General features: G+C 64.0%; 98 protein-coding genes, 1 tRNA gene and 2 riboswitches (1 of these 101 only partly in view). Of the genes, 43 read left to right on the forward strand and 56 right to left on the reverse strand.

Features of this window, described 5'->3' with window-relative positions; genetic code table 11:
* Positions 1–69 precede the first annotated feature (69 nt).
* Together C793_RS0110455 and C793_RS0110460 are read left to right on the forward strand one after the other, a co-directional pair.
* Entirely contained in the window at positions 70–1,194 is a 1,125-nt protein-coding gene (locus tag C793_RS0110455; RefSeq protein ID WP_017429388.1) for an ISAs1 family transposase, read from the forward strand.
* A gap of 409 nt (positions 1,195–1,603) precedes the next feature.
* On the forward strand, positions 1,604–1,918 hold the full coding sequence (locus C793_RS0110460; RefSeq protein WP_017430892.1) for a high-potential iron-sulfur protein: 315 nt from the start codon (positions 1,604–1,606) through the stop codon (positions 1,916–1,918).
* A 142-nt stretch (positions 1,919–2,060) separates the two neighbouring features.
* On the opposite strand, the gene C793_RS0110465 is transcribed toward C793_RS0110460, so the two are convergent.
* On the reverse strand, positions 2,061–4,079 hold the full coding sequence (locus C793_RS0110465) for an NADPH-dependent 2,4-dienoyl-CoA reductase (protein ID WP_017430893.1): 2,019 nt from the start codon (positions 4,077–4,079) through the stop codon (positions 2,061–2,063).
* A 98-nt stretch (positions 4,080–4,177) separates the two neighbouring features.
* Positions 4,178–4,474 (reverse strand): MGMT family protein, encoded by a 297-nt coding sequence (locus tag C793_RS0110470; RefSeq protein ID WP_017430894.1) that lies wholly within the window; start codon positions 4,472–4,474, stop codon positions 4,178–4,180.
* Between the two features lie 203 nt (positions 4,475–4,677).
* Here C793_RS0110470 and C793_RS13880 point away from each other — a divergent pair, with 203 nt between their 5' ends.
* The 5 genes from C793_RS13880 to C793_RS0110495 all read left to right on the forward strand — a co-directional run bounded on the left by C793_RS13880 (position 4,678) and on the right by C793_RS0110495 (position 9,287).
* A complete protein-coding gene (locus tag C793_RS13880; protein WP_017430895.1) occupies positions 4,678–5,703 on the forward strand; it encodes a succinylglutamate desuccinylase in 1,026 nt (341 codons plus the stop codon).
* A 222-nt stretch (positions 5,704–5,925) separates the two neighbouring features.
* Complete coding sequence (locus tag C793_RS0110480; RefSeq protein WP_017430896.1) at positions 5,926–6,696, forward strand: ABC transporter ATP-binding protein; 771 nt, start codon at positions 5,926–5,928, stop codon at positions 6,694–6,696.
* Positions 6,697–6,746: 50 nt separating this feature from the next.
* Positions 6,747–7,451 carry an ABC transporter permease gene (locus C793_RS0110485; RefSeq protein WP_017430897.1) on the forward strand — a complete coding sequence of 235 codons (705 nt, stop codon included), beginning with the start codon at positions 6,747–6,749 and terminating at the stop codon, positions 7,449–7,451.
* Positions 7,451–8,179: an ABC transporter permease gene (locus C793_RS0110490; RefSeq protein ID WP_017430898.1), complete on the forward strand. Its 729-nt coding sequence runs from the start codon at positions 7,451–7,453 to the stop codon at positions 8,177–8,179. The genes C793_RS0110485 and C793_RS0110490 overlap by 1 nt, the downstream gene beginning before the upstream one ends.
* A 343-nt stretch (positions 8,180–8,522) precedes the next feature.
* Complete coding sequence (locus C793_RS0110495) at positions 8,523–9,287, forward strand: transporter substrate-binding domain-containing protein (protein ID WP_026106237.1); 765 nt, start codon at positions 8,523–8,525, stop codon at positions 9,285–9,287.
* Positions 9,288–9,456: 169 nt separating this feature from the next.
* On the opposite strand, the gene C793_RS0110500 is transcribed toward C793_RS0110495, so the two are convergent.
* The 6 genes from C793_RS0110500 to purE form a co-directional block, all read right to left on the reverse strand.
* Complete coding sequence (locus tag C793_RS0110500) at positions 9,457–10,572, reverse strand: 5-(carboxyamino)imidazole ribonucleotide synthase (protein ID WP_017430900.1); 1,116 nt, start codon at positions 10,570–10,572, stop codon at positions 9,457–9,459.
* Positions 10,573–10,805: 233 nt separating this feature from the next.
* A complete protein-coding gene (locus C793_RS0110505) occupies positions 10,806–12,812 on the reverse strand; it encodes a TRAP transporter permease (RefSeq protein ID WP_017430901.1) in 2,007 nt (668 codons plus the stop codon).
* A gap of 110 nt (positions 12,813–12,922) precedes the next feature.
* Positions 12,923–13,537 (reverse strand): DUF1850 domain-containing protein, encoded by a 615-nt coding sequence (locus C793_RS0110510; protein WP_245550222.1) that lies wholly within the window; start codon positions 13,535–13,537, stop codon positions 12,923–12,925.
* 15 nt (positions 13,538–13,552) lie between these two features.
* Entirely contained in the window at positions 13,553–14,515 is a 963-nt protein-coding gene (locus C793_RS0110515; protein ID WP_017430903.1) for a TAXI family TRAP transporter solute-binding subunit, read from the reverse strand.
* Positions 14,516–14,973: 458 nt separating this feature from the next.
* The gene (lhgD, locus tag C793_RS0110520) at positions 14,974–16,173 is read right to left on the reverse strand and encodes an L-2-hydroxyglutarate dehydrogenase (protein ID WP_017430904.1); all 1,200 of its coding nucleotides are present in this window, start codon (positions 16,171–16,173) and stop codon (positions 14,974–14,976) included.
* A gap of 10 nt (positions 16,174–16,183) precedes the next feature.
* Positions 16,184–16,648, reverse strand: coding sequence for a 5-(carboxyamino)imidazole ribonucleotide mutase (purE, locus tag C793_RS0110525; protein ID WP_040475458.1), 465 nt, complete (start codon positions 16,646–16,648; stop codon positions 16,184–16,186).
* A 282-nt stretch (positions 16,649–16,930) separates the two neighbouring features.
* On the opposite strand from purE, the gene C793_RS0110530 reads away from it, so the two are divergent.
* The 4 genes from C793_RS0110530 (at position 16,931) to C793_RS0110545 (ending at position 22,744) form a co-directional block, all read left to right on the forward strand.
* Positions 16,931–17,212, forward strand: a complete 282-nt coding sequence (locus tag C793_RS0110530) for a helix-turn-helix domain-containing protein (RefSeq protein WP_017430906.1) — start codon at positions 16,931–16,933, stop codon at positions 17,210–17,212.
* Between the two features lie 451 nt (positions 17,213–17,663).
* Positions 17,664–18,440 (forward strand): sulfate reduction electron transfer complex DsrMKJOP subunit DsrO, encoded by a 777-nt coding sequence (gene dsrO / locus C793_RS0110535; RefSeq protein WP_017430907.1) that lies wholly within the window; start codon positions 17,664–17,666, stop codon positions 18,438–18,440.
* Positions 18,424–19,629: an NrfD/PsrC family molybdoenzyme membrane anchor subunit gene (gene nrfD, locus C793_RS0110540; protein WP_017430908.1), complete on the forward strand. Its 1,206-nt coding sequence runs from the start codon at positions 18,424–18,426 to the stop codon at positions 19,627–19,629. The genes dsrO and nrfD overlap by 17 nt, the downstream gene beginning before the upstream one ends.
* A complete protein-coding gene (locus C793_RS0110545) occupies positions 19,622–22,744 on the forward strand; it encodes a molybdopterin dinucleotide binding domain-containing protein (RefSeq protein WP_017430909.1) in 3,123 nt (1,040 codons plus the stop codon). The genes nrfD and C793_RS0110545 overlap by 8 nt, the downstream gene beginning before the upstream one ends.
* Positions 22,745–22,779: 35 nt before the next feature.
* Here the strand turns inward: C793_RS0110545 and ilvD are convergent, their stop codons facing one another.
* Positions 22,780–24,462 (reverse strand): dihydroxy-acid dehydratase, encoded by a 1,683-nt coding sequence (gene ilvD, locus C793_RS0110550; RefSeq protein WP_017430910.1) that lies wholly within the window; start codon positions 24,460–24,462, stop codon positions 22,780–22,782.
* A 240-nt stretch (positions 24,463–24,702) separates the two neighbouring features.
* On the opposite strand from ilvD, the gene recC reads away from it, so the two are divergent.
* The 5 genes from recC to C793_RS0110575 all read left to right on the forward strand — a co-directional run bounded on the left by recC (position 24,703) and on the right by C793_RS0110575 (position 36,138).
* Positions 24,703–28,341 (forward strand): exodeoxyribonuclease V subunit gamma, encoded by a 3,639-nt coding sequence (recC, locus tag C793_RS13885; protein WP_017430911.1) that lies wholly within the window; start codon positions 24,703–24,705, stop codon positions 28,339–28,341.
* Positions 28,338–32,066 carry an exodeoxyribonuclease V subunit beta gene (gene recB / locus C793_RS0110560; protein ID WP_026106240.1) on the forward strand — a complete coding sequence of 1,243 codons (3,729 nt, stop codon included), beginning with the start codon at positions 28,338–28,340 and terminating at the stop codon, positions 32,064–32,066. Before recC ends, recB begins: the two co-directional genes overlap by 4 nt.
* Complete coding sequence (gene recD, locus C793_RS0110565; RefSeq protein ID WP_017430913.1) at positions 32,063–34,198, forward strand: exodeoxyribonuclease V subunit alpha; 2,136 nt, start codon at positions 32,063–32,065, stop codon at positions 34,196–34,198. Before recB ends, recD begins: the two co-directional genes overlap by 4 nt.
* 249 nt (positions 34,199–34,447) lie before the next feature.
* Complete coding sequence (locus C793_RS0110570; protein WP_017430914.1) at positions 34,448–35,125, forward strand: FadR/GntR family transcriptional regulator; 678 nt, start codon at positions 34,448–34,450, stop codon at positions 35,123–35,125.
* A 53-nt stretch (positions 35,126–35,178) separates the two neighbouring features.
* Positions 35,179–36,138 (forward strand): bile acid:sodium symporter family protein, encoded by a 960-nt coding sequence (locus C793_RS0110575; RefSeq protein ID WP_017430915.1) that lies wholly within the window; start codon positions 35,179–35,181, stop codon positions 36,136–36,138.
* Here C793_RS0110575 and C793_RS0110580 read toward each other — a convergent pair.
* On the reverse strand, positions 36,117–37,106 hold the full coding sequence (locus tag C793_RS0110580) for an IS481 family transposase (protein ID WP_017429113.1): 990 nt from the start codon (positions 37,104–37,106) through the stop codon (positions 36,117–36,119). The genes C793_RS0110575 and C793_RS0110580 overlap by 22 nt on opposite strands.
* Positions 37,107–37,473: 367 nt before the next feature.
* Here C793_RS0110580 and C793_RS0110585 point away from each other — a divergent pair, with 367 nt between their 5' ends.
* Positions 37,474–38,376 carry a glycerophosphodiester phosphodiesterase family protein gene (locus C793_RS0110585; RefSeq protein WP_017430916.1) on the forward strand — a complete coding sequence of 301 codons (903 nt, stop codon included), beginning with the start codon at positions 37,474–37,476 and terminating at the stop codon, positions 38,374–38,376.
* A gap of 25 nt (positions 38,377–38,401) precedes the next feature.
* On the opposite strand, the gene C793_RS0110590 is transcribed toward C793_RS0110585, so the two are convergent.
* Positions 38,402–39,460, reverse strand: a complete 1,059-nt coding sequence (locus C793_RS0110590) for an NAD(P)-dependent alcohol dehydrogenase (protein WP_017430917.1) — start codon at positions 39,458–39,460, stop codon at positions 38,402–38,404.
* 168 nt (positions 39,461–39,628) lie between these two features.
* Between C793_RS0110590 and C793_RS0110595 the strand changes: the two genes are divergently transcribed.
* Positions 39,629–40,402: a DUF1499 domain-containing protein gene (locus C793_RS0110595; RefSeq protein ID WP_017430918.1), complete on the forward strand. Its 774-nt coding sequence runs from the start codon at positions 39,629–39,631 to the stop codon at positions 40,400–40,402.
* Here C793_RS0110595 and C793_RS0110600 read toward each other — a convergent pair whose 3' ends face one another.
* Positions 40,403–41,032: an SDR family oxidoreductase gene (locus C793_RS0110600; RefSeq protein WP_017430919.1), complete on the reverse strand. Its 630-nt coding sequence runs from the start codon at positions 41,030–41,032 to the stop codon at positions 40,403–40,405.
* 270 nt (positions 41,033–41,302) lie between these two features.
* Here C793_RS0110600 and arfB point away from each other — a divergent pair, with 270 nt between their 5' ends.
* The 3 genes from arfB to C793_RS0110615 all read left to right on the forward strand — a co-directional run bounded on the left by arfB (position 41,303) and on the right by C793_RS0110615 (position 43,184).
* The gene (gene arfB / locus C793_RS0110605) at positions 41,303–41,722 is read left to right on the forward strand and encodes an alternative ribosome rescue aminoacyl-tRNA hydrolase ArfB (RefSeq protein ID WP_026106242.1); all 420 of its coding nucleotides are present in this window, start codon (positions 41,303–41,305) and stop codon (positions 41,720–41,722) included.
* 43 nt (positions 41,723–41,765) lie between these two features.
* The gene (locus tag C793_RS0110610; RefSeq protein WP_017430921.1) at positions 41,766–42,269 is read left to right on the forward strand and encodes a methylated-DNA--[protein]-cysteine S-methyltransferase; all 504 of its coding nucleotides are present in this window, start codon (positions 41,766–41,768) and stop codon (positions 42,267–42,269) included.
* A 240-nt stretch (positions 42,270–42,509) separates the two neighbouring features.
* On the forward strand, positions 42,510–43,184 hold the full coding sequence (locus tag C793_RS0110615; RefSeq protein WP_017430922.1) for a hypothetical protein: 675 nt from the start codon (positions 42,510–42,512) through the stop codon (positions 43,182–43,184).
* Positions 43,185–43,214: 30 nt separating this feature from the next.
* Here the strand turns inward: C793_RS0110615 and C793_RS0110620 are convergent, their stop codons facing one another.
* The 10 genes from C793_RS0110620 to fabV all read right to left on the reverse strand — a co-directional run bounded on the left by C793_RS0110620 (position 43,215) and on the right by fabV (position 55,225).
* Positions 43,215–43,922 (reverse strand): DUF3581 family protein, encoded by a 708-nt coding sequence (locus C793_RS0110620; protein WP_017430923.1) that lies wholly within the window; start codon positions 43,920–43,922, stop codon positions 43,215–43,217.
* 252 nt (positions 43,923–44,174) lie between these two features.
* Complete coding sequence (locus C793_RS13890; protein WP_017430924.1) at positions 44,175–44,882, reverse strand: trimeric intracellular cation channel family protein; 708 nt, start codon at positions 44,880–44,882, stop codon at positions 44,175–44,177.
* 27 nt (positions 44,883–44,909) lie between these two features.
* Entirely contained in the window at positions 44,910–46,253 is a 1,344-nt protein-coding gene (gene astB, locus C793_RS0110630; RefSeq protein WP_017430925.1) for an N-succinylarginine dihydrolase, read from the reverse strand.
* Positions 46,250–47,722 carry a succinylglutamate-semialdehyde dehydrogenase gene (astD, locus tag C793_RS0110635; protein ID WP_017430926.1) on the reverse strand — a complete coding sequence of 491 codons (1,473 nt, stop codon included), beginning with the start codon at positions 47,720–47,722 and terminating at the stop codon, positions 46,250–46,252. The genes astB and astD overlap by 4 nt, the downstream gene beginning before the upstream one ends.
* Positions 47,723–47,776: 54 nt before the next feature.
* On the reverse strand, positions 47,777–48,805 hold the full coding sequence (gene astA / locus C793_RS0110640; protein WP_017430927.1) for an arginine N-succinyltransferase: 1,029 nt from the start codon (positions 48,803–48,805) through the stop codon (positions 47,777–47,779).
* A complete protein-coding gene (locus C793_RS0110645; RefSeq protein WP_017430928.1) occupies positions 48,805–49,881 on the reverse strand; it encodes an arginine N-succinyltransferase in 1,077 nt (358 codons plus the stop codon). The genes astA and C793_RS0110645 overlap by 1 nt, the downstream gene beginning before the upstream one ends.
* 17 nt (positions 49,882–49,898) lie before the next feature.
* On the reverse strand, positions 49,899–51,113 hold the full coding sequence (locus tag C793_RS0110650; protein ID WP_017430929.1) for an aspartate aminotransferase family protein: 1,215 nt from the start codon (positions 51,111–51,113) through the stop codon (positions 49,899–49,901).
* A gap of 163 nt (positions 51,114–51,276) precedes the next feature.
* Positions 51,277–52,290 carry a GlxA family transcriptional regulator gene (locus C793_RS0110655; protein ID WP_017430930.1) on the reverse strand — a complete coding sequence of 338 codons (1,014 nt, stop codon included), beginning with the start codon at positions 52,288–52,290 and terminating at the stop codon, positions 51,277–51,279.
* A gap of 72 nt (positions 52,291–52,362) precedes the next feature.
* Positions 52,363–53,733, reverse strand: a complete 1,371-nt coding sequence (gene iscB, locus C793_RS0110660; RefSeq protein ID WP_017430931.1) for an RNA-guided endonuclease IscB — start codon at positions 53,731–53,733, stop codon at positions 52,363–52,365.
* A 292-nt stretch (positions 53,734–54,025) separates the two neighbouring features.
* Positions 54,026–55,225: an enoyl-ACP reductase FabV gene (gene fabV, locus C793_RS0110665; RefSeq protein ID WP_017430932.1), complete on the reverse strand. Its 1,200-nt coding sequence runs from the start codon at positions 55,223–55,225 to the stop codon at positions 54,026–54,028.
* A 235-nt stretch (positions 55,226–55,460) separates the two neighbouring features.
* Between fabV and C793_RS0110670 the strand changes: the two genes are divergently transcribed.
* A complete protein-coding gene (locus C793_RS0110670; protein ID WP_017430933.1) occupies positions 55,461–55,847 on the forward strand; it encodes a DUF7079 family protein in 387 nt (128 codons plus the stop codon).
* Positions 55,848–55,874: 27 nt separating this feature from the next.
* Here C793_RS0110670 and C793_RS0110675 read toward each other — a convergent pair whose 3' ends face one another.
* Both C793_RS0110675 and C793_RS0110680 read right to left on the reverse strand, forming a co-directional pair.
* Positions 55,875–56,507 (reverse strand): LysE family translocator, encoded by a 633-nt coding sequence (locus C793_RS0110675; RefSeq protein WP_017430934.1) that lies wholly within the window; start codon positions 56,505–56,507, stop codon positions 55,875–55,877.
* A gap of 243 nt (positions 56,508–56,750) precedes the next feature.
* Positions 56,751–58,214, reverse strand: coding sequence for a catalase (locus C793_RS0110680; RefSeq protein ID WP_017430935.1), 1,464 nt, complete (start codon positions 58,212–58,214; stop codon positions 56,751–56,753).
* A 212-nt stretch (positions 58,215–58,426) separates the two neighbouring features.
* Positions 58,427–58,537: riboswitch (TPP riboswitch) on the forward strand.
* A gap of 74 nt (positions 58,538–58,611) precedes the next feature.
* Between C793_RS0110680 and C793_RS0110685 the strand changes: the two genes are divergently transcribed.
* Complete coding sequence (locus C793_RS0110685; RefSeq protein ID WP_017430936.1) at positions 58,612–60,063, forward strand: sodium:solute symporter family transporter; 1,452 nt, start codon at positions 58,612–58,614, stop codon at positions 60,061–60,063.
* Between the two features lie 48 nt (positions 60,064–60,111).
* Here C793_RS0110685 and C793_RS0110690 read toward each other — a convergent pair whose 3' ends face one another.
* Together C793_RS0110690 and C793_RS0110695 are read right to left on the reverse strand one after the other, a co-directional pair.
* Positions 60,112–61,407, reverse strand: a complete 1,296-nt coding sequence (locus C793_RS0110690) for an LLM class flavin-dependent oxidoreductase (protein WP_026106245.1) — start codon at positions 61,405–61,407, stop codon at positions 60,112–60,114.
* Positions 61,407–62,204 carry a 3-oxoacyl-ACP reductase gene (locus C793_RS0110695; RefSeq protein WP_017430938.1) on the reverse strand — a complete coding sequence of 266 codons (798 nt, stop codon included), beginning with the start codon at positions 62,202–62,204 and terminating at the stop codon, positions 61,407–61,409. The genes C793_RS0110690 and C793_RS0110695 overlap by 1 nt, the downstream gene beginning before the upstream one ends.
* A gap of 59 nt (positions 62,205–62,263) precedes the next feature.
* Positions 62,264–62,362: riboswitch (TPP riboswitch) on the reverse strand.
* A gap of 137 nt (positions 62,363–62,499) precedes the next feature.
* Between C793_RS0110695 and C793_RS0110700 the strand changes: the two genes are divergently transcribed.
* The gene (locus C793_RS0110700) at positions 62,500–63,231 is read left to right on the forward strand and encodes a YebC/PmpR family DNA-binding transcriptional regulator (protein WP_026106247.1); all 732 of its coding nucleotides are present in this window, start codon (positions 62,500–62,502) and stop codon (positions 63,229–63,231) included.
* Positions 63,232–63,240: 9 nt separating this feature from the next.
* Here the strand turns inward: C793_RS0110700 and C793_RS0110705 are convergent, their stop codons facing one another.
* The 7 genes from C793_RS0110705 to C793_RS0110735 all read right to left on the reverse strand — a co-directional run bounded on the left by C793_RS0110705 (position 63,241) and on the right by C793_RS0110735 (position 69,935).
* A complete protein-coding gene (locus C793_RS0110705) occupies positions 63,241–65,124 on the reverse strand; it encodes an ABC transporter ATP-binding protein (RefSeq protein WP_017430940.1) in 1,884 nt (627 codons plus the stop codon).
* A gap of 33 nt (positions 65,125–65,157) precedes the next feature.
* Entirely contained in the window at positions 65,158–65,676 is a 519-nt protein-coding gene (locus C793_RS0110710) for a YgjV family protein (protein ID WP_017430941.1), read from the reverse strand.
* A gap of 127 nt (positions 65,677–65,803) precedes the next feature.
* Positions 65,804–66,670: a PA4780 family RIO1-like protein kinase gene (locus tag C793_RS0110715; protein ID WP_017430942.1), complete on the reverse strand. Its 867-nt coding sequence runs from the start codon at positions 66,668–66,670 to the stop codon at positions 65,804–65,806.
* A 45-nt stretch (positions 66,671–66,715) separates the two neighbouring features.
* On the reverse strand, positions 66,716–68,128 hold the full coding sequence (gene dbpA / locus C793_RS0110720; protein WP_026106248.1) for an ATP-dependent RNA helicase DbpA: 1,413 nt from the start codon (positions 68,126–68,128) through the stop codon (positions 66,716–66,718).
* Between the two features lie 244 nt (positions 68,129–68,372).
* Positions 68,373–68,840: a Cys-tRNA(Pro) deacylase gene (gene ybaK, locus C793_RS0110725; protein ID WP_017430944.1), complete on the reverse strand. Its 468-nt coding sequence runs from the start codon at positions 68,838–68,840 to the stop codon at positions 68,373–68,375.
* A 51-nt stretch (positions 68,841–68,891) separates the two neighbouring features.
* Positions 68,892–69,557, reverse strand: coding sequence for an alpha/beta hydrolase (locus tag C793_RS0110730; protein ID WP_017430945.1), 666 nt, complete (start codon positions 69,555–69,557; stop codon positions 68,892–68,894).
* Between the two features lie 171 nt (positions 69,558–69,728).
* Entirely contained in the window at positions 69,729–69,935 is a 207-nt protein-coding gene (locus C793_RS0110735; RefSeq protein WP_017430946.1) for a cold-shock protein, read from the reverse strand.
* A gap of 403 nt (positions 69,936–70,338) precedes the next feature.
* On the opposite strand from C793_RS0110735, the gene C793_RS0110740 reads away from it, so the two are divergent.
* Together C793_RS0110740 and msrA are read left to right on the forward strand one after the other, a co-directional pair.
* Complete coding sequence (locus tag C793_RS0110740; protein ID WP_017430947.1) at positions 70,339–72,042, forward strand: methyl-accepting chemotaxis protein; 1,704 nt, start codon at positions 70,339–70,341, stop codon at positions 72,040–72,042.
* Between the two features lie 138 nt (positions 72,043–72,180).
* Positions 72,181–72,837 (forward strand): peptide-methionine (S)-S-oxide reductase MsrA, encoded by a 657-nt coding sequence (gene msrA, locus C793_RS0110745; protein ID WP_017430948.1) that lies wholly within the window; start codon positions 72,181–72,183, stop codon positions 72,835–72,837.
* On the opposite strand, the gene C793_RS0110750 is transcribed toward msrA, so the two are convergent.
* Positions 72,834–73,346: a phosphatidylglycerophosphatase A family protein gene (locus tag C793_RS0110750; protein WP_017430949.1), complete on the reverse strand. Its 513-nt coding sequence runs from the start codon at positions 73,344–73,346 to the stop codon at positions 72,834–72,836. The genes msrA and C793_RS0110750 overlap by 4 nt on opposite strands.
* Before the next feature lie 66 nt (positions 73,347–73,412).
* Between C793_RS0110750 and C793_RS0110755 the strand changes: the two genes are divergently transcribed.
* Entirely contained in the window at positions 73,413–74,024 is a 612-nt protein-coding gene (locus tag C793_RS0110755) for a CDP-alcohol phosphatidyltransferase family protein (protein WP_017430950.1), read from the forward strand.
* On the opposite strand, the gene C793_RS0110760 is transcribed toward C793_RS0110755, so the two are convergent.
* On the reverse strand, positions 74,019–74,936 hold the full coding sequence (locus tag C793_RS0110760; RefSeq protein ID WP_017430951.1) for a LysR substrate-binding domain-containing protein: 918 nt from the start codon (positions 74,934–74,936) through the stop codon (positions 74,019–74,021). The two genes, C793_RS0110755 and C793_RS0110760, sit on opposite strands and share 6 nt — an antisense overlap.
* A gap of 213 nt (positions 74,937–75,149) precedes the next feature.
* On the opposite strand from C793_RS0110760, the gene C793_RS0110765 reads away from it, so the two are divergent.
* Complete coding sequence (locus C793_RS0110765; protein WP_017430952.1) at positions 75,150–76,154, forward strand: YeiH family protein; 1,005 nt, start codon at positions 75,150–75,152, stop codon at positions 76,152–76,154.
* A gap of 145 nt (positions 76,155–76,299) precedes the next feature.
* Entirely contained in the window at positions 76,300–77,883 is a 1,584-nt protein-coding gene (locus C793_RS0110770; protein WP_017430953.1) for an FMN-binding glutamate synthase family protein, read from the forward strand.
* 61 nt (positions 77,884–77,944) lie between these two features.
* Here the strand turns inward: C793_RS0110770 and C793_RS0110775 are convergent, their stop codons facing one another.
* The 4 genes from C793_RS0110775 to C793_RS0110790 form a co-directional block, all read right to left on the reverse strand.
* Complete coding sequence (locus tag C793_RS0110775) at positions 77,945–78,952, reverse strand: ArsA family ATPase (RefSeq protein WP_017430954.1); 1,008 nt, start codon at positions 78,950–78,952, stop codon at positions 77,945–77,947.
* A 28-nt stretch (positions 78,953–78,980) separates the two neighbouring features.
* Positions 78,981–79,274 carry a cory-CC-star protein gene (locus tag C793_RS0110780; RefSeq protein WP_017430955.1) on the reverse strand — a complete coding sequence of 98 codons (294 nt, stop codon included), beginning with the start codon at positions 79,272–79,274 and terminating at the stop codon, positions 78,981–78,983.
* Between the two features lie 249 nt (positions 79,275–79,523).
* The gene (locus C793_RS0110785) at positions 79,524–81,197 is read right to left on the reverse strand and encodes a carbon starvation CstA family protein (protein WP_017430956.1); all 1,674 of its coding nucleotides are present in this window, start codon (positions 81,195–81,197) and stop codon (positions 79,524–79,526) included.
* Positions 81,198–81,311: 114 nt separating this feature from the next.
* Positions 81,312–81,881, reverse strand: coding sequence for a YfaZ family outer membrane protein (locus tag C793_RS0110790; protein WP_017430957.1), 570 nt, complete (start codon positions 81,879–81,881; stop codon positions 81,312–81,314).
* A 275-nt stretch (positions 81,882–82,156) separates the two neighbouring features.
* Between C793_RS0110790 and C793_RS0110795 the strand changes: the two genes are divergently transcribed.
* Entirely contained in the window at positions 82,157–83,206 is a 1,050-nt protein-coding gene (locus tag C793_RS0110795) for a cytochrome-c peroxidase (protein ID WP_017430958.1), read from the forward strand.
* Between the two features lie 182 nt (positions 83,207–83,388).
* The gene (locus tag C793_RS0110800; protein ID WP_017430959.1) at positions 83,389–84,084 is read left to right on the forward strand and encodes an MgtC/SapB family protein; all 696 of its coding nucleotides are present in this window, start codon (positions 83,389–83,391) and stop codon (positions 84,082–84,084) included.
* A gap of 20 nt (positions 84,085–84,104) precedes the next feature.
* Here the strand turns inward: C793_RS0110800 and C793_RS0110805 are convergent, their stop codons facing one another.
* Positions 84,105–84,719 (reverse strand): glycine zipper 2TM domain-containing protein, encoded by a 615-nt coding sequence (locus C793_RS0110805; protein ID WP_017430960.1) that lies wholly within the window; start codon positions 84,717–84,719, stop codon positions 84,105–84,107.
* 246 nt (positions 84,720–84,965) lie between these two features.
* On the opposite strand from C793_RS0110805, the gene C793_RS0110810 reads away from it, so the two are divergent.
* The 7 genes from C793_RS0110810 to C793_RS0110840 all read left to right on the forward strand — a co-directional run bounded on the left by C793_RS0110810 (position 84,966) and on the right by C793_RS0110840 (position 91,944).
* A tRNA-Ile gene (locus tag C793_RS0110810) sits at positions 84,966–85,042 on the forward strand.
* Positions 85,043–85,518: 476 nt separating this feature from the next.
* Positions 85,519–86,721 (forward strand): quaternary amine ABC transporter ATP-binding protein, encoded by a 1,203-nt coding sequence (locus C793_RS0110815; RefSeq protein ID WP_017430961.1) that lies wholly within the window; start codon positions 85,519–85,521, stop codon positions 86,719–86,721.
* Positions 86,721–87,551, forward strand: coding sequence for an ABC transporter permease (locus C793_RS0110820; protein ID WP_017430962.1), 831 nt, complete (start codon positions 86,721–86,723; stop codon positions 87,549–87,551). The genes C793_RS0110815 and C793_RS0110820 overlap by 1 nt, the downstream gene beginning before the upstream one ends.
* A gap of 281 nt (positions 87,552–87,832) precedes the next feature.
* A complete protein-coding gene (locus tag C793_RS0110825) occupies positions 87,833–88,702 on the forward strand; it encodes a glycine betaine ABC transporter substrate-binding protein (RefSeq protein WP_017430963.1) in 870 nt (289 codons plus the stop codon).
* Positions 88,703–88,864: 162 nt separating this feature from the next.
* Complete coding sequence (locus tag C793_RS0110830; protein WP_017430964.1) at positions 88,865–89,734, forward strand: glycine betaine ABC transporter substrate-binding protein; 870 nt, start codon at positions 88,865–88,867, stop codon at positions 89,732–89,734.
* Between the two features lie 111 nt (positions 89,735–89,845).
* Positions 89,846–90,274, forward strand: coding sequence for a universal stress protein (locus C793_RS0110835; protein WP_017430965.1), 429 nt, complete (start codon positions 89,846–89,848; stop codon positions 90,272–90,274).
* A 35-nt stretch (positions 90,275–90,309) separates the two neighbouring features.
* Entirely contained in the window at positions 90,310–91,944 is a 1,635-nt protein-coding gene (locus tag C793_RS0110840; protein WP_017430966.1) for a BCCT family transporter, read from the forward strand.
* A gap of 90 nt (positions 91,945–92,034) precedes the next feature.
* On the opposite strand, the gene C793_RS0110845 is transcribed toward C793_RS0110840, so the two are convergent.
* From C793_RS0110845 to C793_RS0110855, 3 genes are all read right to left on the reverse strand, one after another.
* The gene (locus C793_RS0110845; RefSeq protein WP_017430967.1) at positions 92,035–92,760 is read right to left on the reverse strand and encodes a 3'-5' exonuclease; all 726 of its coding nucleotides are present in this window, start codon (positions 92,758–92,760) and stop codon (positions 92,035–92,037) included.
* Positions 92,760–94,691, reverse strand: a complete 1,932-nt coding sequence (locus C793_RS0110850) for a putative nucleotidyltransferase substrate binding domain-containing protein (protein WP_017430968.1) — start codon at positions 94,689–94,691, stop codon at positions 92,760–92,762. Before C793_RS0110850 ends, C793_RS0110845 begins: the two co-directional genes overlap by 1 nt.
* Before the next feature lie 221 nt (positions 94,692–94,912).
* Positions 94,913–95,314 carry a DUF4168 domain-containing protein gene (locus C793_RS0110855; protein ID WP_017430969.1) on the reverse strand — a complete coding sequence of 134 codons (402 nt, stop codon included), beginning with the start codon at positions 95,312–95,314 and terminating at the stop codon, positions 94,913–94,915.
* A gap of 211 nt (positions 95,315–95,525) precedes the next feature.
* On the opposite strand from C793_RS0110855, the gene C793_RS0110860 reads away from it, so the two are divergent.
* On the forward strand, positions 95,526–96,290 hold the full coding sequence (locus C793_RS0110860; RefSeq protein ID WP_017430970.1) for an EAL domain-containing protein: 765 nt from the start codon (positions 95,526–95,528) through the stop codon (positions 96,288–96,290).
* 39 nt (positions 96,291–96,329) lie between these two features.
* On the opposite strand, the gene mtgA is transcribed toward C793_RS0110860, so the two are convergent.
* From mtgA to C793_RS0110880, 4 genes are all read right to left on the reverse strand, one after another.
* Entirely contained in the window at positions 96,330–97,031 is a 702-nt protein-coding gene (mtgA, locus tag C793_RS0110865) for a monofunctional biosynthetic peptidoglycan transglycosylase (protein ID WP_017430971.1), read from the reverse strand.
* Between the two features lie 121 nt (positions 97,032–97,152).
* Positions 97,153–98,004, reverse strand: a complete 852-nt coding sequence (gene fghA, locus C793_RS0110870; protein ID WP_017430972.1) for an S-formylglutathione hydrolase — start codon at positions 98,002–98,004, stop codon at positions 97,153–97,155.
* 124 nt (positions 98,005–98,128) lie between these two features.
* Positions 98,129–99,238, reverse strand: a complete 1,110-nt coding sequence (locus C793_RS0110875) for an S-(hydroxymethyl)glutathione dehydrogenase/class III alcohol dehydrogenase (RefSeq protein ID WP_017430973.1) — start codon at positions 99,236–99,238, stop codon at positions 98,129–98,131.
* 127 nt (positions 99,239–99,365) lie between these two features.
* Positions 99,366–100,730 (reverse strand): L-serine ammonia-lyase, encoded by a 1,365-nt coding sequence (locus C793_RS0110880; protein ID WP_017430974.1) that lies wholly within the window; start codon positions 100,728–100,730, stop codon positions 99,366–99,368.
* Between the two features lie 142 nt (positions 100,731–100,872).
* On the opposite strand from C793_RS0110880, the gene C793_RS0110885 reads away from it, so the two are divergent.
* Entirely contained in the window at positions 100,873–101,529 is a 657-nt protein-coding gene (locus tag C793_RS0110885) for a hypothetical protein (protein WP_017430975.1), read from the forward strand.
* A 117-nt stretch (positions 101,530–101,646) separates the two neighbouring features.
* Here C793_RS0110885 and rpoD read toward each other — a convergent pair whose 3' ends face one another.
* The 3 genes from rpoD to rpsU all read right to left on the reverse strand — a co-directional run bounded on the left by rpoD (position 101,647) and on the right by rpsU (position 106,040).
* Positions 101,647–103,470, reverse strand: coding sequence for an RNA polymerase sigma factor RpoD (gene rpoD, locus C793_RS0110890; RefSeq protein WP_026106251.1), 1,824 nt, complete (start codon positions 103,468–103,470; stop codon positions 101,647–101,649).
* A 265-nt stretch (positions 103,471–103,735) separates the two neighbouring features.
* Positions 103,736–105,565, reverse strand: a complete 1,830-nt coding sequence (gene dnaG / locus C793_RS0110895) for a DNA primase (RefSeq protein ID WP_017430977.1) — start codon at positions 105,563–105,565, stop codon at positions 103,736–103,738.
* A 259-nt stretch (positions 105,566–105,824) separates the two neighbouring features.
* Positions 105,825–106,040, reverse strand: coding sequence for a 30S ribosomal protein S21 (gene rpsU, locus C793_RS0110900; protein WP_017430978.1), 216 nt, complete (start codon positions 106,038–106,040; stop codon positions 105,825–105,827).
* Between the two features lie 233 nt (positions 106,041–106,273).
* Here rpsU and tsaD point away from each other — a divergent pair, with 233 nt between their 5' ends.
* From tsaD to C793_RS13895, 3 genes are read left to right on the forward strand one after another with little or no spacing between them, the layout of a single operon-like run.
* Positions 106,274–107,344, forward strand: coding sequence for a tRNA (adenosine(37)-N6)-threonylcarbamoyltransferase complex transferase subunit TsaD (gene tsaD, locus C793_RS0110905; protein WP_017430979.1), 1,071 nt, complete (start codon positions 106,274–106,276; stop codon positions 107,342–107,344).
* Positions 107,341–107,733, forward strand: coding sequence for a dihydroneopterin aldolase (gene folB / locus C793_RS0110910; protein ID WP_017430980.1), 393 nt, complete (start codon positions 107,341–107,343; stop codon positions 107,731–107,733). Before tsaD ends, folB begins: the two co-directional genes overlap by 4 nt.
* A complete protein-coding gene (locus tag C793_RS13895) occupies positions 107,730–108,299 on the forward strand; it encodes a 2-amino-4-hydroxy-6-hydroxymethyldihydropteridine diphosphokinase (protein WP_017430981.1) in 570 nt (189 codons plus the stop codon). The genes folB and C793_RS13895 overlap by 4 nt, the downstream gene beginning before the upstream one ends.
* Here the strand turns inward: C793_RS13895 and C793_RS0110920 are convergent.
* The 6 genes in view from C793_RS0110920 to C793_RS0110945 are tightly spaced (at most 45 nt apart) and all read right to left on the reverse strand, a layout consistent with a single transcriptional unit that may run on beyond the window.
* Positions 108,215–109,351, reverse strand: a complete 1,137-nt coding sequence (locus tag C793_RS0110920) for a tRNA nucleotidyltransferase/poly(A) polymerase-related protein (protein ID WP_017430982.1) — start codon at positions 109,349–109,351, stop codon at positions 108,215–108,217. The genes C793_RS13895 and C793_RS0110920 overlap by 85 nt on opposite strands.
* Positions 109,348–110,166 (reverse strand): symmetrical bis(5'-nucleosyl)-tetraphosphatase, encoded by an 819-nt coding sequence (locus tag C793_RS0110925; protein ID WP_017430983.1) that lies wholly within the window; start codon positions 110,164–110,166, stop codon positions 109,348–109,350. The genes C793_RS0110920 and C793_RS0110925 overlap by 4 nt, the downstream gene beginning before the upstream one ends.
* Before the next feature lie 4 nt (positions 110,167–110,170).
* Positions 110,171–110,998: a 16S rRNA (adenine(1518)-N(6)/adenine(1519)-N(6))-dimethyltransferase RsmA gene (gene rsmA / locus C793_RS0110930; RefSeq protein WP_026106252.1), complete on the reverse strand. Its 828-nt coding sequence runs from the start codon at positions 110,996–110,998 to the stop codon at positions 110,171–110,173.
* Positions 110,999–111,043: 45 nt separating this feature from the next.
* Positions 111,044–112,099 (reverse strand): 4-hydroxythreonine-4-phosphate dehydrogenase PdxA, encoded by a 1,056-nt coding sequence (pdxA, locus tag C793_RS0110935; RefSeq protein ID WP_017430985.1) that lies wholly within the window; start codon positions 112,097–112,099, stop codon positions 111,044–111,046.
* A gap of 10 nt (positions 112,100–112,109) precedes the next feature.
* Positions 112,110–113,216 carry a peptidylprolyl isomerase gene (locus tag C793_RS0110940; RefSeq protein WP_245550223.1) on the reverse strand — a complete coding sequence of 369 codons (1,107 nt, stop codon included), beginning with the start codon at positions 113,214–113,216 and terminating at the stop codon, positions 112,110–112,112.
* A gap of 34 nt (positions 113,217–113,250) precedes the next feature.
* A protein-coding gene (locus C793_RS0110945) for an LPS-assembly protein LptD (protein WP_017430987.1) crosses the window boundary here: on the reverse strand, positions 113,251–114,594 show its 3' portion. The gene runs 1,101 nt beyond the window's last position; only the last 1,344 of its 2,445 coding nucleotides appear in the window; the start codon falls outside the window, past its right edge; it ends in the stop codon at positions 113,251–113,253.

The following is a 114,594-nucleotide window of genomic DNA, read 5'->3' on the forward strand; positions in this document are numbered from 1 at the left end:
CGAGATTCGTTCGCAATTGAATCATGCAGAGTGATTCGATATAGCTGTGGCATTTGACCAGAGGACCTGATGCATCAGACGGCCACACCGATTCTGGATATCTTCGCCTGCGTTACCGACCCACGTCACTCCAGCCAGGTGCAGCACCCCTTGCCTGACTTGCTCACCGTCGCCGTCTGCGGCGTACTTGTTGGCGCCGATACGTTTGAAGAAATTGAATTGTGGGCCCGGGAAAAGCTCTCCTGGCTTCGTCAATACCTCAACCTGCCCAATGGGATCCCATCGCATGACACTTTTGCCCGGCTCTTCGGTTTGATGGATCCACGCGAGTTCGAAGTGACCTTCCGGCGCTGGATAGACGGCGTTCTGCCCAACCTCTCGCCTCAGGTTGTGGCCCTGGACGGCAAGACCAGCCGGCGGTCGGCCAGGGCCTGCGAAGCGCCTCTGCACCTCGTCAGTGCCTTTGCCGCTGATGCTGGCGTCATTCTCGGCCAGCAGGCGACTGCCACCAGGTCTAACGAGAAGACCGCCATCCCGGACCTGCTGGCGACTCTGGCGTTGGAAGGGTGCATTGTCACCATCGACGCCATGGGCACTCAGCCTTCGATCGCGCAGGCGATCCGCGAGAGGCGGGCCGACTATGTACTGGCTATCAAGGAGAACCAACCGCAACTCAAGGAGGCAATCGACGACTTCTTCGAACAATTCGGGATGGCACCGGCATCGCAGACCCCGCATCAATTCAAGGAGGAGGTAAACAAGGCACATGGCCGCCTGGAAACACGGCGTTGCTACGTGTTCGATGCGCTGGACTGCCTGCCAAAGCCTGATCGCTGGCCGGACATGCGCTGCTTCGCCGTTATTGAGTCAACACGCGAGTACCGGGGTAGAATGGAACGTGACTACCGTTATTACATCAGTAGCCTGGAACCGAATGCCGAGCAAATGGCCAGGGCAGTTCGACAGCACTGGCGCATCGAGAACCAGGTACACTGGTGCCTCGACGTCACCTTTGCTGATGATCAGATGCGGGCACGAACGGCGCATGCGGGACATAATCTGGCCATTCTCAAGCGATTGACGCTCAATGTCATTCGTCTGGATCCGATAAAACGCAGGGGAAGCTTCAAGACCAAGCGTATCCTTGCGGCTACCTCTGACGACTATCGCGCCCATCTACTTGGCCTGGAATGAGACGTCTTCTTTACGTGCGATTGCCCTGCCCCGGCACCGCGTTGCGGTGCGCGCTTTTATCACCGCCCGCATTGGGCGATACTTTACGCGCAGATGGGTAACAAGGCAGCGGCAGACGACGCATCGACAGCGGCCCACCGCCGGCTGCGGATGACGATGGCCAAGCCACATGACAGTGCATAAGCATATCAGCGTATCCGTGCGCTGCGTAGCGCCATGCCGCCGGCCGTGTGGCAGTTTGCCGCATAATGACGTTAAACCCGTCGCATATTACGACGCGTTCGGCTAGCATGGGTTCAAGACTGCCCGTAAGAGGCGGCTACCAGGGCATCGATAAAACCGCCCTGATGCACCGGGTGGAAACCCCACCTGACTACCGTGATCCAACGCGATAGCAACAGGAGATACCATGGCCAATCAGAGTCGACGCGATTTCATGCGCACCGGCGTGCTGGGGCTTGCCGCCCTGCCGCTGGGCGCGGGCATTCTCTCGCAGACGGCCTTTGCCGAAACCCTGCCCCGGCTGGACCCGACAGCCAGCAACGCCAAGGCGCTCAACTACGTGGAAGTGGCCAGTGAGGCCAGCGACCATCCCGCGTACGAAGACGGTCAGCACTGCGCCAACTGCATGTTCTACACGGAAGAAAACAAGGGCTGCCAGCTCTTCCCGCAGCACAGTGTCGAGCCCAAGGGCTGGTGCCAGTCCTGGACCACCGCCGGGTAATACAACGCAAGACCCACGCCTGAGTTTTGATGCATCAGGCCTGCAAGTCCGCCGGCGACTGCCGGCGGACTTTTTTGGTTGTATATGGCCGGGTCACTGCCGGCCACTACAGCCTCACTCCGGCGTCGCACAGAACAGGCTATCAGAGAGCCGCCGCCACGCGAGTGCCCTGATCAATGGCGCGCTTGGCGTCCAGCTCCGCGGCTTCCTCAGCGCCGCCAATGACATGCACCCCCTGGGCTTCCAGCGGCGAGACCAGTTCGCGTACCGATTCCTGGCCGGCGCACACCACGATGGTATCGACATCCAGACACTGGGCTTCACCGTCGCGGCTGATATGCAGCCCCGAGTCATCGATGCGTTCGTACTCGCAGCCCGGCAGCATGCTTACCCCGTGCTTTTTCAGCGTTGCGCGGTGTACCCAGCCGGTAGTGATGCCCAGCCCTTTTCCGGGTTTGCTGGTCTTGCGCTGGAGCATGACAACCTCCCGGGAAACCTGTGGCGTTTCGGGAGCGGCCAAGCCACCCCGGGCTTCAACGCCCATGTCCACGCCCCATTCACGGCACCAGGCCTCAATATCCAGCGCGGTAGCCGCCTGGTTGACCAGCAACTCTGCCACGTCGAATCCGATACCCCCGGCACCGATAATCGCCACGCGCCGGCCCACTCGCTCGGGCTGTTCGATGGCCTCGGCATAGCTCAAGACCCGGCCTTCCTCGATACCCTCGGTGATACCCGGCAGCTCGATTGCCCGCGGGCGTACGCCGGTGGCGAGTATGACCTCGTCAAAGTCGTTCAGCACCTCGGGCCGAGCGGCGGTGTTCAGACGAATATCCACCCCATACTTGTCGAGCATGACGCGGTAATAGCGCAGCGTTTCGCTGAATTCTTCCTTGCCGGGAATCCGGCGCGCATGGTTGAACTGACCGCCCAGCTTCGACTGCTGCTCAAACAGCACCACGCGATGCCCGCGGCGGGCGGCGGTAACGGCAGCGGCCAGACCCGCGGGGCCGCCGCCGACCACGGCAACCTGCCGGGCAGACGCTGCTGCTTCCACGACCAGCTCGGTTTCATGGCAGGCACGCGGGTTGACCAGGCAGGACGTCAACTTGCCGGCAAAGGTGTGGTCGAGACAGGCCTGGTTACAGGCGATACAGGTATTGATCTCGTCGGCCTTGCCTTCCTGCGCCTTGGCGACCCAGTCGGCATCGGCGAGAAACGGGCGCGCCATGGACACCATGTCGGCATGCCCGTCCACCAGCACCCCCTCGGCCACGTCAGGCATGTTGATGCGGTTGGTCGCAATCAGGGGCACCCCCAGCTCGGCCTTCATGCGCTGGGTAACGGCGGTAAAAGCCGCGCGGGGCACGCTGGTGACAATCGTCGGGACACGCGCTTCGTGCCAGCCAATGCCGGTGTTGATGGCGTCGACCCCCGCCGCTTCCAGCGCATGACCCAGTGCCACGACCTCTTCCCAGGTGCTGCCATCTTCGACCAGGTCGATCATCGACAGACGGAAGATCAGTACAAAGGCATCGCCGGTGGCCTCGCGGATGCGGCGTACGATGTCCAGCGCAAACCGGGTGCGGTTGGCAAAGCTCCCGCCCCAGTCATCATCGCGCTGGTTGGTGCGCTGACAGATAAACTGGTTGATCAGGTAGCCCTCAGACCCCATGATCTCGACGCCGTCGTACCCGGCCTGCTGCGCCAGGCGAGCAGAGCGCACGTAGTCGTCGACCTGCTGTTCGATCTCGCTGCTTTCGAGAGCACGCGGAGGAAACGGATTGATGGGCGCCTGAATCGCCGACGGGGCCACGGGCTCCGGCGAGTAGGCATAGCGCCCGGCATGCAGAATCTGCATACACACATGCCCGCCTTCGGCGTGAATGGCATCCACGACCTGACGGTGCTCCGGCAGCTGCGCCTCCTGAGTAAGCGCATGCGCTCCCTTGAACACGGCACCTTCGGGATTGGGCGCAATACCGCCGGTCACGATCAGCGACACGCCGGCGCGCGCCCGCTCGGCGTAAAAAGCCGCCAGGCGTTCGAAGCCACCGGGCACTTCTTCCAGGTTGGTGTGCATGGATCCCATCAGAACCCGGTTGGCCAGAGTCAGCGAACCAAGCTTAATGGACTCGAAAAGCTGGGGATAAGCGGTCATACGGTCTCCTGGAAACAGGGGGTTTGTCCTGCCCCGCGGGCAATTTCAAACAAGCGTATGACATTCCGCGCGACGCGTATAGCCCTGGCCGCTACGTATCAGGGCCAGAGCCGCGACTCAGGGACCTTTCCGGCCGCAGTAAAGCTGATACCTTCGGCTAAAAGCCGTTCCCGCTGGCGCTCGGCGCCGCCGTGGTCGGCCAGCCGGCGCGAAGCGGCTATGACCCGGTGCCAGGGCAGGGTGCTGTCCTCGGGTAGATGACGCATGGCGCTACCCACCATGCGCGGCGTGGGCGCGTCGGCCAGCCGGGCTACCCGGCCGTAGGTGGTCACCCGCCCCGGCGGAATCTGCGCCACGACGGTATAAATTCTTTCCCGCTGCGCGGAAGCGGCCATGTTATCTCCCGTTGTAGGCTTTACCGGTACGCGGACGGTTTTCATTTGCGCACCGGGTTTTTCATCGCGACGACGCTCAAGCTTGCGTCATCATTGGCGGCGCGCAAAGGTGAGTCCTGTTCCGTTGGCAACCCTGCCCGGAACCACTGCTGCCAAACAGGCGACAACAATCAACGGCAACAGATGTAGCAGAGGAGCAAGCAATGCTGAGCGAATGGCTGGACTGGACGCTGGATGGAGTATGGCCGGATACGGCATCGGGAACCTTGCCATCCGCACGCTATACGCTGCATGCCCCCGGCGTACTCGAGCTGGAGCCTGCCAACTGCGCGCCTCATGCGCATGCCTGCATTATGTCAGCCGCGATTCACGGCAATGAAACCGCGCCGGTAGAGCTGATCGGCCAACTGCTCAGCGCTATCGAAAGCGACGCGTTATGCCTCGGCGCGCCGCTGTTGATCATTCTGGGCAACATACCCGCTTTGCGCGCCGGTACACGCTTTGTGGATACCAACCTGAATCGACTTTTCCGGCACGATCTGGACGCTGAAGGCATGGAACCCGACCGCGCCCGCGAGCTCATGGCGCAGGTGGATGCGTTTTACGCGCGCCACGCTCATCTCACGCCGCTGCACTACGACCTTCACACCGCCATACGCGAAAGCCTGTACCCCCGTTTTGCCGTCGCGACCCGTGGCGATGCGCCCACGGACCCTGCCCAGTGGCGCTATCTGGCCGCAGCCGGCCTTCAGGCCGCGCTGTATCAGCAAGGGCACAGCTGGACGTTTTCGCATTACAGCAAGCATTATCACAAGGCTCAGGCCTTCACCCTCGAGCTGGGCCGAGTCGCCCCGTTCGGGCATAATGATACGGCACCGCTGGCCCCCATGCTGACCCTGTTGCAGGCGCTGTGCCGGGGCGAACTGCCGGATGAAGCCCCCACCGACGGGATGGCGTTCTTTCACGTCGAGCAGGAACTGATACGCCATAGTGCCGGTTTTTCACTCTGTTTCCCCGAGGATACGCCCAATTTCACGGCCTTCGAGCCGGGCACCTGTCTGGCCCGGGATGACCAGGCCGGCGACACGAGAGTAGAGGACTCACCGCTGCACGTTGTGTTTCCCAACGCGCAGGTTGAAATCGGCGCCCGGGCCGCCCTGCTGGTCACCCCGGCGCCCTGCCCGTCGCCATCCCGACAGGCATCGACTCACGACAGTCATCAACCCTAAGCACCACCGGCAGCACCCGGTAACAAAAACGTCCCGATAACATCGAGCGCACTGCGCCCCGGATCACGCTGCCCTGTTAGAATTATTGCTTTTTTGGCGCCGTCCCTGACTATCGACGCCTGTTGTCCGGTAACGGCCATCGTTGATTCGGATCATGCCGGCGCCAGCGCTCTCACTGACCGCCAGCGTTGCTACGGTAACCCCTGTTTTGGAGCCTATTTTATGGCCGACACGCCCCTTCCCCTTGAAGTGAACAACATTACCAAACGCTTTGGCGACACGGAGGTGCTGAAAGGTCTGTCGCTGAAAGCCCACAAGGGGGATGTCATCACCCTGATTGGCGCCTCGGGGTCGGGCAAAAGCACCTTCCTGCGCTGCATGAATCTGCTGGAACAGCCCGACGACGGCGAGCTGATCGTGCACGGCGAACCGGTGCGCTTCAAATCGACCGCCCGAGGGCGCGAGCCCGCCGACTGGAAGCAGGTCGTGCGCATGCGCGCCAAACTGTCGATGGTGTTTCAGGGGTTCAACCTCTGGGCGCACATGACGGTGCTGGAAAATATCATCGAGGCGCCGATCCATGTGCTGGGCAAGTCGCGCAAGGAAGCCACGGAACACGCCGGAGCGCTGCTCGAACGAGTGGGGCTGAGCCACCGGGCCGATGCCTACCCCGCGCAGATTTCCGGCGGACAGCAGCAGCGCGGCGCGATTGCCCGGGCGCTGGCCATGGACCCCGAAGTCATGCTGTTTGACGAGCCCACCTCGGCACTGGACCCCGAGCTTGTCGGCGATGTGCTCAAGGTCATGCACGGCCTGGCGGACGAAGGCCGCACCATGGTGGTGGTCACCCACGAAATGGGCTTTGCCCGGGACGTTTCCAGCCAGGTGATGTATCTCCACGAAGGCCAGGTCGAAGAAGCCGGCGACCCTGCCGAGGTGCTGAAAAATCCGCAGTCAGCGCGCCTCAAGCAGTTTTTGGCGCCCAAATACTGATACCCGACGCCCGACGCATACTGATTCCGAGGATTCCGGAGACTACATCCATGCTGGATTTACAGGGCTACGGCCCAAGGCTGCTGGAAGGCGCCGGCGTGACCCTGGCGCTGGCCGTGCTGTCGCTGATACTCGCGCTGGTGCTGGGTCTGGTTACCGCCAGTGCCAAGATGTCGCATAGTACGGTTGCCCACCGTCTGGCCACGCTGTATACCACGCTGATTCGCGGCGTGCCCGACCTGGTGCTGATGATGCTGCTGTTTTTCGGCGGGCAGATCGGCGTCAATGCGCTCACCGACTCGCTCTACGACGCTACCGGCATCGACATCTTCATCAATATCAACGAATTTGTTGCCGGCGTGGTCACCATCGGGCTGATTTTCGGCGCCTACATGGGAGAAACCTTTCGCGGCGCCTTCATGGCCGTGGACAACGGCCAGATCGAGGCCGGCAAGGCCTACGGCATGACCCCGCGGCTGGTATTCTGGCGAATCCGTTTTCCCCAGATGATGCGTCACGCCCTGCCCGGGCTGTCCAACAACTGGATGGTACTGCTCAAGACCACCGCGCTGGTCTCGGTTATCGGCCTGGCCGATATGGTGCGTATCGCCGCCGAAGCCTCCAAGGCCACCCGCGAGCCGTTTACCTTCATGCTGGTCGTGGCGGCGCTGTATCTGATGATTGCCAGCGTCTCGGAATGGATTTTTGCCCGCCTGCAAAAACGCTACAGCATCGGCTACGGGGAGGATGACTAATGCAAGCGCTTCTCGACTGGCTGGACGGCCTCCTTGCCGACAACAGCATCTTCACCCTGCAAACGCTGTCCTACTACGGAGACGGCCTGGTCACCACCGTTCAGCTGGTATTCCTGTCGCTGATCATCGGTCTGGTCATGGCCGTGCCGCTGGCCATTGGCCGCAGCTCGCGCCGCGGTGTGATCAAGTGGCCGATCTTTCTGTATACCTATGTGTTTCGCGGTACGCCGCTGCTGGTACAGCTCTATCTGATCTATTACGGCGTGGTGTTTGTCGAAGGCATTCAGGAATCCTGGCTGTGGCCCATCGTCAAGGAACCCTTCGTCCCGGCGCTGGTGGCCTTCACGCTGAACACGGCCGCCTATACCACGGAAATTTTCCGGGGGGCGATCAAGGCCACCCCCAAAGGCGAAATCGAAGCGGCGCGCGCCTACGGCATGTCGCCCATGCTGGCGCTAAGACGCATTGTGATTCCCAGCGCCTTTCGGCGCGCCCTGCCGGCCTACGGCAACGAGGTCATTTTCATGCTGCATGCCAGCGCCATCGCCAGCGTTGTCACCCTGATGGACCTCACCGGCGCGGCGCGCTTTATCTATGCACGCTTTTACGCGCCCTTCGATGCGTTTCTGTTCGTGGCCGCCATTTACCTCTGCCTGACCTTTACCGTGCTGTACTTTTTCCGCTTTCTGGAAAAACGGCTGATGGCACACCTGAAGCCCCTGAACTGATCGTCAACAACGTGCCCGCATGGCCATCGAGGTTGGCCATGCCCGAAGAGCCGGGAACAGGTCGAAGAGGGGTTCTACGCCAGGGATGGCGTAGGTAGCGTCCAGGGATGGATGGATAGCGCCCCTCGCCGACCGGTTGACGGCTCGCTCGATGGGTCAAGGCTGACGGCAATAGCTCTGAACGTGCCCGGCCAATACTGGTCAGGCGCCCTGGCGGCCGGTAGGATCAATGAATCGGCCTCGGCGCCGAACAAGGTTGTCTCCGGTGTCCTGCCGGAGTCACGAAAACGGGGAGCAGCGCTCAGTGCCTGACCTCCCTCATGGCAATACCATGGAGACGATAATGACAAAACGACTCACCCTTTCGATGCTTACCCTGGCCGTTGCAACCGCCACCGCTGCTCAGGCGCAGGCCGACGATACGATCCGTATCGGTGTGGACGTCCCCTACGAGCCGATGGAATTCCGTACCGCCGAAGGCGAGCTCACCGGTTTCGATATTGAGCTGGGTAACGCCATGTGCGCCGAGATGAACCGGGAATGCGAATGGGTCGTACAAGGCTGGGACGGCATCATTCCGGGACTCATGGCGCGCAAGTACGATGCCATCATGTCGTCGATGACCATCAACGACAAACGCCGCAAAAAAGTGCTGTTCTCCGATCCGTATTTCACCCCGCCTTCGGCCTGGTTCATCCCGTCGTCCAGCGATCTTGACGAGCCTTCGAAGGAATCCCTGGACGGCCTGAGCGTCGGCGTCCAGCGCGGCACCCTCCAGGATAACTACGCCACCGACATGTACGGCGATATCGCCGATATCAACCGCTACTCCACCGCCGACGACATGGTGCTGGATATGGAGTCGGAGCGCCTGGATATCGTCTTTCTGGACTACCCCGTGGGCCAGTCAACGCTGCTGGAAAGCGACAACCGCGACTACGAAGTGGTCGGCGACATGATCACCGAGCCGAAAAAATACTTCGGCGACGGCTTCGGCATGGCCTTCCGCCAGCGCAACGAGGATCTCGCCGCTGCCTTCAACCAGGCACTGGACACGCTGCAGGAAAACGGCACCTACGACGACATCAAGGCACGCTATTTCGAGTAACCGGCAACGCCGGGTCACCCTCATGCCGTTGACCCGGCGCTGAGGGGCTTTTGCCCCAACCACAGGCAAAGGCCAATGAAACGCCCGGTAGCAGGCTGGCTACCGGGCGTTTTTTGATCCGGCTCTCCTTCTGTTCCAGCTCTGCAACTTTCTGCTCCAGCTCGGCAAATTACGGCAAAAAGCTGAACATCGGCTCGGGGGCATCGGGCAGCAGCGCGGCACAGGCCTCGAGTTTGCGCGCCAGCTCGGCATGATCGCGTGCCACCACGTTGACGTGCCCCAGCTTGCGCCCGGCGCGTTCCGACTTGCCGTAGCGGTGCAGATGCACGTCAGCCTGGCCCAGCAACCGGCTGCTGTCCGGCTCCCGGGCGATCACGTTGGCCATGCAGGTGGTCGCCACCGCGGCGGTTTCGCCCAGCGGCAGCCCCTGAACGGCGCGCAGATGGTTTTCAAACTGGCTGGTTACCGCGCCGTCCATGGTCCAGTGCCCGGAGTTGTGCACCCGGGGCGCCATCTCGTTGGCCAGCAGCTTACCGTCACGGGTCTGAAACAGCTCCAGCGCCAGGACGCCAACGTAGTCCAGCTCATCGAGCAACGCGCGGATATAATCGTCTGCGGTTTGCTGTACGGTCGCGTCAAGATCGGGCAGCGGCGCTACCGAATAGCGCAGAATGCCGTCGACGTGCTGGTTTTCCGCCATGGGATAAAACTGCACCGCGCCGTCGCGGCCGCGTACGGCGATGATGGAAACCTCGCGGACAAAATCCACGAACGCCTCCACAACCAGCTGCTCGTGGCCGATATCCGCCCAGGCGTCGCCGGCGGCGTCAGGCGTCCGGAGTACCGCCTGCCCCTTGCCGTCGTAGCCCTCGGTCGCGGACTTCGCCACCACCGGGCAGCCCAGCGTCTGCGCGGCGTCCGCCAGCTCGGCGGCGCTGGTCACCACCCGGTAGTCGGGCGTGGGGATACCCAGCCGGTCGAACAGCGCTTTTTCCTTCACCCGGTTCTGACACACGGCAATGGCACGGCTGCTCGGATACACCGGGCGATGCGCCTCGATCTCGCGGATCAGCGACACGGGAAGATGCTCGAACTCATGCGTTACCACGTCCACGCGTTCGAGAAACTCGTTCAGCCGGCGGTTGTGCGGATCGCTGATAATCTCACCGAGATCCGCACTGTGGCTGCCGGTGGTGTCCAGGAAGGTAAAGCGGCTGCCCAGCGGATAGCCCGCAAGCGCCAGCATCTGCCCGAGTTGGCCGGCGCCAAGTATGCCCACATTCATGTCAAACCTCCCATGTCGAATCTCCGGAAAATACGTCAGAAAACGCGCCGCCAGGGCGCCTGGGGAAAAGCATGCCGGACACACACGCCAGCTAGGCGTGCAATGCCGATAACAACAGCGTGCAGCTGACGGGCAGGATCTGCTCAACCCCGGCACTGCCGGGGATTATGGCACGTTGACCAGGCGCGGGAAAACGCGTCCGGGCAGCATACACCGGCGCCTGTAGAGCTGGCTCAGGTAGCAGGCAACGACTCGCGCCGACTGGCCAGCCAGTTGCCGACCATCAGCACCACGATTAGCGCCGTGCCGGCCACCTCGGCCGTCAGATCGGGATAAAACACGCCGACAATGCCGGGCAGCAGCATCAGGCGCGTTATCGCCGATAAGCGGGTGAACAGATAGCCCTCCAGCGAGGCGGCAAACGCACCCAGCGCCAGAAGCCCGCCCACTGCGCTCCAGACCACCAGCGCCACCGGGCCGCCCACGATAATCTCGGGGTTGTACACCATGAACAGCGGCACCAGGTACAGCCCCTTGGCAAACTTCCACGCCTGGAAACTCGTGGGCATGGGTTTGGAGCCGGCAATCGCCGACCCGGCGAAGCCGGCCAGCGCTATTGGCGGCGTCACGTTGGAGTCCTGCGAATACCAGAACACCACCAGATGCGCGATCAACAGAGGCACGCCAAACTCGTTGGACAGCGCCGGCCCTACCAGCACAATCAGCACGATGTAGCTGGCGGTGACCGGTAGCCCCATGCCCAGCACCAGGCTCGCCAACACCACCAGCACCAGCGCCAGCAGCAGATGGCCACCGGACAGGGTAATCATCATCGACGAAAACTTGAGCCCCAGCCCCGTCAGACCTACCACGCCGACGATAATCCCCGCCACCGCACAGGCCATGGACACCGAGACGGCATTGCGCGCGCCGAGCTCCAGCCCCTGGAGCAGACGAATCAGCCCGCCGCGAATCGCCCGATACAGACGCGGCGCGGTCACCGGCTCGCCGCGCCGGGGGCCAACAAACCAGAACCACACCGCAAAGCGCAACACCGCCACGGAGATGATGGTCACAATCGCGTAGTAGCCCACGCGCATGGGTGACATATTCATGACCAGCAACCATACCAGCACCGCCAGCGGCAGCAGGAAATGCCAGCCGGTCGCCATCACATCGCGCACCTTGGGCAGCTTGTCGCTGGCCATGCCCTGCATGCCCTGCTTCAGCGCAATAATATGGACAAAAAGATAGACGGTGCCGAAATACATCACCGCCGGCAGAATGCTGACCTTGACCACATCGAGATAAGGCATCCGGGTATATTCGGCGATCAGAAAGGCCCCGGCCCCCATCAGCGGCGGCATGATCTGACCGCCGGTGGACGCAGCCGCTTCAATGCCCCCCGCCTGCTCGGGTTTGTAACCCAGGCGTTTCATCAGCGGGATAGTAAAGGCGCCGGTAGTCACGACGTTGGCCAGGGCGCTGCCGGAAATCGACCCCATACCCGCCGACGCGATGACCGCCGCCTTGGCCGGCCCGCCGCGCTGGCGACCGGTCGCCGCATAGGCCAGGTCGATGAAAAACTGGCCGGCGCCGGTGATTTCCAGAAAAGCGCCAAACAGCACAAAGATGAAAATATAGGTGGCGGCCACTCCCATGGGCAGACCGAAGATGCCCTCCTGCCCCAGATACAGCTGGCCCACCAGCCGGTCGATGTTGTAGCCGCGATGCTCAAGCACCCCGGGCAGGAACTGTCCCAGCCACGGCAGATCGCCGCGCGGCCCCGCCAGAGCATAGAGAATGGCGATAATACCGATGGCGGTCATGCCCAGTCCCACGGCACGCCGACTGGCTTCCAGCACGGTGATAGTGGCAATGCAGCCAATCACGATGTCGGTCTGCGTCCAGAAGCCGGCGCGCTGAAAAATGGCGTCCAGGTTGAAAACCAGGTAGCCGCCGGTTATCACCGCACCGGCAAAAAACGCCAGATCCAGCGCCCCGCCGAACAGCCCGCGTTTGCGCCCGGGGCCGAATACGGGAAGCATCAGAAAAGCCAGCATCATGATAAACGCCAGATGGATGCTGCGCTGATAGAAAAGCCCCAGCGGCTCGATACCGGCGGCGTACAGCTGAAACAGCGACAGCGCGATGGCGACCAGGCTGATCAGCCAGAGCATCGGGCGGGAATGATCGGCCTGGCTACCGGGAATGACGGGAGATTCAGCCGTTTCGCTCATGGGGATATTCTCGTTGTTGGGGCATGGTCATGGCGCCGGGGGCTGCTGCCGGTCCATGAGGTGTGCCAATCCGACTGCCGTGTGCGGCAGCCGGGGAGCGTGGAGAGACGTCAGGGATCAGCGGGGTCGCGCTCAATCAGCTGAACCGTCACGGCACGGTCGGCAGCGGTATCGCTGAGCGAGATCGGGGTCATGTCGGCATCGCCGGAACGAGGAAGCTGCACCGGCAGGCCACGCTGTCGAGCGCGCTGCACCAGGGTTTCCAGCTCGGGCGTGCCGCGGCTTATCAGCCGATGATTTACTGCCGGGCCGCCCACTCTGAGCCGGTAACGATTACCCGGCACCGGCTCGTCGATGTCCTCGATCCAGTAGCCGCCGTGCCCGTCGGAGCGCTGCCGACCCCGGCCGGGGATATGATCGAGCCCCGCGGCAAAGTCCGGCAGGTGGCTGCGTTCGAGCACCATTCGGCCGTTGCGGTTGCGATAGCAGTCGTTCACGGTGAAACCTTCCACCGAATGATTCCACGCCATGCACCAGCCCGCACTCGGCGGCATCGGCACGCTCACCAGCGGTTCGCCGTCGGCTTGCACCACCTGAAGCCACCAGCGCAGGGGCACGTCATCGGCCTGGGCCGCGCCGGCCCCGGGTATGGCAACGATCAGAAACAGCAGCGAGGCGAGCCGCAAAGCTCGCCTCAACATGATGGCCGTATGGATGACTGTCATGCCGCGCTACCCGCGTTAGCGGCGCTGCTTTTCGGCCACGTCGGCGTCGACTTCTTCATAGTAGCGAAGCGCCCCCGCCTGGAAGGGAATCGGCGTGGAGTCGACGCTGAACTCGACGGTGGTGTCGTTGGCCGCCGGATGAATGTCGATCAGCTCGTCGGTATGTTCAAACAGCAGCCGGGTGATTTTGTAGGCCACCTCGTCATCCATCTCGCTGCTGGCCACCAGCACGTTGGGCACGCCGATGGTCTGCACCGCCTCGTCCATGCCTTCGTACATCCCGGCACGCAGCTCGTAGGGCGCAAATACCGGCTCTTCTTCCAGAGCGTTGCTGACTTCCTCGTCGCTCAGACCGACCAGACGCACGTCGCGGGTGGTCGCCAGGTTGAGGATGGAGCTGGTGGGAGGGCCCACACTCCAGAAGCCGGCGTCGATATCGTCATCGCGAATCGCATCCGCCGTTTCGTTGAAGTTCAGCCGCCGTGGCTCGAAGTCGTCGTAATCGATGCCGTTGGCATCGAGCAGTGCCCGGACGTTGAGCTCGGTGCCGCTGCCCGGCGCGCCGACCGATACCGTCTTGCCTTCAAGGTCATCCAGTGAGTCGATATCGGAATCGTCCATGGTGACCAGCTGCACGGCGTTGGGGTAGATCGACGCCAGAGCGCGGACGTTGTCCAGCTGGCGGTTTTCAAAATCCTCGGTGCCGTTATAGGCCTGGTAGACGGTGTCCGCCAGCGCCAGCGCCACGTCGGAATCGCCGCGCCAGACCAGCCCCATGTTTTCCACCGAGGCGCCGGTGACCTCGGCGACGGCTTCATAGCCGTCCAGGTGCTTGTTGATCAGCTCGGCCAGCCCGCCGCCGTAGGGATAGTAGGTCCCGCCGGTACCGCCGGTGGCAATGGACAGCTGTTGATCGGCTCCGGCCAGCGGAGCGGTCATGATGGCGGTAGCCGCCAGCGCGTAGGGAAGAACTCGCATTGTGCGCCTCCAGTATTGTTAAGCTTTTGTTATAAAGGATTTTTTTATTAAAGGTGTTCTATCACAGCTTTGTTGTACAAACAGTGTTGTTGTAGAAGATGCTGCAGGGGCGTTTTTCTCAAGCGTGCCTTAGCGATTGTCAGTCAGGATGCAGCGGCAGGCAAGCCCCGGCGATCAGGCGTTTTCAGGGCCAGGTATTCGCCGCGATTTTTATTGGACTGCCCGACATGACCTCGTGCTTATCATCGACGATTCCAATTATTACCGATCCAAAACGCCAATGTCGATAAAATATCGAACATCGGCGGTCAACAGACACTCAAGAAGGTCCGGACGGGAAAAGGTCCGGACGGAAAAAGACCGGACAGGGTCAGCATGAACAGAAGAAACATGGATGGAAGAAGCATGGACGGAAGAAGAAGCAGTATAGAAAACGCACGGATAGAAACAGCGCTGTGCTAGGCGTCGCCTGCCTGGCGCTTCACCTGTTCCACGATATGAGCGCCGATGGGCAGCGCCGAGGTGGCCGCCGGAGACGGTGCGTTACCCACGTTGACGGTGCGAGGCGTATTGACGAATAGAAAGTCATCGACCAGCCGGCCGTCGCGGGTGACGGCCTGGGCACGCACGCCCGCCGGGCAGGGCTGAAGATCTTCCAGCGTGATCTCGGGACAATACTTCTGCACCAGCGCCAGGTAGCCCTTCCGGTGCAGCGAGTTTTTCATCTCCACCAACCCGGACTTCAGGTTGGCCCGCAGCACCCCGCGAATCCCCGGATCGGCCAGCATAGCGGCCAGATCGCGCGGCGATATATCGCGCCAGCGGTACCCTTCGCGCTTGAGCGCCAGCACCGCATTGGGGCCCACGGTTATGCTGCCGTCGATCATGGGCGTCAGGTGCACGCCGAGAAACGGCATCGACGGATCGGGAATGGGGTAGATCAAGTGGTTGACGACATCGGCGTGACGCTCGGCAAGCCGAAAATACTCCCCGCGAAACGGGCAGATACTGAACCCCGGCGTCTTGCCCAGCATCCGCACCACGCGATCCGCCATCAGCCCCGAACAGGTCACCAGATAGCGCGTGTTGAACTCATCCCGGCGGCTTCTGACCACCACTTCCTGGCGACGCTCGACAATATCGGTAACGTCGGTGTTATAGCGGATATCACCGCCCAGGCGTTCGAACTCGGCGGCCATGGCGCGGGCCACGGCCGCATAATCGACAATCCCGCTGGACGGCACAAGGATACCGCTGATGCCGCTAATTGCCGGCTCGCGTTCGCGCAGGGCGTCGGCTCCCAGCCACTCGCGCTCCAGGCCGTTGGCGCCGGTACGCTCCCACAGCATCCGCATGCGCTGAACTTCCGGCTCGTTGCAGGCTACCAGCAGTTTGCCGCGTATCTCGTAGTCAACGCCGTGGGCGTCACAGAACTCGCGGGTAGCGCGATTGCCGGCCTGACAGAACTGCGCCTTGCGGCTGCCGGGCGGGTAATACACTCCGGCATGAATCACCCCGCTGTTGCGGCCCGTCTGGTGATATGCCGGCGCGGGTTCCTTCTCGACCAGCAGCATACGGCGGTCGGGGTAGGTCTGCTTGAGCTGCATGGCGGTAGACATCCCCAGGATGCCGCCGCCCAGAATAATAAAGTCGTACATCAGCGGCCTGTCACGAACGCGGATCGGGATTATCGAGGACGGCGCGGGTCTGGTCGGCGCGGAACGCCTCGACGTTCTCGCGGACCCGGGCATCATTCAGCCCGATAACCTGGGCAGCCAGCAGCCCGGCGTTGGTCGCGCCGGACTTGCCGATGGCCAGGGTGCCCACGGCCACGCCGCCGGGCATCTGAGCGATGGAAAGCAGCGAATCCAGCCCCTTGAGCGCTTTGGATTCCACCGGCACGCCGAAGACCGGCAGCGGCGTCTGCGAGGCCACCATACCCGGCAGGTGCGCGGCACCGCCGGCCCCCGCGACAATGACCTCAAGGCCGCGACCGGCGGCATCCCGGGCATAGTCAAACAGCAGATCCGGCGTGCGATGCGCCGACACAACTCGGGTTTCACAGGCCACGCCCAGCCGTTCGAGCGTGGTAACGGCATGCTCCATCACCGGCCAGTCCGATTTTGATCCCATGATAACGCCGACAACCGGCCGGCTTTCCAACGTCGTGGCGTGGGTCTGCCCGGCTGCCGTGTTTGCGGCGTCTTTCCCCTGATCCGGCATTGCTCGCCTCCCTCTCGATAGCGGCGGACCGCCCGAGCGCTTTCGACGAAAACGCCTCGGGCACAAAAAATCAGTCTACCAGCCTGGCCCGGGCGGCGCGCAGCAAAAAGACGATTTTTCCCCGCTGGCATATTGAAAACCCGCCGCCCCGGCGTCATGGTTACGGGTGCCATTTGTCATTACTGGAGCCTCATGAGCACGGCCTCTTCGTCTGCCCAGGCAGAACTGACCGACCCTCCACGAACCGGCCCTGACGATTTTGACGTCAGGGAATTGGAAAACCGCACGCGCCTGATGCGGCTCGTCACCCGCCTGATCGCCGTATCCGACCTCGGCAGCAGCGAGATTGCCCGTCGCGCCGGGCTGCCGGTACAGAAGGTCGGCGACCTGCTGGCCGGCCGCCTTGAGCACCTTCACGCCGATGAGCTCAACGTCCTGCACCGCACGCTGGAAACGGAGGCGCCACTGCGCTGAATCATCGCGGCGGCGCACAACGCCGCCTGCTCGCCTACCGGACTGGAGTACGCAGCGACGCCACGGTGCTCACGCCCATGAGCCCCCGGCATGAAAACTCCGGCATAAACACTCCGGCATAAACACTCCGATATGAAACCCGGCAAAACCAGTGCAATGCACTGGTTTTTTTATTGCCAGGCGGATCGATATTCGCTCCGGCCGCCAAACCCCGCCAAAAAACGCTCCAATACTCCTCCAGAACCACCGGAAATTTTCTCGCAGCCGTTCGGCAGCCAGGCAAAAACCCCAGGGGAAACAAACACCTGACCGAGTCGATTAAGTAGGCATTAAAAATGCTGATATAAACCTTTGATGAGCATCAACTTTTCCCCAATACGAATGGCGTAGTCTAAGCACAACCCGACGATTCATTGATGCAGCCTCAGAGCTGCCCTACCAAGGAGGCGCTATGGATCCCATACGCCGTTCACTTCTCGGACAGCTGGCACGCCTGAGCGCAGGCGCCGCCATGGTACCCTGGTCCAGCGTGGCCAGCGCCGGTATCAACGACCAGCCTGCTCGCCGCGAAGGGGACCCCACAAAACGCTACGGTATGCTCATCGACCTGCGCCAGTGCATCGGCTGTCAGGCCTGCACGGTGTCCTGCCACATCGAAAACGATGCCCCGCTGGGCAATTTCCGCACCATCGTGTCGCAGTTTGAAGTCGAAGAAGAAAACACCGGCGAAGTCGCCACCTTCATGCTGCCGAGGCTTTGCAACCACTGCGACAACCCGCCCTGCGTGCCGGTCTGCCCGGTACAGGCGACCTACCAGCGCCAGGACGGCATCGTGGTAGTCGACAACGACCGCTGCGTGGGCTGCGCCTACTGCGTCAACGCCTGCCCCTACGACGCGCGCTTCATCAACGAAAAGACCCAGACCGCAGACAAGTGCACCTTCTGCGCCCACCGTCTGGAAGCCGGGCTGCTGCCCGCCTGCGTTGAATCCTGCGTGGGCGGCGCGCGGATGATCGGCAACATGCGTGATCCGGACAGCGAAATCAGCCGCATGATGGAAAAACACCGCGACGAGCTGATGGTACTCCAGCCGGAAAAGGGCACCGTGCCTCAGGTGTTCTACCTGGGCATGGACGAGCGCTTCACGCAGCGCCCCGAGGCCGAACCCGGCATCTGGGATGTCATCAACGAAGCCGGCAAGGAGTTGGGCTATGAGTTTGGTCACTGAAGTCGTCGTTCCGCGCTATGGCATCGCCTGGTACCCCTGGGCGGTACAGTATTTCTTTCTTATCGCGCTGTCGTACACCAGCCTCTGGGTCGCGGCGCCGGGTATCATCCTGGGCAAGCAAAGCTGGCTTAATACCTCGCGGCTGGCATTGCTGGCCTGCGTGTCCACCACGCTTGTCGCCCCGGTAGCGCTGCTGGCCGACCTGCACCAGCCGCTACGCTTCTGGCACTTTTACGCCCACCCCACGCCCTGGTCGTGGATGTCCATCGGTAGCTTTCTGCTGCCGCTGCACCTGGTATGTACCGTGCTGCTGGCCTGGCTGGCCTGGCGGCCGGCGCTCAAGGCGCGCAGCCAGGCGAACGACAGCTGGTTTTCGCGCATTGCCGGCTGGATTGCCTGGGGCAACTGGCAGGTATCGCGCAAGGTCATGGTGCTGGTCGGGCTGGCGGCACTGGCTACCTCGCTGGGCATGATGATCTATACCGGCGCCGAAGTCGCCATCGTCAAGGGCCGCCCGCTGTGGCACACCGCCTGGCTGCCGCCGATGTTCGTGGCCACCGGCGCCATCGGCGTCTGCGGTCTGATCCTGTTCCTCAACCGGCTTTCCGGCATGCGTAATGCCGATACCAACCGGCAGATGCTGGGCATCATGGCAGGCGCCTGCGTGGTCGCGGGCTTCATCGCCCTGACCTGGTTCCTCGACGGCGCCAACGCGGTCTCCGGCTCGGTCGCCGCGGCGCTGGATTCGGTCGACCAGAGCTCGGCCTGGCGCACGACCGCCATCGAGGGCGGCACCGCCGGAGTCCTGCTCGCCGTGCTGGCCTTTCTGGTCCGCCGTGCCCCGGGACGCCGCAAGGCCTTTGGCTGGATACTCGGGCTGCTCGCCCTGCACGTCGCCTGGATGTTCCGCTGGGTCGTGCTGATGAACGTGCAGACCGTAGCGCGTAACAGCGCCGGCTTTCACGACTACGAGATCGCCCTCGGCTCCTACGGCCTGACCGGCGTCATCGGCATCTTCGGCCTCTGGCTCACTGCCCTGCTGCTGATCGAACTCTTCGTCCCCTGGCGCGAGGCTTCCCTCGACCCTCGGCGCGATGCCCCGGCCCCCGCTGATCATTCATCGGCGACCGACGCACCGGCGTCCAGCGCTTCCGCCTCTGCTGATTCACAAGGAGTCCGCCATGGATAACTCTCGTCGTCGTCTGCTCAAGGGCGCTGCCGCGACCGGCGGTGCCGCCGCCTTCGCCGCCGGCTATTCCGGCCCGCTGGTCAAGATGGCCAAGGGCGTATCCGGCAGCGCCGGGGAAAAGCCCGACCATCATATCCACGGCAACTCCCTGGCACCGGAATATACCGTCGATCTCAAGTCCGGTGAGCTGACCCTGAACCCCGACCAGCGCATGGCCTTTACCGTGTGCTACGGCTGCACCACCAAGTGCGGCGTGCGGGTACGGGTGGATAACGAAAGCGATCAGGTGCTGCGCAGTATCGGCAACCCCTACCATCCCCTTTCCAGCGAGCCGCATCTGCCCATGCACACGCCGGTTGCTGACGCGCTGAAAAGCGTCAGCGCCTACGAGGAACAGGGGCTTGCCGGGCGCTCGACCACCTGCGCCCGGGGCAACGCCATGATCGGCCAGATCACCAGCCCCCACCGCGTTACCCACTGCCTGAAGCGCGTGGGCGGCCGCGGCGAGCGGCGCTGGGAGCGCATCGCCTTTGAAGACCTCATCGAGGAAATCTGCGAAGGCGGCGATCTGTTCGGCGAGGGCCAGGTCGACGGCCTGCGCGCCATCCACAACCACGATGAACCCGTGGATGCCGACAACCCCGAGTACGGCCCCAAGGCCAACCAGCTGCTGATGATGGAGGCCACCGACTACGGTCGTTCGGCGATCCTCAAGCGTTTTGGCTTCAACGCCTTCGGCACGCGCAACTACGGCCACCACGGCTCCTACTGCGGCCTGGCGTTTCGCATGGGCTCCGGCGCGCTGCTGGACGACATGGCCAAGTTTGCCCACGTCAAACCCGACTATACCCGGGCGAAGTTTGCGCTGTTCATCGGCACGGCGCCCAGCCAGGCGGGCAACCCCTTCAAGCGTCAGGGGCGCCTGCTGGCCGAGGCGCGCGCCACCGGCAATCTCGACTACGTGGTCGTCGACCCCGGCCTGAACGCCAGCGCCTCCCACGCAGCCGGCGAACGCAGCCGCTGGGTGCCGATTCGTCCGTCGAGCGACACCGCCTTCGCGATGGCCATGATCCAGTGGCTCATCGAGCACGAAGCCTACGCCGCCGACTACCTGGCCATGCCCAGCCCCGAAGCGACCGAAGCCGCCAACGAAAACGGCCACACCAACGCCACCCACCTGGTCATCGAAACCGAGGAACACCCGCGCCGGGGGCACTTCCTGCGCCGTTCGGACCTGGGCAAGCTCGAAGGCAACGTCGAAGCCGGCAGCGATGCCGACGACGTCATGGTCGTGAATCGCGACGGCGAACTGAAGCCCAGCCGCGAGGTGCGCCAGGCCACGCTGTTTGTCGAGCGTGACATCGTCATTCCCGGCAACGACGAAACAGCCGACGGCAACATCAGCGTCAAAAGCAGCCTGGTCAAACTGCGCGACACCGCCAACGAGCACAGCATCGAAGAGTACGCCGAGCACTGCGGCATCGATGCCCGGGTCATCAAGCACATCGCCGAGCGCTTTGCCGCCTACGGCCGCGACGCCGTGGTCGATACCCACGGCGGCATGATGTCGGCCACCGGCTTTTACGGCGCCTACGGGCTGATGATGCTCAACCTGCTCGCGGGTAGCTTCAACCGCCAGGGCGGCGCCGCGCTGGGCGGCGGCAAGTTCAACGGCACCGGCAGCGGCCCGCGCTACGACCTTTCAGACTTCCCCGGCAAGCGCGGCCCGGAAGGCGTATTCGTCTCGCGCACACGCTTTGCCTACGAGGACACCTCCGAGTATCAGCGCAAGGTCGACGCCGGCGAGAACCCCTACCCGGCCCGCGCGCCCTGGCGGCCGCTGGCCCCGCCGATCCTCACCGAGCAGCTGTCCTCGGCGCTGGATGGCTACCCCTACCCGATCAAGGCGGTAATCGGCTGCATGGCCAACCCGCTGTACGGTCAGGCCGGGCTGCACACCACGATTGTCGACAAGCTCAAGGATCCCAAAAACCTGGGACTGTTCGTCGCGGTTGACGGTTTCATCAACGAAACCAACCGCTACGCCGACTACATCGTGCCGGATTCGGTGATGTACGAGGTATGGGGCTTTACCGGCGCCTGGAGCGGCACCCTGACCAAAATGACCACCGCCTGCTGGCCGATTGTCGAGCCGCGTCAGGACAAGACCGCCGAAGGCGAACCCATCAGCATGGAGAGCTTCTTCATCGCTACGGCCAAGCAGCTGGGGCTGCCGGGCTTCGGCGACAAGGCCATCCCCGACGCCAATGGCGAGCTGCATCCGCTCAACCGCGCCGAGGACTTCTTCCTGCGCGCCGCGGCCAACATTGCCTACATGGGCGAGCCGCTACCCGAAGCCAGCAAGAGCGACGTGCAGCACAGCGGCATCGAGCCGTTGCTGCCCAAGCTGACACGTACGCTGCCGGTGGAAGAGCGCAGCCGAGTCGCGTACCTGTACGCCCGTGGCGGGCGCTTTGAAGACCACGAGGACGCCTTTGACGGCGACAAGAAGCTCGCCCACGCCTGGTCACGCGCGCTGTGCGTGTATAACCCCCAGGTGGGTACAACCTTCAACAGCCAGACCGGCGAGCGCCTGTCGGGCACTCCCTGCCTGCAGGAACCGCGTTTTGCCGACGGCACCGCGATGCGTGAGGTATACCCGGAAGACGACTGGCCACTGCTGGCGTTCTCCTACAAGTCCAACGTGATGAACTCGTACGCCATCGGCCTCGAGCGGCTGCGCATGATCAAGCCGTACAACCCGGTATTGATGCACACCGACGACGCCGCGCGTCACGGCATTGCCCACGGCGATACCGTGCGCATCGAAAGCCCGGGCAACGATGCCCTGGCGCTGGCCTTGGTCAGCGACGGCGTGATGAAAGGCGCGCTGGGCATCGAGCACAGCTTCGGCCACACCGAGCTGGGCGCCAGCGAGCACCGGATTGACGGCGAAGCCTTCGCCGGTAACGACTGGGTTGGTGCCGGCATCAGCATCAACGACCTCGGCTTTGCCGACCCCACCCGCGATGTCGCGGGCACCTGGCTGGAAGGCGTCAGCGGCGCCTCGGTACGCCAGGGACTGCCCATCCGCGTTAGCCGCGCGGAGGGCTGACCCGGGCGCCAGCGCTGGACTGACGCCCGCGGGCGTCAGTCCTCGTCGGTGACTGCCCCGGTACTGGCCGAGCTTACCAGCCGCGCATACTTGGCCAGCACGCCCTTCCTGTAGCGCGGCGCCGGGCGCTGCCATGCCGCATGGCGGCGCTCGATCTCTTCCCCGCCGATGGCCGCATCAATGGTGTTGGCCTCGGCATCGATGGTGATGATGTCGCCATCCTCCACCAGCGCCAGCGGACCACCGTCGAAGGCTTCCGGGGCGACATGACCTACCACAAAGCCGTGGCTGCCGCCGGAAAAGCGTCCGTCGGTAATCAGCGCCACGTCGTTGCCCAGCCCGCGACCCATGATCGCCGACGTCGGCGTGAGCATTTCGCGCATGCCCGGTCCGCCCTTGGGCCCTTCGTAGCGGATCACCACCACGTCGCCGGCCACTACGGTGCCGTCGTTGATGCCCGCCTGGGCCTCTTCCTCGGAGTTGAACACCCGCGCCGTACCGCGGAAGTGGGTGCCTTCCTTGCCGGTAATCTTGGCCACCGACCCTTCCGGCGCGAGATTGCCGTGGAGGATGCGCAGGTGGCTTTCGGCCTTCAGCGGCTTGTCCAGCGGCGCGATAATCTGCTGCGCGTCGGGGTAGCCCTCCACCTCGGCGAGGTTCTCGGCCAGCGTCCGGCCAGTGACGGTGAGGCAGTCGCCGTGGAGCATACCGGCGTCCAGCAGCAGCTTCATCAGCGGCTGGATACCGCCAATCGCCACCAGTTCGCTCATCATGTAGTAGCCGCTGGGGCGCAGGTCGGCCACCACCGGCACGCGCTTGCCGATCGCGGTAAAGTCGTCCAGCGATACATCCACGCCCACGGTGCGGGCCATGGCGATCAGGTGCAGCACGGCGTTGGTCGAGCCGCCGAGCGCGATCACCACGGTGATGGCGTTTTCAAACGCCTCCCGGGTCATGATGCTCGAGGGCTTGATGTCGCGCGCCAGCAGCGTCAGCACGGCATCGCCGGCGGCCTCGCAGTCGTCACGCTTGTCGCGGGAAACGGCATTCTGCGCCGAGCTGCCCGGCAGGCTCATGCCCAGCGCCTCGATGGCCGAGGCCATGGTATTGGCGGTGTACATGCCGCCGCAGGAGCCGGGGCCGGGAATCGCCTCTTCCTCGATGTTCTTGAGCTCGATGCGGTCGATATCGCCACGGGAGTGCGCGCCCATGGCCTCGAACACCGATACCAGATCCGTGTGCCCCCTGCCCGGCTGGATGGTGCCACCGTAGACAAACACGCTCGGGCGATCCAGCCGCGCCAGTCCCATCAGGCAGCCGGGCATATTCTTGTCGCAGCCGCCGATGGCTACCACGCCGTCAAAGCCCTCGCAGCCGGCAACCGACTCGATGGAGTCGGCGATCACCTCGCGGGACACCAGCGAATACTTCATGCCTTCGGTACCGTTGGCAATACCGTCGGAGATGGTGATGGTGTTGAAAATCACCCCCTTGCCGCCGGCGGCGTCGGCGCCGTCCCGGGCGTGCTCGGCGAGCTCGCCGATGTGGCTGTTGCACGGGGTGACCATGCTCCAGGTCGAGGCCACGCCCACCTGAGGCTTGTTGAAATCGTCGTCGTTAAAACCCACCGCGCGCAGCATCGCGCGGCTGGCCGACTTGCCCACGCCGTCCACTACCTGGGAGGAATAGCGACGTGAACTGTCGGACTGATCGGTCATGATGGTTTCTCCTGTTTTTGACCCGTTGTTGCCGGTCTGTTTGCCTGGCCCGTTTTGTCGTGGCCCGTTTTATCGACGTGTTGTATTGAAACGTTTTACGAGCTCTTTATTGACCCGGGGATGCTGATGGCGCGCCTGGCGATAATACAGCGCTATAGCCTGGTGCCATTAGGCGCCTCCCGCAATACATGCGTCTATGGCACCATGGGCCCATTGTCCACGCCGTGAAGGAACACCGCCATGCCACTGCTGACCGCCCCGCCGCTGACTCCCGGTTTCATGGTGGTACACGCCAACCGTCTGGAAGACCTGCGCGGGCTGACCATTGAGTGGATGCGCCGCCACCCCCTGGCACCCCTGGAAAACGAAACCCTGCTGGTCCAGAGCAACGGCATCGGTCAGTGGCTCAAGCTCGCACTGGCGGCAGATGCCCAGGACGGCGGCGCCGGCATTGCCGCCGCGCTGGATGTAACGCTGCCCGCGCGCTTTCTATGGCAATCCTACCGTACCGTGCTTGAGCATGCGCCAGGCGATCAGGCCGGCGTTCCCGAAACCTCGCCGTTCGACAAATCGCGGCTGGTGTGGCGGCTGCTGCGCCTGCTGCCCACGCTGGCCGAGCAGCCCGAATTTGCGCCCCTGGCCCGCTTTCTGGAAACCGACCGCGACCAGCGCAAGCACTATCAGCTGGCCGAACGGCTGGCCGATCTGTTTGACCAGTACCAGGTCTACCGCGCCGACTGGCTCGACGCCTGGGCCCGTGGCGACGATGTCCTGATTACCGCCCGAGGAGAGGCCCGGCCGCTGGCCGAGCATCAGCGCTGGCAGCCGGCGCTGTGGCGGGCGCTGCGCGACGATGTCGCCGCCACCCAGGGCGACAGCGGGCTGGCCAGCAGCCGGGCCGAAGTCCACCGGCGCTTTCTTGACGCCGCCGAAACGCTGACCCCCGAGACCCGCCCGCCGGAGTTGCCCCGCCGGCTGATCATCTTCGGCATTTCCTCGCTGCCCCGGCAAACGCTGGAGGCGCTGGCGGCGCTGTCGCGCTGCTGCCAGGTCGTGCTCTGCGTGCACAACCCCTGCGAGTATTACTGGGCCGACATTATCGAGCACAAGGACCTGCTCCGCGCCCCCCGCTACCGTCAGGAACGCAAGGTCGGCCAGCCCGGCGAGCTGGACGTCCTCGGTACCAACGATGCCGACGGCGCTCTGCATCTACACGCCCAGCCGCTGCTGGCGGCCTGGGGCAAGCAGGGCCGGGACTACCTGCGCCTGCTCGACGAACACGACGATACCGACGACTACCGGCCGCTTTTCGAGCAGCAGTCGCTGCGCATCGACATATTCGAGCCGTTCAACGACCCTCAAGCCCCGCGTCTGCTCAGCCAGCTGCAGGATGATATCCGCGAGCTGCGCCCCCTCGACGAGACCCGTCGCCACTGGCCCGCGGTGGAGGCCGACAGCGACGACTCCCTGGTCTTTCATGTGGCCCACGGCGCCCAGCGCGAAGTGGAAATTCTCCACGACCAGCTGCTCGCGGCCTTCAGCGCCGATGCGACCCTGCGGCCCCGGGACATTATCGTCATGGTGCCGGATATCGATTGCTACGCGCCCCATATCGACGCGGTATTCGGCCAGTACCCGCCAGGCGATGCCCGCCATATTCCGTTCACCCTGTCGGACCAGACCACCCGCCAGCGCCAGCCGCTGATGATCGCGCTGGAAAAGCTGCTGCGCCTGCCCGAGCTGCGCCTGTCGGTCAGCGACGTGCTGGAGCTGCTGGAAGTGCCCGCTCTGCGCCAGCGCTTTGGCCTGGACGAACAGGACCTGCCCACCCTGACCCGCTGGATCGAGGACGCCGGCATCCGCTGGGGGCTCAATGCCGAACAGCGCGAGCACCTGGCGTTGCCCGGCGGGCTGGAACACAACACCTGGGCGTTCGGCCTGCGCCGCCTGTTGCTGGGCTATGCCACCGGCGGCGGTGAACGCTGGCAGGGTATCGAACCCTACGACGATATCGGCGGGCTCGACGCCGCCCTGGCCGGCCCGCTGGCCACCCTGCTGGAAAAGCTCGAAGACACCTGGCAAATCCTCTGCCGGCCGGCCAACGCCGACGCCTGGGTCACCCGGCTGCGCACCCTGCTGGAGACGTTTTTCACCACCCACGACGCCGGGGAAACCGCCCTGGTGGCCAGCCTGGAAAACGGGCTCGAACAGCTCTGGGAAAGCACTCGTGAAGCTCGACTCGACGACGCGCTGCCACTGTCCATGGTGCGCGAACACTGGCTGTCGCAGATTGACGAACACAGCCTGTCGCAGCGCTTTCTGGCCGGCGCGGTCAACTTCGCCACCCTGATGCCCATGCGCGCCATTCCATTCAACCGCGTCTGCCTGCTGGGCATGAACGATGGCGACTTTCCGCGCTCGCAGCCGCCGCTGGATTTTGACCTCATGGGCCAGGACTATCGCCCCGGCGACCGCTCGCGGCGCGAAGACGACCGCTACCTGTTTCTGGAAGCGCTGCTCTCGGCCCGGGACCAGCTTTACATCAGCTGGGTCGGGCGCAGCCAGATCGACAATGCCCCGCTGCCGCCCTCGGTGCTGGTGGGCCAGCTGCGCGACCACCTGGCCGCCGGCTGGTCGACCGCGAGCGGCCTGCCGCTGCTCGACGCCATCACCACTCAGCACCCGCTGCAGCCGTTCAGCCGCGCCTATTTTCAGCCGCCTGCCGACGCCTCGCCGGCCAGCGCCCGGCTGCTGACCCATGTGCATGAATGGCAGCAGGCCCACCGCGACCAGGGCCCTGAAAAACAGCAGCAGGCGCCCGATACGCACGCGCCGACGACCAACCGCGAGCACTCGGCAAACACAGCGCCGCTCGCCGCCTGGGCCCCGGACGGGGCTCTGACGCTGGCGGCCCTCGCCCGCTTTCTGCGCAACCCGGTCCGGGCGTTTTTCAACGATCGCCTGGGGATCTATTTCGAGCACGAAGACGCCGCCGAACGCGACCTGGAGCCCTTTACCCTGAGCGGGCTGGAAAACTGGCAGCTTCAGGATCGCCTGATTACCGCCCAGCGCCGCGCGGTAGACCGCGGCGAATCGCGCACCGAGGCGCTGGAGGCCACCCTGACCCGCTTTGCCGGCCAGGGCGTGCTGGCCTACGGCGGCATGGGCGAGCGTATGCGCGATTCGCTGGCCGATCCCATGGACGACCTCTTCGCCGCCTATGCCGAGGCGCTGGATGAATGGCCCGTTACCGTTGACGACGCCCGGGAGGTGCATCATCACCTGGACGCCGCCGACGACCACGCGCCGCTGACGTTCAGCGATCAGCTCGGCGAGCTGCGCCAGGCGGCGGACGGCAGCTACTGCCGGCTGATTCTCTCCAGTTCGAGCCTCATCAAGCAGAAAAAATACCGCTGGGATCAGCTGCTTCGGCCCTGGGTAGCGCATATCGCCGGCAACCTGGCCGGGCCCATGACCACGCAGCTGCTTTCCCGGGCGGGGCACGTCCGCCTGGCACCGCTCGACGCCGATGACGCGCATCGGCACCTCGAAACCCTGATGACCTACTGGCGCGATGCCATGACCGCGCCGCTGCCGCTGTCGGCGCCGGCCGCCTTTGCCTGGCTGGAAACGGCGGATACCGGCAGACGGGACCCGGCCGACGCTGCCCGCGCCGTCTATGAAAGCGGCTACCGGCACACCGGCGACGTCGACCGCAGCGCCTACCTGGCCCACCAGTGGCCGACGTTCGATCGGCTGCATGCGGCCGAAAGCCGGCACGGCCATACTTTTGCCCGTCTTACCGACGAGCTGTATGCCCCGCTGTACCACCATGTCAAACACCGGCCGGCGCCGCAGGCCGCTGCGGGAGACAGATGATGACCTCGGCAACCCTTGACCCGTTGACGCTGCCGCTGCACGGCAGCCGCCTGATGGAAGCCAGCGCCGGTACCGGCAAAACCTTTACCATCGCGCTGCTTTATGTCCGCCTGGTACTCGGCGGCCATCGGCCCGACGATGACACCGCCTTTGTGCGCCCGCTGACGCCCCCGGAAATTCTGGTCGTCACCTTTACCAACGCCGCCACCCAGGAGCTGCGCGAACGCATTCGCACCCGCCTGGTGGAGGCCGCCGATGCGTTTCTCGCCGACGCCGACGATAGCGCCCTGGACCCGCTGTTGCTGAACCTGCGCGGCCAGTACCCGGAAGATACCTGGATCGCCTGTGCCCGGCGTCTGGCGCTGGCCGCCGAGTGGATGGACGAAGCCGCGGTTTCCACCATTCACAGCTGGTGTTACCGCATGCTGCGAGAGCACGCCTTCGACAGCGGCAGCCTGTTTTCGCTGGACCTCGAACACGACCAGAGCGAGCTGATCGAGGAGGTAGTTCGCGACTACTGGCGCTGTTTTTACTATCCGCTGGACGCCGCTACCCTGGGCCAAATCAGCCGCCACTGGGACTCGCCGGAGGCGCTGTACCAGGCGCTGCGCAACCTGTTGAACGAAAGCGATGCGCTGCCCGACGCCCCGCCGCCGGAGCGGACGCTCCGCGAGGCAGAGGCCGAACGCACCCGGCTACTCAACGAGCTGAAAGCGCCCTGGCCGGCCTGGCTCGACGAGCTGGAGCCCGCGCTGGAAGACGCGGCCGGCCGCAAGGCCTTCGACGGCCGCAAGTTCAAGTCCAACAGCCGCAAAAACTGGCTGGGCGCGCTGCGCGAGTGGAGCGGGAACGAGGCCGCCGATCGTCCCGCGCTGACCGATGCCGCCTGGCAGCGACTGACCCCGGACGGCATGGCCGAGATCTGGAAGGACGGCGAGCCGCCCTGCCCCGAGGCCTGGCAGGCGCTGGCGGCCCTGCCCGAGGCGCTGGATGCCCTGCCCGAGCCGCGCGCCGACCTGCTGACCCACGCCGTGCACTGGTGCCGGGCGCGTCTGGCAAGCGAACAGGAGCGCCGTGCCGAGATGGGCCCCAACGACCTGCTCACCCACCTGGACCGCGCGCTCCAGGGCCCGGGCCGTGAGGCGCTCGCCGAGCAGATCCGGCAGCAGTTCCCGGTCGCGCTGATCGACGAATTTCAGGACACCGACCCGGTGCAATACCGGATTTTCAACGCCGTTTACGAAGTGGCCACGCCGCGTCGGGACACCGCCATCATGCTCATCGGCGATCCCAAACAGGCGATCTACGCCTTTCGCGGGGCGGATATCTTTACCTACCTGCAGGCGCGTCGGGACACCGCCGGCCGCCATGTCACCCTGGGCAAGAATTTCCGTTCCAGCGCGGCCATGGTCGAGGCCGTCAATCACTGCCTTGCCTACGCCGATGACCAGGCCAGCGGGGCATTTTTGTTCCGCCAGGGCAACGATAACCCGCTGCCGTTCCACCGCGTCGATGCCCGCGGCCGTGACGAACAGCTCACGCTGGACGGCGAGACCCTGCCCGCCATGACCTTCTGGCAGCTGAACAGCGACGACGGCAAACCGCTGGGCAAGGGTGTGTATCAGGACATCATGGCCAGCGGCTGCGCCTCGCACATGGTCAGCCTACTCAACGCCGGTCGCGAGCAGCGAGCGGGCTTCCGCGATGAGCAAACGCTTACACCGCTGCAGCCGTCGGATATGGCCGTGCTGGTCAACAACGGCACCGAAGCGCGCGCCATTCGCCAGGCGCTGGCCCGTCGCGGGGTCAGGAGCGTGTATCTGTCCGACCGCGACAAGGTCTTCAGCTCGCCCATGGCGCCGCAGGTAGCGCACTGGCTGGCCGCCTGCAGCGAGCCGCCGGCGGGCTCCCGCCAGGCGCAGTCACGGCTGCGCGCGGCGCTGGCCACGCCGGCGCTGGGCCTGAGTCTGGAAGCGTTGGACCGGCTCATGCACAACGAGCTCGCCCGGGAAGAGCGGATCGAGCAGTTTCACCGTTATCATCGCCTCTGGCAGCGCCGGGGCGTGCTGCCGCTGCTGCGCCGTATCATGGTGGACTTTGCCATTCCCGCCCGATTGCTCGGCCAGAACGAGCACAGCGCCGGAGACGACAGCGGTGAGCGCTTGCTCACCGACCTGCTGCACCTGGGCGAGCTGTTGCAGGAAGCCAGCCAGGAACTCGACGGCGAGCAGGCGCTGCTGCGTTTCCTCGACGAGGCCATTGCCGACCCCGAACGCTACGGCGACAGCCACCGCCTGCGGCTGGAAAGCGATGCCGACCTGGTCAAGGTGGTCACCATTCACAAGGCCAAGGGGCTGGAATATCCGCTGGTGTTTCTGCCATTTATCGCCAACTACCGGCCCGCCAAAAAGGACGATACGCCCCTGCGCCGGCACGACGCCGACGGCACGCTTCGCCTGCATCTGGACCCCGATGACGACGCCCTGGCCGCCGCCGACCGCGAACGCCTGGGCGAAGACATGCGCAAGCTCTACGTGGCGCTGACCCGAGCCCGCCATGCCGTCTGGCTCGGCGTGGCCCCGCTGGAGCACATGGACGAACGCGCCCTGGGGCACCTGCTGGCCGGCAGAGCCGTGGAAAACGACGCACTGGACGCCCTCGCCACCAACGGCCCGATCCGCGTTGCGGCAGTGCCGGAAGCCAGCGACGAGCGTTTTATCCCGCCCCGGGATGACGCCGCCCTGATCGCGGCACGCACCCCGGCGCGACGCGCCAGGGAACACTGGTGGATCGCCAGCTACTCGGCGCTAACGCTGTCCGGCGCTCTCACCCGGCCCGCCGAAATACCGCCCGCGGCTGCCGAGCCGGCCACGGCGCAGGACGCCACGGCGCTGGAAGTGCTGGATGAACCCCGGGACGACCAGGCCACCGGCCAGCCCGCCGCGCATCTGCACCGCTTTCCCCGCGGCCCCGGCCCCGGCACCTTTTTGCACGGCCTGCTGGAATGGGCCGGACGCGAAGGCTTTGCCACTGTGCCGCAAAACGCCGACGCGCTGCACGATACGCTGCGCCGACGCCTTCAGCTGCGCGGCTGGCAACGCTGGCATGACGCCCTGGCCGACTGGCTGAGCGAGCTTGTGAGCGCCCGCTTACCGCTGCCTGCCTCCGCGCCGGCGAGGAACGTGACGCTCACCGAGCTTGCCGACTACCAGGTCGAGCTGGAGTTCTGGTTTGCCGCCGGTCAGGTGGATACCCTGGCGCTTGACCGTATTGTCTGTCAGCACTTGCTTACCGGCCAGGAGCGCCCGGCGCTGGAGCGCGACACCCTCAACGGCATGCTCAAGGGGTTTATCGACCTGGCCTTTGCCCACGACGGACGATTTTACGTTCTGGACTGGAAATCCAACTATCTCGGCAACAACGACGAGGCCTATACCCCCGACGCCATGCGCCGGGCGCTGCTGAATAAACGCTACGACGTCCAGTCCGCGCTGTACCTGCTGGCCATGCACCGGCTGCTGAAAGCCCGCCTGCCCGACTACGACCCGGCACAGCATCTGGGCGGCGCCATGACCGTCTTTCTACGCGGTAGCGGAACGCCGGCCCGGGGCGTGCACGCCGAGCCTGCCACGGCCGGCCTGGTCAATGCGCTGGACGCGCTGTTTGCCGGCTCGCCTGCCGATGATTCTCCCCATCGCTCGACTCAGGAAGAGGTTTCCCCATGAGCCAGCCCTCCACGACCACGCCGGCCCGGGCGCCGGACAGCCCCGCCCCTTCCCGGCGGCACCCGGCGCTGGACGACACCGCGGCGCTTTTAACCCTGCTGACCGCCTGGGTGCGACAGGGTTGGCTTCGGGATCTTGACCGCGCTCTGGTGCGCTTTCTCGACGCCGAGGCAGAGCAGGCGCCGCCGCTGCTGCTGCTCGCGGCGGCCCTGACCAGCCACCAGCAGGGCCAGGGCCACGTCTGCCTGGATCTGGCGGCGATCCTGGCCGAGCCCGACCGGGCGCTGTCGCTGCCGCCCGATGGTGATACCCCCGACGATCCGCCGCCGCTGCCCGGCGAACTGCTGGCCACGCTGACGCTGGCCGAGTGGCAAGCGGCCCTGCCACATCCCGCCCTGATGGGCGAGGGGCCGGGTAATTCGCCGCTGGTCCGCGAAGACGATGGCCGGACCACGCGAGTTTATCTGCGCCGCTACTGGCAGTACGAACAAACGCTGCACGCCGAGATCAGCCGCCGGCTGGCCCGGGCCGATGACAGCCAGCCAACAGAGGACGACGCAGACCTGACCCGGCGCACCCTGAACACGTTATTTGGCGCGCCCGACGCCAACGCCGGCTCGCTCAATTGGCAAAAAGCCGCCTGCGCGCTGGCGGCCCGGCAGCCCTTTGCCGTAATCACAGGCGGGCCGGGCACCGGCAAGACCACCACCGTGGTGCGCCTGCTGGCGCTGCTGCAGACGCTGGAGCAGGCCGAAAGCGACGCCGCCCCGCTGGATATTCGCCTGGCCGCGCCCACCGGCAAGGCCGCTGCCCGGCTTGGCGAGTCCATTGCCAGGCAAGTCAGTCAGTTGCCCGTTGACGAATCACTACGCGCAACCATTCCGGATAAAGTTAGCACCCTGCACCGGCTACTCGGCGCGCGGCCGGATACTCGGCATTTTCGCTACCATGCCGACAACCCCCTGAGCCTTGATGTCCTGGTGATCGACGAAGCCTCCATGGTGGATATCGAAATGCTCGCCGCCGTGCTTCGCGCCCTGCCGGACAATGCCCGCCTGGTACTGCTGGGCGACAAGGATCAGCTGGCCTCGGTGGAAGCCGGCGCGGTCCTCGGCGACCTCTGCCGCCGTGCCGATGCCGGCCACTACACACCGGCAACGGCCGAATGGATTGCCCGGGCCACCGGCCAGCCGCTGCCGAACGACTATCTGGACCCCGACGGCCAGCCGCTGGATCAGGCCATCGCCATGCTGCGCCACAGCTATCGCTTTGGCGAAGACAGCGGCATCGGCCAGCTGGCTCGGGCGATCAACAGTGCGTCCGGCCCAACGGTAAGCCGGGTGCTGAACCACGGCTACGCCGACCTGCACCACCTGTCGCTCAACGACGAGCACAGCCAGGCCTTCAACAAGCTGGTGCTCGACGGCGGCCCGGCAGAAACGAGCGCGAACCGGCTCGACCGCGAGGCACCGCGGAGGGGTTACCGGCACTATCTGACCGTGCTGGAAGAGCAGCGCCCTCGTGGTCAAACCGAGTTGACTCAGCAGACCGAGGCCTACAGCGCCTGGGCGAGCGCGGTGCTTGACGCCTACGGCCACTTTCAGCTGCTGTGCGCGCTGCGCCGGGGCCCCTGGGGCGTTGAAGAGCTGAACCTGCGAATTGCCCGACTGCTGCGCCAGCAGGGCCTTATCAGCGCCGGCGATGCCGCGCTGGAACACGGCTGGTACGAAGGACGTCCGGTGCTGGTCACCCAAAACGATTACAGCCTCAAACTGATGAACGGCGATATCGGCATGGCGCTTAACGTGGTGGAAAACGGCCAGCAGCGACTGCGGGTGGCGTTTCCCTCGGGCGACCAGGAGGCGCCCATCCGCTGGGTTTTACCGTCGCGGCTCCACGCCACCGAAACGGTGTTTGCCATGACGGTGCACAAGTCTCAGGGCTCGGAGTTTGAGCATACCGCCCTGCTGCTGCCCGACAGCACCAGCCCGGTGCTCACCCGGGAGCTGGTGTATACCGGGATGACCCGCGCCCGGCGATGGCTCACCCTAATAGAAGCGGGAAAGGGCATACTCAACGAGGCCGTCCAGCGCCGGGTGATCCGGGTCAGCGGACTCAGCGACATGACGTAACAGAAGCGCCGGAAGCGCCCGGCGCCCGCAACAGCGCGGTTGAAAGCAAGGATTGAAAAAAAGGGTTGAAAACAGCGGCTGACCACAGCCGAGCCGGGCGCGGTCACCATCGGCCCGGGCTTGACTGCCTATCCGGGGCTGCCTGTCCCGGGCTGCTTGTCCCAGGTGAATGGTACTGAACCGCTTGGCTTTGGCGGCAAAAAATCATAGGATGACCAATCATCCGATGAATACACGAGAATTGACGCCATGACCCACCCGCGCCGCCACCGATCTTCCCGGGTCGATGAAGTCATCGAACACCTTCAAGCCGCTCTGGAACAGGGTCGCTGGGCGGTGGGCGAGCGCCTGCCGGTAGAAGCCGAGCTGGCCGCCACGTTTGATGTCAGCCGCAATACCGTGCGCGAAGCCGTGCGCGTGCTTTGCCATACCGGCGTGCTGGAAACCCGCCAGGGCGCGGGCACCTTTGTGCGCGCCCTGCGCGGCGCCGGCGATACGCTTCGCGCGGTGGAACGCGCCCGGCTGCGCGATCAGCTGGAAGTCCGCCAGACGCTGGAAGCCGACGCCGCGCGCCTGGCCGCCATGCGCCGCAGCGACGACGACCTGCGAACCATGCACGAGGCGCTGCAAGCCCGGGAAGACGCCGGCGACGACGTTGCCGCACGCATCCGCCACGACGAGCGCTTTCATCTGGCGGTGGTGGACGCCGCGCATAACCCGGCGCTGACAACGCTATACCTGTATTTTGCCCACTCGGTTATCGACACCATCGAGCAAACCGAACGCAGCCGGCACCTCCCCGAGCCGTCCCACGCCGAGCACGCTGCCCTGCTGGATGCCGTTGACCGTGGCGATGCCGATGCTGCCGAACGCACCGCCCGCGCCATGCTGGCCCCCAGCCTTGAGGCACTTAACACAACTGCCTGACCCCATCCCGGAGACAGCGGGTCCACATAAACGGCCCGACACAAGGAGCTCCCATGCGTCCACGCCTCGACCCCTTTACGCTGATACTGCTGGCCACCATTGCGCTGGCGTCGTTTTTCCCCGCTCGGCCGCCTCTTGCCGGCTGGCTGGACCATGCCGGCGTTTTCGCCGTGGCCATGCTGTTTTTTCTTCACGGCGCTGCCCTCTCCCGGGACGAAGTGCTCAACGGCGCCATGCACTGGCGGCTCCATCTCGTCATCGTGACGCTGACGTTTATTGTCTTTCCGCTGCTGGTGCTGCCCGTCACGCTGCTGGCGCCGGCGCTGATCCCCGACGATCTGGCAGTAGGCTTTTTATACCTGGGCGTGCTGCCCTCGGCAGTCTCGTCGTCGATTGCCTTTACCGCCATGGCACGCGGCAACGTGCCGGCAGCCATCTGCAGCGCGGCGGCCTCCAACGTCTTCGGCATGATGCTCACGCCGTTTTTGCTGATTCTGCTGGTCAGCTCATCCGGCGGCAGTTTCGCGGTGGGCGAGGCGCTGCGGGACATTATCCTGCAGCTGCTGTTGCCCTTTGCCGCCGGTCAGGCCCTGCGCCCCCTGATCGGCGGCCTGCTCTACCGCTACAAGTCGCTGACCGGCCGCTACGATCAGGGTGTGATCCTGCTGATCGTCTATACCGCCTTCTCGCAATCGGTAGTTGGCGGGCTCTGGGAAAAGCTGCCGCTGCTGGCGATCTTCGCCGCCATTGCGCTGTGCGGGCTGTTGCTGGCGGTGGTAATCACGCTGGCGCGCCTGGTCTCGCGGCGCTTCGGCTTCAGCCTCGCGGACGAGGCCGCCGTGGTGTTCTGCGGCTCGAAGAAAAGCCTCGCCTCCGGACTGCCCATGGCCAAGGTGCTGTTTGCCGGCAACCCAGGATTCGGCATGATCGTGCTGCCGATCATGTGCTACAACCAGATCCAGATTCTGGTCGGCGCCGTCATCGCTCGCCGCTACGTGTCGGGTCCCGTGTGATTAACAACCCGCTTGGTAAATAACTCAGGTCGCTTGGCCTGCCACTCCTTCATCGCCGCAATCGGTGATTGATGATGCAGTGCCTTCTGCGAGATGTGGTGATTGTACAGCCAAGCGTAGCGTTTGAGCGTCTGCTCCAGATCCTCGCCTGAGGTATAGCGCCGGGTGGCCAGCACGTCGCTGATGCGGCCGTTGAACCGTTCTACCATACCGTTCGTCTGCGGCCTTCCCGGCTTGATCAGGCGATGGTCGATACCATGGGCCTGGCACTCCAGATCGAAGGGATGGCGGCCGCTGGGCCTGCGCTCACCTGCCCGCGTGAAGCGATCGGTGAACGACTTGCCGTTGTCAGTCAGCACCGTCTGGATCGTGAAGGGCGCCTTTTCCTCCACACACTTCATGAACGCCTTGGCATCCCTGGCGGACTGGCTGCGCCTGACTTCCAGATAGACCCAACGTGTGGCACGGTCGATGGCAACATATAGGTAGCGCTTTTGCTCCTCGTCGGGCATCTGGGGCAGGTGCTTGATATCGACATGCACATACCCAGGCTCGTAGTCCTTGAAGGGCTTGTGCCGAGGCTTGCCATCATCTCCGGCATCCTGACGGGCCAGTTCCGCGAGTGTCGGCACCTCACGGCGCTTAAGCATGCGATGCAAGCCGGAGCGTGACAACCGAGGATTCAGAAACTCACGTGCCACGACGAGCAAGTCATCCAGACCGAGGCGCAGGAACTCGCGAGCGGCGATCAGCACTTCCTCCTGCTCGGACGTGAGCGTAGCCAGCAGGTTATGGCGTGTATGGGACCGATCATGAACATCGTCGCGGTACCGCCAACGGCGTATCGTCGAATCACCAACACCGTACTGGCGCGCCAACTCGCTATCGCTGATGCTGGCGGGCGCTGCCTGGATGTCAGCACGGATCTTTGGTGTGGTGGTGGCCTGCTTATGCAGCTTGATGTCCATGTCTCTGCTCCCGGATGAACTGCTGTAGAAGCTCTCTTGCTATCAGCAGAGGGTAACTTCTATCACTCATTTGATCATCAGGGACCCTACAGCTACGAAAGCCGGATTCAGGCGGAACGGCAGGCCCCGGCGGAGGCTGCATCGCACGGCGAGTAGTCGGTCGCGCCCGGCAGCACGTCTGGTCGTTGCCATGCCGGCCGTGTAGGATATTGATTGATCGTTCAATGAATATCTTCAAGAGGCTTAGCGTATGACGCCGCATCGTCGACTTATTCCCGCTGTATTACCTTCCATAGCACTGCCTTCCACATCACTGCCTTCCACGTCACTGCGCGCCACGCTGACTCGCTCGGCGCTGGCCTGCCTGATGGTCGCCGGCATGGCCGCACCCGTGCTGGCCGCGTCGCCGGCACTCGAGCAGCAGCACGACGACCTGGCGGAGTTTCAGGTCATCGCCCACCGCGGTGCCAGCGGCCATGCGCCGGAAAGCACGCTTGACGCCTTTAGCCTGGCGCAGGACCAGGGCGCGGACTACCTGGAAATGGACGCCCAGCTGACCGCCGACGGCAAGCTGGTGGTTTTCCACGATGACGATATCGAGCGCACCAGCGACGGCAGCGGTGCGATCAACGACCATACGCTGGCCGAGCTGAAGGCGCTGGACGTGGGCAGCTGGTTCAACGAAGCCCATCCGCAACGCGCCGATACGGCGTTTGCCGGCGCCCGTATGGCAACGCTGGAAGAGGTGTTTGACGCCTTCGGCTACGACGCCCGCTACTACATCGAAGTGAAGTCGCCCGAGCTGAACCCCGGGCTTGAAGAGGCCCTGCTGGCCAAACTCAAGGAATACGAGATGATCCAGTCCGGGCGCGTGCTGGTGCAGTCGTTCAACCGGTCAAGCCTGCTTGAGCTGCACCAACAGAGCCCTGCGCTGCCGCTGGTGCAGCTGCTGTGGTACTACCCGGATGACGAAAGCGAGGAAGAAGACGGCCGGCTTGAGGAGTGGACCGGCGTGACACCGGGGCCGAACCGCATCGAAGACGCCGACTTTGAGGCGATTGCCGACTACGCCGTCGCCATCGGGACCAACGTCCGCTACGACGGCAAGGCGGTCATCGATGCCGATTTTGTGCACCAGGCGCAGGATAACGACCTGCGCGTACACGTTTATACCGCCAACGACCACGACGACATGCAGCAGCTGCTGGACTGGGGCGTTGACGGCATATTCACCAACCATCCCGACCGTCTGATCGAGCTGACGCGCTAACCCCGCGCGGCCGGGAGCCGGTACCTCAGGCGGCGCCCTTGAGCGTCGCCATATCGATAACAAAGCGGTAGCGCACGTCGCCCTTTTCCATGCGCGCGTAGGCCTCGTTGATGTTGTGGATATCGAGCATTTCCACGTCGCAGGTAATCCCTTGCTCGGCGCAGAAATCCAGCAGCTCCTGGGTTTCGGCAATACCGCCGATCAGCGAGCCGGCAACGGCGCGGCGTTTGCCGATCAGGCGAGCGCCGTGAATCGTCGGCTCAATGGGTTCGATCAACCCCACCAGAATATGCGTGCCGTTGTACTTGAGGGCATCCAGGTAGGGGTTGATGTCGTGGGCCACGGGCACGGTGTCCAGCATGAAATCAAAGGTGCCGGCCACGGTTTCCATCTGCGCCTCGTCGGAGGACACCACGACATGGTGCGCACCGTTGCGCTTGGCCTCTGCCACCTTGGCTTCGGAGCGGGTAAACAGCGTCACCTCGGCGCCCAGCGCTCGGGCAAGCTTCACACCCATGTGCCCCAGGCCGCCCATGCCGATAACGCCGACCCGGTGGCGCTTGCCCACGCCGTGATGGCGCAGCGGCGAATAGGTGGTAATACCCGCGCACAGCAGCGGAGCGGCCGAGGCCGGATCGATGCCCTGGGGCATCCTGAGGACAAAATCTTCCCGGGTGACAATCGCACCGGAATAGCCGCCCTGGGTCATGGTGCCGTCGTGGCGATCATCGCTGCCATAGGTCATGGTCGTGCCGTTGAGGCAATACTGTTCTTCGCCGTTGTAGCAGGCCTTGCATTCGCCGCAGGCGTCTACCATGCAGCCGACACCGACCATGTCACCGGCAGTAAAGCGCGTCACATCGCTGCCCGTTGCCGTCACCCGGCCGACGATTTCATGCCCCGGCACCAGCGGATAACGGGTGAATCCCCAGTCGTTGCGGGCCAGATGCAGATCGCTGTGGCAAACCCCACAGTATAGAATCTCGATGGCCACATCGTCGTCGCGCAGCTCGCGGCGCTGGAGGTTCAGCGGCGCCAGCGGCGTATCCTCGGTGTGGGCGGCGTAGGCTTTTACCTGACTCATGGCGCAATACTCCTGAAACTAAAATGCTCTTGAAAACAAAACGCTCTTGAGAAAGTACAGCCGCACGGCTGGCGTGCGTCAACGCGTGCAATTCTGACACTCGGCTGCCAAGCTGTACACGACTGAACTTTGAATTATACAAATCTTCACTTTGATAAGGGATCCTGCATGGCACACCAACCCATTATCGACCGTCCGAGCAAAAGCCTCTGGCCGCGCCGGCTGGCCTGGGCGAGCGTCATTCTGCTGCTCGCTGCCGGGCTGTTGCTGGCCGTGGCAGGCCCGGCCTACCGCACCGAGCTGGTGGAGCTGGGAAACGCCTTCAGCCTGCTGCGCTACGCCACCTACACCGCCCTGGCGGCGGCGGCAGTGGGGCTGATAACGCTGATCGCCGGGGTATTTAGGCGCCGCTTCGTCCCGGCACTCGCCGCCGCGCTGGTGATTGCCGCCGCGGCGGCCATGATGTACGTGCCCTGGCAGCACTGGCAGCGCGCCCAGGCGGTGCCCGCGATTCACGACATCACCACCGACACGGACGACCCGCCGGCCTTCGAGGCCGTGGCCGACGCCCGCGACGATGCGCCCAACGAGGTGGACTACCCTGGCAACAGCACGGCCAGGCAGCAGCGTGAAGCCTACCCGGAAATCCAGCCGCTAACGCTCTCGGCGCCGGTCAAAACCGTTCTTGCTGCGGCACGAGCAGAAATGCAGGCCGCCGGCTGGGATTTGGCCGAGGTCGACACTCGGCGCCTTGAAGCCACGGCGACCACGCGCTGGTTCGGCTTCAAGGACGACGTTGTAGTGCGCCTGCGCGACGAAGATGGCATGACCCGGGTGGATATGCGCTCGGCCTCGCGGCTGGGCAAAAGCGACGTGGGCACCAACGCCGCTCGGGTACATGCGTTTTTGACGTCGCTGAAAGCGCGTCTCGACCAGGGCTAATCAGGCCATGACGTCGGCCACGCCGCGCTCACCGTCCAGCAGAGTGAACTCGGCGTTGGCCAGCGCCTTTTGCTGCACCGTATGCAGCAGCGCCACGGCCACGTTGTCGCGGGAAATACGGTTCTCGCCGGCTTCCTCCACGCTGGCCGCAAAGCGCTCGCTGGCCGGTTCATCGACCAGGCGGCCGGGCTTGAGGATAGCGTGGGGCACCGTGGCCTGACGCAGGTGAGCGTCGGCGGCGTATTTGGCCGCCATGTAGGGGCGCAGCTTTTCCGGCGCGGCCATGGGGTCTTCGGCACGGATGGCACTGACCATGATAAAGCGCTCAACCCCCTTTTCGGCGGCGATATCCACGGCGCGCATGGCACCGTAAAGATCGATCAGCAGCGTTTTTTCCGGCCCGGTATGCGGGCCGGAACCGGCGGTAAACAGCACCTCGTCGCAGCCGTCAAACGCATGGGTGAAATCACCTTCGAGATCCGCCACCACGGTATCGATACCGCGCTCGGCAAACCATTCAGCCTGCTCTTCCCGGCGCACCATCGCCTTGACCGGCTCGCCGGCCCGGCGAGCACGCTCGCAGAACTGCCTGCCGATCTGGCCGTTGGCTCCGATTACCAGCGTTGTCATACTTTCTCCTGCCTCTGTGGCCTCTGTGTTTTACTGCCTGCACGGTTTTTTAACTGCGCATCTTTTTAACTGCGCATCGCCAACTGCGAATGGCGAACCGCAGCTGGCGAACCGCGGCCTATGGCGAGCGGTGAATCCAGCGGATACGCCAGCGATTCGCCGTTACAGGCAGTGAATGCGGCTAGTTGTCCGGCTTTTCAACCGGACGTTTCTTCCGACGGCCTGTTACAGTGGCCGCTTAAGGCTTTATCAGGAATGGATCGAGGTATCGTGCTGCAGATATCCAACAACGTGACCCTGGCCGATTGGGAAATCGACATCGAGCAGGTGCGCGCCCAGGGGCCCGGCGGGCAGAACGTCAACAAGGTGGCGTCCGCCGTGCACCTGCGCTTTGATATTCACCGCTCGACGCTGCCGCCCTTTTACAAGGAGCGCCTTCTGGCTCTGTCCGATCAGCGCATTACCCGGGACGGCGTGATCATCATCAAGGCGCAGAAAAACCGCACGCTGGAGCTCAACAAGGCGGATGCACTTTCGCGGCTCAAGGCGCTGATCAAAAGCGCGGCTGCGGTACAGAAAAAGCGCCGCCCGACACGCCCCAGCCGCAATGCCAAACGCAAGCGGCTGGATAACAAGACCCGCAAGGGCAAAACCAAGGCGCTGCGCGGCAAGGTCAACCTGTCCCAGTGATAGAGTCACCGCCAACCACCGGGCCGGACGCCGGGGAGGCCGAATGTATCTCGACTATTTTGATCCGCCCGGGCATTCGCCGCTGGGACGCCTGACGCTTGTTGCCAGCGACGAAGGCCTGACCCGGGTGGAATTTTCCCGGGGGCTGCTGGGCACCCGGCGCGCGCACCCGCTGCTGGAACGCTGCCGAACACAGCTGGCCGAATACTTTGCCGGCACGCGCCAGGCCTTTGACCTGCCGCTGGCCCCGGCCGGCACGACGTTTCAACAAACGGTATGGAAGGCGCTCGGGGATATTCCCTTTGGCGAAACCCGGGGCTACGGCGACATCGCCGCGCAGCTGGGCAAGCCGACGGCGGCTCGGGCTATCGGCATGGCCAGCGGCAGGAATCCCCTGGCGATTATTGTGCCCTGCCACCGCGTTATTGGCGCCAACGGCCGGCTGACCGGCTATGCCGGCGGCCTCGAGCGCAAGCAGTGGCTACTCGCTCACGAAAGCGGAGAGCCATCAGATAAAAACGCCAAGGGAGGTATGGAAGAGGTATAAAACGACGACAGGAGCGTCATGAATGAACGATAAAACGGCACGACTGCGGGCCCCGAAAGCACGGCAGGGACCATCGCGGCTTGTGCCCGGCAGCAGGTTGTTTTGCCCGCGTGACTTTTATGCTCGCTGCGGTTGATTTTTCGATATAGCTATAACTAATATGTGATATCGGTTGGCCCTGGAGTACAGGCGTGCTGCACGGCCGGCAAGCATTCGGAATGTGGATCCAAGGAATACCCAATGCCCTACAGTGAAGCCAGGGAACACACTCAAGGCCGCCTGCACGAGCTGTTCAGCGACCCCTACCTCGCGTTTGATAACGATAGCCAGGAACGGCTGTTACACCTGCGCGTCATGCTCTACGTCTTTGTCCTGCGTCCCATGGAGCGCGGCCTGCTCACGCTCCGGGTACTGCACGGCTGGGAAAACGGCGGCTGCGAGGCGTCCGACCTGCTCGGCACCGAATATACGCTGAAAAACTTCGACGACCTGGAAAAGGCCGTTGCCGACTTTACCGGGGAACGCCGCGTGCCGTCGCGCCACCTTTTTCACAAGCCGCTGACCAAAGCCATTGCTTCCGCTCGCGCCAGGGGCGTCGAACTGGACGACGATATCGAGAACCTGCCCGCCCGCTGGCCCGCGTTTGACGCCGGGCTCATGCTTTATACCCTGTTCAAGATGTGCCATCGGCTGGTCTACGGCGAGGACGATTTCTACCGCAGCAGCGAATGCCGGACCGAAAACGGCCTGCGCGAGCTCCACGAGTTTCATCTGGAAGAGGGCGAGTTTGCCTTTCTGGTGCCGCGGGGTCAGGCGTTCATGCAGGAGCCGACCGTCATGGTGCTACACGAAAGCCAGCTTGAGCCGGTACACCGCATGCTTGTCGAAAGCCGGCCGCTTTTCAGCAGCATATAGCGCTCCGGCCGGCACCGAGGCCGGGGCGCGTCAGCCGCCTTCCCAGGCGGCCTTGAGGCGATAGAACTCTTCGACGATGGCATCCATCGCCGCGGCGTCGTAGTCGCAGATGCCGCTGACCACGAGCTTTTTCGAGCCCACTCCCAGCGGCTCGCCGGCGGAGCTGATGGCAAACTCCAGCAGCGCGTCGGCACGCTTGCCCTGCACTTCCAGCGAGGAACGCGATAGCGCCAGATCGGGCGCCAGGCCGTCCAGCCGTTCCAGAGTGAAGCCCATGCTGTGATAGATCACCAGCGGACGCTTGGGATTGAACATCACGTCGTGGGCTTCCATCAGCGGTTTCAGATAGTGCGGGAAGTTTTTCCCCGAAAACGCCACATAGCAGCGGGTAAAGGCATCCACCACGTCGCGGTCGAACGTCGTGTCGCCGCTGCGTACCACTTCCAGATAGCACTTGCCCGCGGCATCGGTAACGTGAATGTCGCCGCTCACCGCCCGGGAAAACGTCAGCGGGGTATCGGCACCCACCATGCTGAGAAAATAGAACTCCATGTGCCGGGACAGCCCGAAACGTTCCAGCACCAGCGCAAACAGCAGATCGCCCGGCACACAGAAGCGCCGCGCATCGGGGTTGTGGATCGGATTGTAGTCACCGGCTACGCCCTTGGCGAAACGGCTGGCCTGCTCGGCGGAAATGACAATGTCATCGCCGCGCTGTGTATAAAAATCCTGGAACATGGCGTTGCTGCCTGGCGTAGTGATCGGTTGGCGATCAAGTCGTGATCAAAAAAGTCTGCCGCACGAGGGCATGGCGGTGCCCGGTGGCAATGTACCATGCCGCAGCGTCGTGCCGCGTTGCCATTGTCAGCCGGCGCGCGACTCCGGCTGCGCATCATGCCATAAAAGGCCGGTGGCGGCAGGCATTTTCGCGGGCTTTTTCGGCGTTTGAGGAGAAGGCAAGGGACAGCCGGGCGAACACCCGGCGGGACGCTAGCGGCGTTTGCGCGCGCGGTAAATCATCCGCACTCGTTGTTTGGCCTTTTGGGCCACGGCCCTGTCGTCCTCGACCGGCCGGGGCGGAATCGTCACCCAGGCGAACACCGGCAGCGCCAGCCCCCAGTAAATCGCCGCCAGCCGCAGCCCCAGGGTGGCCGTCAACGAGGCGCCGATGGTGATCATCAGCGGCACATCCAGCGTATACAGCAGCACGTATACCACTCCACCGGAGAACGCCGCCGTGGCATAGATCTCCTCGCGCAGCACCATGGGCACCCGCCGCGCCAGCACATCACGGATCATGCCGCCGGCCACCCCGGTCATCATGCCCATCAGCGTGGCAACCTCACCGGCGTGCCCCAGCTGCAGCGCCTTGTGCGTGCCCAGGGCGGTAAATATCGCCAGCCCGAAGGCATCGGCGACCGGCATGAATCCGCGCGACAGGCGATGAATATAGTGAAACCCCAGCAGCGAAAGCCCCACCGTGACGACGATTACCCACAGATAGGTGGGATCGCTCACCCAGAATACCGGACGCACGCCCAGCACCAGGTCGCGCAGCGTGCCGCCACCGATGCCGGTAACCGCTGCCAGCACCAGCATGCCCACCGGATCCATGCGTTTGCGGCAGGCCAGTACCACGCCGGATAGCGCAAAGACGATAACGCCGGCCATATCCAGCCAGTACACCAGTTGGCTCAATTGCGTGTCTCCGTCGAAGGCGGCCTGTCAGGCGCCGCGCTGAAAGGGATAAATGGCGCCCAGCTGCAGGATGCCGGTCAGCTCGTCCAGAGCCGCCAGCGACTCGTCCACCAGCAGCGGATCGGCCAGGTCCTCAGGCGCCAGACGGTCGCGATAGTGGCGCCCGACCCAGCCGACAAGCGCGTCATGGAGGGCGTCATCCATCAGCACCCGGCCACCCAACGCCGCGCGCTCGGCCTCGCCGAGGGCGACCCGCAATCGTAGACAGGCGGGGCCACCGCCGTTTTGCATGCTTTGCTTGACGTCCTTGACCCGAACCTCGCCGATGGGATTGTGCCCGGCGAGTATCAGATCCTGGAGGGTACGCCAGACGGCCTCGTTGTGCTCACATTCACCCGGTACTACCAGCGTCATGCTGCCGTCGGGGTTGGACAGCAGCTGGGAGTTGAACAGATAGGTGGCGACGGCGTCGTCGAGGCTCACCGCTTCCGCCGGCACGCGAACCGGGATCAGCGGCTCGGGCATTTTTTCCCGCAGCGCGGCCAGGGTGGCGTCTTCATCGGCAAAGGCCCATTCGTGATACAGCAGTACCGGGCCGTTGCCCACGGCGATCACATCGTTGTGAAACACGCCGGCATCAATGGCCTCGGGGTGCTGGCGGGCCAACACCGTCTGCGCCTCGCCGAGACCGTGCTGGCGGGCGATGGCCTCGCTGGCCTCGCGGGTTTGCCGAGCGGTAAAACGGCGGGGGCCGGGCGCCTGACCCAGCGCCTCGCGGCCGTAGACATACAGGTGCACCCCCGGCGCGCCATGCTCGGCACACAGCCGCGTATGGTTGGCCGCGCCCTCATCGGCGAAAGCCGGCGTGGCCGGCAGCGGCGCATGGTGAGCAAAACGTTCTGCATCCGCAAAGATGGCCTGGAGTATACGCCCGGTCGTCACCGGCTCCAGACAGCGGTGCAGGCCGGACTGCAGGTTGGCCGGGGTCAGGTGTACCCGGCCGTCCGGCGCATCCACACTCGGAGTTACCGTGGCGGCGTTGGCGGTCCACATGCTCGAGGCCGAACAGGCCGCGCGCAACAGCGCCGGCGCCTGGCGGTCCGCCTGCGACAGCACTTCGCCGACGCTGCCGGTAAAGCCCAGCCGGCGCAGAAAGCCCAGGTCCGGGCGCTGCTGGGGCGGCAGAACGCCCTGAGCGTAGCCGGCACGGCTGAGATCGCGCATCTTTTCCAGCCCCTGAAGCGCGGCTTCCCGGGGATGGGACACCCGCCCGGCATGGCGCCGGGAGGCGACGTTACCCGCCGCCAGGCCAGCATAGTTATGGGTCGGCCCCACCAGGCCGTCAAAGTTGACTTCCACCACGCCGGTCATAGCGTCACTCCGGGCGGCAGCTGGTCGGGCAGCGCCAGCGTATCGGTTTCCATGGAAGCCACCGGGTAGGCGCAGTAGTCCGCGGCGTAGTAGGCGCTGGGACGATGGTTACCGCTATCGCCCACGCCGCCAAAGGGCGCGTCGCCCGCCGCGCCGGTTGTCTGTCGGTTCCAGTTGACGATCCCGGCGCGAATGCGCAGGAGAAAGTCGTCCCAGTCGGCCTGGTCACCGCCGATCAGCCCGGCGGAAAGGCCGTAGCGGGTATCATTGGCCAGCTCGATGGCCTGGTCCCAGTCGGCGTAGCGCCGCACGGTCAACAGCGGGCCAAAGTGCTCCTCGTCGGGAACGTCGAGCCCGGTGACGTCGATCAGCGCCGGCGTCAGCAGGCTGGTGCCCTCTTCCAGCCGACGCATGCGGTGCAGCACGGTGCCGCCCTGCTCTTCCAGCGTCTGCTGGACGTTGAGCAGCTCGTCCGCCGCGGCCACGCTGGCCAGGCCGGCATAAAATGGAGGATTGTCCTCGTCAAACGGCTGGGCCACGCGCAGCTGGTGCATGCCCTCTGCCAGCGCTTCCAGCAGGCGGTCGCCCACGGCACCTTCGGGCACCAGCAGGCGCCGGGCGCAGGTACAGCGCTGACCGCCGGACGCCAGTGCCGACTGCAGAATAGTGAGTACCGCCGCCCGCTGGTCGGGCACATCCCGAACCACCAGGGGGTTATTACCGCCCAGCTCCAGCGCCAGAATCTTGTCGGGCTGGTCGGCGAACTGACGATGCAGCATACCGCCGACCCTGGCGCTGCCGGTAAACAGCAGCCCGTCGATGCCCGGATCGCCGGCCAGCGCCTGGCCGACCGGTACGCCGCCCTGCACCAGGTTGATCAGCCCGTCGGGCAGCCCGGCTTCCTGCCAGCACTGCAGCGTCAGGTCGGCGGTGAGCGGCGCCTGCTCACTGGGCTTGAACACCACGGCGTTACCCGCCAGCAGCGCCGGGACGATATGCCCGTTGGGCAAATGGCCGGGGAAGTTGTACGGCCCGAATACCGCCATGACGCCGTGAGGGCGATGGCGCAGCACGGCGCGAGCGTCACCCACGGGTTTTTCGCGCTCGCCGGTGCGCTCGGCGTGCGCCTGGAGCGACAGCCCCACCTTGCCGATCATCGCCCCGACCTCGGTACGCGCTTCCCAAAGCGGCTTGCCGGTTTCTCCGGCAATGGCCACCGCCAGATCTTCGCGGCGGGTCTCGAGGACCTCGGCAAAACGCTCGACCAGCGCCTGACGCTCGGCAAAGGGCGTGCGCGCCCAGCCGGCAAAGGCGTTGCGCGCGGCCTTGACAGCCGCCGCTACCTGGGACGCGTCGGCGGCCGGGCCCTGCCACAGCGTACGACCGGCAACGCCGTCGTGCTTGACCATGACCGGCGCGCCGCCGTCCCGCCATTGACCGTTGATCCATTGCTGTTGCGTTGCGTGCATATGCGTCTCCCTTGGCCGTGGGTTGGCTGGGTGGGTTGGCTTGTCAGGTTGCCGTCAGGTTTCCAGCAGGCGCAGGGTATCGCCTGCGGTGACGTTCAGACGGCGGGCTTCGGCGGGGGTCAGCACCACCCGGTCCGCTTCCGGCGCGCGGCCGATCCAGGCGGCGGTAAACCCCTGCATACGGGTCGTGGCCGCCAGCCAGCGGCTGACGCTTTCCTCCGGGGCGGCGTCATCCACTGCCACGGGGTAGCAGCACGAATTGCGCACCGCGCGCACGTCGTCAATATAGGCTTCGACCGTGGGCCCGCCGTCAAAAATGTCGATGTAGCCTTCCCAGCGCAGCCCTTCTTTCCTGAGCATTTCCAGCGCCGGGCGGGTATGGCGATGCACCTGGCCGATGCAGTCGCGGGCCGCTTCGGGCATGAAGGTGGTGTAAATCGGAAACTTGGGCATCAGTTCGCCAATAAAGCTCTTTTGCCCCAGCCCGGTCAGGCGGTCCGCCTCGTCAAAATCCATGGGGAAGAAGTGGCGCCCCAGACTTTCCCAGAACGGGCTGCGGCTGTTGTCGTCGAACAGGCCGCGCATTTCCGCCAGCACCTTGTCGGGGAAACGATCGCGAAAATCGGCGATAAACAGCCAGCGTGCCTTGGACAGCAGCGCACCGCTACGCAGATGGCGGTTGGCTTCGCCGCGATATTCCGGCCGCACAAACAGCGAGCAGACTTCGGCATCGCCGGTGTGATCCGAGCTCAGGAACAGCGTATCGATGGTGTGGTGCAGATCCAGCTGGACCGACGAGTGCGCCAGCGATCCCAGCCGGTAGTGATAAAACGGCACGTCGTGACCGACCTGGCCTTCAATCGCGCAGCAGCCGGCCAGCTCGCCGTTGTCCTCGTCTTCCAGAACGAAAAAATACAGCCGGTCATCGCGGGCCGTGCGCTCCTCGAAGGCGTTGACGGCGCTCTCGATCTTGCCGGCAAGAAACTCGCGGTTGTCCGGCAGCGAGGTGAAGCCCACGCCGGCCTGCTGCGCAAGCGCCTGGAGCCCGTCGAGGTCGTTGCGGGCAATGGGTCGGATGCGCATTACATTTCTCCTTCGTCCAGGGCGTCTTCGGCGGCGGGCAGTCCCAGCGGGGCAGCCAGCACGGCGCGGCCCTTTTCCACACCCAGCTGTTCGGCGTGCTCGTCGGTGAGCATCAGCTGGCCGGTGGGCGACAGCGCGTATTGCGCGATCACGCAGCGAAAGCCCTCGCGATGCTGGTTGGCGATCAATGCCGGCTCGGCGTCGGGCAGCGCGTGCTGTGGGCGAATACGCACCGGGTGCCAGGCGGCGCCGCGCACCGTGGCCAGGCGGCTGCGTTCGGCCTTGACCACCGGACCGCCATCAAAAATATCCACATGGCGCGAGCGCACAAAGCCCTCGGCGAGCATTTCGCTCAGCGCCCGCTCGTGACCCGGATGTTCGCGGCCGATGGCCGCCCGCGCCGCCGGCGTCAGCAGCGGCAGATACAGCGGAAACTGCGGCATGACCTCGGCAATAAAGCTTTTCGAGCGCACCCCGGCAATGTGGTTCATCTCCTGGTAGCTGCGGGCAAAAAAGTGACGCCCGATGCTCTCCCAGAACGGCGACACCCCGTCGTCGTCCAGGTAGCCGGGGAACGCCACCGCCAGCACATCGGAAAAACGCTCGGGGTACTGCGCCACAAACATCAGCCGGGCCCGGCGCAGCAGGCTTTCCACGCTGGTGCCACGATACTGTGGGGCGATCGACATGGCGCACAGCAGTGAGGCTTCCGACACCTCGTGGGACAGCGCCAGGGTCTGCACCTCGCGCCGTACGTTAAGCTGCTGGGAGGCGTGGATCAGGGTTTCCTGACGGTAGGTATAGTAGGCCTCGCTGGCGCCGGCGCGGGCACGCACGGTCGCCGTCCCCAGCACGGCGCCATCCGCGGTCTCGGCTTCGGTATCCACCAGCACGAAGGTGTAATGCTCGTCGCCGGGGAAATCCACCTTGCCGGCAAACGACGCCCGGGAGTGCGCAACGCGCTCCTCCAGGCGCTCGCGGTGCGCCGGCAGGTTGGTCAGCCGCGGCGTGGCATGGCCGGCCAGAGCTTCCAGCGCGGGCAGATCCGCCGGCTCGACGGGTCGGATGATCAGCATGGCTGGCTCCTTGGGGTTTAGCCTTTGGCGACCAGGCGTTCGATGGCACGCTCAAGCCGCGCCATGCCGTCGTCGATATCGGCCTCGGGCATCACCAGCGACGGCGCCAGGCGCAGCACATCGGGCCCCGCCACCAGCGCCATGGCGCCTTCTTCGATCGCCAGCGGCAGAATTTCCTTGGCGCGACCGGCGTAGGCCTCGGTCATCTGCGCGCCCATCAGCAGGCCCAGGCCGCGAATATCGCTGAATACCGCATGTTTTTCGTTAATGCGCTCCAGATGCCCGCGCAGACGATCATGGCGCCGCTTGACGCCTTCGAGCACCTCCGGCGTATCGATAAACTCGAGCGCCGCCAGCGCCACCGCCGAAGCCAGCGGGTTGCCGCCGTAGGTCGAGCCGTGAGTACCCACCTTGAGCGACTGGCCCACGGCCTCGGTGGCGAGCATGGCGCCCACGGGGAAGCCGCCACCCAGCGCCTTGGCGCTTGTCAGGATATCCGGCGTGACGCCGTAGTGCTGGTAGGCGTACAACTCGCCGGTACGACCCACGCCGGTCTGCACCTCGTCGAATACCAGCAGCGCGTTGTGCTCATCGCACAGCTGACGCAGCCCCTGCAAAAACGCCGGCTCGGCCGGAATCAGACCGCCCTCGCCCTGCATGGGCTCGACCACGATTGCGCAGGTATCGTCGCCCATCAGCCGGCGCACGCTGTCCAGGTCGTTGTAGTCGGCGTGGAGAATGCCGCCGGGCACCGGACCGAATCCCTGCGAGTACTTGGGCTGACCGCCGACGCTGACGGTGAAAAAGGTCCGCCCGTGAAAGGACCTGGTGAACGAGATGATCTTGTCCTTGTGCTCACCGTGGTGGTCCGCCGCGTAGCGCCGCGCCAGCTTGAACGCCGCCTCGTTGGCCTCGCCGCCCGAGGAGCACAGGAACACCCTGTCGGCGAAGGTGCGCTCGACCAGGCTTTTGGCCAGCTTGAGCGCCGGCTCGTTGGTGAAGACGTTGGACAGGTGCCAGAGCGTCTCGCCCTGGGACTTGAGCGCATCCACCAGCACCGGATGGCAGTGCCCCAGAGCATTGACCGCGATGCCGCCGGCAAAGTCGATATACTCATGCCCGTCCTGATCCCAGAGGCGGCTGCCTTCACCGCGTACGGGAATCACCGGCTGGGGCGCATAGTTGGGCGCCATGTAGTAGTCAAAATCCTGCCGCGTCGGGGTCGTGCTCATGGAAATCTCTCCGCTTGCTGCGTGGGGAATAGCGTTCATTATACGGACGCCGGGGGCGCCGCACTTTCAGTAATGTGACGTCGGGTTATGAAATCGGGGGCCTGCGGCTTGATCGCCGCGCAGGGGGCAAAAACATCAACGTCGGCAACAGAGCCGTCGCGTCTCAGACCAGCCGCTCTTCCCGGGGGGCCATGCCGAAGTGATTGCGATAGGCGGTGGAAAAGTGGGCGCCCGAGGAAAAGCCGGTCGCCAGGGCAATATCGCCGACCGCGCGATCGCTTTCGCGCAACAGGCGGCGGGCCTGCTGCAGGCGCAGATTGAGGTAGTAGCGGCTGGGCACCGCCTGGAGGTGCTTTTTGAACAGGCGCTCCAGCTGGCGGCGTGAAACGCCCAGATGCTCGGCCAGTTCCAGGGTGGAAAGCGGCTCCTCGACGTTGGCCTGCATCAGCGCCACGGCGTCGAGCAGGCTTTGCGGCGCGTGATTCAGCGGGTTGCGAGCCGGGGTATAGGCCGAGGGGTGGGCAGATACCCGGGACGAGCTGCTGCCCCCCTGACCTGGCTCTCCGGCGCCCTCACCGTTGGCGAGATACGCCGCGACCTGCCCGGCCAGCTCGGCGCCATGCTGGCGGCCGATCAGCATCAGCATCATGTCCAGCGCCGCGGTGCCGGCGCCGCAGGTCAGCCGGTCGCGGTCGAGCTCGTAACGCTGACGCGACAGCGCCACCCGGGGGTAGGCCTGGGCAAACGCCTCGAAACGCGGCCAGGGCAATGTGGCGTGATAGCCCTCCAACAGGCCGCAGCGCGCCAGCACCTCTGTCCCCCCGGCGATGCCGCCCAGCAATACCCGACGGCTGTCCAGGCGCCGCAGCCAGTCGTTGAGCGTCGGCGGCAGGGGGTAGGACAGCGGCGTCGGCGCGCACACCAGCAGCATATCCATATCGCCGGGCGGCACTTCCATCCCGCCCGGCACGCCCAGTTCCAGCTGGCCGGCACTGCGCACCGCGCCGGTATCCAGCCCAAGGGTATGTGTCATATACAGCATGCGCCCGCTGAGCTGGTTGGCCATGTGCAGCGGCTCAAGCGCGCCGGCATGGGCCAGCAGGGAAAAACCCGGCAGCAGCAGAAACCCGACCCGGCGCCGGCCATCCCCCGCGGCGCCGGTATGCCATGTTGTCATCAGAATTTGCGCGGGATACCCGGCACTTTCAGTGCCGGGAGGGATAGCGCGTCGCCCGCAGGGCGACCTGGATTACGCCACTGCCTGTCCCGCTCCTCCCTTGTGGTTGATGGATGGTGTGAGGTGGTAGCCGTAGCCATCACCGCGTTGAATCAGGGTGCAATGCTGGTGCGAAATGCCCTGCACTGCCCCCTGTGGCGTCTGGATGTTGAAGCGGCCGGTTTTGCGCACCGCCACACGCCCGGTATGCGTGCCGGCTTTCCTGCCGGCGGGGACGATGGCCTTGACCCTATCGCCGGTCTGAAAACCGTGTACCTGTTTTTGCCGCATCAGGTAGCCACGCGGAAAACCGTGCCGGGTCAGCCGCGTGCGCTGATAGCTCCCGCGTCCGGTGGCCTTGATCATCAGCGTTGGCACCGGCCAGTCGTGCAGTGCCTCCACCGCGCCAACACAGGCGGCATCCAGAGCGTGGGTCTTGGGGATGCCGAGCCGCTGGCGGTTGTATTTGGTGCGACCACCGCTGGCCACCGTTACCGACAAGCCGGTGGCCTTGAGTGCAGTGAACAGCGCCCAGCGGGTCGCATTGACCGCGCTGGCATCGCGTAGCGGCTGCTTGAACTGGCGCTGTACGCGCTCCAGCCGCCCGCTCGCCGACAGACCATTGGCTTTGAGGCGCTTCTTCAAGCCCTTGTCGTGGGCAAGGAAGTCGCCAAGCGGTTGGTTGCCTTTGGCCTGATTACAATCGTGACACGCCAGAGCCAGATTGCTGACGCGGTTGGAACCGCCCCGGCTGCGTGGCTCGACATGCTCGATTTCCAGCGGCGTCTCGGTGGCGCCGCAGTAGGCACATGCCCGCCCCCATTTCTCCAGCAGGTACTCGCGCACCTCGTAACCGAGCAGCGTGCCTTGCTGGTACTCGACGCCGCCGATCTCCGGGTTGTCGAGCTTTTGCGTATCAAAGCGCACCAGCTCCTGATCCAGTGCGGTGATCGGTGCAAGCCTGCGCAGCCGCTCCACCCAGGCCGTGACGGTATCGACCCGGTGCTGAAGGCTGGGCGCCAGCCAGCCCTTCGGCCTGGTGCGATTATCAAAGCGCGGGGCGCGGTAGCGCAGATTGGCCGAACGGCGACGGCGGCGGAACGCGGCGCGCTGTTCCAGCGCCTTCTTGATCTGAAAACCGCGATGCAAAAGCTCGAACAGGCACAGCACATGGCGCTGCCGACCGTCCGATTCACGCATCAGCGCCAGCCCCGTGGCCTTGCTGCCGGGATCAATGCCCAGACGAAGCGCCTGCGTGTCGCCGCCCACCCGATCCCTGAGCCGGATCGTGAACGGGTAGCGTTTATGCACCACGGCGCGACCGCGTTCCAGCAGCAACCGAGCACGCTTTTCGCTGCACGGCATCAACGGCTGCTTGTGTTTGTCCGATACGAAAACCGCCATGCGATTTTCTCCCGTGTTAATGCCCTTACGGGCCTTGTGTCGCGGATCGTTCGATCCGTCTCCCCTCGGGAATGTCGATAACCGGCTCCTGCCTGGTGGCAGCGGTCGGAACCGTCGGCGTTTTACCTTGCGCCAGCATGATCCCGACCTTTCAGAGCCACGGACTGAGGAAGCATCCGTGGGTGAGTCCTGACGACCTGTTATCAACGTAGCGGACTGGCGACCGCTTTCCCTGGTCAACCCGGCTTGTGGTTACAAGCCTCTCCCTTCAGGGAGAGGTAGTTGACCGACCTTACAGGCTGACCACGTCAAAAGAGGCCACGGGGCTGACATCGGCGTCGTAGTCGACGTCGTCGCGCTCGAAGCCGAACAGCTTGAGGAAGTCGTGCTTGTAGCCGGCGTAGTCAGTGATCTCGTAGAGGTTATCGGTATTGACCTCCGGCCACAGCGCCTTGCACCGCTCCTGGACGTCGTCGCGCAGCTCACGGTCATCCACCCGCAGGCGGCCCTGGTCGTCGGTGTCCACGGCGCCATCGGCATACAGGCGCTCGCTGAACAGCCGGTTGAGCTGGTCGACAGGGTCTTCGTGCAGCCCCTCTTCCTTCATGATGCGATACACCATGGCGATGTAGAGCGGCATCACCGGAATCGCGGCGCTGGCCTGGGTGACCACCGACTTGAGCACCGCGACGTTGGCGCTGCCGCCGTTCTGCCCCAGGCGCTTGTCGATCTCGCCGGCGGCGCGGTCCAGGTCTTCCTTGGCCTTGCCCAGGGCGCCGTGCCAATAAATCGGCCAGGTAATTTCGGTGCCGATATAGCTGAAGGCCACACTTTTCGCGCCTTTGGCCAGCACCCCGGCCTCGTCCAGCGCCTGGATCCACAGCTCCCAGTCTTCGCCACCCATGACATCCACGGTGTCGTCGATTTCCTGCTGTGTTGCCGGTTCGACTTCGGCTTCCGTGACCACGTCCTTGTTGGTATCAATGGCGGTGGCCCGATAGGTATCGCCGATGGGCTTGAGCACCGAACGCTTCACCTCGCCGCTGTCGGGCAGCTTGCGTACCGGCGAAGCCAGCGAATACACCACCAGATCGACTTCGCCCAGGTCCTGCTTGATCAGCTCGATGGCTTTTTCCCGAGCCTCGTGGGAAAAGGCATCGCCGTTGATGGACTTGCTGTACAGACCTTCTTCAGAGGCGAAACGGTCAAACGCCGCCGAGTTGTACCAGCCCGCCGTGCCCGGACGCTTTTCGGTACCCGGCTTTTCAAAAAACACGCCCAGGGTATCGGCGCCGTAGCCAAAGGCGGCGGTAATCCGCGCTGCCAGGCCATAGCCGCTGGACGCGCCGATCACCAGCACCTTTTTCGGCCCCCGGCTTTTGTCCAGCCCCCGGGCGCGGGTCGCCTCGATTTGCTCGCGTACGTTCTGCTCGCAGCCCTGCGGATGCGTCGTGGTGCAGATAAATCCGCGTACCTTGGGTTTGATAATCACGTAAAACCTCGCTGTATGGATCTCAATCGGCCCAGCATCTCAATGGGCCCGTCATTTCAATCGGCTTCCGCGTGCCGCCGCCGGGATATTCTAACGCCCCGAGCGGCCGGGTGTCCGCTTTTCGCCGGCCACAACCACCCTTGCGATCGTCCCGGCATGCGCCCGATAATGCCCGGACAAATCCCTCGTCCTGCGTTGCCGCGCCCCGGCAGCAGGACCGCTATTCGAGGTGCGCATGAACGCACAGCAACTGGTCGACGAACGCGGCGATATCTGGCTCGCGCTGGCGCCGCTCTGGCTCGACCGCGAACCCGGCGAGCAGGACTATGCCGCAATGGTCGATATCATAGAACAGCACGGCCTCAGCCTGCACGAGCTGGAATGGATGTTCCGCCTGGAGCTGGCGCCGGTGATGTCGCGCCACCAGCTGTCGATTACCAGCGAGTGGCGCGAGTTCGACAACTACCGGCTGATGAAGCAGCTGGTGGGCCACAACCTCCGCCTGAGCGGCTGGCGCAAGAAAAGCTGGGCGCTGTTTTCCGGGCTGACCACGATGATGGTGCGCCACCGCTGGCACGAACTCATGCACCGCCTGATGGCCACACGCGGCGACGTTCGCTGACCCCGTCCATACCGGGCATCCCGGCCGCTATGCCGCCAGGCCGCCGGCCATGACACCCCAGACCACGCGCAGCGCCAGGCCCAGCAGTATTACGCCGGTGAAGCGGTTGATCCAGTGGGAACGCAGACGCAGCCACTCCAGCACCCGGGACTGCGACAGCGCCACGGCCACCAGCACGTACCAGGCGCCGTCGATCATCATCGCCGTCGCCACGATAATCGCTCTGGCGGCCAGGCTCATGTCCGGTTGAACAAACTGGCTCAGCAGCGCGATGAAGAAAAGAATCAGCTTGGGGTTGGCCAGTGCCACCAGCACGCCTTCCCGCGCGGCCTGGCGCCGGGTCGTCGCGCCCAATGCGGGATCCAGCGCCGCGGCTCGACCGGCCCGCAGCGCCTTGAACCCCAGCCAGGCCAGATACCCCGCGCCGACAACGGTCACGCCTTCAAACAGCAGCGGAAAACGCGCCATCAGCGCGCCCAGCCCCAGCACCGTGAGCAGCGCGTAAAAGCCTACCCCCAGCGCATGAAACAGCCCGGCGACGACTCCCGGCGCCCGGCCGCCGCCCAGGGTGTGGCGCAGCACCAACGCAAGGCTCGGCCCCGGCGACATCGCCCCGGCGGTACAAACCGCCGCCAGCGACAGCCATAGCGAAAACGGCATGGTGTCTCCTCGATATTCAGTGTCTTCCCGGTAGCGCTTTACCGAGAGCGCCACGGTAACTGTCTCCGGCTTGTGCCGACAGATAGTCATCCGGTCATTGACGCTGCCGGCGGATCGCCGGCATGCGGCAGTATGCGCCGTTGGGCCGCTCGGCACAAAAGCCGGCGGCCAAACGGAAAAAGCCCGCCGGGGCGACCGACGGGCAGAGATTCTACGGGAAGCTGCGCTGCGTAGTGCCGGCAACTAGCCGTTCTGCTGGGCGCGCACGCCTCGGGCGATGCGTTCGCCGATATCGGCGTCGATGTTGCGCCAGTAGTCCAGCGCGCGCTCGAGTACCGGCTCGGTGACGCCGCCCAGCAGGTGGCCGACGACGTTGTTGACCAGCCGCTCCCGGGCGGGTTCGTCCATCACCTGGTTGACCAGCGCGTTGGCCTGACCGAAGTCGTCATCGTCGCGGCGCAGCGTATAGGCGGCGCGCACCATGTCGCCGTCGGCTTCCCAGCTGGAATCCGTGGGGTAGCGTTCGCCGTCGGCCTGGGGGCCGCCCTTGGAGTTGGGCGCGTACACCGGGTCGGAGACGGTATGCATCTGCATCGCGCCGTCCTTGGTGTAGCTGTTGACCGGCGATTTGGGCGCGTTGACCGGAATCTGCTTGTAGTTCGACCCCAGCCGGTGACGGTGGGCATCGGCGTAGGCGAACACGCGGCCCAGCAGCATCTTGTCCGGGCTGATGCCGATGCCGGGCACCAGGTTGTTGGGTTCGAACGCCGCCTGTTCGATCTGGGCGTGGTTGTCCACCGGGTTGGTATCCAGCGTCAGCTTGCCCACCTTGATCAGCGGATAGTCCTCGTGGGGCCAGACCTTGGTCAGATCAAACGGATTGATGCGATAGGTTTCGGCATCCTTGAACGGCATGATCTGCATGTACAGCGTCCAGCTTGGGTAGTCGCCCCGGTCAATCGAGGTGTACAGATCGCGCATGTGGTAATCGCCGTCTTCGCCCGCCAGGCGGTCGGCCTCTTCCTGCGTCAGGCACTCGATACCCTGATCGGTCTTGAAGTGGTACTTGACCCAGAATTTCTCGCCCTCGGCGTTCGTCCACATATAGGTGTGGCTGGAATAGCCGTTCATGTGCCGCCAGGTTTTGGGGATACCGCGGTCGCCCATCAGCCAGGCCACCTGGTGGGCGGACTCCGGCGACAGCGACCAGAAATCCCACTGCATGTCGTTATCGCGCAGATTGTTGTCCGCCCGGCGCTTCTGCGAGCGGATAAAGTGCTGGAACTTCAGCGGGTCACGGATGAAGAACACCGGCGTGTTGTTCCCCACCATGTCGTAGTTGCCCTCAGAGGTGTAGAACTTGATGGAAAAACCCCGAGGGTCGCGCCAGGTGTCGGGGCTGCCGCGCTCGCCGGCCACGGTGGAAAAGCGCATCACCACCTCGGTTTGGGTGCCGGGCTGAAACACCGCGGCTTTGGTATAGCGGCTGACGTCCTCGGTTACTTCAAAATGGCCAAAGGCGCCGCTGCCCTTGGCGTGGGGCTGGCGCTCGGGAATGCGCTCGCGGTTGAAGTTGGCCATCTGCTCGATGAGGTAGTGATCGTGCAGCACGATGGGGCCGTCGGGTCCGATGGTGAGCGAGCGCTCGTCGCTTTCCACGGGGATGCCGGCATCGGTTGTTGTCGGTTTGCGGTTGTCGTCAGCCATGTTGGCGTCTCCTTGTCGATGATAGCCGCTCGGCGGTCGGCCGGCCCGATCGGAATGGTACCGGCTGTTGCTTTTACTCTACCTACAGACTAGCTGTTTCAGACGCAAAAGTGCGCTATATCTTCGATAGACAATAGCTAAAAACTTTTGCTGAATAAAAACCAATAGCCCATCCGAAAGTTTGACATCCCCACCCCGCCTGCCTAGCCTTGAGATTCTCCTGGGGGTGCCCGCTACGGGCTGAGAATCCGCCGCTTTTGCGCCGGTAACCCTTCGAACCTGATCCGGGTCATACCGGCGAAGGGAAGGAAAGAACCTGCCACTCTCCTCTTCCTGGTCGTGCCAACCACGATATTCGCCCATTACCCGGCCGCCACCAAGGAAAGAGGACGCACAAATGTCACTTGACCCTGTCTGGACGGCCCTCTGGCTGGTGCTTTGCGCCGCCGCCTTTGCCGTTCCCGGTCTGCTTTACGCCCGCCGCCAGCGCGACGGTCTGGATAGCTACATTGCCGCGCGCAATACCCAGAACACCCGCGCCACGGTACTGACATTGCTCGCCACTTCGCTGGGTACCTGGATACTCTTTGGCCCGGCCCAGGCCGCGACCTGGGGCGGTATCAGCGCCGTGCTGGGCTATGCGCTGGGCTCGCTGGCGCCGCCGCTGGTGATGATTCCGCTGGGCCGGCGCATGCGCGAGCTGATTCCCGAAGGCCACGGGCTCACCGAGTTCGTGATCCACCGCTACGGGCGCGTCATGTATGCCTTTACCCTTTCGATCATGCTGTTTTATCTGTTTATCCTGCTGGCCGCGAGCCTTACCGCGGTGGCGCAGATGGTCACCCTGCTGGCCCCGATCCCGCTGGGCCTGACCGCCGGCGTGGTGATGCTGGCAACGGTGATTTACACCTTCTACGGCGGCCTGCGGGCATCAATCTTCACCGACAAGGTGCAGATGGTGGTGATCCTGCCGCTGCTCGCCCTGCTGGTGTTTTTCGGCTGGCAGGCCGCCGGCGGCGCCGCTCCGACTCTGGAGGGGCTACGCCAGCGCGCCCCCGAGCTGCTCGACGTCACCGATACCGGTGGCGTACGCGCGGGGCTGACGTTCTTTATTGCCGTGGTGCTCACCGGGCTTTTCTACCAGGGCACCTGGCAGCGTATCTACGCGGCGAAAAATATCCGCGTGCTGCGCAAAAGCTTCTGGATCAGCGGGCTGTTCAACCTGCCGGTGATCGTCATGATGGGGCTTTTCGGCCTCGCCTTTGTAGGGCTGGACCTGGAAGGCGACGGCTCGGTGGCGCTGTTCAGCGTGCTGCTGGATAGCGTACCGCTGTGGTTTGCGCTGGCGCTGATTCCGCTGGGGCTGGCGCTGGTGATGAGCAGCGCCGACTCCACCATCAACGCCACCTCAAGCATTATCGCGGTGGACATGCACCGGCTACTGCCCCGGGCCAGCGAAGCCACGCTGATGCGTTTTGCCCGCTGGCTGATCGTCGTCGCCGCGGTGCCGATTACACTGGTCGCGTCGCAGGGTTACAGCGTGCTCTACCTGTTTTTGCTCGCCGATCTGCTGTGCTCGGCGGCGGCTTTTGCGGTATTTTTCGGGCTGTTCAACCGCCGCTATGACGGCCGTCACGCGGTGATCAGCACCGCCTGTGGGCTGATCGCCGGGCTCGTCATGTTTCCCGCCCCGGGGGCCGGCACCGACAGCCTGCTGGAAAGCTTCCTGCTCGCCGCGCTGGTGCCGGTCGCCGCCTCCGTGGTGCTGATGCGCGCGATGCCCGCCCGCGAGCACTACGACTTTGCCCGCCTGGCCACTCTGGTGCGCCGATTCGGACGAGCGCCGTAAGAAGCCGGCGAAGCTCAACGATGGCGGCCCCAGGGCCGCCCTTCTGCTTTATGCCTTCGGACGCGTTAGCCCCAAATGCCCGCGCAGGGTTGTCGCCTTGTAGTCCTGGCGACACAGCCCGCGTTTTTGCAGTACCGGCACGACCTGGTCGACGAAGTCGTCAATGCTCGACGGCAGCGACGGTGGCATCAGGTTAAAGCCGTCGGCGCCGCCGTTCTCCACCCAGCGCTGCATTTCATCGGCGATGCTTTCCGGCGTGCCGACCATGGTGCAGTGCCCGCCGCCGGCGGCAAGCCGGCCCAGCAGCTGGCGCAGCGTCGGCTGTTCGCACTCGATAATTCGCAGAATGGTGGCGTAGCGCCCTTTCGGCCCGGTGAACTCGTCAAGCGGCGGCAGTTTGGGCATGGGCGCGTCCAGCTCCCAGTCGCTGCAGTCCTGGCCGATAAAGGTCGACAGCTGCTGCAGCGAATCCGCCGTGGGCAGAAGCTCGTCCAGCTCGCGCTGGCGGGCGCGGGCCTCGTCCATGGTGGAACCCACGTAGGTCACCAGCCCCGGCATAATCGCCACCGGCGAGCGGCCGGCGGCGGCCACCCGCGCCTGAATATCGCGGTAGTACGCTTGCGCGGATTCCAGATCGTAGGCCACGGCGTAGATCGCCTCGGCATAGCGCGCGGCCAGGTCGCGGCCCGGCTCGGAGGCGCCGGCCTGAAACAGCACCGGCCGGCCCTGGGGCGGGCGCGGCACGTTCAGCGGGCCGTCCACCAGAAAATGCTCGCCGTGGTGGTTGATCGGCCGGACCCTGTCCGGGTCGGCGAACTGCCCTGCACGATCAAGGCTCAAGGCGTCATCGGCCCAGCTGTCCCATAGCGCCAGCGCGGTGTTGGCAAACTCTTCGGCGCGGGCGTAGCGCTCGGCGTGGGTCGGCATGGCCGCGTAGTTGTGGTTGCGCGCCTCGGCGTCGAACATCGAGGTCACCAGGTTCCAGCCCGTGCGCCCGCCGGAAATATGGTCCAACGACGCCAGCATGCGCGCGGCGTGAAACGGCGTGTAGAAGGTGCTCGAAATTGTTGAAATCAGGCCGATGTGCTCGGTGGCGCGCGCCATGGCAGAAAGCGCGGTCAGCGGCTCGAGAAACCACAGCGGCCCGCCGGCCACATTGCCCGGCGCGTGGCCGTCGGCAAAGAATACCGCGTCGAACTTGCCCCGCTCGGCGGTGCGCGCCAGCGACTCGAAGTGGCGAATATCGCCCATTTTCTCGGCGGCGGAATCGGGGTGGCGCCAGGCCGCGCGGTGGTGGCCGCAACCCATGATAAACAGGTTCAGGTGCATGGAAGGAGTCGCCATCAGTCTTTCACCAGCCCGCCGTCAACCACCAGATTCTGCCCGGTGACCGCCCGGCTCCAGGGCGAGGCAAACAGCAGCGCGGCATCGGCGAACTCGGCGGGCGTGACCACCCGGCGCAGCGGCGTGTTGGCGGCGATCAGATCAAATACCTCGTCGGGCGTTTCGGCGGAGGCATCGGTGGTGCGCAGCAGCCCGCCGGAAATCATGTTCACGGTAATGTTGTCCGGCCCCAGGTCGTGGGCGAAGGTGCGCGTCAGCGAGAGCAGCGCGGCCTTGCCGGCGGTGTAATCGTGGTACGGCACGATGGGGTTTTGAAACAGGTTGGTACCCACGTTGATCACCCGGCCAAAGCCCTGTTCGCGCATGCCGGCCAGGGCCCCCTGAATCACGTTGAGCGCGCCCTGGTTGACGCCCTTGAGCTGCTGCTCCAGATGCTCCCAGGTCAGCGAATCGGCATCCGGGCGGGCCTCGCCATTGAAGGAGAAATCCGGCAGCGCGTTGTTGACCACCGTGGTCACCGGCTTGCCAAAGCGCTCGCGAGCGGCATCAAACATGGCCTTGACGGCGTCGACGTCGCCCACGTCGGCCTGTACGGCAAGCGCTCGGTCCGGCGCCTCGGCGGCCACGGCCTCGGCGCCGGCGGCGCTGTTGCGATAGTTGACGACGACGCGGGCGCCGGCGTTCAGAAAGGCGCGCGCCAGGCTTGCGCCCAGGCCGCGGCCGGCGCCGGTCACCAGCACGATTTGCTGATCGAGCGGCAGCGCAGCGGAAGAAGAAGCGTGGGAAGCGGTACTCATGGTGTGGCCTCTTGATCACGAAAGCGAAAGAGGCAAAGGGCGCACGCCGGGTGCTCGGCCGAGCACTGCGCTGACATCCCTTCGCCGGTATGAACAGGTTCAGGTTCGGCGGGTGTTCTCTCAGCCCCGCCGCTGGCGGGACACCCCGTGTCATGCAACGTCGACCTTAGCCTATAGCCTTACCCCCAACAAGGCGGCCGGGCGTCCGGCATGGCCTCGCCGACGCTTGTGGCGTAAAATCAGGCTTCTTGTCGGCCGCGTCAGGCGCGGCGTTGAACCAACACAGGACTGCAACATGGGTAGGGCATTTCAGAACCGTAAGGAAGACATGGCCAAAACGGCCGCTGCGAAGACCAAGGTATACAGCAAATACGGGCGCGAGATTTACGTCTGCGCCAAGTCCGGCGGCCCCGACCCCCACAGCAACCTGGCGCTGCGCAGCCTGCTCGACCGCGCCAAGAAGGATCAGGTCCCCGGCCATGTGGTGGACAAGGCGCTGGACAAGGCGGCCGGTGCCGGCGGCGAGGACTTTGCGCCGGCACGCTATGAAGGCTTCGGCCCGGGCAGCGCGATGATTATCATCGAGTGCCTCACCGACAACCCCAACCGCACCTTCGGCGATATTCGCGGCTGCTTTACCAAGAACAAAAGCAAGCTCGGCACGCCCGGCAGCGTCAGCCACCTGTTTGATCACTGCGCGATTTTCGCTTTCGCCGGGGAAGACGAGGAAGGCGTGCTGGAAGCGCTGACGGAAGCCGATATCGACGTCACCGATATCGAGTGCGAAGACGGCCGCATTACCGTGTTTGCCCCGCATACCGAATATGCTCAGGCACGCAAGGCACTGGTGGACGCCTTCGGCGAGCTGGACTTCGAGGCCGACGACATCCAGTTTTTGCCCCAGACCACCACGCCGGTGGAAGGCGACGACGTGGCGGCGCTGGAAAAGCTGCTGGCCATGCTCCACGACCTCGACGACGTGCAAAACATCTACCACAGCGCCGAATTCCCCCAGACGGCCGAATAAGCACCGCGGCTAGGCGCTTTCCTCGTCGCCGTTCAGACCAATGAACCCGCCCGACTGGTGCTGCCACAGGCGGGCATAAATGCCCCCCTGGGCCAAAAGCTCGCTGTGGCTGCCGGCCTCGACGATGCGGCCCTCGTCCACTACCAGCAGCCGGTCGAGCATGGCAATGGTAGACAGCCGGTGGGCGATGGCGATCACCGTCTTGCCCTGCATCAGATGCTCGAGCTGCTCCTGAATCGCCGCCTCGATCTCGGAATCCAGCGCCGAGGTGGCTTCATCCAGCACCAGCAGCGGCGCGTTTTTCAGCAGGACCCGGGCAATGGCGATGCGCTGGCGCTGGCCGCCGGAGAGCTTCACCCCGCGTTCGCCGACGTGGGCGTCCAGCCCGCGCCGCCCTTGCGGATCGACCAGATCATCGATGAACTCGTCGGCGTGGGCCTGGCGCACCGCCGCCCAAACCGCCTCTTCGCTGGCATCGGGGCTGCCGTAGCGGATGTTGTCGCGCAATGAGCGGTGCAGCAGCGAGGTATCCTGGGTCACCATACCGATCTGGTGGCGCAGCGAGGTCTGGGTGACCTCGGCAATGTTTTGCCCGTCGATGCGGATTTCCCCGCCCTGAAGATCAAAAAAGCGCAGTAGCAGGTTGGCAAGGGTCGACTTGCCCGCGCCGGAGCGGCCGATTAGCCCAACCTTCTCCCCCGGCTTGATCGTCAGGTCCAGCCCGTCAAACACCGACTTGTAGTCGCCGGCGGCCTCGACGTAGCCAAAGTGCAGGTCGTCAAAGCGAATTTCACCCTCGGGCACGACAAGCTCGCCGGCGTCCGGCGCGTCCTGCACCCGGGGCGTATGGGCGATGGTATTCATGCCGTCCTGCACGGTACCAATGTTCTCGAACAGCCGCGCCACTTCGTGCAGAATCCAGTCGGACATAAAGCGCACCCGCATTACCAGCGCAATGGCAATCGCCAGCACCCCCAGCGAGATTACCTGGGTATACCAGGCCACCAGCACCGTTGCCGCCATGCCCACCAGTAGCAGCGTGTTGAGCAGCGTCAGGCACACGCTGAGAAGCGTTACCAGGCGCATCTGGTTGTGCACCGTGGTCATGAAGCCTTCCATGGCCTGACGAGCGTAGTTCTGCTCGTGGCGGGCGTCGGCGAACAGCTTGATGGTCTGAATGTTGCTGTAGCTGTCCACAACTCGACCGGTCATCACCGCCCGGGCGTTGGCCTGAGCCATGGACACCTTGCGCAGGCGCGGGACAAAAAAGCGCATGATCGCCAGATATCCCACCAGCCACATCAGCATCGGCACCGCCAGCCAGGCATCCGCCTGAAACAGCAGAATCGCCGCGCCGGTAAAGTAGACGATGGCGTAGACCAGCAGGTCCATCACCTTGGTCACCGTTTCGCGCATGGCCAAAGCGGTCTGCATGACCTTCTGCGAGACGCGCCCGGCGAACTCGTCCTGATAGAACGCCAGGCTCTGGCTGAGCATGTGGCGGTGGGAAATCCAGCGCCCGATCATCGGGTAGTTGCCGAAAATGCTCTGGTTGGTCACCAGCGACTGCAGCAGCACCAGCAGGGGCAGCCCCACCAGCACCAGGATGCCGATGCCAATCAACTTGAGCCCGTGGGCCTGCCAGAAGCCCTCGCGGTCCACGCTCGCCAGCCAGTCAACCAGCTCGCCCATATAGTGGAAGAACACCACTTCCGAGGCCGAGACCAACGCCGTCGCCAGCGACATCCACAGCAGCATCGGCAGCAGGGGCCGGGAAAAATGCCACAAAAACGGCAGCAGCCCCCTTGGCGGCGTGGTCACGTTGCCTTCGGGATACGGATAGATACGCGTTTCAAAAAAATCAAACAACGGCTGAAACACACGCCTGAACATGGACTCTCCTGTAGAAAACAAACCTGCCGGGTACTAGTCGATAACGCCCGGATAGCGACGCCTGGCGCGGTACAGGCGATAAACGGTAACCGCGTTGGTCACGATGATCATCATTTCGGCCAGCGCTCCGCCAATTGATCCCACCATCAGGTGGCTGAGGGTCCAGGCCACCGCCGCCAGCCCCAGCAAAACGCGCATGGCGATCCCGCGGAACACAAACATGCCTACCGTTCCCAGCACCATCGCCGCGAGAGCCGGTAGATCGGCGAGGCTCTGCCAGGTCAGCGCGGCGGCCAGCCCGCTTGCCGCCAGCACCGCGGCCATGGCCGCCAGGTTGCTCGGGTAGCGGCGCGCCAACGCAATACGTGCGAGCACCAGCAGCGACAGCGCGGCGGCCGTCCAGCTGTGGAACACGGCAAACTGTAAAGCGAAAGCCACGTTGGCCGAGAGCAGCAGCACCAGCAGGCGGTCGTCCTGCCGGCTGGCAAAGGCCAGCACGCAGAGCACCAGCGCCATCAGGCCAAAAAACTGACCGACAAGGGTTTCGACCATCAAACGGCGTGCTCCTTATCACTCAATTCACTCAATTCACTCAACGCACTTAATGCACTTAATGCACTTAATGCACTTAATGCACTCAACCCAATCAACTCATTAACACGCTAATAATATCAACAGACTACCCGGACGCGTCGTCGTCTTCGGCGTCGCGCAGCCGCGCCAGGCGCTCGGCCTCTTCTTCTTTGGCGTCGTCGATGACCGCCATGACGTCATCGACATCGGCCAAATGGGTGGCAAAGGTAAACTCGCCGGTGAGCGGCGAATCCGGGTGCAGCTCGCCGCTCTCGTACAGCGCCCAGATTTCCTCGGCGTAGTGAGTATCGGCAAGCTCGGGGGCAAAGCGGGCAAAGTAGCCGCGTATGTTGTTGACGTCACGCTTGAACAGCGCCTCGGCGCTGTTGTTGCCGGCGGCGTCCACCGCCTGGGGCAGGTCGATAATCACCGGGCCCCGGGCGTCTTCGAGCACGTTGAACTCCGACAGATCGCCGTGGATCAGCCCGGCGCAGAGCATCCTGACCACGTCTTCCAGCAGGCTCTGGTAGTAGGCCCGAGCGGTGTCGGCATCCAGCACCACGTCATCCAGCCTGGGGGCGACGCTGCCGTCGGCATCCGTGACCATATCCATCAGCAGCACGCCGTCGACAAAGCCGTGGGGTCGAGGCGCATGCACGCCGGCATCCGCCAGGCGGTAGAGGGCATCCACCTCGGCGGTCAGCCAGGCCTCTTCCTGCTGCTGCTGGCCGTAGCGGGTCTTTTTAGCCATCGCCCGGGCACGGCGGCTGTTGCGCTCGCGGCGGCCTTCCTGATACTGCGCCGCCTGCTTGAAGCTGCGCTTTTGGGCCTCCTTGAACACCTTGGCGCAGCGCCGCTCGTCGCCGCAGCGCACCACGTAGACCTGGGCTTCCTTGCCGCTCATCAGCTGCTGTTCGACCGCACTGATCAGGCCGTCGTCGATCAGCGGCTGGAGTCGTTGGGGGATTTTCATCAATGCCTCATGGCTGGGTAACCGAGTACCGGGTGTTCGAGTGCGTTAGCGACTAACGCGGCGTACGCGAACGTTACGCCCCTTGATCCTGTCCTGCTCGAGCCGAGCCAGTGCCTGCGCAGCCACGCCACGCGCCACCGCCACGTAGGCGCTGCGGGCGAGCACCTTGATTTTGCCCACCTGATCGCCGGCAATGCCGCCGTCGCCGGTCAGCGCGCCGAGGATATCGCCCGGGCGCAGCTTGTCCTTTTTGCCCGCGCCCAGCTGCAGCGTGGCCATGGGGGCACAAAGCGGCCGAGCATCCTCGATCTCGGGCAGCGGCTCCGGCTCGTAGTCGACGCCCAGCTTCTCACCCAGCTGCAGCAGGCGGTAGCGATCCTTATCGCTGACCAGCGTGCAGGCCACGCCGCTCTCGCCGGCGCGGCCGGTACGCCCCACACGGTGGGTATGAACGTCGAGTTCACGGGCTATCTCAAGGTTGAAAACGGCGTCGACGCCGTCGATATCCAGCCCTCGGGCGGCGACGTCGGTGGCCACCAGCAGCGTCACGCTGCGGTTGGCAAACATCACCAGTATGCGCTCGCGATCCTTCTGCTCCAGGTCGCCGTTGAGCGCCAGTGCGCTCATGCCCGCCGCATTGAGGTCGTCGGCCACGGCGTGGGTATCGCGTTTGGTATTGCAAAACACCACGCCGCTCTCCGGCCGGTAATGCAGCAGCAGCCGGCGCAGCGCGGCCAGTCGCGCAGCTTCATCGGTGGCGCTACGCTCGCGCAGAGAGTAAAAATGCTGCTCGATGGTGGCCTCACTGTGGGCATCTGCCACCCGGACAATATGCGGCTCGCGCAGAAGCCCGCGGGTAAAGCCCGCAAGCCCGCCTTCGGCCGCCTCGGCCGGATAGGTGGCGCTGAATAACAGCGTCTGCCGACGCGCCGGGGTTTGCGCGACGATGTCATCGATGGCGGCCTGAAAGCCCATATCGAGCATGCGGTCGGCCTCGTCCAGCACCAGGGCGGCGAGCCCGCCCAGGTCGAGGGTGCCCTTGCGCAGGTGGTCTTCCACCCGGCCGGGCGTGCCCACCACGATGTGCGCGCCGTGCTCCAGGGAAGCCAGCTGGGGGCCAAAGGGCGCGCCGCCGCAAAGCGTGAGCACCTTGACGTTGGCCAGCTGCCGCGCAAGCCCGCGCAGCGCCTCGCTCACCTGCTCGGCAAGCTCGCGGGTGGGGCACAGCACCAGACCCTGCACGCGGGTTGATGCCAGGTTCAACCGGGCCAGAAGCGCCAAACCAAAGGCGGCGGTTTTGCCCGAACCGGTTTGCGCCTGGGCCAGCACGTCGCGCCCTTCGAGCGCGGCGGGCAGCGCTCGCGCCTGCACCGGCGTCATGGCGCGATAGCCCAACGAATCCAGATTCGTCAACAGAGCGTCGGGCAGGGCCAGACGCGAGAAGGAAGTGGTCGACACGGAAAATACCTGAAAAACGTACGCGACACGTACTTGAAGAAGAAGCGAGCTCGGCATAAGCCGTAGCCTTCTACCGCCCGGATGGGGGCGGGCACCGCGAGGGGGCGCTGTCAATCCTTCCGTGGACGCTACCTACGCCATCCATGGCGTAGAACCCCCGCGCAGACCCGCTCCCCGCCTCAAGGCGCATATCGCAATGGGGCAAGCTTGTGGATGCCGCGCAGTTTACCAGAAAAGCCCGCGGCTAAACCGCCAGCGGAGCAAATTCCGCCCGGGCAAGCGCGGCCAGATCGGCCGGCGCCAGGGCGATTTCCAACCCGCGCTTGCCGGCGCTGACGTAGAGTGTTTCCAGCGCCTCGGCGGAGGCATCGATATAGGTGGGCAGGCGTTTTTTCTGCCCCAGCGGGCTGACCCCGCCGAGCACGTAGCCCGTAGCACGCTCGACCTCGGCGGTAGCAGCCAGGGCGGCCTTTTTGGCCCCCGCCGCCCGGGCGATGGGCTTCAGGCCAAGCTGGCTTTCCACCGGCACGATCCCCACCGCCAGGCGCTTGCCGTCGAGGCTGACCACCAGCGTCTTGAAGATGCACTCGGGCGCCACGCCCAGCTTTTCGGCGGCTTCAAGACCGTAGGAGGCGGCGCTGTCGTCGTGGTTATAAGTATGGGTGGTAAAGGCAATCCGCGCGCGGTTGGCAGCCTCAACGGCGGGTGTCATAAGCGGGTCTCCGGCGAAAGGAAGAATACAGCCGGCAGGCGAGGCCCGGCGCTACCTCAGCCGCGCCTGCAAAAAACGGCTGATGTCGCCCAGCTGTTCGGGGCACAGCGCGTGGCCCATCTCATAGGAGCGATACGTTATCTCATAGCCGCGAGCCTCAAGCGCCCTGATGCTGTCACGCCCCAGGCTTTCGGGCACCACGGGATCCGCCGTGCCGTGATGGACCTCGACAGGCAGCGCACGATTCGACGTGCTGTCGGCCAGCGCCTGGGTATTGGCCAGATAGGTTGACATGGCCAGCAGCCCGCCCAGCGGCTGAGCAAACGTCAGGGCTGCCTGGTAGGCAACGGCACCGCCCTGAGAGAAGCCGGCGACTACAATACGGCGGCTATCAATGCCCTGGTCAATCTGCGCCTGAATCAGCGCCTGTATACGCTCGACCGACTGATCCAACTGCGCGGTGTCCACCTGGCGCCCCAGATCCATGGAGAGAATGTCGTACCACGCCGGCATGGTCATGCCGTTGTTCACCGTTACCGCTAGCTGCGGCGCGTGGGGCATGATGAAGCGCACATCGGCATCGTCGGGCAAATCCAGCTGAGGGACCAGGGGCTCAAAGTCGTGCCCATCGGCCCCCAGGCCGTGCAGAATCAGCACGCAGGCGTTGGCCGGCCGGCCTGACGGCGGTTCAACAACAAGCTCGTTACGTTGGGTCATGGTGGCTCCAGCCTGGTGTTCGCTTTTTATCCCGGGCGGCAGCTTACCAGGAGACGAATCAAAGGGCTATCCGCCAGGTATCGGGTAATAAAAAACCCCGCCGTAGCGGGGTTTTTCAGCATGCCGGTTGAACCGGCAGCCAACGCTGCAGAAAGCGTTTAGTCGTTGTGACTAGTCTTCTGCGACAACGTTGGAAGCCTGGAGGCCTTTCTTGCCCTGTGTGACGTCGAAGGTAACCTTCTGGCCGTCCTGCAGGGATTTGAAGCCTTCAGCCTGAATTTCGGAGAAGTGGACGAACAGGTCGTCGCCGTTGTCGTCCGGAGAGATGAAGCCGAAGCCTTTAGTGTCGTTAAACCACTTAACGGTGCCAGATGCCATTATCGAAATCCTCGATGTAGCGAGATATGGAGCCGGGTAATACCCGAATTGCAGTGGGTAGAACAAGAAACTTTCACCAGGACTCAACGCTTGAGGCGCTTCGATGCTGCTGACAACGTTCGACTTGCTAACCAACTGCCAAGCATCATGGCCTTTCCCCGCCCGAACGTCAACACAATACCCAAAACAATTTACGAAACCGGTCACGCGCCTTTTAACCCCGCGTTAACCTTCCTTGACCTGTATCAATGTATTTCTGCTTTGTTACCTATTACATATAGACGTCACATACCCTCGAAGAGGTATGCCGTCTTCGGCTGTCACCTACACCAGCCTCGAGACCTGTCAGAACCGCATATACCCCGATTCCGCCGACAACAACAATCCCGAGAGAGCCTTGACGATGCAGTCCGATGCTATTGCCAAAGCACCCGAGCCACGCCGTTTTGGCTGGCTGAAACGACTAAGCCTCCAGCACAAGATCCTGATGCTGGTACTTACGCCACTGCTGATTGCCTGCGTGGGGCTGGTCGGCGCAGAAGCCCTGGAACGCGCCCAGGATAACGAGGAGCATCTGGCCAACCAGCGCCAGATGCTGATTGATTCGCGCATTGAAGGCGTTTCCAACATCGTGGGGATGGCGGCATCGTCGATCCAGTCCATTATCAACGGCGAAGGCAGTATCGAGGAACGCAAGGCGGTGGCCCGTCAGCGCCTGCGGGAGCTGCGATTCGAGAACGACAACTATGTCTTTGCCCTGAATACGGACGGCATCATGCTGGTCCAGTCGGCGGTTCCCGAACAGGAAGGCACGCCCATGCTGGATGCCGAGGACGAAAACGGGCGCCCGTTCATGCGCGACCTGATTGAAACCGCACAGAGCGGCGGCGGCGTGTCCCGATACGCCTGGCCCAACCCCGAAACCGGCGACGTCGAGACCAAATACTCCTACTCCATGCTCATTCCCGAGTGGGACTGGGTTCTCGGCGCGGGTGTCTACATGACCGATATCAACGCCGAAATGGCCGAGATCAGAGCGGCTGCCAATGCCGACCTGCGCCAGACGCTGATCAAGATTGTCGGCGCGTCCCTGCTGCTGTTCGCGGTCATCGTCGCGGTAACCGTCTGGGTGACCCGGCGTATTGTCGGGCAGATTCAACACACGGCGGCCACGATGGGCGACATCGCCCACGAAATTGCCGAAGGCAGGGGCGATCTGACCCGCCAGATGGCGGTCAACAGCCATGACGAAGTGGGTCAGCTGGCGGAACAGTTCAACGCCTTCATGACCCGCATCCGGGAAACGCTGCTGACCGTGCGGGAAAGTGCCGATACCGTTTATCAGGCATCCAACGAAATTGCCCAAAGCAGCGAAGAGCTTGCCTCGCGGACCGACCAGTCGGCTGCCAACCTCCAGGAAACGTCATCGGCGATGGAAGAAATCACCTCCACGGTGGGTCAGAGCGCGGAAAATTCCCAGCAGGCCAACAAGCTGGCCGCCGATACCGCCGAGGTGGCCAGGGACGGCAATGAAACCATGCAGCAGGTCGTGCAGACCATGCACGATATCGACGATTCTTCGTCGCAAATCGGCGATATCGTCAGCATGATCGACTCCATTGCCTTCCAGACCAATATCCTGGCGCTGAATGCTTCCGTGGAGGCAGCCCGTGCCGGCGAGCACGGTCGCGGCTTTGCGGTCGTCGCCCAGGAAGTTCGCAAACTGGCAACCCGCTCAAGCGAGTCGGCGCAGGAAATCCGTACGCTTATCGACACCTCGATCAACCGCTCACAGCACGGCAAGAAGATTGTCGGACAGGCCGGCGACACCATGCGCCAGATCATGGATGACATCACCAGCGTGGCCAACGTGGTGGCCGAGATCAGCTCCGGTGCTCAGGAGCAAAGCAACGGCATCGACGAGGTCAACCTGGCGGTGGGTGAGATGGATACCATGACCCAGCAAAACGCCAGCATGGTGGAGCAATCCTCGACCACGGCCAGCGAAATGCGCCAGCAGGCCCAGCACCTGAGAACGCTGATCGGCACCTTCCAGCTGGACGATACCACGGCGCTGCCCGACAGCCGGACCCCGCGTCTGGCCTGAGCCGACTGCCCGCCGTTACGGCGGGCACTGCATTGTATATACAAAAACGATACAGCACGACGGAACTTATACATCAACAAATGGACTCAAGGGGGAAACACGTTTTACCTCGACTCGAGAAGTCCATAAGGAGTCTGTATGTTGATGTCCCGCTCGCTTCGTCGGCTGCTACCGCTGGCCGCTGCCCTTGCTACCGGGCTTGCGGCCACAACGGCTGCGGCCGACAACCCCGATGAATCGGCCACCGCCAGCGACAGCGTGAGCAAGGCAATATTTGCCGGCGGCTGTTTCTGGTGTATGGAACCCCCCTTTGATCGCCAGTCCGGCGTTATTGACGTCACCTCGGGCTATACCGGCGGTGACGTTGACGACCCGGGCTATGAAGCCGTTTCGTCCGGCAATACCGGCCATGCCGAAGCCGTGGAAGTGACCTACGATGCCGACCGGATCGGCTACGACGAACTGCTGCAGGTTTTCTGGCGCAACGTCGATCCCTTTGCCGAAAACTACCAGTTCTGCGATCACGGCAATCAGTATCGCGCGGCGATTTTCTATCGCAACGAGCAGCAGCGCGAGCTTGCCGAAGCGTCGCTTGCCGACATGCGGGAGCGTTTTGATCAGCCTCTGGCCACCGGTCTCGAACCGGCCGACACCTTCTGGGACGCCGAGGATTACCACCAGGATTACGCCGACAAGAACCCGGTGCGCTACAAGTTCTACCGCTTCCGCTGCGGACGGGATGATCGCCTGGAGGCCGTCTGGGGCGATGAAGCCGGCGGTCCGACCTTCGACTAACCCTTGCCCTGGCGCTGGCCGGCAACACGCCCAATGCACCGGGGCACCGCGATGCCAATCCACGCCAACCCGGCGGCAACCAGATCATCGGCGACAATGCCCACGCCGCCGGGCAGCATCTCGGCCCAGCTGACCGGCGGCAGCTTGAGCGCATCGAACAGGCGAAACAGGCCAAACGCCAGCAACAGCCGGAGCCAGCGCCGGGCGGCCGGTAACGCCGCGCCGGACCTCCACCCCAATAGCGCCAGCGGAAAGGCGACGATTTCATCCAGCACGATGCTGCCGGCATCGCCGCCGGTAAAAAACGCGACGGAGGCCCAGTGGCATACCGGTACCGCCAGCATGGCCAGTGCCGCAATGATCAGCGCCTGACGCCCGGTAGGCTTGCCGCCCAGCCACCACGCCAACGGCAATCCCCACAGCGAGCCCAGCGTGCCCGGGGCCAGCGGCGCAAAGCCGACGCCCAGCCCCGTTGCCAGCCACAGATTCAACGTTTCCCATATATTCATCGATAACCTACTCTGTTGATCCGCCCTCGCCGGGTCATGCCACACCGCCACCGCAGGAAGCCTGCCATGCTCGATCGTTTCACCATGCCGCTGAGCCACCGCCCGCTGGCATGGCTGGCCCAGCGCCTGCACCCAAACGTCACAGCGGACCGGGTCACCCTGATCGCCTTTGTGATCGGTATGGCCGCGCTGCCGCTGCTGACGCTGGAATACTACGGCTGGGCGCTGTTGGCCATCGGGCTCAATCGCCTCGGCGACGGCCTGGACGGCGCGCTTGCTCGACTCAGCGATGACGCCAGCGATGCCGGCGGCTTTCTGGATATCGGGCTGGATTTTGTCTTCTACGCCGCCGTGGTGTTTGGCATGGCGCTGGCCGACCCGGCAGCCAATGCGCTGGCGGCGGCGTTTTTGCTCTTTGCTTTCATGGGCACCAGCACGTCCTTTCTGGCTTTTGCCATCGTCGCCGGCCGGCGCGGCATCGAACGCCCGCACTTCCCGCAGAAGACCTTTTACTACATGGCGGGGCTGACCGAAGGCACCGAAACCCTGGCGGCGCTGGTGCTGTTCTGCCTGTTTCCCGAGCACTTTGCCTGGCTGGCCACGCTGTTTGCTCTGGCCTGCCTGATCACCACGGCCACCCGGCTGTGGGGCGGCTACCGCGCGCTGCGTGGCCTATAGCGCATCGCGCTGCTCGGCGAGAAATACCTTGAACGCCTGCCACAGCGGACTGCGGTAGCGCTCGGGATGCCACACCAGCGAAAAGGTCCGCGACAGCGCCAGACGATGATTCAGCGCCACCAGCTCGCCGCGCTCCAGCTCACCGGCCACGCTCAGCTGCGACAGACACCCCAGCCCGAACCCCGCCATCACGGCCTGCTTGATCGCCTCGTGCTGGCTGAGCTCCATACGCACCGACAGCCGGGTGACGTGACTCAGTACCGCTGCCTCGAAAATCTCCCGGGTCCCCGAGCCGTTCTCGCGCAGGATCCACTCGGCATCGGCCAGTTCGGCGTCGCTGAGCGGCTGCCGCGTATCGTCAACCCGGTGCTGCGCCAGCGGATGACCGGGCGCGGCGATGACGACCAGGCGGTCTTCGCACCAGGTTTCGCTTTGCAGGCGGGGCTCGTGGCAGAGGCCCTCGATCAGCCCCAGGTCGGCATCAAAGCGCAAAAGGTCGCTAATCACTTCGCCGGTGTTGCGCAGCCCGAGGCGCAGATCCACTCCCGGGTGGGCATCGCTGAAGCGCCCGGCCAGCGGCGGTAGCAGGTAGGTCCCCACCGTGGCGCTCGCCGAGACGTTGAGCGTGCCGCGCAGCTGACCTTCCGGCTCTTCGGCGGCCGCGACCAAATCGGCCATGTCGTCCAGCAGCCGCTCGGCCCGGGGCAGCAGATGACGCCCCATGGCGTTCAGACGCAGCTTGCGCCCCGGGCGCTCAAACAGCGCCACGCCCAGCTGACGCTCCAGATCGGCGAGCGCCTGGCTGGTGGCCGACTGCGACAGACGCAAATAGCGTGCCGCCGCCATCACCGTGCCCTCCCGGGTAACGGCAACAAAGACCTGTAGCTGGCGAAACGTCACGCCATGATTCATGGCCACTGTCCTTTCTCGTGTTGGTATAGCGGTTGGTCTATCGCGTCTGGGTATGTCGCGCCCCGGTGCGTCGCGCGCTTGTGCCGCGTTCGTTCTGGCCAGGCGTCGCTACTTATCGGTTTTACCGAACAGTTATATGGTTATTTAATGATAACCCGATTGCATTTTGCCGCATAGAATACGCATCAGACGTCCACTCAAGGAGCCCTCATCATGTGGCAAGGTCTGATTCTCTGCACCGCCCTCACCCTGGCCGGCTTTGGCATGGCCATGCTGCCCGGCATCAGCGACAGCGGTGTCAGCCCGCTGGTGTTTTCACTGCTGCTGGGGCTGATACTCGGCAACCTGCCGGTAGCGCGCGGGCTGGCCACGTCGGCCAGGCCGGGGCTGGGCTTTGCCACCCGCTGGCTGTTGCGCGGCGGTATCGTGCTGTTCGGCTTTTCGCTCACCGTCCAGCAGATTTTCGTGCTGGGGCCGAAGATTATCCTGCTGGATGCGCTGGTAATCACCAGCGTGCTTGTCGTGGGCTATTTCATCGGCACCCGCCTTCTGGGCATGGACCGTGAAACCACCCTGCTGACCAGCGCCGGTAGCGCTATCTGCGGCGCCGCGGCGGTGCTGGCAACGGAAGCGACCATTCGTTCACGCCCGGCAGCGGCGTCGATGGCGGTGGCTACCGTAGTGCTGTTCGGCTCGCTGGCGATGGTCGTCCATCCGCTGCTGTATTCGCTACTGCACATGACCGAGGGGCTCTACGGCGTCTATATCGGCGCCACGGTTCACGAAGTCGCCCAGGTCATCGCCGCCGGTGATGCCGTAGGCCCCGACGCGTTGACCAACGCCATCGTGGTCAAGCTGGTGCGGGTGATGCTGCTGGTGCCCTTTTTGCTGATCGTCGGCCAGTGGTGGCTGCGCAAATACGCCAACCGGGCAGCAAGCGATAGCGGCGAAACCGCTCGACTGCCGATTCCCTGGTTTGCCTTCGGCTTCATGGCCATGGTGGGCGTCAACAGCGTCATCACGCTGCCGGTAGCGCTACAGGATGCGCTGGTGCTGACGGGGCAGATCGGCATGACCATGGCGATGGCCGCGCTGGGCTTTGAAACCCGGATCGAGAAGCTCAAGGCGCTGGGTATCCGGCCTTTCATTCTCGGACTGATCCTCTTTACCCTGCTGATTGTCGGCGGCGGCGCCGCCAGCCAACTGCTCATGGGGTGAATCCGGCATCTGCATGGAAATCGGCGACAACGGCAGAGCTATCGCCGTTGGCTACGACGGCCGATGAATTGAAGGTTGCAGCAGAGACGCGCACTATACGCGGACACCTTTATCAGCACGTTATACATCAGTCTTCGAGGGGTTCATGTTCGGCAAACCAAGGATAATTTACTACGCGTTTCTGGTTCTTTCGGCCCTGCTGGGCATCATTCTTGCCTTTCTGGCACCCCAATGGCTGTGGCTATGGTGCCTGCTGCCGGTGCTGGGGGCGCTGGGCGCCTGGGACCTGGCTTCCCGCAGCAACGTCCTGCGCAACTATCCCGTCATCGGCCACATGCGCTATCTGTTCGAGTTTATCCGCCCGGAAATGCGCCAGTATTTCTTTGAGTCCGACGTCAGCGGCCGCCCCTTTAACCGGGCCCAGCGCGATATCGTCAATGCCCGCGCCAAGGGCGAAGGCGATACCTCGCCGTTCGGCACCCGGCGCGACATGGAAGACACCGGCTTTCACTTCGTGCAGCATTCCATGGCGCCGCGAACCGTGGCGCCCCGGCATGCGCGGGTGACCATCGGCAACGCCCAGTGCCGTCAGCCGTACAGCTCGTCGCGGCTGAACATTTCGGCCATGAGCTTTGGCTCGCTCTCCGGCAATGCCGTGGCCGCCATGAACCGCGGCGCCCGGCTCGGCGGCTTTGCCCAGGACACCGGCGAAGGCGCCATCAGCCCTTACCATGAGGCCCAGGGCGGCGACCTGATCTGGGAAATTGGCAGCGGCTATTTTGGCTGCCGCAACGACGACGGCACCTTCAATGCCGAACGCTTCGGGCAGAAGGCCACCCTCGATCAGGTCAGGATGGTCGAGCTCAAGATTTCCCAGGGCGCCAAACCCGGGCACGGCGGGCTACTGCCGGGCAGCAAGGTCAACCGCGAAATTGCCAGCACCCGGGAGATTCCCGAGGGTCAGGACTGCGCCTCGCCAGGCACGCATCCCGAATTTGATACCCCCGTAGGCATGCTCAGGTTCCTTCAGCGGCTACGCGAGCTGAGCGACGGCAAGCCGGTGGGCTTCAAGCTCTGTATCGGCCAGCGCCACGAGTTCATGGCGGTGTGCAAGGCGATGCTGGACACCGGCATCGTGCCCGATTTCATCACCGTGGACGGCGCCGAAGGCGGCACCGGCGCCGCACCCACGGAGTTTTCCGACTTTATCGGCACCTATATCGATGAAGCCCTGCCCTTCGTGCATAACTGTCTGGTGGGTATCGGCAAACGCGATGAGATCACCGTGATCGCCAGCGGCAAGGTGGCCATGGGCTTCGACATGGTGGAAAAACTCGCCCTGGGCGCGGACATGTGCAACGCCGCCCGGGCATTCATGTTTTCGGTAGGCTGCATTCAGGCGCTACGCTGCCACGCCAATACCTGCCCCACCGGCGTTGCCACCCAGGACCCGGCACGCAGCCGCTCGCTGGATGTGGAATCCAAGGGGGACCGGGTTTACCGCTACCAAAAAGCCACCGTGGATTCGCTCATGGATATCGTGGGCAGCCTGGGGCTGGAAAGTCCCGACGAGCTCGGCCCGCAGCATATTTTCCGCCGCTCGGTCAAAGGGCCGTCGCGTCCCTGCACCTTCCTGCATCCCAGCGTGAAATCCGGCGCTTTTCTCGACGGCGACGTCCCCGAGGAATACGCCGTCGCCTGGGAAATGGCCCACGCGGACCATTTCTAAGCTTTTTGCCTGGTGCTTTCTACCTGCAACCCTCCGCTCTGAGCCCCTGCTGGCTATCCGTCTAAAAGCCGGCCTGTTCCAGATGGCCGGCCATGTCTTCCAGCACTTCAAGCCCTTGCACATCGGTTTCCAGCAGGGGCAGCCGCGGGCGTGGATAGCCGGCGAGCTCGCGATCAATGCGCGCCAGGTACTGCGCTTCCTGGTCACGGCGGCGGCTTAGGAACGCGCCGTCCGCACTGGACGGAATCACGCGGTTGACCAGCGTTGCCGCCACGGGGATCCCCGCCTCCTTCAGTGCCTCCACCGAGCGTACGGTTTCCAGAATCGGTAACCGCTCCGGCGTCATCACGAACAGGAAGTTGCTGATGTCCGCATCTTCGACCGCGCGGCGCGCCTGCATGAAGAGCCGGCGACGATCCTTCAGCGTCTCCGCTATCGACCGGGCACGGTCGTCGAGGTCGCTTTCGCCTTCGTTTGCCGGGTCGGCAAAGGGCGAAGCGACGTCCTGACCGCCCTTGGGCGTCAGGTGCTTGAGCACCTTGTTGAGTTCCTCGGACTTGCGGCTGTGGGATAGCAGCCCGTCGGTCCAGGCAGCCATGGCTTCGGGCAGGCTCAAAAGGCGCAGCGTGTGGCCGGTCGGCGCGGTATCGAACACGATCAGGTCGTAGGCGTCGCCCTCTTCGGCCACCAGCCGCGCGATGCGCTCCAGCAGCGCGGCTTCCTGGGTGCCGGGGGACTGGCGCGACAGGCGCATCTGGCGTTCCATTTCGTCCATCATGCGCGGCACGGTGAAGCGTCGCATCTGGCTGGTTACGCGTTTGAGGTGGGCCTCGACCTCGGCATCGGGGTCAATCTCCATGGCATCGAGCCCCGGCGCCAGCCGGCGCGGCTCATCGCCCAGGGAGTGATCAAAAACATCGCCCAGGCTGTGCGCCGGGTCGGTGGAAACCACCAGCACGTTGCGCCCGCGTTTACCCGCCAGCAGCGCCAGCGACGCGGCAACGCTGGTTTTACCTACGCCGCCCTTGCCGCCTACCCAGAGCAGGCGGCGATCGAGAAGTTCCTTCATGGTTGGCCCTTTACGTTATCGAGCGCTGTCAGCAGCAGCGCATATCATCCAGCGGCGAATGTTCCATGCCCATGCGGCGATGCCAGTCGTGGAAGCGTTCCAGCATCAGCGGCTGCAGCTCCAGGGTGTAATACCCCACCGGATTGGGCACGCCCATCAGCTCGGAAAACACCATGAGCATGAACAGATCGTCTTCGTCGCGCTTGGCGCGGGCAATAGCACCCCGATACGGAGCGCTGTAGAACTCTTCGGCATAGTAGCGAGCCCGGCTCAGCCAGGCCTTGAGCCTTTCCCCCCGGGAAAGGTCGGCGTCGTCGGACATGATGCCTCCCGAATGAATAACGTCCATCCCTGCGCAGACTTTCAAGCAATGAGTCTCAAGCAATGAATCTCAAGCAATGAATCTCAAGCAAGAAATTCCAGGAAAAAAGCCTCAAGAGAAGAATTTCAAGAAAGGGGTCTTCAAGAAAGAGCCTCAGGAAATAGAGCCTTGAGAAAGGCGTCTCAGCAAAGGAACCTCAGAACAGACGCTTCAGTAAAAAGGGCGGCCCGAAGGCCGCCCCCTGTGCGATCAGGATGCCTGTTCGGCGCTTTCCTGACGCAGACGCTTGAGCGTGGCCACACACTCCATGGCCACCAGAATCGAGGCGATCAGCACCACGATATCCAGCCCCAGCAAAAAGTAGTTCTCTGCCATGTAGAAGCTTTTCAGCTGGGCAAACAGCGCCAGCACTGTCATGACCAGCAGGAAAACCAGCGGCGCGAGGGTATACACGGTCGGACGCCCCAGACGACGCAGCATGACCGTGACCACCAGCAGCGTGAGTCCCGCCAGCAGCTGGTTGGTGGTGCCAAACAGCGGCCAGATGATCAGACCGCCCGAGCCGTCGGCGCCGGCACCGAAGGCCAGCACCAGGCAGCTGCCAACCGCCAGCAGCGTGGCTACCGCGGGCTTTTTCATCCACTGCTGGTTATAGATTTCGCCCCATTCCTGAAAGATATAGCGCTGCAGACGCAGGCCGGTATCCATGGTGGTGCCGGCAAACAGCGCCGCCATCACGGTCAGCAGCGTTGAAGCAGTGGCTTCGGGCAGGCCGATGCCGTTGCTGATGATGTAGGCACCGCCTTCGACAAACGCATTGACGCCGCCCTTGCCGAAGGCGTCGTACATCGCGCTCCACTCGCCGTAGGTAGCAAAGCCGGCGGTGGCGGCGAGAATCGCACCCAGCGCCAGCATGCCTTCACCGACCGCGCCAAAGTAGCCGACGAAGCGTACGTCCGACTCCTTGTTAAGCTGCTTGGAGGTGGTGCCGCCGGCGACCAGGCCGTGGAAGCCCGAAATCGCCCCGCAGGCAATGGTCACGAACAGCAACGGCAGCATCGACGGCGTTCCCTCGGGCACATCGGTATTGACCATGGGCGCTACCAGCGAGGGATTGAACACTACCAGAGCGCCGTAAAGGATGATCAGCCCGATAAACAGCTGCAGGCCGTTGATGTAGTCGCGCGGCTGCAACAGCATCCATACCGGCAGCAGCGACGCAATCGCGGCGTAGCCGAACAGGATCAGAATCCACACGGCGTTGCCGGACAGCGCGCCCACCTGCTCGGGCATCTGCACCGGCACCGAGGGCCCGATGCCGATCAGCGCGTACAGCGCTACCACGCCGATAATCGACACCATGCCCAGACTCAGAATGCGGCGGTAGATCAGCTGGCCGATGATCAGCGCCACGGCAATGGCGCCCCAGACCGGCACGACGGCGCTGGAAAAATCCATCATCAGGCCGGCGATCACCACGGCAAAGACCGCGTTGACCATGAGCAGCAGGAGGAAAATCACGATCATGAACACGCTGCGAGCGCGCTTGCCCACAACGTCGCCGGTCAGGGCACCTACCGAGCGCGCCTTGTTGCGCACGCTGGCCCAGACCGCGCCACTATCGTGCACGCCGGCAAACAGAACGGTGCCGATAACGACCCAGAGGGCAGCCGGCAGCCAGCCCCAGATCACCGCGATTGCCGGCCCCACAATGGGCGCGGCGCCGGCCACGGAGGTAAAGTGGTGGCCCCAAAGCACATAGCGGTTGGTAGGCACAAAATCGATGCCGTCCTCAAACTCGTGAGCCGGCGTCTTGAAATCCGGATCCAGCCGAAAAATCTTCTCGGCAATAAACTTCGAGTACACCAGGTACCCGAGCGCCATGAAGCCAAGCCCCAGCGCCAATAGAATGACTGCACTCATGGACTGTCCCTTAGCAGGTTGGTTTTTGTATACGGGTTATATTTCGCAGACGACTGTCCGAGAGTCAACCTCGTTCCTGTGCGCCAGCGCTTACGCCGCAAGATCGGAAGAGAGCTAAAAGCCCACGCTGACGCCGAATACGGCGCCCTTATCGAGGGTGTGCGAGCCCCGGTGGTCAAAGTCGGCGCGATAATACCGATACCCGCCAAAGGCATAAGTCTGCGACGTCAGCTTGATGCGGGCCTCGGCCATGTACTCACGGCTATCCTCAAGGTCGCCGTGGGTCATGCCTTCGGGGGTATAAAAGCCACGGCCGCCAACCTTGAGCAGCGGTATCGGCGTCGGCACAAACAGCGAGCCGCCAATGCCCACGCCGCCGCCGTCACCGTAGTAGGTCGTCTGATAACGATAGCGGGCCCCCACCTCAACGTCCGCCACCGGCAGGGGCGGGGAAAACATCAGCGAGCCGGAGTAGATATCCGCATGGTGACCGCTGTCATCGGATGAAAAATACCCGGCCCCCGCGCGCACGCTCGGCAGAATGCCTTGGCTGGCCTGAACACCGTAGCCATCGGGATTGGCGCTGCCGGAGACACTCAGCGCCATGGCGCTTTGGCTGCCGGCCAGCAGCATGGTCGACGCCAGAAACGCTGTGGCTTTCAACACCGTCGCTTTCGTATACATCACGCTTGAATCCTGAAAAAGAAGGTCCCGAAAAAAAGTCCCGAGGAAAGGTCACGAAAAAGGGGCCGAGTGTTCGAACCGCTGCGCGCACTGCCCCGGCATGGCGTTTTGACGTGCGTCAAGAAAGACAGAGTTTGCTACCCCTGACGGCTGGCAAACTACCTCCCCCGGGTTACCTTTATGGTTAAGCAGACATTAAAACAACACCGAGCTGCCACTCACTATTCCATCGTGGCGTTGCGGCGCTGTCGATGCTTTCACCAGGGGATCTCATCATGTCCTACCGCACGTTAAGCATGCTGGCCGCTGCCGGCCTGCTGGTTTGCGCAACTGGCGCGTCTGCCGATGACCTTCAGCAGCGTGCCAATGAACAGTTCAGCCCGATACCTCAGACGCCGCCGGAAATCGACGGCAACGATACCACCGATGCTAAACGCTCGCTGGGCAAAATGCTGTTTTTCGAGCCACGCCTCTCATCCAGCCACCTGATCAGCTGCAACACCTGTCACAACGTGGGCATGGGCGGTCACGACTATCTGCCGGTCGCCATTGGTCACGGCTGGCAAAAAGGGCCACGCAACTCCCCCACCGTGTTCAACGCGGTATTCAACGCCGCCCAGTTCTGGGACGGGCGCGCGGCCGACCTGGCCGAACAGGCCAAGGGGCCGGTACAGGCCGGTGTGGAAATGAGCAGCACGCCCGAACGGGTCGAGGCCACACTCGGCAGCATGCCCGAATACGTCGAACGCTTCGGCCAGGCGTTTCCGGACAAGGACAGCCCGGTATCGTTTGACAACATGGCCACCGCCATTGAGGCCTACGAGTCGACCCTGATTACCCCGGACGCGCCGTTTGACAACTACCTCCGTGGCGATACCGACGCCCTCGACGACCGGCAAAAGCGCGGCCTGGCGCTTTTCATGGACAAGGGCTGCTCCTCCTGCCACGCGGGTACCAACGTCGGCGGTCAGGATTACTATCCGTTTGGCCTGGTCACGCGCCCGGGCGGCGACATACTGCCCAGCGGCGACAAGGGGCGTTTCTCGGTCACCGAAACCGCGTCCGACGAATACGTCTTTCGCGCGGCCCCGCTGCGTAACGTGGCGCTGACCGCGCCCTACTTCCATTCCGGCGCCATCTGGAACCTGGAAGAAGCAGTCTCGGTCATGGGCACGGCCCAGCTGGGCGCCGAACTCGCGGATGACGAAGTCAGCGATATTGCCGCCTTCCTGCATACGCTGACCGGCGAGGTGCCGGATATCGAATATCCCGAGCTTCCGCCCAGCACCGACAAGACACCGCGTCCGGATCCCATGACGCCCTAAAGCCAGCACTGGGGACACCTCACACCGGCCCGGCCTTGCTTACTGCCGGGCTTGCCATACCTGCATTCGGGCGGCCTGACGGCTGCCCGATTGTTTTTAGGCTCAATGTCGGTATTGGCAACGCAACACGGGTAACATTATGCTGTTTACCCTGCTGTTAGCCCCCTGCCCCGGAGCCCGCCATGTCTGACGATACAACCTCTCTGCTGCTATATCTCGGCGCTGCCTGGCTGGCGGGCAGTCTGATTGGTCTGGAGCGCAGCTTTCACGGGCGACCGGCGGGATTTCGCACCCATGCGCTGGTGTGCGCGGCTTCGGCGCTGCTGATGCTGGTTTCCACCCACCAGGCGCAGTGGCTGGATGCCAGCCTGCCGCTGTCATCGATCCGTACGGACCCGACCCGCATGGCCCAGGGGATCATGACCGGCATCGGCTTCCTCGGCGCGGGGGTTATCTTCAAGGAGGGGTTGACGGTACACGGCCTGACCACGGCCGCGTCCATCTGGATGACCTCGGTGCTCGGGCTTCTGTTCGGCGTCGGTTTCATTTTCCCCGCCGTTGTCGCCACCCTGGGCACGTTACTGACGCTCTCGCTGTTCCGCCGCGTTGAGGCGCTGATGCCGCGGGAGCTGTTTGCCCACCACGACCTCTGCTATCCCATCGACGCGGTGGCAGGCGAAGACCAGGTGCGCGAAATGATCAACCATTACGACTGCACCATTAAAACCATGAGCTACCGGCTCAGCGACAACGGCGCGCTATTCCACTACCAGATGATGCTGCAGACTCACGACCGGCGGAACATTGCCCGGCTGGCCGAGCACCTGCGCCAGTCCCGCAGCATCCTGGAATACCGCCTGGCACCTACCGGCGGCTGATCCCGACCGGCAACGTCCCATCAGGCATCGTCGGCGCCTTGCGACGCCTGGTTCCAGACCGGCGAGCCGTCTTTCAGCTTAACGCGATCACCGTTCGGCTTTTCGTCCAGGCGGGTGGTGTGCATACCGCCCTGATCACGCCACGACACCTTATAGCCGTCGGTTTCCTCGTGGGTATCGGTGACGGTCCGGCACTGTTCGCGGGTGACCGTACGCGTTTTGGGCTGCGACGCCGCCGCTTCGGCACGCTGGCGGTTTTCCACCCGTTCCTGAACTTCACGCCCCGCCAGGCCGCCGCCAATCGCGCCGGCCGCCGTGGCAATGTCCTTGCCGCTGCCGCCGCCGACCTGGTTACCCAGGAGTCCTCCCACGACCGCACCGGCCGCTGACCCCAGCAGCTTGTTGGGGTCGCTGCTTTGCGCCTGCTGCTGAGGCTGTTGCCTGACGGGCTCCTGAACCTGCACCTCTTCGCACTTTTCGCGCGGCGTCTCGACGGTGTGCGTCAGCGCCTCGACGTCAATAATATCGGCGTACTCGGGCTGATTCGGCTGGTCCTGAATTTGCCAGGCGCCCAGCGCCAAACCGCCCAGGCCCAGCAGGGCAAGCGTGGAACCCACAACAATGGACTTGCTCATCGACTGTCCTCCCGTCCAACAATCCGGCGTGTTTTGAAACTCTGCCGTGTTTTGAATTCTGGTCGTATCGTCACTCTCAAGGAGTGCACTTGACTCGGACCGGAGGATAACCAGGCTGCCCCTGCCGTTGAAGGCGACAGCGCAGGTTGCACGATATTTGTCGAAGCCGGGAAGGGGGCTCGCATCGGTAGGCGCTCAAGTGTAGCCTCGCTTTTCCGCATCCGGTACAATGCGCCCTCCCGCGATGGGCCCATAGCTCAGTTGGTTAGAGCAGAGAACTCATAATTCTTTGGTCGCTGGTTCAAGTCCGGCTGGGCCCACCATCGCGCCCCTGTTTATTACCCCCTTGTTTTTATTACGCCCTTTTTTTTTCATTTCCAGCTTTTCTTACCGGTTTTTACCTGCCTTACCTGCCTAATAATGGGTTGGCTGCCTCACTCGGCTTATTCCCCTCTCGTTTCTTCTATTTTGTCTTTCCGCGATGACACGTACCTCGATGCGACGCGACCCTCGCGCAGGCTTCCGCTTGCCAGCCGGCCGATTTCGGCGGTTTCCGGCCATATCCGCGACGGCATTGGCGACAGCGCCGACAAAATAGCCGCCGGGTACCGTTGAATACACTTTGTGACAGGTCCGGGGCATTTATGTATAGTGCGTGGCAATACTGTTTTACGTATTGCACGCCTTGTCTCGTTATGGTGATCGACAGCAGCCGAGCTGACTCGGTGTTTTCCGGGCCAGCCGGTTTGGGGTCGTGCCTTACCCGGGCGTGATTTCTTTTCACCAACCAGGCATGCCTATGGACGACAATCAAAACGTCAAAATCAAGGTACGCGGGCTCAGCAAGGTTTTTGGCAAGCATCCCGAAAAAGCGCTGGAGCTACGCAACCAGGGGATGAAACGCCCGGAAATACTCGAGCAGACCGGCCAGACGCTGGGGCTTTCCAACATCGACTTCGATGTCCACGAAGGCGAGCTGCTGGTGGTGATGGGGCTTTCCGGCTCGGGCAAATCCACCCTGATCCGCTGCCTTAACCGCCTGATCGACACCAGTGAAGGGGAAATCGTCATCGACGATGAAAACATCCCCGATCTGAGCGAAAAGGCGCTGCTGGAATGCCGCCGCCGGCATTTTTCCATGGTATTCCAGAACTTCGCCCTCTTCCCCCACCGTACTGTACAGAAAAACGCCGAGTTCGGTCTTGAAGTGCGTAACATCAGCAAGAGCGAACGCTTCAAGCTGGCGCGCAACTCCCTGGCTCAGGTTGGCCTGGACGGCTGGGAAGACGCCTATCCCAGCCAGCTGTCGGGCGGCATGCAGCAGCGCGTCGGCCTGGCACGGGCACTGGCCAACGATGCCAGCGTGCTGCTGATGGACGAGGCGTTCTCCGCGCTCGACCCGCTGATCCGCAAGGACATGCAGCAGGAGCTCATGCAGCTGCAGGCGGAAACCCAGAAAACCACGGTTTTCATTACCCACGACCTCGACGAAGCGCTCAACATCGGGGATCGCATCGTGCTGCTCAAGGATGGCGAAATCGTCCAGAACGGCACGCCCGAGGAGATTCTGACCAACCCCGCCGATGACTACGTGCGTCGTTTCATCGAGGGGGTCGACATGTCGCGCATCCTCACGGCGGAAAACGCCATGCGCCGCGTGCGCGAGACGGCCAGGGAAACCGACGGGCCGCGCACGGTGTTGCACAAGATGCGCGAAAACAGCATCGATTCCATTTATGTCATGGGTCGCAACCGCAAACTGCTCGGTCTACTGGAAGTGGATGCAGCCAGCCAGGCGATCGACCAGGGCGCTGATACGGTGCTGGACTACATGACTCAGGACTTCCGTCGCGTGAAGCCCGATGAGCCCATGCAGAACCTGTTTGCCATGTTCAGTGAAAAGGGCTTTCCCATTGCCGTGGAAGACGACGAAGAACGTCTTCTTGGCGTCGTGGTGAAGGGCGCCGTTCTGGATGAACTTGCACGGGCAGGAGACCAATAATGGATATCGTACGCATTCCCCTCGGGAGCTGGATCGAGGGCGGTCTTAACTGGCTGACCAGCGAATACTCGATCGTCACCCGCGGTATTTCCCGCGTTACGCAAACCGGCATCGACGGCCTCAATAACTCGCTGATGTGGCTGCCCGAATGGGCGCTGATGGCGATCATCGTCGCGCTCTGCTGGAAGGCCTCTTCTACCCGTCTGGCAATCGGTGCCGCCGCAGGGCTGGCATTGATCTGGAACATGGGCCTCTGGGATCCGATGATCGAGACGCTGACGCTGGTGGTGATTGCCACCCTGGTTGCCGTGGTCATCGCCCTGCCGGTGGGTATTGCCGCTGCGCTTTCCGAGCGACTCTACCGCGGCATCATGCCGGTACTCGACTTCATGCAGACCATGCCGGCGTTCGTCTATCTGATTCCGGCCATTCCGTTTTTCGGTATCGGCTCGGTGTCGGCCATCTTCGCCACGGTTATCTTTTCCATGCCGCCGGCGATTCGCTTTACCACCCTGGGTATCCGCCAGGTACCGAGCGACCTCATCGAGGCCGCCGATGCCTACGGCGCCACCCGGAGCCAGAAGCTGTTCAAGGTTCAGCTGCCGCTGTCGCTGCCGACGCTGATGGCGGGTATCAACCAGACCATCATGCTGGCGCTCTCCATGGTCGTCATCGCGGCCATGATCGGCGCCGACGGCCTGGGCAGTGAAGTCTGGCGCGCTATCCAGCGCCTGCGCCCGGGTGACGGCTTCGAGGCCGGTATCGCCGTGGTCATTCTGGCCATGCTGCTGGACCGACTGACCCAGTCACTGCGCGGCTCGCGCAGCTAGGCACGCCCTTTTCGGCGTGTCGTCAGGACACCGCCGGATCAAGCCCGCCTTGATCCGCGGTGGTTTCATTACCACGCTGTACTGGTGTTAGGCTGTACTCGCACGCAGGACAATGACAGTACAAGTTGTACTTCAGTCTGCCGCATGATGCTGGTACACGCCCCTCCGGCGGCACCTCGCCGGTCACATACAGCTATCAATACGTGCGCTTTATATTCCCGGACAGCTTTGTATTTCCGGGCAACAGGGCGCACGTCACTTCCCAAGGGAGCCAAGACACCATGACAACATCTGTGCTGACCCACCGTATCCGCACCGCTTCAGTGGCCCTGCTGGCCAGCGCCGGCCTGGCAACAGGCGGCACCGCCGTCGCTGCCGACAAGGGCACGGTCAACCTGTCCTACGTTGAGTGGGCATCCGCCGTGGCCTCCACCGAAGTCGTGAAGGCCGTGCTGGAAGACGCCGGCTATGACGTCAAGACCACGTCGCTGTCCGCCGCTGCCATGTGGCAGTCGGTCGCCACCGGCGATACCGACGCCTTCACCGCCGGCTGGCTACCCGTTACCCACGAGGACTACTACGCCAAGCTCAAGGATGACCTGGTCGACGTTGGCATTAACCTCGAGGGTGCCGGACTCGGCATGGTAGTTCCCGAATACAGCGACGTTGATTCCATCGCCGACATGAACGACAACGTCGACAGCTTCGACGGCAAGATCACCGGTATCGATCCGGGCGCCGGCGTCATGCGCCTGACCGAAAAGACCATCGAGGAATACGACCTCGACTATGATCTGGTCAGCGGCAGCGGTGCCACCATGACGGCAGCCCTCCAGAGCGCTATCAAAAACAACGAGGATATCGCCATTACCGGCTGGACGCCGCACTGGATGCTCGCTCGCTGGGACCTCAAGTTCCTCGACGACCCGAAAGGCACCTACGGTAGCGCCGAGCAGCTCCACACCATCGCCCGCCAGGGGCTGAAGGACGACATGCCCGGCGCCTACGCGATTCTCGACAACTTCAAGTGGTCACCGGACGACATGAACGCCGTCATGCTGATGCAGGAAGAAGGCGATGATCCTGCAGCAGCCGCTGAAGAGTGGGTTGATGAGCATCCGGACATGGTCAACGAGTGGATTGACGGCTAAGCGACCAAGCGGTCGTCACGCCTGCATGATGCTGGTACCTATTCATCCGGCGATTCTATCGCCGGATGAATACAACCATTAATACGTGCGCCTTATACGCCAGGACAACCTTTATTTTCAGGCAACAGGGTGCGCGTCACTTGACAAGGGAGCCAAGACACCATGACAACATCTGTACTGACCCATCGTATCCGTACCGCTTCAGTAGCGCTGCTGGCCGGCGTCGGCCTGGCAACAGGCGGCAGCGCCATCGCCGCCGACAAGGGCACGGTCAACCTGTCCTACGTTGAATGGGCATCCACCGTTGCTTCCACTGAAGTCATGAAAGCCGTGCTGGAAGACGCCGGCTATGACGTCAAGACCTCGTCGCTGACGGCGGCTGCCATGTGGCAATCAGTCGCTACCGGCGACACCGATGCCTTCCTCGCCGGCTGGCTGCCCGTCACCCACGAAGATTACTACGCCAAGCTCAAGGATGACGTGGTCGACGTGGGCGTAAGCCTTGAGGGCGCCAAACTGGGTATGGTGGTTCCCGAATACAGCGATGTTGACTCCATCGCCGATATGAACGATCACGTCGACAGCTTCGACGGCAAGATCACCGGTATCGATCCGGGCGCCGGCGTCATGCGCCTGACCGGCAAAACCGTCGAGGAATACGACCTCGACTATGATCTGGTCAGCGGTAGCGGTGCCACCATGACCGCTGCCCTCAAGACCGCCATCGACAACAACGAGGATATCGCCGTCACCGGCTGGACGCCGCACTGGATGCTCGCTCGCTGGGACCTCAAGTTCCTCGACGATCCGAAGGAAACCTACGGCGGGGCCGAGCAGATCCACACCATTGCACGCCAGGGACTGAAAGACGACCTGCCCGGCGCCTATGCCATTCTGGAAAACTTTGAATGGTCATCAGACGACATGAACGCCGTCATGCTGATGCAGGAAGAAGGCGATGATCCCTCGGCAGCCGCTGAAAAGTGGGTTGACGAGCACCCGGACATGGTCAACGAGTGGATTGACGGCTAAGCGACCACCCGGTCGTCCTTCCCGGACGATACTTTTGCTTACCAGGCCACGCCATGCAGCGTGGCCTTTTTAAGCACAACACGTCTCGGCAAGCAAATCAGGGAGATTAGTATGTTTCAGCACATCATGGTGCCGGTGGACCTTGCGCACATGGACACACTGGAACCGGCGTTGGGAGTCGTCGCCGACATGGCGCGCCACTACGACGCCAACATTACCTACGTGGGCATTACCACCGGCACGCCAAGCAGCGTGGCGCGTACGCCCGGCGAGTATGAGCAGAAACTCGAAGCCTTTGCCCAGCAGCGCCATTCGGTGCACGGCCGCCCGGTAACGGCAAAGGTCTATCAGTCACCCGATCCGATCGCCAACATGGATGATCTGCTGGTGGACGCCGTGGATGACACCAATGCCGACCTTGTCATCATGGCCACCCACCTGCCCAGGTCACTCGATGCCATTATTCCCGCCAATGGCGACAAGGTAGCGGCACGCACCAGCAGCTCGATCTTTCTGGTACGCGCCCCGCAGGACAAATAACTTCCCTACGTCGTTAACTGCAGGAGAGATAGCTCATGGCTAATGACGATACGCACCAGGCACCGCCGGAAGACGGTGGCCAGGGCATACCGGCGCCTTCGGGGGCCGCCAACCTGATCGACACGGATTACGTGATCGGTCAGGACAACATCAAGTCGAGCAAATTCGGTATCGACTTTGACCTGCACGGCAAGGTTTTTACCTTTTCCGCGCTGGTCATTCTGATTTTTGTGGTACTCACCCTGGCACTGCCCGACCAGATGGGCCCGCTGTTTGCCGGCGCCAAGGGCTGGCTGACCAATAACCTCAGCTGGGTATTTCTGCTGGCCGCCAATATTTTCGTGATACTCACCGTGGCGCTGATTTTCACGCCATTGGGCAAGGTCCGCCTGGGCGGCGCCGACGCCAAACCCGACTTCAGCTACGCCGGCTGGTTCGCCATGCTGTTTGCGGCGGGCATGGGCATCGGCCTGATGTTCTACGGCGTTTCCGAGCCGATGACGCACTTTGGCACATCGGTCAACGGCGGCTCCTGGGCACCGCTGGCCGGCGCCGAAGGTGACACCGACGGCGCCATTCGGCTGAGCATGGCTTCCACCATCTATCACTGGGGCCTGCATCCCTGGGGTACCTACGCCGTAGTGGCTCTGGCACTGGCGCTGTTCTCGTACAACAAGGGCCTGCCGCTGACCATGCGCTCGATCTTCTACCCCGTGCTGGGCGAGCGTATCTGGGGCTGGCCGGGTCACGTCATCGACATCCTCGCGGTGTTTGCCACGCTGTTCGGTCTGGCAACCTCGCTGGGGCTGGGCGCGACCCAGGCATCGGCAGGGCTTGAGTACCTGTTCGGCATTCCCAACAACAACGTCACCATGGTGCTGCTGATTCTGGGCATTACCATTGTGGCGCTGGGCTCCGTGGTCGCCGGCGTGGACAAGGGCGTGCAGCGTCTTTCACAGCTCAACATGACGCTGGCCTTCCTGCTGCTGTTCTTTGTCATCGGCGTAGGCCCAACTCTGGCTATTGCTACCGGGTTTTTCGATAACCTGCTGGCCTACTTCCAGGAATTGCCGGCGCTCTCCATGCCGTTCGGCCGTGACGACTCCAACTTCGTCGGCGGCTGGACCGCTTTCTACTGGGCCTGGTGGATTTCCTGGTCGCCGTTCGTGGGCATGTTTATCGCCCGGGTGAGCCGCGGCCGCAGCGTGCGTGAGTTCCTGATCGCCGTACTGCTGGTGCCGATGCTGGTATCCGTACTCTGGATGACCGCTTTCGGCAGCACCGCCATTGACCAGCTGCTCGCCGGTTTTGAAGGTGCCAGGGATGCTGCCAACGAGCTTCAGCTGTTCGAAATGCTGGGTCAGCTGCCGCTCTCTGCCGTTACATCCTTTGTAGGTATCGTGCTGGTGCTGGTGTTCTTCATCACCTCGTCGGATTCCGGCTCGCTGGTAATCGACTCCATCACCGCCGGCGGCAAGGTCGACGCGCCCAAACCGCAGCGCATTTTCTGGGCGCTGATCGAGGGCTTCATCGCCATTGCCCTGCTGCTGGGCGGCGGTCTCGAAGCGCTGCAGGCGGCGGTACTCACCACCGGCCTGCCGTTTGCTCTGATCCTGCTGGTCGGGTGCTACTCGATCGTCAAGGGACTGATGAGCGAACCGCGCGGCTAAACGGTAGCCACCGTCAGCCGTTGACTATTGGGGCAGCCTGCGGGCTGCCCTTTTTCATGGCCGAACGGTAGCGTTACGGGCGCGGCGGTATCAGCACCACAGAGCGCCCAGCGGGGTTTGCGGATGGTAGTGGCTGGCCACCTGCGCCTGCAGCAGCTCGGCCGTAGCCAGCGCGTCGACCAGCGCATGGTGTCCCTGGTAGGCGGGCAGACCATAGCGGGCGCGGCTGGCATTGAGCCGGATGGAGACCGGCGGACGCCCCAGCCAGCGGCGGAAACGCGCCCACAGGCTCTGCCGATAGCGCCGCGCTTCTATCGACATGGTATCGATCATGGGGAACAGCACGCCCTCGCCGCGGCGCACGCGAACCGCAGCGTCGAGAAAGGGGCGCTCAATGTTGCGAAAGTGCACCACCACAATGCGCCCGGCCAGCAGCGGTAGCAGCTCGTCGATCACGCTATCGAAGTCCGGCGCGCCGGCAATTTCGGAATGGGTAATGTGGTGGTAGGCAATGGACGTGCCGGACAGCGGCCGCGACGGTTTGACCACCCAGTAGCGCCGCCGGGCCGGGGTAATACGCCCCAGCGTGAATGGCACCATACCCACGCTGACAATCGCGTGGCGACGCTCGTCCAGGCCGGTGGTTTCCATATCCAGCGCCACCATCGGCACTTCGTCTATCGGCGTCTCGGCAGCCGGAGCCGGCGTGGCAAAAAAATCCCGTACGGCGCTGCTCCGGGCACGGGCCGCGCGGTCACCCAGGTAGGCGCCCCAGTCGGCCTGAACCACCTTGTGCCGTGGCCGGATGCCGCGCATCAGGAGCGCTCCCGATGCCCTGACGATGACGGATTGGCAGACGGCTGCGGATAGCGGAATTTGAGAAATTTCTGCGCATTGCTGAGGACCTGGAAAGCGTCCTTGAGGGTATGGCGCTCGCTGCTTTCGACGTTTTCCGGTTCGATGTTGTTGTCCGGCGTACGGTTCTTTTCGATATCGATGGCCTGGTGGCGCAGGCGCGACATACACAGGAACTCGAAGGCATAGCGCAGTTTGTCGCTGACGCCGGATCCCAGCACCCGGGTCTGATGAATGGCATCCAGCCGCTCAAAGGTGTTCTGGGCCTTGGAGCCGCAGGCCAGGGCGTGAATGCGGATCACATCGACCATGGGCGCCGTGCCCCGGCGCTTGAGGTTGATGGAATTATTGTGCTTGCCGTCCTTTTCCATGACGAAGGTGCGGAAAAACCCCAGCGGCGGCGTACGGTTGAGCGCATTGCGCGCCATGGCGGCAAGGAAGCGCGGCGAATGCGGCGCCTGCCCGGCGACCAGATCCTGCAGCTGCTCCACCAGCCCGGCTTCGCCGAAGGCGCTGTCGAGGTCGAAGAAAATCGAACTGTGCAGCAGGGTTTCGGGGGTGGGATGGGTCATCCAGTCGCGGAAATAGCCTTTCCACACCCGCAGCGGCTGGCGCCAGCGGGGGTTGGTGGCCATGATATCGCCCTTGCAGTAGGTATAGCCGCAGGCATCCAGCCCGTCGGTGACAAAGACCGCCAGGCGACGGAAATAGTCGTCGTGCTGCGCCGGGTCAAAGGTATCGTCGAGCACCAGGGCGTTGTCCTGATCGGTGACGATGCTTTGCTCGTTGCGCGCCATGGAACCGTTGACCATGAAGGCATAGGAAACCGGCGGCGGCCCCAGCGACTCTTCGGCCAGCTCGCACAGCCGGCGGACAAAGCTGCGCCCGATGGTCGACAGCGCGCTGCCGACCATCTGCGAGTTGGCGCCTTCCTGCACCATGCGCGAAAAGGCCGCGCGCACGTCGGGTGCCAGCCGCGCCAGGCCTTCAACGCTCAGGCGGCTGAAGATATTGCTCACCAGATAGAGCCCGCTGTGGGTCTCGTAGCGAATAATATCCGACAGGTGAACAATGCCCATGGGCCGCTGGCGATACAGCACCGGCAAATGGTGAACATTGTTGCGCAGCATGGTCAGCATCGCTTCGTAGATGGAGACATCCGCCTGCACGCTGAGCAGCGCCGGCGAAATCACTTCGCCGACCGGCGTCTGGGCGGATAATCCGCGGCCCACGATGCGGGTGCGAAAATCGCTGTTGGTCATGATGCCGTGAATCCGGCGATGGCGCCCCTGGTCGTCGCGGAAACGGCGCGCATCCTGGGCGCTGCATTCGCGTGTGACCAGCAGCGCCGAGGCCTGGTCGTCGCTCATGCGCAGGGCGGCATCCTGAACGCTGATATCCACATCCACCATCACCGGCGCGCGGGACAGCAGGCGGCGAATCCGGGTAATCATCATGTCGTTGGACTGCCGCTGGTCTCTGGCCGCCGTTTCCAGACGCGGACGCTCCAACTCGACAAAGTCGGCAAAGTGCTCGTCCTGTTCGCAGAGCTGAATAAACATCGCGTCGGAAATGAAGTAGATCAGGGTGTCTTCGATCGCCCTGGCGGGAAACCGCACCTTGTGGTCGCGCAGCAGGTTGAAGTGGCCGAAAATATCCCCTTCGCCCAGGCAGTTGTGCAGATCCCCCTGACGGCGGTAGACCTCGACCGCCCCGCTGCGGATGTAGCAAAGCTCGCGCGCCTCTTCATTGAGCCGCAACACATCGCTGCCGGCCTTGAAGTAGCGCACTTCCACCTGCCCGGCCACCTCGTCCAGCAGCGCGTCGCTCAACGCATTGAACGGCGGAAACTGACTCATGTGCTGGCGGAGTTCCATTATATCGGCGTCCATGCGGCCCCCTGAAACCTGGTCGAAACAGTGTAAGGTACTATTTTGCAGTGGCCCGGCTATACCGGTAAAGCCTTGATGTTTTACTCACAAAAAATCCCGGCGCATCGGCACCGGGATTTTTCGCAAGGCTGCCGGGGCGGATCGGATTCCCGCCGTTCGAGGCAGCGACTTGTGCTGGCCGACCGCTCTCAGGCGGTCAGTCATTGTCTACTGTCGGGATCTCAGGACTGGCCCTTGTCACCGGCCATTTTCTGAACACGCTGCATCATTTCGGGATCCTGCTGGATCGCCTGACCGATAGCGTTGAAGGTATCCACGTCCAGGCCGCTGTTCTCAACGATCTGAATCATTTTCTCGTTGGCCTCGGCGCGCACGTCCTGCTGGGCTTCTTCGCCTTCAGCGGATTGCAGACGCTGGGTATACTCCTGAGAGACGACGGCAATTTCCTGCGACGCATCGGCAAACTGCTGAAGCTGGGAATCGCTGAAATCCTGAGCCGGCGCTTCGGCGCTGGGCGACGGGGCCTGTGCTGCATCGTCTGTGGTTTGCTGGGCCTGGGCAGCGCCTGCCATCAGGCCGGTAGCAAGTAGCGCAGCAGAGAACAGGGCGGTAAAGCGTGGCATGAATCGAACCTCATGGGATATTGTGAGTGTGCTCATGGGACGCTGGCATTTACCGCAGGTTCCTGATTTAATGTTTCAAAATGTAACTGACGCGGCAACCCATGTCGGCCGGCGCGTGCCGGCACCCGGCTAATCCGCGCCCTGTCCGGCCACCGGACCTTTCAACACCAGACTTTCCCGTACACGACCAGACACAAAGGCATTATTCACCATGACCCAGCATCATTGCGCTCGTGTTGATCACCACTGCAATCGGTGCGATACGCCCGTACCGTTTGATTTCACCATGGCGTTCCAGCCCATCGTCAACGTCAACCGGCATACCACCGTGTACCACGAGGCTCTGGTACGCGGCCCGAACGGTGAATCCGCCGGTAGCATCCTCCACGGCGTGACCGATGAGTTGATGTACCGCTTTGACCAGGCGTGTCGCATCAAGGCCATCGAGCTTGCCAGCCGGCTGGGCATGCAGGAGCCGCTGTCCATCAACTTCATGCCCAACGCGGTCTATGAACCGGAGGCGTGCATCAAGGCAACGCTGGAAACGTCCCGGCGCGTGGGCTGGCCCACCGAACGGCTCAATTTTGAAATTACCGAGACCGAGCGAGTCCAGGATCGCGCCCACATGCGGAGCATCATTGATAGCTACCGCGCCATGGGATTTACCACCTCGCTGGATGATTTCGGCAGTGGCTATGCCAACCTGGACCTGCTCACCGAGCTGCGTCCGGATACGCTCAAGGTGGACCGCCAGCTGGTGATGGGCTGCGATACCGACACTCGCCGCCAGGCGCTGCTGCGCGGCATTGCCACCCTGGCCGAAAGCCTCGACGTGGCGCTGGTGGCCGAGGGAGTCGAAACCCGGGAAGAGTCCCGCTGCCTGGTTGATCTCGGCATGCCGGTCCAGCAGGGTTTCTACTATGCGCGCCCGGCCTTTGAGGCCATTGCCGATATTGCCCCCGAGAAGTTTGCCTGACGGTCCGGGCAAGCGGAACGCTGGTCAGGCGACGTGCGTTCAACCGTCGTCCAGACGCTCGAGATAGCGGGTGCCGCCCAGGTTACTCACCTGCCGGCGAATCCAGCGGCTGCGCTGAGCCACCGCGGGCGACGGCGTGGCGGCGCTGCGGGTCCGCGGGGCGGGGAGAATCGCCGCCAGCCGGCTTGCCTGGCGGGCATTAAGCTCGCTCGCCGGCACGCCGAAGTAGTGCTGCGAAGCGGCTTCGAGGCCGAACACCCCGCGATCCCATTCGGCCACGTTGAGATAGACTTCGAGTATGCGTTCCTTGCCCCAAAGCAGCTCGATCAGCAGGGTAAACCACGCCTCGAGCCCCTTGCGCAGCCAGCTGCGGCCGCTCCACAGGAACACATTCTTGGCGGTCTGCTGGCTAAGCGTGCTGGCACCGCGCAGACCACCGCCGTCGAGGCGAGTGGCCAGCGCGCGGCGAATTTCCACCAGGTCAAAACCGTGGTGATCGGGAAACCGCTGATCCTCGGCGGCCAACACCGCAATTTTAGCGGTATCGGCCAGCGCCTCCCGGCTGCGCCATCGGTAGTCCAGGCGCATCGGCGAACTTTCCACCCAGCTTTGCACCTTGCGCTCGACCATGACCATCGAGCCCGGCAGCGGCACGACGCGAAACAGCAGCACCAGCGCCACGGACAGCAGGATAAAGGCCACGGCCAGGCGCGCCAGCAGCCGCACCAGACGCTGCCCCAAAGCACCCGCCGCCAGGCGCAAGCGACCGTGACGGCGGGACTTCGCTTGCGGCCGGGTAGCCGACCCACGGCGCTTGCTGCTCTCTTTACCGGCGCGGGCGGGCGCGGTTTGTTGGCGGCGTTTACTTATACAAGTGCTCGGCGTGGTAGCGCAGGTGGTCTTCAATGAAGGAGGCAATGAAGAAGTAGCTGTGATCATAGCCCGGCTGGCGACGCAGCGTCAGCGGATGATCGTGGGCCTCGCACACCGCCTCCAGATGCCCGGGCTTGAGCTGTTCGTCAAGGAAGTTGTCGGCCTCGCCCTGATCGATGAACAGCCGCTGGCGGGACGCGCCGTTGGCGACCAGCTCGCAGGCGTCGTAAGGGCGCCAGCGCGACTTGTCCTCGCCCAGGTAGTGACGAAAGGCGTTCTGCCCCCAGGGGCACTCCATGGGATTCACCACGGGGGAAAAGGCCGATACCGAGCGGAAACGGCCGGGATGACGCAGCGCCAGCATCAGCGCGCCGTGCCCTCCCATGGAATGACCGCTGATGGATTCGCGGCCGTTGACCGGGAAGTGCAGCCGGACGACCGAAGGCAGCTCTTCCACAATGTAGTCGTACATGCGGTAGTGCGCCTTCCACGGCGCCTGGGTGGCGTTGACGTAGAAGCCGGCGCCCGACCCCAGATCAAAGCTGTCGTGCTCACCTGGCACATTGGTGCCCCGGGGGCTGGTATCCGGGCAGATAATCGCCACGCCCAGCTCGGCGGCCAGACGCTGGGCCCCGGCCTTCTGCATGAAGTTTTCGTCGTTGCAGGTCAGCCCCGACAGCCACCACAGCAGCGGCACCCGACTGTCCTCGGCCTGGGGTGGCAGGTAGACGGCAAAAATCATGTCGCAGTCCAGCGCCCGCGAATAATGCCGATAGCGCTGATGCCGGCCGCCAAAGCTGCGGTTTTCCGACACTAACTCCAGGGTTTCACTCATGCTCATGGCAGGCTCCCGTTAATACCCGCGCATTGGCGCGCAAGGCGCGGCCCAGGGCCGCGCAGATGGAACTGACGTCTATATTCGGGCGGTGGGTCAGCCACACTCCCCGATCACCGCGCCGTTACGATCAATAGTGCAGTACGGTACGAATACTCTCGCCGGCGTGCAGCAGGTCGAGGGCGTCGTTGATCTTCTCGAACGGCTTGTCGTGGGTAATGAAGTCGTCGATGTTGATCTCGCCTTTCATGTACTGGTCAACATAGCCCGGCAACTCGGTACGCCCTTTCACGCCGCCGAACGCCGAGCCTTTCCAGACCCGTCCGGTGACCAGCTGAAACGGCCGCGTGGCGATTTCCTCGCCGGCGCCGGCCACACCGATGATGATCGATTCGCCCCAGCCCTTGTGGCAGCATTCAAGCGCCGAGCGCATGACGTTGACGTTGCCGATGCACTCGAACGAGTAGTCCACGCCGCCGTCGGTCAGGTCGACAATCACTTCCTGAATCGAACCGCTGTAATCATTGGGGTTGACGCAATCGGTGGCGCCGAACTGCTCGGCCAGCTTGAATTTCTCCGGGTTGACGTCGATGGCAATGATGCGGCTGGCCTTGGCCATCAGCGCGCCCTGGATCACCGCCAGACCGATGGCGCCAAGGCCGAACACCGCCACGGTGGCGCCGGGCTCGACCTTGGCGGTATTCATCACCGCGCCGATACCGGTAGTCACGCCGCAGCCCAGCAGGCAGATCTTGTCCATCGGCGCTTCCTTCGACACCACTGCCAGCGATACTTCCGGCAGCACGGTGTATTCGCTGAAGGTAGAGCAGCCCATGTAGTGGTGCAGCTTTTGGCCGTCCAGCGAAAAGCGCGAGGTGCCGTCGGGCATGACGCCCTTGCCCTGTGTCGCCCGAACGCTACTGCACATGTTGGTCTTGCCCGACAGGCAGAATTTGCACTGGCCGCACTCGGCGGTGTAGAGCGGAATAACGTGGTCGCCGGGCTTCACGCTGCTCACGCCCGGGCCGACTTCCTCGACGACGCCCGCGCCCTCGTGGCCCAGCACGGCGGGGAAGTTGCCTTCCGGATCGGCGCCGGAAAGCGTATAGGCGTCGGTGTGGCACACGCTGGTGGCGACCAGGCGCACCAGCACCTCGCCCTGTTTGGGGCCTTCGACGTCAATCTCGGTAATTTCCAGCGGTTTGCCGGCTTCCCATGCCACCGCAGCACGCGATTTCATTAATACTCTCCTCGTTGTCAGCATGGCGGTGCGCCGATAGCGTCGGCACACGCCTTTGATTATGTGTTCGGTGGACAGATTACCGCATTTGGCCGGCGTTTGGGTGCCTGTCCGGCCGTTCTGCGACTTAACACTCGATGGCGTTGACGGCCAGCCCGCCCTTCGAGGTTTCCTTGTATTTTTCCTGCATGTCGCGGCCGGTATCGCGCATGGTGCGAATTACCTTGTCCAGCGAGATAAAGTGCTCGCCATCGCCGTGGAGCGCCATGCGCGCGGCGTTGATGGCCTTGACCGAGGCAATCGCGTTGCGCTCGATACAGGGCACCTGCACCAGCCCGCCGACCGGGTCGCAGGTCAGCCCCAGGTTGTGCTCCAGGCCAATTTCGGCGGCATTTTCCACCTGGTCGACGTTGCCGCCGAGTACCTCCGCCAGGCCGGCCGCCGCCATGGCGCAGGCCGACCCTACCTCGCCCTGGCAGCCGACTTCGGCGCCCGAGATCGAGGCGTTTTCCTTGCAGAGTATGCCGATGGCGCCGGCGGTGAGCAGAAAGTTGACCACGTCGTCATCGCTGGCTTCGGGCTCAAACTTGAGATAATACGCCAGCACCGCCGGGACAATGCCCGCCGCGCCGTTGGTGGGCGCGGTTACCATGCGCCGCCCCGCCGCGTTTTCCTCGTTGACCGCCAGCGCAAAGAGGTTGACCCAGTCCATCAGCGAAAACGTGCTCACGATCAGTCCCGGATCCTGCGGCTGCTCGAGCTGCTGATGCAGCTGGTGCGCTCGGCGGCGCACATTCAGCCCGCCGGGTAGGTTGCCGTCGGCCTCCAGCCCCTTGTCGATGCTGTCGCGCATGGCGGACCAGATTTGCAAAAGCGACTCGCGGATGTCCGACTCGCTGCGCCAGGTGAGCTCGTTGGCCATCATCAGCTGGCTGATGGACATTTCATGACGCCGGCACAGCGTCAGCAGCTCAACGGCGCTGGTAAACGCATGCGGCAGCGCGGTGGTATCTTCATCGCAGCCGCCGCGATCGGCGGTCGCCTGATCCACGTAAAACCCGCCGCCCAGCGAATAGTAGGTGTTGGCGGCGACCTGACGCTCGCCGCTCCAGGCCACCAACTGCATGGCATTGGGGTGAAACGGCAGGCAGCTGTCGTCCCAGCGGATATCGTCCCGGCGTGAAAAGGCGAGTGCCTGGCCGTGGGGCAGCGTCAGCGGCTCGCCGCTTTCCAGCGCTTCCAGCCGGGCATCAATGCTGTCGGGATCAATCGTTTCGGGGCTTTCTCCGGCCAGCCCCATGATCACCGCACTATCGGTCCCGTGGCCCCGTCCGGTCGCGGCCAGCGAGCCGCGCAGCGTCACTTCCACGCGGTCCACGCCGGCATCGGTCAGGGCATGAGAAAACTCCTGAGCTGCGCGCATCGGGCCCACGGTATGCGAGCTTGACGGGCCAATCCCGATACGAAACAGGTCAAATACGCTAATCGCCATTTGTCCCCTCATGAGTTGCAGATGAGTATCACTGTCATGTTGTCGTGCACAACGCAGCATAACGCGATAGTATGACATTCATAGACGAATGTTTAACTTCCGGCCGCAACGTCTCCAGCGGTCACGCGATCCAGGACGCCACATGCCATCTCCTTCTTCCTCTTCTGCCGGCTCCGGTGCGCTCGTACTGCGCACACTGGTTTATTTTATCGTTACCGGGGCGATTGCCCAAATCGCTCTGCTGGAGGCCCGCTATTTGCCCGAGCTCCGCTTTTCAGAGCTGGGCCTGACCGAGCTGACCCAGTCGCTGGTGCTGGCCAGCGGCTGCGCCATCCTGCTGTATGTCCGCCAGGTGCTCAAGGTCTGGCCTTACGTCACCCTGCTGCTGCTGGCTTTTCTCGCCGCTTCGCTGATTCGCGAGCAGGATGCGCTGCTGGATCATTACGCCGGCCGGCACGTATGGAAAGTGCTGGTTGCCCTTGTCGTGCTGCCGAGCATTACCTGGGTACTGGTTCACCGGCGCCGTTTCAGCGCCGAAATGGCCGAATACAGCGGGAGTTTTTCGCTGGGACTGTTCAGTGCCGGCCTGCTGACGACCTATGCGTTTTCGCGGCTGTACGGGCGCAAGATATTCTGGCAGGCGGTCATGGGCGACGGCTACATGGGCAGTGTCAAAAGCATGGCCGAAGAAGTTGTCGAGCTGTTGGGCTACAGCCTGATCCTGTTTGCCATGATCGAACTGCTACTGCTGGCTCGGCGCCTTCATCGCGACCGCCAGCAGGCCGCCATGCCCGGCTGACCGGGCTCATTTGCTCCTTAAAACGTAAAGCCCGCCGGTGCATGCACCGGCGGGCTTTTTACAGGGCACGCTGCGCGACGCGCTGTGCAGCGTGAGAAACCGACTCGTGTGGGAAACCTACTCGTCGAGGAAGGAACGCAGCGGTTCGGAGCGGCTGGGGTGGCGCAGCTTGCGGAGCGCCTTGGCCTCGATCTGACGGATACGCTCCCGCGTTACGTCAAACTGTTTGCCCACCTCTTCCAGCGTATGGTCGGTGTTCATGTCGATGCCGAAGCGCATGCGCAGCACCTTGGCTTCGCGCGCGGTCAGGCCGCCCAGCACGTTGCGCGTTGACTCGACCAGACCCTCGCCCGTCGCCAGGTCAATGGGCAGCAGCATGGTGCTGTCCTCGATGAAATCGCCCAGGTGCGAGTCGTCGTCGTCACCGATGGGCGTCTCCATGGAGATCGGCTCCTTGGCGATCTTGAGCACCTTGCGCACCTTGTCCTCGGGCATTTCCAGGCGCTCGCCCAGCTCTTCCGGCGTGGGTTCGCGGCCCATTTCCTGCAGCATTTGGCGCGAGACGCGATTCAGCTTGTTGATGGTCTCGATCATGTGCACCGGGATACGGATGGTGCGCGCCTGGTCGGCGATCGAGCGGGTAATCGCCTGACGAATCCACCAGGTCGCGTAGGTCGAGAACTTGTAGCCGCGGCGGTATTCGAACTTGTCGACCGCTTTCATCAGGCCGATGTTGCCTTCCTGAATCAGGTCCAGAAACTGCAGCCCGCGGTTGGTGTACTTCTTGGCAATGGAAATCACCAGCCGCAGGTTGGCCTCGATCATTTCCTTTTTCGCCCGGCGCGCTCTGGCTTCGCCGATGGACATCTGGCGGTTGACTTCCTTGAGCTCGCCAACGCTCAGGCGCACCATGTTTTCTTCAAAGGCAATCTTGCGCTGGGAGCGAGCGATATCCGCGCGCAGCGGCTCCAGCCGATCGGCGTAGCGCGGCGAGGCTTGCTGAAATTCGCTCAGCCAGTCCTTGCGCGACTCGTTGCCCGGGAACGACTTGATAAAGGTCTTGCGCGGCACTTTGGCTTTTTTCACACACAGCTGCATGATGGTCTTTTCATGGGCACGCACCTGCTCGATGCTGACGCGCACCTGCCCCACCAGACGCTCAAAGTGCTTGGGCACCAGCTTGATCGGCGAAAACAGCTCGGCGAGCCGCGCCTGACGGGCCCTGAGCTCGTCACTGCCGGCACCGTATTGCTCGAACGCAGCCTCGACTTCGGCGTTGACTTCACGGATTTGCTCGAACCGGGCGCGAGCCTCTTCCTGGTCGGGGCCGCCTTCGCTGGCTTCCTCTTCTTCGTCTTCGGCGTCGGGATCATCGGGCACGGGCTCGGGCTCTTCGGCCTCGGCGACGTCGGGAATACCGCCGTCGGGGTCGATAAAGCCGGAGAAAATGTCCGAGAGCCGCCCCGGAGCTTCTTCGTCCTGGGTCGCATCGTAGGCTTCAAGTACCGATGCCACCGCCCCGGGCAGATACGCCAGCGACGACATCACGCCGCGCGTGCCTTCCTCGATGCGCTTGGCAATCTTGATTTCGCCTTCCCGGGTCAGCAGCTCGACCGTACCCATTTCGCGCATGTACATGCGCACCGGGTCGGTGGTACGCCCGACATCGCTTTCCACCGCGGCCAGGGCGGCGACGGCTTCCTCGGCGGCCGACTCGTCCGTGGACTGGTCCGACATCATCAAGGTATCTTCATCGGGCGCGATCTCGACAACGCTGATACCCATGTCGTTGATCATGCCGATGATGTCTTCTACCTGCTCGGGATCGGCAATATCCTCGGGCAGATGGTCGTTGACCTCGGCATGGGTAAGGTAGCCCTGCTCCTTACCCCGCGCGATCAACTCCTTCAGACGTGACTGCTGCTGCGCATTTCCAGCCATAGAAAACCTATCTCGACGAAGAAGAATGAAGCACCTGACGCGCAAGCGACGTAGCCAAAGCGCCCGGAAAGCCGAACAGTATAGCGTTGGCCCCGGTCACGTTTCCAGCGTAGCCTGTTTGCGCGGTCACTGCGGTGTGTTAGCTTGTTTGGTTGGGCCGGCGTCCCGCGTTTGTTGCCTAGATGGTGTTGAAGACGACAAAGTTCAACCCTGCCTCCTGCTTTCCGGCCCCGGCGGAATCACTGCCCCACGGCATGATCGCCTGTCAGCGGCCGGCCGCCAGTTCCATGACCAGGCTGGCCAACCGCTGCTTCTGTGATTTGTCCAGTTTCTCGCCGGCCTGCTCCCGGGCCAGCAGATTGTCGTATTCCTGCCTCGGCGAGCGCGACTGATGCTTGCGCTCAAGGTGCGCCACCAGCCCTTCCAGTTCGGCTTTTCGCGCCTCGCGCGGAATCAACAGCTCCCGGCGAGCAAGCACGGCGAGCGTCTGCCCCTGGGCGCTGCCCTGAAAGTGCGACAGCACCACCTGCGGGCTGGTATAGCGCCCGGCCTGCAGCAGCGCTATCAGCTCTCGGCAGAGCTCGCCCTCGGGGCTGCCCGGCAACCATTCCAGTGCCTGCGGCAGCTCGTCGACCAGGCGCGGCTCGTGGAGCAGCAGCTGCAGCACCCGGCCTTCGGGCGACAGCACCTCGAGCGCCCAGCGCTCCGCTGTTTCATCCGGCTCGCCCGCCGAAGGGGGCGGCGCCGCATCCGGAGCAGCGCCGGCCGGAGACGACGGCGCCGAGGTGTCGAGTCGCGCCAGCAATGTCTGCAGCTGCTCCTGACGCAGGCCGCTGCGTTCGGCCAGCTCTTCCAGCAGCAGCGACTGCAACATGCCCCCGGGCACCCGGTTCAGCGCGGCCAGCACATCGCTGGCGAAGCGCTCGCGGCCTTCCACCGTCTGCAGATCCTGACCGCTTGCCGCCTGCTCAAAAAGAAACTCCGACAGCGGCATGGCACAGGTAACGCGGTCGGTAAACGCCTGAGCGCCTTCCCGACGCACCAGATCATCGGGATCGTCACCGTCGGGCAAAAACAGAAAGCGCGCCTCGCGGCCGTCAAGCATCTGCGGCAGCGCGGTATCCAGCGCGCGGCTGGCGGCCTGGCGCCCGGCACGGTCGCCGTCAAAGCAGAACACTACCCGGTTGACCAGACGAAACAGCCGCTTCAAGTGCTCTTCGGTGGTGGCGGTGCCCAGCGTGGCCACGGCGTTGCGCACGCCGAACTGGGCCAGCGCCACCACGTCCATGTACCCTTCGACAATCACCAGCTGATCGAGTTTACCCGGGGCCTTGCGCGCCTCGTACAGCCCGTACAGCTCGCGCCCCTTGTGAAACACCGGGGTTTCCGGCGAATTCAGATACTTGGGCTTTCCGTCGCCCAGCAGCCGGCCGCCAAAGGCCACGGTACGCCCGCGCAGATCGCGGATGGGAAACATCACCCGATCGCGAAAGCGGTCATAGGTACGCCCGCTGTCTTCGCGGTGCACCAGCAGCCCGTACTCGACCTGCACCGCATCGCTGACACCACGCTCGCTCAGGTGGCGCCTGAGCGCCTCCCAGCCGTCGGGGGCATAGCCGATGCCGTAGGCGTCGATGACCTCGGGCGACAGGCCGCGCTCCTGCAGATAGTTCCGGGCGCCGCTGCCTTCCGGCATGACACGGCGCTCGCGATAAAAGCTCGCGGCCAGCTCCAGCAGGTTCACGCCCTGCTTGCGCTTCTGTTCGCGCTGCCGAGCGTGTGGGTCGTCGGCGCCTTCGCGCTCTACCTCCACTCCCAGGCCGGTCGCCAGCTGTTCCACCGCCTCGGGAAACCCCAGCCGCTCGTATTCCATCAGAAAGCGCAGCGCATTGCCGTGAGCACCGCAGCCGAAGCAGTGATAAAACTGCTTGTCGGCACTCACGGTAAACGAGGGCGACTTTTCCTGATGGAAGGGACAAAGACCGGCGTGGTTGCGTCCGGCCTTTTTCAGCTGAACCCGGGCGCCGACAATATCAACCACGTCGACCCGGGATAGCAGGTCATCGATGAAATGCTGGGGAATACGGCCAGCCATGAGCTATCTGCCTCCGACCGCCACGGCGCTGGATAAATCCCGGCCTCCGGTAATAGCACGGCATAACGCCCTGGCATTACCACAGTCCGCTGCCCCGATACCGGTCAAGTGTCCGACCATGCCCGGAGCCGTTTATGCCCGGGGAATGCGGGACGACAATTTCCCGTACGCCATGAAAAAACAAACGGCCACCGGACCGGCGGCCGTTTGCTGTCCTTCCAGGCAAGAGCGGCCGGAACGGGCGCTCTTGCCGTACGGATCAATAGAGCCGTTCGAACCGCTTGCGTTCACGCTGAAGCTTCTTGGCGTGACGCTTGACTGCGGCAGCTGCCTTGCGCTTGCGCTCGGCCGTCGGCTTTTCGTAGCTTTCACGACGACGAACCTCGGACAAAACGCCGGCTTTTTCACAGGAACGCTTGAAACGACGCAGCGCGACGTCAAACGGCTCGTTATCACGTACTTTAACAGAAGGCATTAAGCACTCACCTACCTTAAGGAGTCTTGAGTTCGGATAGTCCGTTCATGCCCAAGGCGCGCTGAGCACCACTGTGCACGATCGGTTTTTTTACAGCGCACCGTATTCTAGTCGTCGAGCGGTATTTTTGCAACTGACAACCAGGTGCAGCCTCAACGCCGTTGCGGGAAAATGCTAGACTCCCGGCTCCTGTAAATGACCTCTACCTTGAACCGGACGGGAAAACGCTCGCTATGCGCGTACTGGGCATTGAAACATCCTGCGATGAAACCGGCGTAGCCGTTTACGATACCGCGCTCAGCGGCGGCGATGGCCTTCTGGGCGATGCCCTTTACAGTCAGGTAGCCATGCACGCCGACTACGGCGGCGTGGTGCCGGAGCTGGCCTCGCGGGACCACACCCGCAAACTGCTGCCACTGGTGGAACAGGTGCTGGCCGACGCCCGGATGACCCGCGGCGAGCTCGACGGTATCGCCTATACCGCCGGCCCGGGGCTGGTCGGCGCGCTGATGGTGGGTGCCGCCACCGCCCACGGCATGGCCCGGGGGCTGAACATTCCCGCCCTGGGCGTGCACCACATGGAAGGCCACCTGCTCGCGCCGATGCTGGAAGACGACGCCCCGGCGTTCCCCTTTGTCGCGCTGCTGGTATCCGGCGGGCATACCCAGCTGGTAGAGGTACAGGGTCTGGGCGAGTATCGCCTGCTGGGCGAGTCGGTGGACGACGCCGCCGGCGAAGCCTTCGACAAGACCGCCAAAATGCTCGATCTACCCTACCCCGGCGGCCCCCACGTCGCCAGGCTGGCCGAACAGGGCGACCCCGCGCGCTTGCGCTTCCCCCGGCCGATGACCGACCGCCCGGGGCTGGACTTCAGCTTCTCGGGGCTCAAGACCCATACCCTGACCGCCATCCATAAGCTCAACGCCGCCGGCGAGCTCACCGAACAGGGGCGCGCTGACGTGGCCCGCGCCTTTGAAGACGCCGTGGTGGATACCCTGACGATCAAATGCCGCCGAGCGCTGGATGACACCGGCCTCAAGCGGCTGGTGGTGGCCGGCGGCGTCAGCGCCAACGCCCGCCTGCGCGAAGGCCTGGCCAAGGCCTGCGCCAAACGCCGGGCCGCCGCGTTTTATCCGCGCGGACGCTTTTGTACCGACAACGGCGCGATGATTGCCTACGTGGGCGCCCAGCGCCTGGCCGCCGGGGAACGCGATACCCCTGGCCAAATGCAGGCGACCCCGCGCTGGCCACTTGAGCAGCTGCGCGCCCCCGCCGGCGCTGAGACGGAGTCCCCCACGCCATGACCGACCGTATCGTGATCGAAGCGCTGGAAGTGGACACCGTGATCGGCGTTTACGCCTGGGAGCGTAGCGTTCAGCAACGCCTGAGCCTGGATCTCACGCTGGCCACCGATATCCGCCCCGCAGCGGCCACCGACGATCTGGCGCTGACGCTGGACTACGCGGCCGTCTGCGAGCGCATCCAACGCTTTGCCGCCGACCACTGCTTTGAGCTGGTGGAAACCTTTGCCGAACGGCTGGTAGCTACCCTGCGCGAAGCGTTCGGCATTGCCGGCATCACGCTGACGCTGCGCAAGCCCGGCGCGGTACCGGCAGCGTCAAGCGTAGGGCTTGAAATAACCCGGGGCAGTTTTGCCCCGCCGGCGCCCGAAAAAGGCGAAGCCCGGACGTGAGCGAGCCGCGACAGATACTGCTGGGGCTGGGCAGCAACCGCGACGCCCTCGCCAACATCCGGCGCTGCCTGGCCGCGCTGGAAGCCCGCTTTGGTGCCATACAGGTTTCACCGGTGTATCAAAGCGAGGATATACAAAGTATCGATATAGAAAGCACCGGGGCGAACCGCCCCGATGCGGGTTCGGCGTCTGTCTTTCACAATATGGCGGTGGCGCTTTTCAGCGACGCCGCGCCAACGGAGATAAAAGCCTGGTGCATGGCGCAGGAGCGTGCTCAGGGCCGCCTGCCGAAAAGCGCCGGGGCAACCACCCATCCCATCGATATTGACCTGCTGGCCGTGGGCGAGCTGTGCGGCGAGTTCACCGGCCCCGGCGGGCGGGCTTTTGCCCTGCCGCATCCGGATATCACCGCGTACGCCTTTGTGCTCCGGCCGCTCGCCGAGCTGGTGCCCCGGGCGCACCACCCCCGTATCGGCGAGACCTACGCCGAGCTGTGGGCAAGCGCGCGGGCCACGGCCTCGCCGCGGCTGACGGCGATCTGCTTGCCCAGCTCGGCCCCTTTATAGCCTTCCGCCATGAGCGTCTGCGGGCTGACCGCCGCGGCCTGATCAAAGGCCTGCTCAAGCGCTGCGTGCTTCTCGGGCGCGAGCACTTTCACCAGCGCCAGCTGCGCCCGCGCGCGTTCGGGGTTGCGCCAGCTGTCCTGGCCGTTCAGCCAGGCCATCACCGCCGCAACGGTCAGCGGCGCCTCTACCAGCCTTGCCGTAGCGGCGCTGTAGCGGGCCAGCTGTGCCACGGCCCGGGGCAGCTTAAGGCGCTCGGCGAGACCAATGCGCGCCTCCTCCTCCAGCGGCGTGACCAGGCGAGCGTAGCGCCAGTGGGCCAGCGCAAAATCCGGCCAGTCGGGCAGCGTCTGAATGGCCTCAAGGCAGGCGTCGAGGCTCGTATCCGAGAGCTCCGGCCACCAGGCGTCGAGCGCTCCGCACTCCTCCAGCGCGCGAAAATAGGCCTCGGGACGCGGCTCGCCCAGCGCCTTTTCGCTTTCCGTCCACACGCGTTCGGCGGCAAGGTGGGCCAGCTCGCCGCTTTCGCTGACGGTTTGCATCAGCGCGCGAGTCTCGGCGGCGATGGTAAAGCCGAGCTCGGCGTAGCGGGCGAGAAAGCGCGCCGTGCGCAGCACCCGCAGCGGGTCTTCGCTGAACGCCGCAGAAACGTGGCGCAGCCGGCGGCGTTCGATATCGTCGCGGCCGCCGTAGGGGTCCACCAGGGTGCCGTCCGGCGCCTCGGCGATGGCGTTGACCGTGAGATCCCGGCGCACCAGATCGTCTTCCAAAGTGACATCGGGGCTGGCGTGGACGCTGAAGCCCGAGTAGCCGTGGCCGGCCTTGCGCTCGGTGCGCGCCAGGGCGTATTCCTCGGCGGTTTGCGGGTGGAGAAACACGGGGAAGTCGCGGCCCACGGGCTTGAAGCCTCGCTTGCGCATGGCGTCGGGCGTGGCGCCGACAACCACCCAGTCGTTGTCCCATACCGGGCGGCCCAGCAGCGCATCGCGCACCGCACCGCCCACGCGGTAAACGTCCAGTCCGGCTTCCGGGGCGCTATCACCTGCCCGGCTCATCGCGTTGTCTCCTCAACCAGACCGGGCACCTGGATACGACGGCCGCTTTCCAGCTCCAGCGCGGTAAGCGTACCGCCCCAGGCACAGCCGGTATCCAACGCCCGAGCGTCCACCTGCGCGCCCGGCGTCCGGCCTTCCAGCGCCGCCCAGTGGCCGAACAGCAGCGTGGCGTCATCGTCGCGGGGGTAGCAAAACCAGGGCCGAAAACCTGCCGGCGCGCTATCCAGGCCGCGCTTGCCGGTAAAGTCCAGGTGCCCCCGGCCATCGATAAAGCGCATGCGCGTCATGACGTTGACAATGCAGCGCAGCCGATCCATCCCCTCCAGTTCGTCGCGCCAGCGGCGGAGCTCATCGCCGAACAGTCGGGCCAGAAAATCGCCGGACCGGTCGCCGGCAAGCGCGGTTTCCACCTCGGCGGCAAGCGCTTCCGCCCGGCTGAGGCTCCACGCCGGGATAATGCCGGCGTGGGTCATCAGGGTATTGCCCCGGCGTACGGCCAGCGGCTGGCTCTGCAGCCAGTCCAGCAGGGCGTCGCCGTCGGCGGCATGGGCCACTGCCGCAAAGTCGCTGCCGGGCTTGAGGTGGCCGCTACGGGCGGCGACCAGACAGTGAAGGTCGTGGTTGCCCAGCACGCAGCGCACCGAATCGCCCAACGCTCGGGCTTCGCGCACGCAGCCCGGCGAGTCCGGCCCGCGGTTGACCAGATCGCCCACCAGCCAAATTTGATCTTTGGCCGGATCGAACGACAGCGTTTCCAGCAGCGCGACAAAGGCATCACGGCAGCCGTGCAGATCGCCGATAACGTAGGTGCTCATACGGCTATTCCTGCCCGTCCGTACCGGCCGTCTCCCCCGGCGCGCCGGCCAGGTGGTTGGCCAGGCGAACAAACTCGCCAACCCTGACGGTTTGCGGCCGACGACTCGGATCGATGTCCAGCGTTTCCAGCGTCTCGGCGCTGACCCGGCCCTTGAGATTGTTGCGCAGGGTTTTACGCCGCTGGCCGAACGCCTGCTTGACCAGATCAAACAGCAGCGCGGGATCGTCGGCCGGGCACGGCAGCTTGGCATGGGGCGCCAGACGGACAATCGCGGAATCCACCGCCGGGCGCGGTACAAAGGCCTCCGGCGGCACGTTAAACAGCTGCTCCACCCGGCAGTAATACTGCGCCATCACCGACAGCCGCCCCCAGTCCTTGCCGCCGGGCTCGGCCGACAGCCGCTCGACCACCTCTTTTTGCAACATGAAATGCATATCCGCCACCGCGCTGCCTTCGCCGAGCAGATGGATAATCAGCGGCGTGGCGATGTTGTACGGCAGGTTGCCTACCACGCGCAGCGGCTCACCGTCGCCCTTGAGCTCGGCAAAATCGATCTTCAGCGCGTCGCCTTCGTGGATCACCAGGCCCGGGTAGTTGAAAAACTGCACCCGCAGTCCGGGAATCAGATCGCGGTCGAGTTCGATAACGTCCAGTTCACCAACGGCGTCCAGCAGCGGCTGGGTCAGCGCTCCCTGGCCGGGGCCGATTTCCACCAGACGCTCGCCGGCGCGCGGCTGCACGGCATCGACAATGCCGCCGATAACGCCGGTATCCTGAAGAAAGTTCTGCCCGAAGCGTTTACGGGCACGATGGTGAGGCATTGATGGCATGAAGCGAGATTCCGGGATGAGGAGAAAAGTCAGCGTCGGCGCGATTCAGCCCGCGCGCTGTTGGGCGAGCTGATGCGCCAGCGTCACGGCTACGCCCAGGCTTGAAGGCGATGCCTGGCCGGTGCCGGCCATATCCAGCGCGGTACCGTGATCCACCGAGGTCCGCACCAGCGGCAGGCCCAGGGTAATGTTGGCCGCGCTGCCAAAGCCGGCGTATTTCAGCACGGCCAGCCCCTGATCGTGGTACATGGCCAGCACCGCGTCGACGCCGGCCAGATGGCGCGGAGTGAATAGCGTATCCGCCGGATAGGGACCGCGCAGATCCAGCCCCTCGTCGCGCAGGGCCTCCAGGGCGGGAATCACGACGTCGAGCTCTTCGCGGCCCAGATGACCGTCCTCGCCGGCGTGGGGATTCAGCCCGCACACCGCGATACGCGGCGTAGCGATGCCGAACTGATCGCGCAGGTCGGCGTGCAAAATCCGCGCCACACGCTGTATACAGCCGGCGGTCACGGCATCGGCCACCTCGCGCAGCGGCAGATGGGTCGTCGCCAGCGCCACACGCAGCGCCGAGGGGCCGGCATAGTCTTTGCGGGTGGCGTGCAGAGCATCGTCGGTGGCCAGCAGCATGACGACGTCTTCAACGCCGCAGGCGTCGCGCAGCCATTCGGTGTGGCCGGTAAAGTCCGGGTAGCCGCCTTCGATGATCACGCCCTTGTGCAGCGGGGCGGTGGTCATGGCGGCGGCATGGCCGTCACGGCAGGCATCCACGGCCATCTGTAGCGTTTCCAGTACGTAGTCGGCGTTGGCCGGTTCGGTCACGCCCGGCGTACAGGGCGCCCCGAGCGACACCGGCCACACCGGCAGGACGCCGGCACCCTGCGCCAGCGGCTCGCCGGGGCGGCAGGGTACCGGCGTGACGGCCAGCCCCAACCGAGCGGCACGCCGGGCCAGCATCGCCGGGTCGCCCACCGCGACGCTCGCCGCCGGCAGGGTGCCGTTTGCCGCCAGCATCAGCACCAGCTCGGGGCCGATCCCCGCCGGTTCGCCGGTGGTGATGGCCACCGGCAGGCAGGGGGCAGCGCGGGTTGCGGCCGGCATACGGGCGTCCTTACAAGCGGATATCAACAAAGGCCTGCGAGCGAATCTCGCGCTGCCAGGTGTCCATCTCTTCGTTGGCGCGACGCTGGAACATGGCCTGACGGGCCTGCTTGCGCCGCTCTTCCTGATTCACGCGCTGGCGGCGCCGCTCTTCCACCTCGATGAGGTGAAAGCCGAACTGCGAGCGAACGGGCTCCGAGACCTCGTCAACCGACAGACCCTGCATGGCGTCTTCAAAGGCGGGTACGGTCTGACCCGGGCGCAGCCAGCCGAGCTCGCCGCCGTTGAGCGCGCTGCCGTCGTCATCGCTGAGCTCCCGGGCCACCGCGGCGAAGTCGTCGCCCTGCGCAATGCGCCGACGGGTTTTCTCCGCCAGCGCCCGGGCTTCATCCTCGCTGCGTTCGGCGTTGACTTCGATCAGGATGTGCCGAGCCCGATTCTCCACGATGACGTTGCCGCTGCTGCCCTGCTGATCCAGAGTGCGCTCCACGTCGCGCTTGCTGATCGACACGCGCTGACCGATCTGGCTCTGCTGTACCTTGCGGATCAGCATTTCCCGGCGCACCTGCCGACGCACCTGCGCCAGGCTGCTGCCGTCCTCTTCCAGCTGGTCGGCAAACGCCTCCAGGCTGAGGCCGTTGGACTCGGCGATACCGCGCAGCTGCCGATTAAGGCGGGTATCGTCCACGCTCATCCGGGCATCATCGGCCATCTGCAGCTGGATTTCTTCCAGCACCATGCGGTCCAGAACCTGTTGCTCCATATCCGACCGCGCGGGCAGCGCACCGCCGTCGGCCTTGCGGCGAATACGCTGAATGCGGTTATCCAGTTCGCTGCGCATGATGGCGCTGTCGTTGACGACCGCGACGATATGGTCCAGCGGCTGGCGCTTGGCGCCCGCCGCCGATGCTTCCTCAACCGCTGAGGCCTTATCCGGCGCGGGCGCGGCGTTGACGGCCGATGGCATGAAGGCAGCGCCGGCCCCCAGGCACAGCGCCAGGGTGCCGGAGAGCACCAGGCGGCCGGCGCCCTTGCCGGACAGGGCGGTAACCGGCGCGGCGGGTAAGCGGTTGGTGCGCATTGTGGCGCGCAAAAGCCGGGGCGTTGTCGTCGTCATAGCACTTTGATCTCTTGAAAGGGTCCGCACCGGCCTACAGCGCCGGCGGGCGATAGCCCGGAATGGTACGTTCAAAATAGCTGTCGGCATCCTGCCCCGCGCCGCCAAGGCCGTGGAGGACAAAACGCAGAAACAGCCCGCGGTCGTTGAAGTCGTCGCCGACCCGCGCGGTGTCGTTGTCATCCACCCAGCGGCGCCACACAGCCTGGATTCCGTAACAGCAGCTGTTCCACTGCACACCGGCCAGCTGTTCGAGGGGGCGATGGTTGGTCTGATCGTGCAGGTAGCGGCCGATCAAATCAATCGCCGGGCTCGCGTTCCAGGCGAAGGACAGATCCCACTCCTCGCGGTCGTAGTCATGGTAGGCGTCGTCGCCGGGCTCCAGCCCCGGATCAAAACCTTCGATTTCCCAGCGGTAGCCCAGGTTCATCACATGCCCGTCCGGATGCCGGTAGCGCAGGTCGACACTGGAGCGTTCGGACACATTGCGCTCGTCATCGTAAAGCCACTGGGCACCGGTGCTCCAGCGCGAATTGATCTGCCAGTCGAGCTGAGTCACCACCGGCGAACGATCGCGCGTTACCTGATAATAGCTTTCCGGGCTGGCATAGGCGCTGTCCTCGGGCATCGGGGCATCGTCTCGGCCGTCCAGCCCCACTCGGCGATCCTCGAAATACAGGCTCTGGCCGATGCCGGCGGAGACTTTTTCGCGCCCGCTTTCATCTTCGAGCAGGCGGGTTTGTACCCCGTAGGAGAGACGATTCAAATCGCCCACGCGGTCTTCCCCGGAAAAGCGGTGCGGCGACCACAGCTGCGACCACGAAAAGGGGCGCTCGCGGCTGTCAAATTCGGGCAGGTCGCGCTGATCGGTACGCGGCACAAACGCATAGTTGAGACGCGGCTCGAGGGTCTGGCGGTAAGCATCGTCCCCCAGCGACAGCTCGCGCTCGAAGGTCAGACCGGCATCGACCGACGTGACCGCGACGCTGCGCGTCGGTTCGGTATCCCGTGACGTATCCAGACGACCGTAATCCAGCGAATAGGCGGTATTCCACAGCTCGGTTTTGGGCTCAATATAGCCCCAGGGCCGCTCGAAGCGCGCCCCGAGTGTCGGCGCCAGGTGCAGCCGCCCGCCGGTCGCCGCTTCGCGCCGGGGCACCTGGGTTTCGTCCACGTCACGCCAGAAATACGCGGCCGAGGAATGCCACTCGCCGTAGAAGCCGTGGCCCAGCTGCCAGCGGGCGTCGGCGGTGAAGGCGGGCAGCCGGTAAAACGGCTTATCCTGATCGCTCAGCGGATCATCCAGGCGCTGATACCCCTGCGCCCGGGCGTCCAGCTGCCAGGTCTCGCCGCGGTAGTCAATCTGCGCCAGGCGCTC

It is taken from the genome of Vreelandella jeotgali Hwa (assembly GCF_000334215.1).
GTDB lineage: Bacteria > Pseudomonadota > Gammaproteobacteria > Pseudomonadales > Halomonadaceae > Vreelandella > Vreelandella jeotgali.

Excerpts from the sequence above, each read along its gene's own strand:
- C793_RS0110940 (WP_245550223.1), bottom strand. The coding sequence starts at position 113,216 with ATGACGACGACAACGCCCCGGCTTTTGCGCGCCACAATGCGCACCAAC.
- C793_RS0110495 (WP_026106237.1), top strand. The coding sequence starts at position 8,523 with ATGACAAAACGACTCACCCTTTCGATGCTTACCCTGGCCGTTGCAACC.
- C793_RS0110645 (WP_017430928.1), bottom strand. The coding sequence starts at position 49,881 with ATGCTGATCATCCGACCCGTCGAGCCGGCGGATCTGCCCGCGCTGGAA.
- C793_RS0110735 (WP_017430946.1), bottom strand. The coding sequence starts at position 69,935 with ATGGCATCTGGCACCGTTAAGTGGTTTAACGACACTAAAGGCTTCGGC.
- iscB (WP_017430931.1), bottom strand. The coding sequence starts at position 53,733 with ATGGCGGTTTTCGTATCGGACAAACACAAGCAGCCGTTGATGCCGTGC.
- C793_RS0110825 (WP_017430963.1), top strand. The coding sequence starts at position 87,833 with ATGACAACATCTGTGCTGACCCACCGTATCCGCACCGCTTCAGTGGCC.
- C793_RS0110835 (WP_017430965.1), top strand. The coding sequence starts at position 89,846 with ATGTTTCAGCACATCATGGTGCCGGTGGACCTTGCGCACATGGACACA.
- recB (WP_026106240.1), top strand. The coding sequence starts at position 28,338 with ATGATGACCTCGGCAACCCTTGACCCGTTGACGCTGCCGCTGCACGGC.
- C793_RS0110580 (WP_017429113.1), bottom strand. The coding sequence starts at position 37,106 with ATGGACATCAAGCTGCATAAGCAGGCCACCACCACACCAAAGATCCGT.
- C793_RS0110680 (WP_017430935.1), bottom strand. The coding sequence starts at position 58,214 with ATGGCTGACGACAACCGCAAACCGACAACAACCGATGCCGGCATCCCC.
- C793_RS0110785 (WP_017430956.1), bottom strand. The coding sequence starts at position 81,197 with ATGAGTGCAGTCATTCTATTGGCGCTGGGGCTTGGCTTCATGGCGCTC.
- C793_RS0110655 (WP_017430930.1), bottom strand. The coding sequence starts at position 52,290 with ATGACAACATGGCATACCGGCGCCGCGGGGGATGGCCGGCGCCGGGTC.
- C793_RS0110675 (WP_017430934.1), bottom strand. The coding sequence starts at position 56,507 with ATGCCGTTTTCGCTATGGCTGTCGCTGGCGGCGGTTTGTACCGCCGGG.
- pdxA (WP_017430985.1), bottom strand. The coding sequence starts at position 112,099 with ATGCCGGCCGCAACCCGCGCTGCCCCCTGCCTGCCGGTGGCCATCACC.
- astA (WP_017430927.1), bottom strand. The coding sequence starts at position 48,805 with ATGCGCATCCGACCCATTGCCCGCAACGACCTCGACGGGCTCCAGGCG.
- C793_RS0110770 (WP_017430953.1), top strand. The coding sequence starts at position 76,300 with ATGTTCGGCAAACCAAGGATAATTTACTACGCGTTTCTGGTTCTTTCG.
- C793_RS0110760 (WP_017430951.1), bottom strand. The coding sequence starts at position 74,936 with ATGAATCATGGCGTGACGTTTCGCCAGCTACAGGTCTTTGTTGCCGTT.
- C793_RS0110805 (WP_017430960.1), bottom strand. The coding sequence starts at position 84,719 with ATGAGCAAGTCCATTGTTGTGGGTTCCACGCTTGCCCTGCTGGGCCTG.
- ybaK (WP_017430944.1), bottom strand. The coding sequence starts at position 68,840 with ATGACACCCGCCGTTGAGGCTGCCAACCGCGCGCGGATTGCCTTTACC.
- C793_RS0110755 (WP_017430950.1), top strand. The coding sequence starts at position 73,413 with ATGCTCGATCGTTTCACCATGCCGCTGAGCCACCGCCCGCTGGCATGG.
- ilvD (WP_017430910.1), bottom strand. The coding sequence starts at position 24,462 with ATGACCGATCAGTCCGACAGTTCACGTCGCTATTCCTCCCAGGTAGTG.
- C793_RS0110530 (WP_017430906.1), top strand. The coding sequence starts at position 16,931 with ATGAGCACGGCCTCTTCGTCTGCCCAGGCAGAACTGACCGACCCTCCA.
- C793_RS0110925 (WP_017430983.1), bottom strand. The coding sequence starts at position 110,166 with ATGAGCACCTACGTTATCGGCGATCTGCACGGCTGCCGTGATGCCTTT.
- rpoD (WP_026106251.1), bottom strand. The coding sequence starts at position 103,470 with ATGGCTGGAAATGCGCAGCAGCAGTCACGTCTGAAGGAGTTGATCGCG.
- C793_RS0110790 (WP_017430957.1), bottom strand. The coding sequence starts at position 81,881 with ATGTATACGAAAGCGACGGTGTTGAAAGCCACAGCGTTTCTGGCGTCG.
- C793_RS0110765 (WP_017430952.1), top strand. The coding sequence starts at position 75,150 with ATGTGGCAAGGTCTGATTCTCTGCACCGCCCTCACCCTGGCCGGCTTT.
- C793_RS0110515 (WP_017430903.1), bottom strand. The coding sequence starts at position 14,515 with ATGCGAGTTCTTCCCTACGCGCTGGCGGCTACCGCCATCATGACCGCT.
- C793_RS0110610 (WP_017430921.1), top strand. The coding sequence starts at position 41,766 with ATGTATCTCGACTATTTTGATCCGCCCGGGCATTCGCCGCTGGGACGC.
- C793_RS0110480 (WP_017430896.1), top strand. The coding sequence starts at position 5,926 with ATGGCCGACACGCCCCTTCCCCTTGAAGTGAACAACATTACCAAACGC.
- C793_RS0110855 (WP_017430969.1), bottom strand. The coding sequence starts at position 95,314 with ATGCCACGCTTTACCGCCCTGTTCTCTGCTGCGCTACTTGCTACCGGC.
- C793_RS0110570 (WP_017430914.1), top strand. The coding sequence starts at position 34,448 with ATGACCCACCCGCGCCGCCACCGATCTTCCCGGGTCGATGAAGTCATC.
- C793_RS0110730 (WP_017430945.1), bottom strand. The coding sequence starts at position 69,557 with ATGACCCAACGTAACGAGCTTGTTGTTGAACCGCCGTCAGGCCGGCCG.
- C793_RS0110685 (WP_017430936.1), top strand. The coding sequence starts at position 58,612 with ATGTCACTTGACCCTGTCTGGACGGCCCTCTGGCTGGTGCTTTGCGCC.
- C793_RS0110775 (WP_017430954.1), bottom strand. The coding sequence starts at position 78,952 with ATGAAGGAACTTCTCGATCGCCGCCTGCTCTGGGTAGGCGGCAAGGGC.
- C793_RS0110615 (WP_017430922.1), top strand. The coding sequence starts at position 42,510 with ATGCCCTACAGTGAAGCCAGGGAACACACTCAAGGCCGCCTGCACGAG.
- dnaG (WP_017430977.1), bottom strand. The coding sequence starts at position 105,565 with ATGGCTGGCCGTATTCCCCAGCATTTCATCGATGACCTGCTATCCCGG.
- C793_RS0110850 (WP_017430968.1), bottom strand. The coding sequence starts at position 94,691 with ATGGACGCCGATATAATGGAACTCCGCCAGCACATGAGTCAGTTTCCG.
- C793_RS0110820 (WP_017430962.1), top strand. The coding sequence starts at position 86,721 with ATGGATATCGTACGCATTCCCCTCGGGAGCTGGATCGAGGGCGGTCTT.
- C793_RS0110885 (WP_017430975.1), top strand. The coding sequence starts at position 100,873 with ATGCCATCTCCTTCTTCCTCTTCTGCCGGCTCCGGTGCGCTCGTACTG.
- folB (WP_017430980.1), top strand. The coding sequence starts at position 107,341 with ATGACCGACCGTATCGTGATCGAAGCGCTGGAAGTGGACACCGTGATC.
- C793_RS0110695 (WP_017430938.1), bottom strand. The coding sequence starts at position 62,204 with ATGAGTACCGCTTCCCACGCTTCTTCTTCCGCTGCGCTGCCGCTCGAT.
- recD (WP_017430913.1), top strand. The coding sequence starts at position 32,063 with ATGAGCCAGCCCTCCACGACCACGCCGGCCCGGGCGCCGGACAGCCCC.
- dsrO (WP_017430907.1), top strand. The coding sequence starts at position 17,664 with ATGGATCCCATACGCCGTTCACTTCTCGGACAGCTGGCACGCCTGAGC.
- C793_RS0110830 (WP_017430964.1), top strand. The coding sequence starts at position 88,865 with ATGACAACATCTGTACTGACCCATCGTATCCGTACCGCTTCAGTAGCG.
- tsaD (WP_017430979.1), top strand. The coding sequence starts at position 106,274 with ATGCGCGTACTGGGCATTGAAACATCCTGCGATGAAACCGGCGTAGCC.
- C793_RS0110510 (WP_245550222.1), bottom strand. The coding sequence starts at position 13,537 with ATGACAGTCATCCATACGGCCATCATGTTGAGGCGAGCTTTGCGGCTC.
- C793_RS0110485 (WP_017430897.1), top strand. The coding sequence starts at position 6,747 with ATGCTGGATTTACAGGGCTACGGCCCAAGGCTGCTGGAAGGCGCCGGC.
- C793_RS0110600 (WP_017430919.1), bottom strand. The coding sequence starts at position 41,032 with ATGACAACGCTGGTAATCGGAGCCAACGGCCAGATCGGCAGGCAGTTC.
- C793_RS0110490 (WP_017430898.1), top strand. The coding sequence starts at position 7,451 with ATGCAAGCGCTTCTCGACTGGCTGGACGGCCTCCTTGCCGACAACAGC.
- lhgD (WP_017430904.1), bottom strand. The coding sequence starts at position 16,173 with ATGTACGACTTTATTATTCTGGGCGGCGGCATCCTGGGGATGTCTACC.
- C793_RS0110750 (WP_017430949.1), bottom strand. The coding sequence starts at position 73,346 with ATGAATATATGGGAAACGTTGAATCTGTGGCTGGCAACGGGGCTGGGC.
- rsmA (WP_026106252.1), bottom strand. The coding sequence starts at position 110,998 with ATGCCATCAATGCCTCACCATCGTGCCCGTAAACGCTTCGGGCAGAAC.
- C793_RS0110595 (WP_017430918.1), top strand. The coding sequence starts at position 39,629 with ATGGCACACCAACCCATTATCGACCGTCCGAGCAAAAGCCTCTGGCCG.
- C793_RS0110465 (WP_017430893.1), bottom strand. The coding sequence starts at position 4,079 with ATGACCGCTTATCCCCAGCTTTTCGAGTCCATTAAGCTTGGTTCGCTG.
- C793_RS0110740 (WP_017430947.1), top strand. The coding sequence starts at position 70,339 with ATGCAGTCCGATGCTATTGCCAAAGCACCCGAGCCACGCCGTTTTGGC.
- C793_RS0110585 (WP_017430916.1), top strand. The coding sequence starts at position 37,474 with ATGGTCGCCGGCATGGCCGCACCCGTGCTGGCCGCGTCGCCGGCACTC.
- recC (WP_017430911.1), top strand. The coding sequence starts at position 24,703 with ATGCCACTGCTGACCGCCCCGCCGCTGACTCCCGGTTTCATGGTGGTA.
- C793_RS0110710 (WP_017430941.1), bottom strand. The coding sequence starts at position 65,676 with ATGGTCGAAACCCTTGTCGGTCAGTTTTTTGGCCTGATGGCGCTGGTG.
- C793_RS0110470 (WP_017430894.1), bottom strand. The coding sequence starts at position 4,474 with ATGGCCGCTTCCGCGCAGCGGGAAAGAATTTATACCGTCGTGGCGCAG.
- C793_RS0110670 (WP_017430933.1), top strand. The coding sequence starts at position 55,461 with ATGAACGCACAGCAACTGGTCGACGAACGCGGCGATATCTGGCTCGCG.
- C793_RS0110875 (WP_017430973.1), bottom strand. The coding sequence starts at position 99,238 with ATGAAATCGCGTGCTGCGGTGGCATGGGAAGCCGGCAAACCGCTGGAA.
- C793_RS13880 (WP_017430895.1), top strand. The coding sequence starts at position 4,678 with ATGCTGAGCGAATGGCTGGACTGGACGCTGGATGGAGTATGGCCGGAT.
- C793_RS0110715 (WP_017430942.1), bottom strand. The coding sequence starts at position 66,670 with ATGAAAATCCCCCAACGACTCCAGCCGCTGATCGACGACGGCCTGATC.
- C793_RS0110860 (WP_017430970.1), top strand. The coding sequence starts at position 95,526 with ATGACCCAGCATCATTGCGCTCGTGTTGATCACCACTGCAATCGGTGC.
- C793_RS0110690 (WP_026106245.1), bottom strand. The coding sequence starts at position 61,407 with ATGGCGACTCCTTCCATGCACCTGAACCTGTTTATCATGGGTTGCGGC.
- C793_RS0110590 (WP_017430917.1), bottom strand. The coding sequence starts at position 39,460 with ATGAGTCAGGTAAAAGCCTACGCCGCCCACACCGAGGATACGCCGCTG.
- C793_RS0110575 (WP_017430915.1), top strand. The coding sequence starts at position 35,179 with ATGCGTCCACGCCTCGACCCCTTTACGCTGATACTGCTGGCCACCATT.
- C793_RS0110840 (WP_017430966.1), top strand. The coding sequence starts at position 90,310 with ATGGCTAATGACGATACGCACCAGGCACCGCCGGAAGACGGTGGCCAG.
- C793_RS0110800 (WP_017430959.1), top strand. The coding sequence starts at position 83,389 with ATGTCTGACGATACAACCTCTCTGCTGCTATATCTCGGCGCTGCCTGG.
- C793_RS0110880 (WP_017430974.1), bottom strand. The coding sequence starts at position 100,730 with ATGGCGATTAGCGTATTTGACCTGTTTCGTATCGGGATTGGCCCGTCA.
- C793_RS0110545 (WP_017430909.1), top strand. The coding sequence starts at position 19,622 with ATGGATAACTCTCGTCGTCGTCTGCTCAAGGGCGCTGCCGCGACCGGC.
- C793_RS0110455 (WP_017429388.1), top strand. The coding sequence starts at position 70 with ATGCATCAGACGGCCACACCGATTCTGGATATCTTCGCCTGCGTTACC.
- C793_RS0110815 (WP_017430961.1), top strand. The coding sequence starts at position 85,519 with ATGGACGACAATCAAAACGTCAAAATCAAGGTACGCGGGCTCAGCAAG.
- C793_RS0110795 (WP_017430958.1), top strand. The coding sequence starts at position 82,157 with ATGTCCTACCGCACGTTAAGCATGCTGGCCGCTGCCGGCCTGCTGGTT.
- C793_RS0110500 (WP_017430900.1), bottom strand. The coding sequence starts at position 10,572 with ATGAATGTGGGCATACTTGGCGCCGGCCAACTCGGGCAGATGCTGGCG.
- astB (WP_017430925.1), bottom strand. The coding sequence starts at position 46,253 with ATGACCGGCGTGGTGGAAGTCAACTTTGACGGCCTGGTGGGGCCGACC.
- C793_RS0110505 (WP_017430901.1), bottom strand. The coding sequence starts at position 12,812 with ATGAGCGAAACGGCTGAATCTCCCGTCATTCCCGGTAGCCAGGCCGAT.
- C793_RS0110700 (WP_026106247.1), top strand. The coding sequence starts at position 62,500 with ATGGGTAGGGCATTTCAGAACCGTAAGGAAGACATGGCCAAAACGGCC.
- C793_RS0110460 (WP_017430892.1), top strand. The coding sequence starts at position 1,604 with ATGGCCAATCAGAGTCGACGCGATTTCATGCGCACCGGCGTGCTGGGG.
- rpsU (WP_017430978.1), bottom strand. The coding sequence starts at position 106,040 with ATGCCTTCTGTTAAAGTACGTGATAACGAGCCGTTTGACGTCGCGCTG.
- C793_RS0110845 (WP_017430967.1), bottom strand. The coding sequence starts at position 92,760 with ATGCGCGGCATCCGGCCACGGCACAAGGTGGTTCAGGCCGACTGGGGC.
- C793_RS0110920 (WP_017430982.1), bottom strand. The coding sequence starts at position 109,351 with ATGAGCCGGGCAGGTGATAGCGCCCCGGAAGCCGGACTGGACGTTTAC.
- purE (WP_040475458.1), bottom strand. The coding sequence starts at position 16,648 with ATGGGATCAAAATCGGACTGGCCGGTGATGGAGCATGCCGTTACCACG.
- C793_RS0110705 (WP_017430940.1), bottom strand. The coding sequence starts at position 65,124 with ATGTTCAGGCGTGTGTTTCAGCCGTTGTTTGATTTTTTTGAAACGCGT.
- msrA (WP_017430948.1), top strand. The coding sequence starts at position 72,181 with ATGTTGATGTCCCGCTCGCTTCGTCGGCTGCTACCGCTGGCCGCTGCC.
- C793_RS0110780 (WP_017430955.1), bottom strand. The coding sequence starts at position 79,274 with ATGTCCGACGACGCCGACCTTTCCCGGGGGGAAAGGCTCAAGGCCTGG.
- C793_RS0110650 (WP_017430929.1), bottom strand. The coding sequence starts at position 51,113 with ATGAGCACGACCCCGACGCGGCAGGATTTTGACTACTACATGGCGCCC.
- astD (WP_017430926.1), bottom strand. The coding sequence starts at position 47,722 with ATGCACGCAACGCAACAGCAATGGATCAACGGTCAATGGCGGGACGGC.
- fghA (WP_017430972.1), bottom strand. The coding sequence starts at position 98,004 with ATGAGCATGAGTGAAACCCTGGAGTTAGTGTCGGAAAACCGCAGCTTT.
- nrfD (WP_017430908.1), top strand. The coding sequence starts at position 18,424 with ATGAGTTTGGTCACTGAAGTCGTCGTTCCGCGCTATGGCATCGCCTGG.
- C793_RS0110620 (WP_017430923.1), bottom strand. The coding sequence starts at position 43,922 with ATGTTCCAGGATTTTTATACACAGCGCGGCGATGACATTGTCATTTCC.